The 112,518-nt window shown below is 72.7% G+C and carries 98 protein-coding genes and 8 tRNA genes (1 of these 106 running past the window's edge); 52 read left to right on the plus strand and 54 right to left on the minus strand.

Annotation, left to right across the window (positions count from 1 at the left end):
• Nucleotides 1-205 precede the first annotated feature (205 nt).
• The 5 genes from ACIBFB_RS16355 to deoC form a co-directional block, all read right to left on the minus strand.
• Nucleotides 206-1,003, minus strand: a complete 798-nt coding sequence (locus ACIBFB_RS16355; protein ID WP_397230825.1) for a purine-nucleoside phosphorylase — start codon at nt 1,001-1,003, stop codon at nt 206-208.
• Nucleotides 1,000-1,644, minus strand: coding sequence for a GNAT family N-acetyltransferase (locus tag ACIBFB_RS16360; RefSeq protein ID WP_397231123.1), 645 nt, complete (start codon nt 1,642-1,644; stop codon nt 1,000-1,002). The genes ACIBFB_RS16355 and ACIBFB_RS16360 overlap by 4 nt, the downstream gene beginning before the upstream one ends.
• A gap of 214 nt (nt 1,645-1,858) precedes the next feature.
• Nucleotides 1,859-2,758, minus strand: coding sequence for an aldehyde dehydrogenase family protein (locus ACIBFB_RS16365; protein ID WP_397231125.1), 900 nt, complete (start codon nt 2,756-2,758; stop codon nt 1,859-1,861).
• Nucleotides 2,759-2,900: 142 nt separating this feature from the next.
• Entirely contained in the window at nt 2,901-4,331 is a 1,431-nt protein-coding gene (locus tag ACIBFB_RS16370; protein WP_397230827.1) for an aldehyde dehydrogenase family protein, read from the minus strand.
• Between the two features lie 4 nt (nt 4,332-4,335).
• Nucleotides 4,336-5,355 (minus strand): deoxyribose-phosphate aldolase, encoded by a 1,020-nt coding sequence (deoC, locus tag ACIBFB_RS16375; RefSeq protein ID WP_397230829.1) that lies wholly within the window; start codon nt 5,353-5,355, stop codon nt 4,336-4,338.
• A 632-nt stretch (nt 5,356-5,987) separates the two neighbouring features.
• On the opposite strand from deoC, the gene ACIBFB_RS16380 reads away from it, so the two are divergent.
• Nucleotides 5,988-6,674 carry a hypothetical protein gene (locus ACIBFB_RS16380; protein WP_397230831.1) on the plus strand — a complete coding sequence of 229 codons (687 nt, stop codon included), beginning with the start codon at nt 5,988-5,990 and terminating at the stop codon, nt 6,672-6,674.
• Between the two features lie 754 nt (nt 6,675-7,428).
• On the opposite strand, the gene ACIBFB_RS16385 is transcribed toward ACIBFB_RS16380, so the two are convergent.
• The 5 genes from ACIBFB_RS16385 to ACIBFB_RS16405 form a co-directional block, all read right to left on the minus strand.
• Entirely contained in the window at nt 7,429-8,619 is a 1,191-nt protein-coding gene (locus ACIBFB_RS16385) for a heparan-alpha-glucosaminide N-acetyltransferase domain-containing protein (protein ID WP_397230833.1), read from the minus strand.
• Between the two features lie 59 nt (nt 8,620-8,678).
• A complete protein-coding gene (locus tag ACIBFB_RS16390) occupies nt 8,679-10,673 on the minus strand; it encodes an acetoacetate--CoA ligase (RefSeq protein ID WP_397230835.1) in 1,995 nt (664 codons plus the stop codon).
• Between the two features lie 254 nt (nt 10,674-10,927).
• Complete coding sequence (locus ACIBFB_RS16395; protein WP_397230837.1) at nt 10,928-11,602, minus strand: HAD family hydrolase; 675 nt, start codon at nt 11,600-11,602, stop codon at nt 10,928-10,930.
• Between the two features lie 73 nt (nt 11,603-11,675).
• Complete coding sequence (locus ACIBFB_RS16400; protein ID WP_397230839.1) at nt 11,676-12,308, minus strand: DUF4126 domain-containing protein; 633 nt, start codon at nt 12,306-12,308, stop codon at nt 11,676-11,678.
• 143 nt (nt 12,309-12,451) lie between these two features.
• A complete protein-coding gene (locus ACIBFB_RS16405; protein WP_397230841.1) occupies nt 12,452-13,717 on the minus strand; it encodes a hypothetical protein in 1,266 nt (421 codons plus the stop codon).
• A 258-nt stretch (nt 13,718-13,975) separates the two neighbouring features.
• Here ACIBFB_RS16405 and ACIBFB_RS16410 point away from each other — a divergent pair, with 258 nt between their 5' ends.
• Complete coding sequence (locus ACIBFB_RS16410; protein WP_358566941.1) at nt 13,976-14,266, plus strand: metal-sensitive transcriptional regulator; 291 nt, start codon at nt 13,976-13,978, stop codon at nt 14,264-14,266.
• Between the two features lie 4 nt (nt 14,267-14,270).
• On the opposite strand, the gene ACIBFB_RS16415 is transcribed toward ACIBFB_RS16410, so the two are convergent.
• On the minus strand, nt 14,271-15,647 hold the full coding sequence (locus ACIBFB_RS16415; protein ID WP_397230844.1) for an NAD(P)/FAD-dependent oxidoreductase: 1,377 nt from the start codon (nt 15,645-15,647) through the stop codon (nt 14,271-14,273).
• A 265-nt stretch (nt 15,648-15,912) separates the two neighbouring features.
• On the opposite strand from ACIBFB_RS16415, the gene ACIBFB_RS16420 reads away from it, so the two are divergent.
• Nucleotides 15,913-16,332 (plus strand): hypothetical protein, encoded by a 420-nt coding sequence (locus ACIBFB_RS16420; RefSeq protein ID WP_397230846.1) that lies wholly within the window; start codon nt 15,913-15,915, stop codon nt 16,330-16,332.
• Nucleotides 16,333-16,418: 86 nt separating this feature from the next.
• A complete protein-coding gene (locus tag ACIBFB_RS16425; RefSeq protein WP_397230848.1) occupies nt 16,419-17,456 on the plus strand; it encodes an alpha/beta hydrolase in 1,038 nt (345 codons plus the stop codon).
• A 60-nt stretch (nt 17,457-17,516) separates the two neighbouring features.
• Here ACIBFB_RS16425 and ACIBFB_RS16430 read toward each other — a convergent pair whose 3' ends face one another.
• The gene (locus ACIBFB_RS16430) at nt 17,517-18,989 is read right to left on the minus strand and encodes a catalase (protein ID WP_397230850.1); all 1,473 of its coding nucleotides are present in this window, start codon (nt 18,987-18,989) and stop codon (nt 17,517-17,519) included.
• 96 nt (nt 18,990-19,085) lie between these two features.
• Nucleotides 19,086-19,685, minus strand: a complete 600-nt coding sequence (locus ACIBFB_RS16435) for a TetR/AcrR family transcriptional regulator (RefSeq protein ID WP_397230852.1) — start codon at nt 19,683-19,685, stop codon at nt 19,086-19,088.
• Between the two features lie 134 nt (nt 19,686-19,819).
• Between ACIBFB_RS16435 and ACIBFB_RS16440 the strand changes: the two genes are divergently transcribed.
• The 5 genes from ACIBFB_RS16440 to ACIBFB_RS16460 all read left to right on the plus strand — a co-directional run bounded on the left by ACIBFB_RS16440 (nt 19,820) and on the right by ACIBFB_RS16460 (nt 26,090).
• Nucleotides 19,820-21,430, plus strand: coding sequence for a carboxyl transferase domain-containing protein (locus tag ACIBFB_RS16440; protein WP_397231127.1), 1,611 nt, complete (start codon nt 19,820-19,822; stop codon nt 21,428-21,430).
• Between the two features lie 88 nt (nt 21,431-21,518).
• Nucleotides 21,519-23,603 (plus strand): acetyl/propionyl/methylcrotonyl-CoA carboxylase subunit alpha, encoded by a 2,085-nt coding sequence (locus ACIBFB_RS16445; RefSeq protein WP_397231129.1) that lies wholly within the window; start codon nt 21,519-21,521, stop codon nt 23,601-23,603.
• Complete coding sequence (locus ACIBFB_RS16450; RefSeq protein WP_397230854.1) at nt 23,600-24,757, plus strand: acyl-CoA dehydrogenase family protein; 1,158 nt, start codon at nt 23,600-23,602, stop codon at nt 24,755-24,757. The genes ACIBFB_RS16445 and ACIBFB_RS16450 overlap by 4 nt, the downstream gene beginning before the upstream one ends.
• A gap of 381 nt (nt 24,758-25,138) precedes the next feature.
• Nucleotides 25,139-25,819: a hypothetical protein gene (locus tag ACIBFB_RS16455; protein ID WP_397230856.1), complete on the plus strand. Its 681-nt coding sequence runs from the start codon at nt 25,139-25,141 to the stop codon at nt 25,817-25,819.
• A 112-nt stretch (nt 25,820-25,931) separates the two neighbouring features.
• A complete protein-coding gene (locus tag ACIBFB_RS16460; protein ID WP_397230858.1) occupies nt 25,932-26,090 on the plus strand; it encodes a hypothetical protein in 159 nt (52 codons plus the stop codon).
• Between the two features lie 206 nt (nt 26,091-26,296).
• On the opposite strand, the gene thrS is transcribed toward ACIBFB_RS16460, so the two are convergent.
• Entirely contained in the window at nt 26,297-28,273 is a 1,977-nt protein-coding gene (thrS, locus tag ACIBFB_RS16465; protein ID WP_397230860.1) for a threonine--tRNA ligase, read from the minus strand.
• Nucleotides 28,274-28,888: 615 nt separating this feature from the next.
• Here thrS and ACIBFB_RS16470 point away from each other — a divergent pair.
• The gene (locus tag ACIBFB_RS16470) at nt 28,889-29,188 is read left to right on the plus strand and encodes a PGPGW domain-containing protein (RefSeq protein WP_397230862.1); all 300 of its coding nucleotides are present in this window, start codon (nt 28,889-28,891) and stop codon (nt 29,186-29,188) included.
• A gap of 139 nt (nt 29,189-29,327) precedes the next feature.
• On the opposite strand, the gene ACIBFB_RS16475 is transcribed toward ACIBFB_RS16470, so the two are convergent.
• Nucleotides 29,328-29,401: transfer RNA gene (locus ACIBFB_RS16475), tRNA-Val, on the minus strand.
• A 475-nt stretch (nt 29,402-29,876) separates the two neighbouring features.
• On the opposite strand from ACIBFB_RS16475, the gene ACIBFB_RS16480 reads away from it, so the two are divergent.
• The gene (locus ACIBFB_RS16480; RefSeq protein ID WP_397230864.1) at nt 29,877-30,299 is read left to right on the plus strand and encodes an SsgA family sporulation/cell division regulator; all 423 of its coding nucleotides are present in this window, start codon (nt 29,877-29,879) and stop codon (nt 30,297-30,299) included.
• Between the two features lie 66 nt (nt 30,300-30,365).
• Here the strand turns inward: ACIBFB_RS16480 and ACIBFB_RS16485 are convergent, their stop codons facing one another.
• On the minus strand, nt 30,366-31,208 hold the full coding sequence (locus tag ACIBFB_RS16485) for an aminotransferase class IV (RefSeq protein WP_397230866.1): 843 nt from the start codon (nt 31,206-31,208) through the stop codon (nt 30,366-30,368).
• 382 nt (nt 31,209-31,590) lie between these two features.
• Here ACIBFB_RS16485 and ACIBFB_RS16490 point away from each other — a divergent pair, with 382 nt between their 5' ends.
• From ACIBFB_RS16490 to ACIBFB_RS16510, 5 genes are all read left to right on the plus strand, one after another.
• Nucleotides 31,591-32,022, plus strand: a complete 432-nt coding sequence (locus ACIBFB_RS16490) for a roadblock/LC7 domain-containing protein (protein WP_357759277.1) — start codon at nt 31,591-31,593, stop codon at nt 32,020-32,022.
• A gap of 165 nt (nt 32,023-32,187) precedes the next feature.
• Nucleotides 32,188-32,260 (plus strand) — tRNA-Gly (locus ACIBFB_RS16495).
• Nucleotides 32,261-32,323: 63 nt separating this feature from the next.
• Nucleotides 32,324-32,396, plus strand: a tRNA-Gly gene (locus ACIBFB_RS16500).
• Nucleotides 32,397-32,442: 46 nt separating this feature from the next.
• Nucleotides 32,443-32,517 (plus strand) — tRNA-Cys (locus ACIBFB_RS16505).
• Nucleotides 32,518-32,538: 21 nt separating this feature from the next.
• Nucleotides 32,539-32,612, plus strand: a tRNA-Val gene (locus tag ACIBFB_RS16510).
• Nucleotides 32,613-32,807: 195 nt separating this feature from the next.
• On the opposite strand, the gene ACIBFB_RS16515 is transcribed toward ACIBFB_RS16510, so the two are convergent.
• Nucleotides 32,808-33,416, minus strand: coding sequence for a TetR/AcrR family transcriptional regulator (locus ACIBFB_RS16515; protein WP_397230869.1), 609 nt, complete (start codon nt 33,414-33,416; stop codon nt 32,808-32,810).
• Nucleotides 33,417-33,496: 80 nt separating this feature from the next.
• Between ACIBFB_RS16515 and ACIBFB_RS16520 the strand changes: the two genes are divergently transcribed.
• Nucleotides 33,497-34,252, plus strand: coding sequence for an SDR family oxidoreductase (locus ACIBFB_RS16520; RefSeq protein WP_397230871.1), 756 nt, complete (start codon nt 33,497-33,499; stop codon nt 34,250-34,252).
• Between the two features lie 416 nt (nt 34,253-34,668).
• Here the strand turns inward: ACIBFB_RS16520 and ACIBFB_RS16525 are convergent, their stop codons facing one another.
• A complete protein-coding gene (locus tag ACIBFB_RS16525) occupies nt 34,669-34,932 on the minus strand; it encodes a substrate-binding domain-containing protein (protein ID WP_397230873.1) in 264 nt (87 codons plus the stop codon).
• 14 nt (nt 34,933-34,946) lie between these two features.
• Between ACIBFB_RS16525 and ACIBFB_RS16530 the strand changes: the two genes are divergently transcribed.
• Nucleotides 34,947-35,237, plus strand: a complete 291-nt coding sequence (locus ACIBFB_RS16530) for a hypothetical protein (protein ID WP_397230875.1) — start codon at nt 34,947-34,949, stop codon at nt 35,235-35,237.
• Nucleotides 35,238-35,298: 61 nt separating this feature from the next.
• On the opposite strand, the gene ACIBFB_RS16535 is transcribed toward ACIBFB_RS16530, so the two are convergent.
• Nucleotides 35,299-37,062, minus strand: coding sequence for a Na+/H+ antiporter NhaC family protein (locus ACIBFB_RS16535; protein ID WP_397230876.1), 1,764 nt, complete (start codon nt 37,060-37,062; stop codon nt 35,299-35,301).
• A gap of 254 nt (nt 37,063-37,316) precedes the next feature.
• Here ACIBFB_RS16535 and sph point away from each other — a divergent pair, with 254 nt between their 5' ends.
• On the plus strand, nt 37,317-38,240 hold the full coding sequence (gene sph, locus ACIBFB_RS16540) for a sphingomyelin phosphodiesterase (protein ID WP_397230878.1): 924 nt from the start codon (nt 37,317-37,319) through the stop codon (nt 38,238-38,240).
• A 104-nt stretch (nt 38,241-38,344) separates the two neighbouring features.
• Here the strand turns inward: sph and ACIBFB_RS16545 are convergent, their stop codons facing one another.
• Both ACIBFB_RS16545 and ACIBFB_RS16550 read right to left on the minus strand, forming a co-directional pair.
• Nucleotides 38,345-39,235, minus strand: a complete 891-nt coding sequence (locus tag ACIBFB_RS16545; RefSeq protein WP_397230880.1) for a hypothetical protein — start codon at nt 39,233-39,235, stop codon at nt 38,345-38,347.
• A gap of 119 nt (nt 39,236-39,354) precedes the next feature.
• A complete protein-coding gene (locus ACIBFB_RS16550; RefSeq protein WP_397231131.1) occupies nt 39,355-40,698 on the minus strand; it encodes a TrkH family potassium uptake protein in 1,344 nt (447 codons plus the stop codon).
• Between the two features lie 224 nt (nt 40,699-40,922).
• On the opposite strand from ACIBFB_RS16550, the gene ACIBFB_RS16555 reads away from it, so the two are divergent.
• Nucleotides 40,923-41,879 (plus strand): SDR family NAD(P)-dependent oxidoreductase, encoded by a 957-nt coding sequence (locus ACIBFB_RS16555; protein WP_397230882.1) that lies wholly within the window; start codon nt 40,923-40,925, stop codon nt 41,877-41,879.
• A gap of 208 nt (nt 41,880-42,087) precedes the next feature.
• The gene (locus ACIBFB_RS16560) at nt 42,088-42,600 is read left to right on the plus strand and encodes a hypothetical protein (protein WP_397230884.1); all 513 of its coding nucleotides are present in this window, start codon (nt 42,088-42,090) and stop codon (nt 42,598-42,600) included.
• Between the two features lie 129 nt (nt 42,601-42,729).
• On the opposite strand, the gene ACIBFB_RS16565 is transcribed toward ACIBFB_RS16560, so the two are convergent.
• Both ACIBFB_RS16565 and ACIBFB_RS16570 read right to left on the minus strand, forming a co-directional pair.
• Nucleotides 42,730-43,176: a carboxymuconolactone decarboxylase family protein gene (locus tag ACIBFB_RS16565; RefSeq protein WP_397230886.1), complete on the minus strand. Its 447-nt coding sequence runs from the start codon at nt 43,174-43,176 to the stop codon at nt 42,730-42,732.
• A gap of 126 nt (nt 43,177-43,302) precedes the next feature.
• Complete coding sequence (locus ACIBFB_RS16570; RefSeq protein WP_397230888.1) at nt 43,303-44,787, minus strand: FAD-dependent oxidoreductase; 1,485 nt, start codon at nt 44,785-44,787, stop codon at nt 43,303-43,305.
• A 126-nt stretch (nt 44,788-44,913) separates the two neighbouring features.
• On the opposite strand from ACIBFB_RS16570, the gene ACIBFB_RS16575 reads away from it, so the two are divergent.
• Nucleotides 44,914-45,489 (plus strand): TetR/AcrR family transcriptional regulator, encoded by a 576-nt coding sequence (locus ACIBFB_RS16575; protein WP_397230890.1) that lies wholly within the window; start codon nt 44,914-44,916, stop codon nt 45,487-45,489.
• 42 nt (nt 45,490-45,531) lie between these two features.
• On the opposite strand, the gene ACIBFB_RS16580 is transcribed toward ACIBFB_RS16575, so the two are convergent.
• Nucleotides 45,532-46,167, minus strand: coding sequence for a TetR/AcrR family transcriptional regulator (locus ACIBFB_RS16580; RefSeq protein WP_397230892.1), 636 nt, complete (start codon nt 46,165-46,167; stop codon nt 45,532-45,534).
• A gap of 163 nt (nt 46,168-46,330) precedes the next feature.
• Between ACIBFB_RS16580 and ACIBFB_RS16585 the strand changes: the two genes are divergently transcribed.
• Entirely contained in the window at nt 46,331-47,506 is a 1,176-nt protein-coding gene (locus tag ACIBFB_RS16585; RefSeq protein WP_397230894.1) for an acyl-CoA dehydrogenase family protein, read from the plus strand.
• A gap of 103 nt (nt 47,507-47,609) precedes the next feature.
• On the opposite strand, the gene ACIBFB_RS16590 is transcribed toward ACIBFB_RS16585, so the two are convergent.
• From ACIBFB_RS16590 to ACIBFB_RS16600, 3 genes are all read right to left on the minus strand, one after another.
• Nucleotides 47,610-47,981, minus strand: coding sequence for an FKBP-type peptidyl-prolyl cis-trans isomerase (locus ACIBFB_RS16590; RefSeq protein ID WP_397230896.1), 372 nt, complete (start codon nt 47,979-47,981; stop codon nt 47,610-47,612).
• Between the two features lie 104 nt (nt 47,982-48,085).
• Nucleotides 48,086-49,276 carry a mannose-6-phosphate isomerase, class I gene (gene manA, locus ACIBFB_RS16595; RefSeq protein WP_397230898.1) on the minus strand — a complete coding sequence of 397 codons (1,191 nt, stop codon included), beginning with the start codon at nt 49,274-49,276 and terminating at the stop codon, nt 48,086-48,088.
• 341 nt (nt 49,277-49,617) lie between these two features.
• Complete coding sequence (locus ACIBFB_RS16600) at nt 49,618-50,169, minus strand: TetR/AcrR family transcriptional regulator (protein WP_397230900.1); 552 nt, start codon at nt 50,167-50,169, stop codon at nt 49,618-49,620.
• Nucleotides 50,170-50,343: 174 nt separating this feature from the next.
• Here ACIBFB_RS16600 and ACIBFB_RS16605 point away from each other — a divergent pair, with 174 nt between their 5' ends.
• Complete coding sequence (locus tag ACIBFB_RS16605) at nt 50,344-51,975, plus strand: MFS transporter (RefSeq protein WP_397230902.1); 1,632 nt, start codon at nt 50,344-50,346, stop codon at nt 51,973-51,975.
• A 55-nt stretch (nt 51,976-52,030) separates the two neighbouring features.
• On the opposite strand, the gene ACIBFB_RS16610 is transcribed toward ACIBFB_RS16605, so the two are convergent.
• Entirely contained in the window at nt 52,031-53,227 is a 1,197-nt protein-coding gene (locus tag ACIBFB_RS16610; protein ID WP_397230904.1) for a molybdopterin molybdotransferase MoeA, read from the minus strand.
• Nucleotides 53,228-53,440: 213 nt separating this feature from the next.
• On the opposite strand from ACIBFB_RS16610, the gene ACIBFB_RS16615 reads away from it, so the two are divergent.
• The 3 genes from ACIBFB_RS16615 (at nt 53,441) to ACIBFB_RS16625 (ending at nt 53,711) form a co-directional block, all read left to right on the plus strand.
• A tRNA-Gly gene (locus ACIBFB_RS16615) sits at nt 53,441-53,513 on the plus strand.
• A 39-nt stretch (nt 53,514-53,552) separates the two neighbouring features.
• Nucleotides 53,553-53,623, plus strand: a tRNA-Cys gene (locus tag ACIBFB_RS16620).
• Between the two features lie 14 nt (nt 53,624-53,637).
• Nucleotides 53,638-53,711 (plus strand) — tRNA-Val (locus tag ACIBFB_RS16625).
• Between the two features lie 103 nt (nt 53,712-53,814).
• Here ACIBFB_RS16625 and ACIBFB_RS16630 read toward each other — a convergent pair.
• Both ACIBFB_RS16630 and ACIBFB_RS16635 read right to left on the minus strand, forming a co-directional pair.
• The gene (locus tag ACIBFB_RS16630; RefSeq protein ID WP_397230906.1) at nt 53,815-54,348 is read right to left on the minus strand and encodes a hypothetical protein; all 534 of its coding nucleotides are present in this window, start codon (nt 54,346-54,348) and stop codon (nt 53,815-53,817) included.
• A 161-nt stretch (nt 54,349-54,509) separates the two neighbouring features.
• Nucleotides 54,510-55,475: a GlxA family transcriptional regulator gene (locus tag ACIBFB_RS16635; RefSeq protein ID WP_397230908.1), complete on the minus strand. Its 966-nt coding sequence runs from the start codon at nt 55,473-55,475 to the stop codon at nt 54,510-54,512.
• Nucleotides 55,476-55,545: 70 nt separating this feature from the next.
• Between ACIBFB_RS16635 and ACIBFB_RS16640 the strand changes: the two genes are divergently transcribed.
• A complete protein-coding gene (locus tag ACIBFB_RS16640) occupies nt 55,546-56,520 on the plus strand; it encodes an NADP-dependent oxidoreductase (protein WP_397230910.1) in 975 nt (324 codons plus the stop codon).
• Between the two features lie 63 nt (nt 56,521-56,583).
• Here ACIBFB_RS16640 and ACIBFB_RS16645 read toward each other — a convergent pair whose 3' ends face one another.
• The 8 genes from ACIBFB_RS16645 to ACIBFB_RS16680 all read right to left on the minus strand — a co-directional run bounded on the left by ACIBFB_RS16645 (nt 56,584) and on the right by ACIBFB_RS16680 (nt 65,527).
• Nucleotides 56,584-58,833: a xanthine dehydrogenase family protein molybdopterin-binding subunit gene (locus ACIBFB_RS16645; protein ID WP_397230912.1), complete on the minus strand. Its 2,250-nt coding sequence runs from the start codon at nt 58,831-58,833 to the stop codon at nt 56,584-56,586.
• Nucleotides 58,830-59,828 (minus strand): FAD binding domain-containing protein, encoded by a 999-nt coding sequence (locus ACIBFB_RS16650; protein ID WP_397230914.1) that lies wholly within the window; start codon nt 59,826-59,828, stop codon nt 58,830-58,832. Before ACIBFB_RS16650 ends, ACIBFB_RS16645 begins: the two co-directional genes overlap by 4 nt.
• Complete coding sequence (locus tag ACIBFB_RS16655; RefSeq protein ID WP_397230916.1) at nt 59,828-60,403, minus strand: (2Fe-2S)-binding protein; 576 nt, start codon at nt 60,401-60,403, stop codon at nt 59,828-59,830. The genes ACIBFB_RS16650 and ACIBFB_RS16655 overlap by 1 nt, the downstream gene beginning before the upstream one ends.
• Before the next feature lie 214 nt (nt 60,404-60,617).
• Nucleotides 60,618-61,613, minus strand: a complete 996-nt coding sequence (locus ACIBFB_RS16660) for an alcohol dehydrogenase catalytic domain-containing protein (RefSeq protein ID WP_397230918.1) — start codon at nt 61,611-61,613, stop codon at nt 60,618-60,620.
• Nucleotides 61,614-61,787: 174 nt separating this feature from the next.
• Nucleotides 61,788-62,576: an SAM-dependent methyltransferase gene (locus tag ACIBFB_RS16665; protein WP_397230920.1), complete on the minus strand. Its 789-nt coding sequence runs from the start codon at nt 62,574-62,576 to the stop codon at nt 61,788-61,790.
• Between the two features lie 158 nt (nt 62,577-62,734).
• Entirely contained in the window at nt 62,735-63,106 is a 372-nt protein-coding gene (locus tag ACIBFB_RS16670; protein WP_397230922.1) for a cyclophilin-like fold protein, read from the minus strand.
• Entirely contained in the window at nt 63,103-64,329 is a 1,227-nt protein-coding gene (locus ACIBFB_RS16675) for an MFS transporter (protein WP_397230923.1), read from the minus strand. The genes ACIBFB_RS16670 and ACIBFB_RS16675 overlap by 4 nt, the downstream gene beginning before the upstream one ends.
• A gap of 205 nt (nt 64,330-64,534) precedes the next feature.
• Nucleotides 64,535-65,527, minus strand: a complete 993-nt coding sequence (locus tag ACIBFB_RS16680) for a LacI family DNA-binding transcriptional regulator (RefSeq protein WP_397230925.1) — start codon at nt 65,525-65,527, stop codon at nt 64,535-64,537.
• A gap of 299 nt (nt 65,528-65,826) precedes the next feature.
• On the opposite strand from ACIBFB_RS16680, the gene ACIBFB_RS16685 reads away from it, so the two are divergent.
• The 5 genes from ACIBFB_RS16685 to rpsN all read left to right on the plus strand — a co-directional run bounded on the left by ACIBFB_RS16685 (nt 65,827) and on the right by rpsN (nt 68,429).
• Complete coding sequence (locus ACIBFB_RS16685; RefSeq protein ID WP_397230927.1) at nt 65,827-66,249, plus strand: CBS domain-containing protein; 423 nt, start codon at nt 65,827-65,829, stop codon at nt 66,247-66,249.
• Between the two features lie 245 nt (nt 66,250-66,494).
• Complete coding sequence (locus ACIBFB_RS16690; RefSeq protein ID WP_397231133.1) at nt 66,495-67,589, plus strand: GTP-binding protein; 1,095 nt, start codon at nt 66,495-66,497, stop codon at nt 67,587-67,589.
• Nucleotides 67,590-67,602: 13 nt separating this feature from the next.
• On the plus strand, nt 67,603-67,860 hold the full coding sequence (gene rpsR / locus ACIBFB_RS16695; RefSeq protein ID WP_397230929.1) for a 30S ribosomal protein S18: 258 nt from the start codon (nt 67,603-67,605) through the stop codon (nt 67,858-67,860).
• A gap of 25 nt (nt 67,861-67,885) precedes the next feature.
• Entirely contained in the window at nt 67,886-68,122 is a 237-nt protein-coding gene (gene rpmB, locus ACIBFB_RS16700; protein ID WP_358567062.1) for a 50S ribosomal protein L28, read from the plus strand.
• 1 nt (nt 68,123) lies between these two features.
• The gene (gene rpsN / locus ACIBFB_RS16705; RefSeq protein WP_397230932.1) at nt 68,124-68,429 is read left to right on the plus strand and encodes a 30S ribosomal protein S14; all 306 of its coding nucleotides are present in this window, start codon (nt 68,124-68,126) and stop codon (nt 68,427-68,429) included.
• A gap of 60 nt (nt 68,430-68,489) precedes the next feature.
• On the opposite strand, the gene ACIBFB_RS16710 is transcribed toward rpsN, so the two are convergent.
• Nucleotides 68,490-68,939, minus strand: a complete 450-nt coding sequence (locus tag ACIBFB_RS16710; RefSeq protein ID WP_397230934.1) for a hypothetical protein — start codon at nt 68,937-68,939, stop codon at nt 68,490-68,492.
• A gap of 112 nt (nt 68,940-69,051) precedes the next feature.
• Complete coding sequence (locus ACIBFB_RS16715; RefSeq protein ID WP_397230936.1) at nt 69,052-69,675, minus strand: LysE/ArgO family amino acid transporter; 624 nt, start codon at nt 69,673-69,675, stop codon at nt 69,052-69,054.
• Between the two features lie 72 nt (nt 69,676-69,747).
• Here ACIBFB_RS16715 and ACIBFB_RS16720 point away from each other — a divergent pair, with 72 nt between their 5' ends.
• On the plus strand, nt 69,748-70,644 hold the full coding sequence (locus ACIBFB_RS16720; protein ID WP_397230938.1) for a LysR family transcriptional regulator ArgP: 897 nt from the start codon (nt 69,748-69,750) through the stop codon (nt 70,642-70,644).
• Nucleotides 70,645-70,840: 196 nt separating this feature from the next.
• On the plus strand, nt 70,841-72,040 hold the full coding sequence (locus ACIBFB_RS16725; RefSeq protein WP_397230940.1) for a PucR family transcriptional regulator: 1,200 nt from the start codon (nt 70,841-70,843) through the stop codon (nt 72,038-72,040).
• Between the two features lie 24 nt (nt 72,041-72,064).
• Here the strand turns inward: ACIBFB_RS16725 and ACIBFB_RS16730 are convergent, their stop codons facing one another.
• Entirely contained in the window at nt 72,065-73,033 is a 969-nt protein-coding gene (locus tag ACIBFB_RS16730) for an LLM class F420-dependent oxidoreductase (protein WP_397230942.1), read from the minus strand.
• Nucleotides 73,034-73,292: 259 nt separating this feature from the next.
• Here ACIBFB_RS16730 and ACIBFB_RS16735 point away from each other — a divergent pair, with 259 nt between their 5' ends.
• The 4 genes from ACIBFB_RS16735 to ACIBFB_RS16750 all read left to right on the plus strand — a co-directional run bounded on the left by ACIBFB_RS16735 (nt 73,293) and on the right by ACIBFB_RS16750 (nt 76,436).
• A complete protein-coding gene (locus ACIBFB_RS16735) occupies nt 73,293-73,823 on the plus strand; it encodes a YbhB/YbcL family Raf kinase inhibitor-like protein (protein ID WP_397230944.1) in 531 nt (176 codons plus the stop codon).
• Between the two features lie 248 nt (nt 73,824-74,071).
• Entirely contained in the window at nt 74,072-75,058 is a 987-nt protein-coding gene (locus tag ACIBFB_RS16740) for an ATP-grasp domain-containing protein (RefSeq protein ID WP_397231135.1), read from the plus strand.
• 14 nt (nt 75,059-75,072) lie between these two features.
• Nucleotides 75,073-75,843 (plus strand): 3'(2'),5'-bisphosphate nucleotidase CysQ, encoded by a 771-nt coding sequence (locus ACIBFB_RS16745; RefSeq protein WP_397231137.1) that lies wholly within the window; start codon nt 75,073-75,075, stop codon nt 75,841-75,843.
• A 125-nt stretch (nt 75,844-75,968) separates the two neighbouring features.
• Nucleotides 75,969-76,436: a DUF1707 domain-containing protein gene (locus tag ACIBFB_RS16750; protein ID WP_397230946.1), complete on the plus strand. Its 468-nt coding sequence runs from the start codon at nt 75,969-75,971 to the stop codon at nt 76,434-76,436.
• A 164-nt stretch (nt 76,437-76,600) separates the two neighbouring features.
• Here the strand turns inward: ACIBFB_RS16750 and ACIBFB_RS16755 are convergent, their stop codons facing one another.
• Complete coding sequence (locus tag ACIBFB_RS16755) at nt 76,601-77,095, minus strand: DUF3145 domain-containing protein (RefSeq protein ID WP_397230948.1); 495 nt, start codon at nt 77,093-77,095, stop codon at nt 76,601-76,603.
• Between the two features lie 312 nt (nt 77,096-77,407).
• Between ACIBFB_RS16755 and ACIBFB_RS16760 the strand changes: the two genes are divergently transcribed.
• The 3 genes from ACIBFB_RS16760 (at nt 77,408) to ACIBFB_RS16770 (ending at nt 80,674) form a co-directional block, all read left to right on the plus strand.
• Complete coding sequence (locus ACIBFB_RS16760) at nt 77,408-77,980, plus strand: RNA polymerase sigma factor (RefSeq protein WP_397230950.1); 573 nt, start codon at nt 77,408-77,410, stop codon at nt 77,978-77,980.
• Nucleotides 77,977-78,399 carry a hypothetical protein gene (locus ACIBFB_RS16765; protein WP_397230952.1) on the plus strand — a complete coding sequence of 141 codons (423 nt, stop codon included), beginning with the start codon at nt 77,977-77,979 and terminating at the stop codon, nt 78,397-78,399. Before ACIBFB_RS16760 ends, ACIBFB_RS16765 begins: the two co-directional genes overlap by 4 nt.
• 196 nt (nt 78,400-78,595) lie before the next feature.
• Nucleotides 78,596-80,674, plus strand: a complete 2,079-nt coding sequence (locus ACIBFB_RS16770) for a CHAT domain-containing protein (RefSeq protein WP_397230954.1) — start codon at nt 78,596-78,598, stop codon at nt 80,672-80,674.
• A gap of 72 nt (nt 80,675-80,746) precedes the next feature.
• Here the strand turns inward: ACIBFB_RS16770 and ACIBFB_RS16775 are convergent, their stop codons facing one another.
• The 4 genes from ACIBFB_RS16775 to ACIBFB_RS16790 form a co-directional block, all read right to left on the minus strand.
• On the minus strand, nt 80,747-81,400 hold the full coding sequence (locus ACIBFB_RS16775) for an MBL fold metallo-hydrolase (RefSeq protein WP_397230956.1): 654 nt from the start codon (nt 81,398-81,400) through the stop codon (nt 80,747-80,749).
• A 135-nt stretch (nt 81,401-81,535) separates the two neighbouring features.
• Nucleotides 81,536-82,357, minus strand: a complete 822-nt coding sequence (locus ACIBFB_RS16780; RefSeq protein WP_397230958.1) for an enoyl-CoA hydratase-related protein — start codon at nt 82,355-82,357, stop codon at nt 81,536-81,538.
• Between the two features lie 232 nt (nt 82,358-82,589).
• Nucleotides 82,590-83,165, minus strand: a complete 576-nt coding sequence (locus ACIBFB_RS16785; RefSeq protein WP_397231139.1) for a DUF5998 family protein — start codon at nt 83,163-83,165, stop codon at nt 82,590-82,592.
• A gap of 86 nt (nt 83,166-83,251) precedes the next feature.
• A complete protein-coding gene (locus tag ACIBFB_RS16790; RefSeq protein WP_397230960.1) occupies nt 83,252-85,969 on the minus strand; it encodes a GNAT family N-acetyltransferase in 2,718 nt (905 codons plus the stop codon).
• A 694-nt stretch (nt 85,970-86,663) separates the two neighbouring features.
• On the opposite strand from ACIBFB_RS16790, the gene ACIBFB_RS16795 reads away from it, so the two are divergent.
• Entirely contained in the window at nt 86,664-87,599 is a 936-nt protein-coding gene (locus tag ACIBFB_RS16795) for a carbohydrate kinase family protein (protein WP_397230962.1), read from the plus strand.
• Between the two features lie 139 nt (nt 87,600-87,738).
• Here ACIBFB_RS16795 and ACIBFB_RS16800 read toward each other — a convergent pair whose 3' ends face one another.
• A complete protein-coding gene (locus tag ACIBFB_RS16800; RefSeq protein WP_397230964.1) occupies nt 87,739-89,976 on the minus strand; it encodes a RecQ family ATP-dependent DNA helicase in 2,238 nt (745 codons plus the stop codon).
• Between the two features lie 280 nt (nt 89,977-90,256).
• Between ACIBFB_RS16800 and ACIBFB_RS16805 the strand changes: the two genes are divergently transcribed.
• From ACIBFB_RS16805 to ACIBFB_RS16825, 5 genes are all read left to right on the plus strand, one after another.
• Entirely contained in the window at nt 90,257-93,082 is a 2,826-nt protein-coding gene (locus ACIBFB_RS16805) for a glycosyl hydrolase (RefSeq protein ID WP_397230966.1), read from the plus strand.
• 178 nt (nt 93,083-93,260) lie between these two features.
• Nucleotides 93,261-95,747: a DNA topoisomerase (ATP-hydrolyzing) subunit A gene (locus ACIBFB_RS16810; protein WP_397230968.1), complete on the plus strand. Its 2,487-nt coding sequence runs from the start codon at nt 93,261-93,263 to the stop codon at nt 95,745-95,747.
• Between the two features lie 79 nt (nt 95,748-95,826).
• Nucleotides 95,827-96,357, plus strand: coding sequence for a beta-class carbonic anhydrase (locus ACIBFB_RS16815; RefSeq protein ID WP_397230970.1), 531 nt, complete (start codon nt 95,827-95,829; stop codon nt 96,355-96,357).
• 213 nt (nt 96,358-96,570) lie between these two features.
• Nucleotides 96,571-96,897 carry a hypothetical protein gene (locus tag ACIBFB_RS16820; protein WP_358567118.1) on the plus strand — a complete coding sequence of 109 codons (327 nt, stop codon included), beginning with the start codon at nt 96,571-96,573 and terminating at the stop codon, nt 96,895-96,897.
• A gap of 123 nt (nt 96,898-97,020) precedes the next feature.
• Nucleotides 97,021-98,175 (plus strand): PLP-dependent cysteine synthase family protein, encoded by a 1,155-nt coding sequence (locus ACIBFB_RS16825; protein WP_397230972.1) that lies wholly within the window; start codon nt 97,021-97,023, stop codon nt 98,173-98,175.
• A 44-nt stretch (nt 98,176-98,219) separates the two neighbouring features.
• On the opposite strand, the gene ACIBFB_RS16830 is transcribed toward ACIBFB_RS16825, so the two are convergent.
• On the minus strand, nt 98,220-100,325 hold the full coding sequence (locus tag ACIBFB_RS16830) for a type IIA DNA topoisomerase subunit B (RefSeq protein WP_397230974.1): 2,106 nt from the start codon (nt 100,323-100,325) through the stop codon (nt 98,220-98,222).
• A gap of 459 nt (nt 100,326-100,784) precedes the next feature.
• Between ACIBFB_RS16830 and ACIBFB_RS16835 the strand changes: the two genes are divergently transcribed.
• The gene (locus ACIBFB_RS16835) at nt 100,785-101,009 is read left to right on the plus strand and encodes a hypothetical protein (RefSeq protein WP_397230976.1); all 225 of its coding nucleotides are present in this window, start codon (nt 100,785-100,787) and stop codon (nt 101,007-101,009) included.
• Nucleotides 101,010-101,139: 130 nt separating this feature from the next.
• On the opposite strand, the gene ACIBFB_RS16840 is transcribed toward ACIBFB_RS16835, so the two are convergent.
• Nucleotides 101,140-101,838: a GNAT family N-acetyltransferase gene (locus ACIBFB_RS16840; protein ID WP_397230978.1), complete on the minus strand. Its 699-nt coding sequence runs from the start codon at nt 101,836-101,838 to the stop codon at nt 101,140-101,142.
• A 117-nt stretch (nt 101,839-101,955) separates the two neighbouring features.
• On the opposite strand from ACIBFB_RS16840, the gene yaaA reads away from it, so the two are divergent.
• Nucleotides 101,956-102,753: a peroxide stress protein YaaA gene (yaaA, locus tag ACIBFB_RS16845; RefSeq protein ID WP_397230980.1), complete on the plus strand. Its 798-nt coding sequence runs from the start codon at nt 101,956-101,958 to the stop codon at nt 102,751-102,753.
• 283 nt (nt 102,754-103,036) lie between these two features.
• Here the strand turns inward: yaaA and ACIBFB_RS16850 are convergent, their stop codons facing one another.
• Entirely contained in the window at nt 103,037-104,746 is a 1,710-nt protein-coding gene (locus ACIBFB_RS16850) for an RNA polymerase sigma factor (protein ID WP_397230982.1), read from the minus strand.
• 237 nt (nt 104,747-104,983) lie between these two features.
• A complete protein-coding gene (locus ACIBFB_RS16855) occupies nt 104,984-107,041 on the minus strand; it encodes a SpoIIE family protein phosphatase (RefSeq protein WP_397230984.1) in 2,058 nt (685 codons plus the stop codon).
• 565 nt (nt 107,042-107,606) lie between these two features.
• Here ACIBFB_RS16855 and ACIBFB_RS16860 point away from each other — a divergent pair.
• Both ACIBFB_RS16860 and ACIBFB_RS16865 read left to right on the plus strand, forming a co-directional pair.
• Nucleotides 107,607-107,885 (plus strand): hypothetical protein, encoded by a 279-nt coding sequence (locus tag ACIBFB_RS16860; protein WP_397230986.1) that lies wholly within the window; start codon nt 107,607-107,609, stop codon nt 107,883-107,885.
• 139 nt (nt 107,886-108,024) lie between these two features.
• Nucleotides 108,025-109,674: a hypothetical protein gene (locus ACIBFB_RS16865; RefSeq protein ID WP_397231141.1), complete on the plus strand. Its 1,650-nt coding sequence runs from the start codon at nt 108,025-108,027 to the stop codon at nt 109,672-109,674.
• 72 nt (nt 109,675-109,746) lie between these two features.
• Here the strand turns inward: ACIBFB_RS16865 and ACIBFB_RS16870 are convergent, their stop codons facing one another.
• The 3 genes in view from ACIBFB_RS16870 to ACIBFB_RS16880 are tightly spaced (at most 50 nt apart) and all read right to left on the minus strand, a layout consistent with a single transcriptional unit that may run on beyond the window.
• Nucleotides 109,747-110,544 (minus strand): tyrosine-protein phosphatase, encoded by a 798-nt coding sequence (locus ACIBFB_RS16870; RefSeq protein ID WP_397231143.1) that lies wholly within the window; start codon nt 110,542-110,544, stop codon nt 109,747-109,749.
• A 50-nt stretch (nt 110,545-110,594) separates the two neighbouring features.
• Nucleotides 110,595-111,335, minus strand: coding sequence for an NDP-sugar synthase (locus ACIBFB_RS16875; protein ID WP_397230988.1), 741 nt, complete (start codon nt 111,333-111,335; stop codon nt 110,595-110,597).
• A gap of 47 nt (nt 111,336-111,382) precedes the next feature.
• Nucleotides 111,383-112,518, minus strand: partial view of an AAA family ATPase gene (locus ACIBFB_RS16880; protein ID WP_397230990.1) — the final stretch only. Its footprint extends 1,318 nt past the window's final position; 1,136 of the gene's 2,454 nt are visible here — the last part of the coding sequence; its start codon lies off the right edge, out of view — the gene reads right to left on this strand; it ends in the stop codon at nt 111,383-111,385.

A 112,518-nucleotide genomic window follows, 5' to 3' on the forward strand; every position in this document is an offset into this window, starting at 1 on the left:
CCTCGCCCATACGGCTCGGCGACGGTGTCGGCTGGTCATGCGGTGAGCCTCGCCCATACGGCTCGGCGACGGTGTCGGCTGGTCATGCGGTGAGCCTCGCCCATACGGCTCGGCGACGGTGTCGGCTGGTCATGCGGTGAGCCCGGCTCCGGCGGCTCGGCCGCGATCGCCGCGAGCGGGCGGCGGTCCTACGGCGATCCCGGCCCTAGAGCCCAGCGACGATGTCCGCGAGCAGGCGGCCGACCGTACCGGCGGCGTCGCGGCCGGTGGCCAGCACGTCCTCGTGGTCCAGGTTGGCGCCCTCCAGCCCGGCGGCGACATTGGTGACCAGGGACATCCCCAGGACCCGGGCACCGGCGGCGCGGGCGGCGATGGCCTCCATGACGGTGGACATCCCCACCAGGTCGGCGCCCATGGCGCGGAGCATGCGGATCTCGGCCGGGGTCTCGAAGTGCGGGCCGGGCATGGCCGCGTACACGCCCTCGGGCAGGTCGGGGGCGACCTCGCGCGCCGCGGCGCGCAGCTTGGGGTCGTAGGTCTCGCTGAGGTCGACGAAGTCGGCCCCGGTCAGCGGCGAGCGTGCCGTCAGGTTCAGGTGGTCGGCGATGAGCACCGGAGAGCCGACGGAGTAGTCGCTGTTGATCGCGCCGGCGGCGTTGGTGAGCACGATCGTCTTCGCCCCGGCCGCGATCGCGGTGCGCACGTTGTGCACGACGGCGTCGGTGCCGTGGCCCTCGTACAGGTGGGTCCGGCCCAGGAACGCGAGCAGGTTCCGGTCCCCGTCCCGGATCCCGCGCAGGGTACCGCTGTGGCCTTCGACGGCGGGCGGCAGGAACCCGGGCAGGTCGGCGGTGGCGATCTCGTGGGCGGCCTCACCGAGCAGGTCGGCGGCGGGCGCCCAGCCCGAGCCCATGACCAGGGCGATGTCGTAGCTGTCCACTCCGGTACGCGACCGCAGGTCGGTCGCGGCCTCTTCGGCGATGGCCTGGGGCGTGCGGGTCACTGGGATTTCTCCGTTCGTTCGGGCCGCGGGCGCGGCGGGACGGGCGTAACGGTGTGCGGTGGGACCCCGGCTTCCGAGCGCTCCGGGACGTGGGCTCCTGTGCGCACGGGCCGGGACATCACGAACTGCGGGCCGTTGGGGCCGTCGACGTAGCGGCGGCCCGTGGACGTGAACCCGGCCGACCGGTAGGTGCGCAGACCGACCTCGTTGCCCTCGTTGACGCACAGCACGATGTCGGTGGCGCGGGGGGCGACCCCGGCCACGAGCAGATCCAGCAAGGGCGCGGAGCAGGCGGTACGACCCACGCCGAGGCCCTGGTACTCGGGCGTGACGTAGAAGGCGCGGAGGAGCACGGCGCGCTCCGGAGCGTCGACGAGGTCGCTCAGGTGGCCGACGCGGTCGATGATCCCGAAACCGGCGCAGGCGTCGCGGGCCGTCTCGGGGTCGGTGAGGTCGACGCCGGTGCGGACGACGGCGAACGGAACGCGCGCGGGATCGACGTCGGCGCGCGGCAGGGTCTCCACCGGAAGTCCGGTGTACCGGGACTGACCGGGCGCCAGGCGGTGGCGGAGTACCACCTGTCTCAGGACGGAGACCTCCGCCGTGTACCGGTCGAGCCGGACCAGACGCAGGCCGACCACGCGTGCCGGGGCCGGGGCTCCCGGCGGCGCCGCATCCGGGGCCTGGAGACCTGAGGCCTGGAGATCGGCGGTCTGGAGATCGGCCGGAGCCGCGTCCGGAGCCGCGCCCCGGCCCGGAGTCCCAGCCGGTGTGTCAGTCACCACGATCGCTCCTCGTTCGCCGTGTCGGACCGGGACCCGGCCGGGTCCCGGTCCGTCAGTGTTTCATCCCGGGTCACACCCCGATCGGGTGCCAGACCGTCTTGGTCTCCAGGAACGGCGTCATGCGCGCGGTGCCGGGGTCGGGGTCGAGCCAGACGTCCTCTCCCCCGTCGGCGCCGGAGCCGGGACGCAGCACCCGGGTGAGGGTGGTGGCCGCGGCCTCTTCGAACTCCGCCGCCAGCGCTCCGGCTCCGGTGAGGTCGAGGGCGTTGACGTCGGCGTGCGAGGCGAGGTGCGGGCCGATCTCCGGCACCCGCCCGGTGAGCAGGTTGACCACACCGCCGGGCACGTCGGAGGTGGACAGCACCTCGGCCAGGTCGACTGCCGCCAAGGGCGCGCGCTCGGAGGCGACCACGACGGCGGTGTTGCCGGTCGCGATGACCGGGGCCAGCACGGAGGTCAGCCCGAGCAGAGGTGCGTCCTGCGGCGCGAACACCGCCACCACACCGGTCGGCTCGGGCGCGGAGTGGTTGTAGTAGGGGCCGGAGACCGGGTTGGCGCCGCCCAGGACCTGGGCGACCTTGTCGGTCCAGCCCGCGTAGTAGACCCACCGGTCGATCGCGGCCGAGACCACCACGTCGGCGGCGGCCCGGGACAGACCCTGGGCGCGCTCGGCGCCCGCGGCGAACTGGTCCCGGCGGCCCTCCAGGACCTCGGCGACGCGGTACAGGATCTGCCCGCGGTTGTAGGCCGTCCGCGACGACCAGCCGCCGAACGCCTTGCGCGCGGCCACGACCGCCTCACGGGCGTCCTTACGCGAGGCGAGGGAGGCGTTGGCGAGGTGGTCGCCGTCGGCGGAGGTCACGGGGTAGCACCTGCCCGATTCCGAACGCGGGAACGCCCCGCCCAGGTAAAGCTTGTACGTCTTGCGCACCGCCAGACGCGCGGGCTGTGCCGCGCCGGACCGGGCGATTCCGCTCTGGGGCTTTCCGCTCTCGGACTTTCCGCCCTGGGGCTTTCCGCCCTGGGGCTTTCCGCCCTGGAGCTTTCCGCCCTGGAGCTTTCCGCCCTTGGCCTGACCGCTCTGCTCGGCCTGCTGGGGCTGTTGAGCCTTCTTAGCCAAGGTAGGCCTCCAATCCGTGCCGCCCGCCCTCGCGGCCGTAGCCCGACTCCTTGTAGCCGCCGAAGGGGCTGGTCGGGTCGAACTTGTTGAACGTGTTGGACCAGATGACGCCCGCGCGCAGACGCTCGGCCGTCCACAGCATGCGCGAGCCCTTCTCGGTCCACACACCCGCCGACAGTCCGTAGGGGGTGTTGTTGGCCTTGGCCACCGCCTCCTCAGGCGTACGGAAGGTGAGCACGGACAGCACAGGGCCGAAGATCTCCTCGCGGGCGACCCGGTGGGCCTGGCTCACGCCGGTGAGGACGGTGGGGGCGAACCAGTAGCCGGACGACGGCAGGTCGCAGGACGGCGACCATCGTTCGACGCCCTCCTCCGTCCCCGAGTCGGTCAGCTCCCGGATCCGCCGCAGCTGGGCTGCGGAGTTGATCGCGCCGATGTCGGTGTTCTTGTCGAGCGGGTCGCCGAGGCGGAGCTTGGCGATCCGGTCCTTGAGCCGGGGCAGCAGCTCGTCGGCGATCGACTCCTGGACGAGGAGGCGCGAACCCGCGCAGCACACGTGGCCCTGGTTGAAGAAGATGCCGGAGACGATGCCCTCGACCGCCTGGTCGACGGCGGCGTCGTCGTAGACGATGTTGGCGCCCTTGCCGCCCAGTTCGAGGGTCAGGCGCTTGTCGCTGCCCGCGACCGAGCGCGCGATCTGGCGACCGACCTCGGTGGAGCCGGTGAAGGCGACCTTGTCGGTGCCGGGGTGCTCCACGAGTGCCCGGCCGGTCTCGCCCGCGCCGGTGACGATGTTGACCACGCCCGGCGGCAGGTCCGCCTCCTGGCAGATCTCCGCGAAGGCCAGCGCGGTCAGCGGCGTGGTCTCGGCGGGCTTGAGGACGACGGTGTTGCCGGTGGCCAGTGCCGGGGCGACCTTCCACGCGAGCATGAGCAGCGGGAAGTTCCACGGGATGACCTGGGCGGCCACACCGAGCGGGCGCGGGTCGGGGCCCAGTCCGGCGTGGGCGAGCTTGTCGGCCCAGCCGGCGTAGTAGAAGAAGTGCGCGGCGACGAGCGGCAGGTCGACGTCGCGGGTCTCCTTGATCGGCTTGCCGTTGTCCAGGGACTCCAGGACCGCCAGCTCACGGGAGCGCTCCTGGATCACCCGGGCGATCCGGAAGAGGTACTTGCCGCGTTCGGCACCGGACATCCGGCTCCACACGGTGTCGTACGCGCGACGGGCGGCGTCGACCGCGCGGTCGACGTCGGACACGCCCGCGACGGTGAAGCGGGCGAGTTCGGTCTCGTCGGCCGGGTTGACGGTGGACATCTGGTCCCCGTCCTTCCCGGGGGTGAACTCACCGTCGATGAACAGGTCGTAGTTCTCGCGCAGACGGACGACGGAGCGGGACTCCGGTGCGGGCGCGTAGTCGAAGATCACGGCTCTAGTCCAGCGTGTAGTAGTCGGGGCCCGGGTAGGTGCCGGTGCTGAGCCTGGTGCGCTGCATGAGCAGGTCGTTCAGCAGGCTGGAGGCACCGATGCGGAAGAGGTCCGGGGTCAGCCAGTCGGGACCGGCGACCTCGTTGACCATCACCAGTTGGCGGATGGCGTCCTTGGCGGTGCGGATGCCGCCCGCGGGCTTGACGCCGACGCGGGTGCCGGTGGCGGTGTGGTGGTCGCGCACGGCCTCCAGCATCACGAGGACCACGGGGGGCGTGGCCGCCGGGGACACCTTGCCGGTCGAGGTCTTGATGAAGTCGGCGCCGGCGCGGATCGCCAGATGGGAGGCCCGGCGCACGTTGTCGTAGGTGACCAGTTCGCCGGTCTCCAGGATGACCTTCAGGTGAGCGCTGCCGCAGGCCTCCTTGACCGCGACGATCTCGTCGTACACCTTCAGGTAGTCGCCGGAGAGGAAGGCGCCGCGGTCGATGACCATGTCGATCTCGGTGGCGCCGTCCTCGACGGCGCGGCGCGTGTCGGCGAGTTTGACCTCCAGGGGCGCGCGCCCGGCCGGGAAGGCGGTGGCGACGGAGGCGATGCCGATCCCGGTGCCGGTGCCGGATCCGGTGCCGGTGTCGGATCCGGTGCTGGACCCTCTTCCGGTGCTGGAGCCGGAGCCGATGCCGCGCAGGGCCTCGACGGCGGTGGCGACCCGGTCGGGGTAGACGCACACGGCGCCCACCTGGGGCACGGTACGGTCGGTGGGGTCGGGGAGGGCGGCCTTGGCGCACAGGGCGCGGACTTTGCCGGGCGTGTCGGCGCCCTCCAGTGTGGTCAGGTCGACCATCCGGATGGCCAGGTCGATGGCCTCCCGTTTGGCCGTGGTCTTGATGGACCGGGTGGACAGGTCCTGGGCACGGGAGCGCGCACCGACCTCGTCGACGCCCGGGAGTCCGTGCAGGAAGACCCGGAGCGCGCGGTTGGTCGTGGCCTCGGGCGCGAATGCGGTGTGGGGCACGGGCACCTACAGCTCGATCAGCGTGATGGAACGTGATGGGTTCTGAAGCGGCTTACTCCGCTGTGGCCAGCGGAAACAGCCACTTCGGCGCGGTACGGAGATGCCGTTCGAGGGCGCCGTCCGGGCCGTCAGGCAGTCACCCTAACCCTGGGGTGGACAGCCGTCAGTACCCCTGTCGACCGCGCCGCCGAAGGTTGGAGGAGCATCCAATCAGACAAGCGGGGAGCATTAGGATGTTCCTCCAACTTGGCCGCCAAAACCCCTATAAATCGCTCTCCGGCCTGGTGCGGGCCAGAGGAGTCGAGGAGGCCCGGTCTAGACCGGACTGTGCCCTCCTGGGGTAGCGGAGGGGTGGCTGGAGGGGTGGTTGGGGTTGGCGGGAGGGGTGGCTGGAGGGGTGTGGCCGAGGGGTGGCTGGAGGAGTGTTGAAGGGGTGGCCGAGGGGCGGTTGGAGGGGTGGCTGGAGGGGGTCGTGGCGGCCTCCAGCGGGCTCTGGTCGGCCATCGATGGGCCGTGGCGGGTTCCGCGCACGGATGCGGCGGCCTCAGCGGGCTCTGGAGAGCGGGGGGCGTCTGGGGGGGTGGCCGGGCCGGCGCAGACCGGGCTGTCTCCATCAGGAGGCTGGTTACCCTGTGGGCATGGCGGAGTTCCGGATCAGTAGTGACGATCAGATCGACCTGCGCAAGCTGGCGGCGGCCTTGGTGGACTCCCAGGGCTGGGCACGTGAGGAGGTCAGCATCTGGGACACGCGCCGGGGCGAGGTGATCGTGACCGTCGACGACGCGCTGCTGCGCGGTCCCCAGAAGGACCCGCTCAACCGCCCCCGGCACACACCGCACGATGTCCACGAGGCGTGCGAGTGGCTGCGGCTCGAGGACTCATCGCTGCGCCGGGTCGACTTCGCCGCGCTGCGGGAGGAGACCTCCCGGTACTTCTCAGCAGGATGGACGCTCGCCGACGTCCGGCACGCCCTGACCCACCGCCCCGACCACGTACCGTGGCAGAAGGGCCCGCAGGACACGGAGTGGTTGCGCACCCGTCTGAAGGCCTGGCGCACCCCGAACGGCGACATCCGGCCCTCGAAGTCCCAGGAGTCGGCGCAGCTGCGGGTGATCAGCCGCGCCGGGCTCCCGATGGACATCGGCCTGCCCGAGGACGCCGAGGTCGCCCGCCCGGTCGCGCGCCCCGAGGTCGCGCGGTCGGCGGCCGACGACGCGCGGCGGTTGATTCAGCAGAACACCCGCACCACGACGAACTCGCTCGCCCACCGGGACCGCACGGCGGAGCACATCACCCGCCCGGGCCGGGAGAGCGGCCCCAGGTAGCGGAGCGGAGGAGCGGAGCAGGGGAGAGCGGCCCCGGCCGGAGGACGGAACACCCGTCGGCCGGGTGTCCGTGGGAGTTCGGCCGGAGCGAGGCCTTCCCTGGCCCCCGCGGTGACCGGGGCGGGAAGGGTCCCGGTCGAGCCTCTGTGGTGCTGTACGGGGAGAATTATCGGCGGATCCCGTGGCTTGGCGGGGAGAGAGGGTTCCGGGCGGCCCCCTGGGGCTGGGCGGGCGGGAGTGGTTTCCCCAAACCCCCTGTGGCTGAGCGGGACAGGGATGTTTTGCCCCACCCCCCTGTGGTGCTGTACCGGTCGCGTCTCACCAACCCCCCTGTGGTTGGGCGGGGCGGGAGTGGTTTCCCCAACCCCCCTGTGGTTGGGCGGGCGGGGAGGGTGTAGACCCCCTTTCCGGTGACGGGTGTGCGGACCGGTGTGGGGCTTGGGGCGGGTGTTTGCTGGACCGTCCACCCCCCGCTCCTGGGGCCGGGGGTGTCATCACTTCGGAATCACGTTCCCACGTGGTGACCGCCGCCTGCATATCTGTGGACCGTCCGGGGTGACCCTAGGTGAGGGACCTCGCCCTCCGGAACGAATTCGCTCCGCGAACACGCCCTCCGGACGAGCCACACCCCCCGTGGTGACCAGGGAGCCAGACCACCACACCCAGCCCCCTGTGGACCCGAGAACCAGTCGACGCAACCCCCCTTCGGCGACCCGGAGCGGGCGCGCACTCCCCTGTGGTCGAGCGACCGGGGTCAGGAGTTTCGGGCGCGGGCCTCCTCCACGGACACGGTCGCCCCGTCGGCGATCGCCCCCAGGAGGGACTCCAGCGGACCGCGGCCCACCGCGACCCGCCACAGGACCGCGAACCCGATCGCCCCCAGGACGAACCCCTCCAACAGCCACGGGCTCCGCCACTCCTGAGTCGACAGGCCCATCACGACGGCGATCGCGAACAGGTGCCCTGAGTACACGGTCAGCGGCATCCGGCCGACGGAGGAGAGCGGGTACATCAGCCACCGGGCGCGCTCGGCCAACCACACGCACGCCACCAGGACGATCAGCGCCTGGCCCACCGCCTGCGCGATCTCGAAGGTCGTACCGGTGTGCGGCGTGCCCACGGCGAGCCACCACCAGTCGTCCGTGGGGACCTGCCCCGAGATGAAGTACATCTCCTCCTCGACCGCGGCCCGCGGGCCGGGGTCCGCGAGCCGGTCCAGGCCGCCGAGCGGGTACAGCAGGAGCCAGGAGCCCCCGTAGGCGAACACGCTGAGGCCCGCGCCCAGCGCGAGGAGGCGGAGGCGCACGGCGGTCGCCGTCAGATCCGTCCGCCCGACCGCCATGCCCGCGTACACGAAGGCCATGAACGTGATCGCCGGGTAGTAGCCGGTGAGGAGGAACTCCGTCACCGACCCGAGGGAGGACAGGCGCGGTTCGGGCACGCCCATGCCGGAGCGCAGAACGAAGGAGACCGCTGGACCCGCGACGGCGAGCACACCCGCCACGGCCCACAGCGCTCCGGCCCGCAGCCGCGCGAGGGGCAGCGCGAGGAGGAAGAAGCCCGCGTAGTAGGTGAGGATGATCGCGACGGGCACGGACATCAGGTCGAGGAGGATGCCCAGCAGGCCGATCACCACGGCGCGCGTGACGATGCGTACCGCCGCGACGCGCAGCGCGTCGCCGCTGGCCGGGCTGGTCCGGCCGGTCATGAACGCGAGGGAGAGACCGGCCAGGAGGGCGAAGAGCGCGGACGAGTTGCCGCGGACCAGGGTGTGCAGGGCGGTGGCGCCCTCCTCGGGCAACAGCCCGATGGAGGCCACGCCCAGGTGCACGGTGAACATGCCGAACACGGCGAGCGCGCGGGCGGCGTCGACGCCGTCGATCCGGGGGCGGGGGACCGTGGTCGCGGTGGCGATGGGGCTGTCGTCAGATCGGTTCTGTGCCACGTTCGTCAGGCTATGCCCCCGTTGGACCCCACGGGCGCGCGCCCGTGGGGTCGCGCGCGTCAGCCCTGGTCGGACAGTCGGGTGAAGTAGTCGAGCGCCTCTGGGTTGGCCAGGGAGTCCCGGCTCACCACCCGTTCGGGGCTCTCCCCCATCAGGATCCGCTTGACCGGAACCTCCAGGACCTTGCCTGACAGGGTACGGGGAACGGCGCTGATCGCGCGTACGCGGTCGGGCACGTGTCGGGGCGAGCAGTCGGTGCGCACCCGCCGCGCGATCTCCCTGGGCAGGTCGCCCTCGAGGTCGGCGCCGGGCCGCAGCACGGTGAACAGCTCGATCTTCGACGATCCGTCCTTCTGGGGCACATCCACGACGAGCGCGTCGACGACCTCGTCGAGGGCGAGGACGGCTCGGTAGATCTCACTGGTTCCCATGCGTACGCCGCCGCGGTTGATGGTCGAGTCCGAGCGGCCGTAGATGATCGCGGTCCCCCGGTCGGTGATCTCGATCCAGTCGCCGTGCCGCCAGATCCCCGGGTAGACGGAGAAGTAGCTGTCCCGCAGCCGTTCCCCGTCGGGGTCGCCCCAGAAGTACACCGGCATGGACGGGGCCGGCTGGGTGACCACCAGCTCACCCACCTCGCCGACGAGTTCCTTGCCGTCCGGGTCCCAGGAGGCCACGGCCATGCCCAGACCGCGGGACTGGATCTCGCCCTCGTAGACGGGCAGGGTGGGGGTTCCGCCCACCAGGCAGCTGCACACGTCCGTGCCGCCGCTGGTGGAGAACAGCCAGAGGCCGTCGCCGAACTCGTCGTACACCCACGTGAACGCCTCCGGACTGAGCGGAGAGCCGGTGGAGCCGATCGCGCGGAGGGCGGAGAGGTCGCGTTCCCGGCGGGGGTGCACGCCCTCCTTCATACAGGAGGCCAGGAAGCCCGCGCTGGTGCCGAAGATCGTGACGCCCGCCCGCTCGGCCAGGTCCCAGAGCGTGTCGAGGTCGGGCGCGGCGGGGCTGCCGTCGTACAGGACGATGGAGGCCTTCGTCAGCAGCACACTGGCCAGGAAGTTCCACATCATCCAGCCGGTGGTGGTGAACCAGAAGACCCGGTCGTCCTCACGGGCGTCGATGTGGAGGTGGAGGTTCTTGAGCTGTTCGAGGAGGATGCCCCCGTGGCCGTGGACGATGGCCTTGGGCAGCCCGGTGGTGCCGGAGGAGTAGAGGACCCAGAGCGGGTGGTCGAAGGGGACGGCGGTGAACTCCAGCTCGGACGCGTCCCCCTGTTCCAGGACGCTCCAGGGCTCGGTGCCCTCCAACTCGGCTCCGGGGGTGAGGTAGTCGAGCAGCACGGTGTGCTCGACGGTGGGCAGGGCCTCGCGCAGCTCCGCGACGACGGGCCGCCGGTCGAAGTCCCTGCCTCCGTAGCGGTAGCCGTCCACGGCCAGGAGCACCTTCGGTTCGATCTGCGCGAACCGGTCGATCACACTCCGCACGCCGAAGTCGGGCGAGCACGACGACCACACCGCGCCGAGCGAGGCAACGGCGTAGAAGGCCGCGACGGTCTCGGGCAGGTTGGGCAGGTAGGCGACCACCCGGTCTCCCGCTCCGACGCCGCGCGCCCGGAGTCCGGCGGCGATCGCCGCGGTGCGCCGGCGCAGTTCGCCCCACGTCCATGCGCCGAGGGGGCGGAGCTCGGTGGAGTGGCGGATCGCGATCGTGTCGTCGTCCCGGCCCTCGAAGATGTGCCGGGCGTAGTTGAGGGTGACGCCGGGGAACCAGCGCGCGCCCGGCATGGTCCGCTCGGGCAGGACGGTGTCGTAGGGGGTTTCGGACCGGACTCCGTAGAACTCCCAGATCGCCGCCCAGAAGTCCTCGACGTCGGTGACCGACCAGCGCCACAGTGCGTCGTAGTCGAACGCCTCGGGGGCGGGCGCGCCCTCTCCGAAGGCGCGCACCCCCTTGTGTTCCGCGGCCCAGCGGGCGAACGCGACGATGTTCGAGGAGCCGACCGTGGCCTCGTCCGGCTCCCAGAGCACACGGGGCACGCTGCTCTCCGTCATTGGCCAGCCTTCCCAGTCGCATGGCTGTGTGTGGATGTGAGACCCATATAACACCACCGGGTGGCGGCGGCCTCGCCCCGCCCTCGTCCTAACGGACGGCGGGGCGGGACTGCCGCATGCGACGGGAACGCAGGTCACGCCGGGCGTGTGCGCGGTGTGGAGGGTCCACCCCCGCGGGGCGGGCGAGGGGTGGGACCACCACGTTGACACAGACTGAGAGGCCGTTTGATGGGATGACCCGACGTAACAGTCGGTCAGGTTCCGCACAGGGCCGCGACGGCGGCGACCGGGGAGTCGACCACCGGGGCCCCGGTCGCCTCCAGGCGCTCGCGGGCCATGAGTCCGCTGGCGACGAGCAGCGCGTTGGCGCCGGCCTCCCGGGCGGCGCGCGCGTCGTCGTCGATGTCCCCGACGAGCACGACCTTGGCGGGGTCGATCCCCTGCTCGTCGAGGTGGTGGACGAGGTGCTCGGCCTTGGAGTCCTTCACGGTCGCGAACCGGCGTCCGTCGACCCGGGTGAAGTGCCCGTCGAGGCCGCGCTCGGCGATGAGCGGGACGAGGTGGTCGTGGGAGGCCATGGACAGCAGCGACTGGCTGCCGCCCGAGCCGGTCCAGTCGTGCAGCACGTCCGGCACGCCGTCGGCCAGCGCGCAGCCGGGCAGGTGTTCGAGGTAGCTGCGGTCGTAGAGCACCTCGGCCTCCTCCCACTCGCCGTCCTCGAAGGGACGTCCCAGGAGGTCCTCGTAGCAGGGGATGAGGGGTCGCCGGAACACGGAGCGCCAGTACTCCATCTCCACCGGCGCGCGGCCGAACCGGGCGCACACGGCGTTCACCGCGGCGAGGTTGGCGTGGTTGTCGTCCAGGAGGGTGCCGTTCCAGTCCCAGACGATGTGGGTGATGTCGCGTCGGTCAAAAGTCGTCTCAGCCATTGAGAGCACTTTATGGGCAGCCGCACCGAACCGAAATGCGTCGTTCACCACGCCGCTGGTCAGGCCGTATCCCTCAGACCGCGTCCGACGCGGCGTCACGCGCCTCGCGACGCCGGGCCCGGAGCCGACGCCTGCGCCGGACCGCCCAGACCCCGGTCAGGACGAGGAGGGGGAACACGACGAGGATCAGGATCGGGATGAGGACGGCCAGGATCGCGGTGACGACGCTGACGACGTCCTCGACCACGGACGCGACGGGACCGCCGACCCCGCCGGTCAGGGTGTTCACCACCGGGCGCGACACCGACTTGAGCACGTGGAGGACGAGGGCGACGGCCACGCCCGCCAGGACCGAACTCCAGTCGACGCCGTCTCCGGCGGCGGCCCCGGAGGCGGTGACGGACAGGTCGGACAGCTCGACGGAGGCGGCCCCCGCGCCGAACGTGATGCCCCCGGAGGAAGGGCGGATCACGGTCTGGACGACGTCGTTGAGGCTGTCGAGGGCGGGGACCTTGTCGGCGACCAACTCGACCACCAGGAGAACGGTGAGACAGATGAGGGTGACGGGGTGTTCCAGCCACGACCACGTGGAACCGAGCGGGACGAGGTCGGTGAAGCGCGCGAGGAGTCCGACCACGAGGAGGGGGATGTAGGCGTTCAGGCCGGCAGCCGAGGACAGCCCCAGGCCGGTGAGGGTGGCGATCATGCGTCTCCTTCGTGTCTCCATGACGGAGGGGACGTGCCGTGGCACGCCCCCTCGTGACGCCGGTGTACACGTGTTGACGCACGCGCGCGGCCCTGGGTTTCGCCCGGGGCTCGGACGAGGAGTCCGGCCCCGGGACGTCCCGGTCAGGCTCGGCGCTTGCGGGCCGCGAAGAGCGCCGTGACGCCGGTCGCGATGACGACCAGAGCGGCGATCACCATGGCCGCGATCCCGCTGCCGGTCAGCGCCAGGCGATCGGCGAAGCCACCGTCGGAGGGGTCGATCTTGCGCTTGCCGACACCGTTCTCCTCGGCGTCGGTGTCGCCGTCGGCGCCCATGTCTCCGCCGCTACCGGCGCCGCCGTTCAGCTCGGATCCGGACTCGATGTCGGGGTCGAACTCCGTCTGACCGTCCTCGTGCGAGAGCCGGTAGTAGTCGTAGGTGTAGTCCGGCTCGTCGGTCGGCGACGGCTCCGGGCTGGGAGACGGGCTCGGGCTCGGCTCAGGGCTGGGACTCGGCTCAGGGCTCGGGGACGGGCTGGGAGACGGGCTGGGGCTTGGCTCCGGGCTCGGGGACGGGCTGGGCTCCGGGCTGGGGCTGGGAGACGGGCTCGGGCTGGGGCTTGGCTCCGGGCTCGGGGACGGCTCCGGTGTCGGGTCGGACAGGGCGCAGTCCATGGCCACATCGCCCAAGACCAGGTCGAACAGGGTCACCGTCTGCCCGAAGGGTTCCCCGGACCCGTCGAGCAGCTGGGCGGTGGCCGACAGGTCGAGCTCGGCATGGCCGCGGCTGCCCATGGCCTCCTGGATCTGCTGGGTGGTGGCGATGACCCGGACGCCCGACGTGTTGGGGCCGTAGTCACCCTGGAAGTCGAGGGTGGTCGTCTGCAGCGTCCTGGACACCGGGACCGACTGCCCGAAGACCGTCGCCGACACCGCGCTCGTCAGGAAGACGGGGTCGTGCGGGAAGGTGCAGTTGACACTGTTCTGCCACGTGGCGACGTCCAGGACCTTGGTCAGACCGCCCGTGCCGGGGCTTCCCTCGTGCACGATGACCTGGACTGGGCCCCACGGCGCCACCGGGTCCGGGACCAACAGCTCGGTGAACGCCCCGTCCGCCCGCGCGCGGGCGGACGAGGGGTCGAGTGTGGTCTCGACCGCGGCCGTGCCCGTCGCGGAGGGGACGTTCGGCGAGATCGTCGAGGCCGGCGCCGTGGCGGTGTTCCAGTCCGCCGCGTCGTTGGCGCCGCTCACCTCGACCACGCCGCGGGCGCCCGCGACGGCCCCGGCTCCGTAGACCGCTGGATCCAACGTGAGCCGGGCCCACGTGCTCGACGCGTAGGGGGTCGCGGGCTGCGCCTCGGCGCCGACGACGATCATCCCGGATGCCGTCAGCAGGGATGCCGCGGCCACAGCGCCTGTCCGGGCCCTTCTCACCAGAGCAGCACGAATCGTATTCAAGTCATCACCCTATGTAGTTACACCTGGCCAGACCGTCCAACGGTAGCCATCAGGCGCACGAGGCCCCCGAGGGCGGGGAGGCGACACGCGCCAAGATCGTGCAAACTTCAAGGGTTCCACCCGGGGAATGCACCACCGAGCCCACGCCGTTGAATACCGCGTGGGGGTATGATGACCGCAGCTGAACAGGGACGACACGGAAACGGCGACATGGCGGCAACGCACGGCTACAGCAACGACAAGCAGAGTCACATCAACCGACTGCGCCGCATCGAGGGCCAGATCCGCGGCCTCCAGCGCATGGTCGAGGACGACCAGTACTGCATCGACATCCTGACCCAGACCTCGGCGGTCAACAAGGCGCTCCGTTCCTTCGCCCTGGCCATGCTCGACGAGCACCTCAAGCACTGTGTCGCCCACGCCGTCGCCAGCGGCGGTGACGAGGCCGACGAGAAGGTCCGCGAGGCCTCCGACGCGATCGCCCGCCTCGTCCGCTCCTGACCCCTCAGTCGTCGCCGTAGCGGGCGCGCAGGTTCTCCATCAGCCGGGCGCCCTCCCTGCGGGAGCCGTCCGCGTCCAGATAGTCCACCGCCTCCTTGTCCACGAACGACGACGGCCGGCCGTCGTCGGCGAAGCCCAGCCGTGAGACCTCGCCGCCGGTGAGCGCGCGGATCGCCCAGTTGGCCACGATCCGCGCCCGGGCCGGGGTGGACGGCACCGCGGCCAGGTGGTATCCGCGGGTGGCCGCCAGCGCGGGCGGACCGCTCAGGTCGAACCTGAACACCCGAGCGAGCGCCTCCCTGCCGCTCAGGTCCACGACCAGGCCCATGTCGCGGTGTCGGAACTCGTTCAGCGGGCGCCCCAGGATGGAGGCGACCACGTTCTCGGCGACGGTCGCCGCCTGGCGGCTCGCGTACTGGGCGGTCGGAGGGCAGTAGCGGCCCTCCCCCGCGGCCAGGTCGGGTGCGGCCGCCGCGTCGCCGAGCGCGAACACGTCGTCCAATCCCGGGACGCGCAGGTCGGCACCGACCTCCAGTCGTCCGCGCTGGGTCGGCCTGTCGAGAGTCTCCATGAGCGGGCTGGGCGCGACGCCCGCCGTCCAGATGAGCGTGCGGCAGGGCAGGACCCGCCCGTCGGTCAGGACCACCTTGTCGGGGCCGACCTCGCGGACGCTGACCTTGAGCTTGACCTCGATCCCCATGCCCCGCAGCATGTCGAGCGCCTTGCGGCCGAGCCGCTCGCCCAGTTCGGGCAGGACCGCGGGCGCGATGTCGACGAGGTGCCAGTGGATCGCGGACCGCAGTTCGGGGTTGCGACGGGCCGCCTCCTCGGTGAGCCGCAGCAGCGAGGCCGCGGTCTCCACGCCGGTGTAGCCTCCCCCGACCACGATGAACCGGCACCGCTCCTCGCGCTCGATCGGGTCGCGGCTGTCGTTGGCCAGTTCCAGCTGGGCGAGGACGTGGTCCCGCAGGAGCACGGCCTCGGCGAGGGTCTTGGCCCCGTAGGCGTGCTCGCTCAGTCCGGGGATGTCGAAGGAGCGGGTGAGCGCGCCCGGCGCGAGGACGAGGCGGTCGTAGGGGCAGGCCGTGAGCTCGCCGCTCGAACGGCGCACGACGACCGTCCTGTCCTGGGTGTCGACCCCCACCGCGTGGCCCGGGACGAGCCTGGTGTCGCGGGTGAGCCGGTGCACCGACATCGCGACCGACTGGGGCGTGAGCAGTCCGGACGCCACCTGGGGCAGCAGCGGGCTGTAGAGCATGTAGTCGTGCGGTGCGACGAGGGCGATGTCGGCCATCCCCCTCGGAATCCGACGTTCGAGGTGGCGCAGGGTGTGGATCCCACCGAAACCCGCTCCGACCACCACGATGCGAGGCCGAGACATCTGTTCACCGTTCCTTCTTCGCGTCCGGTCGCCAGCGACGCGGGCGTACCCGTCCGGGAGTGCCCGTACGGCACCACGACGACTTCCCACACGAGAGGTTTGCGTGGCTTTGGCTGCCGTTGTCCGCAGCCGCGAAAGACATACGGGCACTTCAGAGCCACGTAACCCACCCATGACCACCCAAGACGGACACTAGATGACTGTGTGTGGCAATACGACTACAGAATGTGTTGTCACGTGAAACCGAAAGGAGCAGGGAACGCGTATGCGTGCGTTCACGAAGATCGCCGCCGCCTCGGCGCTCGCCGGAGGACTGACCGTCATCGGGGTAGGAAGCGCCCTCGCGCAGCCTCCGGACGACCCGCTGGAGACCGTGGAGGAGACCACCGAGGGGGTGACCGAGACCGTGGAGGGAGCGACCGGGGACCTCCCCGAGCTGTCGCCCGAGGCCACGGCACTGCTCGAGGACCCTGCGGTCGTCGAGCTCCTGAGCAACCCCGACGTGGTCGAGCTGCTGGGCAACGCCGACGCGCTGGCGATCATCGAGCAGCTGCTCGCGACGGAGGACCCGCTCGGGGCCCTCCAGGCCGTCGACCTCGGTGCCGTCGAGGGTGCGACCGAGACGGTCGGGGGGGTCACCGACCCCGTCGGCGGCGTCACGGACCCGGTCGGCGGCCTGCTCTAGGCCTCCGCCACCGCGCACACCCCCCGGGGCGACCGCTCCGGGGGGTGTCGCACGACACCGACCACATCCCACGGGGGACAGCAGAGATGGCAGACAACAGAATCGTGCTCGAGAGCGCGGCACGCGAGTTCGCGGACGCCCACCACCGGGAACCGTACATCGAGGAGCTTCCGCTGAGCGAGGGCCGGGAGGTCCTGGAACGGGAGCAGAGCGGCTACGGGGTGATGAAACCCGACGTCGCCTCCGAGTGGGCCACGATCTCGGGCGGCCCGACCGGTCAGGTGTCGGTCCGCATCGTCCGGCCGGAGGGCGCCGGCGGCGTGCTCCCCGTGATCCTGTACCTCCACGGTTTCGGGTGGGCCTACGGCAGCTCCCGCACCCACGACCGTCTCGTCCGGGAGCTGGCCACCCGCACGGGGGCCGCCGTGGCCTTCCCGGAGTACGACCGTTCGCCCGAGGCGAAGTACCCGACCGCGATCGAGCAGATCTACACCGTCGCGCGGTGGGTGACGCGGCACGGCGCGGACAAGGGACTGGACGCGCAGCGGATCGCCGTCTGCGGCGACGGCGTGGGCGGCAACATGGCGACCGCGCTGACCCTCATGGCCAAGGAGCGCGGCGACGTGCGCCTGCGGGGGCAGGCGCTGTTCTACCCGGTGACCGACGCCGACTTCGACCGCGACTCCTACCGCGAGTTCGCCACCGGCTACCTCCTGACGCGCCACCAGATGATGTGGTACTGGGACCAGTACACCCAGGATCCGGGGCAGCGCGCCGAGATCACCGCGTCACCGCTGCGCGCGTCGGTCGACCAGCTGCGCGGCCTGCCGCCCGCGCTGGTCATCACCACCGACGCGAACGTGCTGCGGGACGAGGGCGAGGCCTACGCCGACAAGCTGCGTGAAGCGGGGGTCCCGGTGACGGCGGTGCGCTTCCAGGGCATGATCCAGGACTTCATGATGGTGGACGCCCTGCGCGACACCCAGGCCAACCGGGGCGCGCTCGTACTCGCCGCGCACTTCCTCGGCGAGGTGCTGGAGACCACGGCCGCCGTGCCGCGGCAGCGCGCCGAGGGCCGCCGGGAGGCGCCCTCGGCCGGGGCGGGACGACCCACGGGGACGTGACGCCGGCTGCGCGGGGCCGCGGGGAACGCGATCCCCGCGGCACCGTCCGTGTGTGCCGACTCAGCCGCCGTTGAGCTCGGCCGCGACCCGCTCGCCGATGTCGGAGTCGATGTCGCGCCAGTACTTCAGCGCCCGCGAGAGCACCCCCTGGTCGGTGACCGAGGACATGTGCCCGGCGATGTTGGACACCAGACGGTCGCGCGCCGCGCCGTCCATGACGCCGTTGATGAGCGTGCGGGGCTGGACGAAGTCGTCGTCCTCGCGGTGCCCGGTGTAGGCCTCGCGCACCAGCTCGCCCGCCTCGACCTGCCAACCCGTCGGGTCCGCTCCGGTCTGGTCCGCGCCCTCGGGGCCGCCGAAGGAGTTCGGGTGGTAGACCGCTCCGGTACCCGGCGGGTAGAAACGCATCTGGCCGTCCTTGGAGTAGGACCGCACCGGCACGCGCGGCCGGTTGGGCGGGAGTTCGCCGTAGTTGACGCCGATCCGGTAGCGGTGCGTGTCCGGGTAGGAGAACAAGCGCGCGAGCAGCATCTTGTCCGGTGACGGCCCGACGCCGGGCACCAGGTTGGACGGTTCGAAGGCGGCCTGCTCGACGTGGATGTGGTGGTTCTCCGGGTTCTCGTTCAGCGTCATCCGTCCGACCTCGACCAGCGGGTAATCGCAGTGCGGCCACACCTTGGTCAGGTCGAACGGGTTGAACCGGTAGTCCGCCGCGTCCTCCAGCGGCATGATCTGCACCTTCAGCGTCCAGGACGGGTGGTCGCCGCGCTCGATCGCGTGGTGGAGGTCGCGCCGGTAGAAGTCGGCGTCGGTCCCGGCGATCCGGTCGGCGTCGGCCTGAGTGAGGAAGTCGGCGCCCTGGTCGGTGACGAAGTGGTACTTGACCCACACCCGCCTGCCCGCAGCGTTGACCCACATGTAGGTGTGCGAGCTGTAGCCGTTCATGCGGCGGAAGTTCTTCGGGATGCCCCGGTCGCCCATGAGCCAGGTCACCTGGTGCGCGGACTCCGGGGACAGCGACCAGTAGTCCCACTGCATCGTGTTGTCGCGCAGGCCCGTGCGCGGGTCCCGCTTCTGGGAGCGGATGAAGTCCTGGAACTTCTGGGGGTCGCGCATGAAGAACACCGGAGTGTTGTTGCCGACCATGTCGTAGTTGCCCTCGCGGGTGTAGAACTTCAGCGCGAACCCGCGCGGATCCCGCCAGGTGTCGGGGCTGCCCAGCTCACCGGCCACGCTGGAGAAGCGGGCGAGCACCGGCGTCTCCGTGCCGGGCTGGAACACGTCCGCCCGGGTGTACTCACTGACGTCGGCCGTCACCCGGAAGAACCCGTAGGCCCCGCTGCCCTTGGCGTGCACCACCCGTTCCGGGACGCGCTCCCGGTTGAAGTGCGCCATCTTCTCGATCAGGTACGCGTCATGCAGGACCAACGGCCCGTCCCTGCCCACGCTCAGCGAGTGCTCGTCGCTGGCCACGGGCGTGCCCGCGTTCGTGGTGGTGACCGGATCACCGCTTCGTCCAGGCCCCTCGACCATGGATCTCTCCCCCTCGTCCACGCTCTCGCGCCCCCGGGGATCCCGACCCCGGGGGCGTCTCAGGCGCGGTCTACCCGGAGGCCGGTCAAGCTACGTTCAACCGGCGGACGCGGGGGTGGAAGCGGGCTCGGGCGCGGTGAGCGCGGCCGAGCCCATGGCCAGCAGCAGCTCCGCCATCCGGTCGCGCGGCAGGTCGCCCCGGCTGTGCGGGGTCGAGTTGAGCAGACCGAAGGCGGCGTGGACCGCGGCGCGCAGGGTGATCCGCGAGGCCGTGGGGCGCAGGGCGGCCAGGACGTCGACCCACGTCTCCACGTAGCCGCGCTGCAGTCGGCGCACCCGGCGGCGGTCCGCCTCGGTGAGGTTGCCCAGCTCCCGGTCGTGGACGGTGATGAGGGCGGGTTCGTCCAGGGCGAAGGCGATGTGGCCGCGCAGCAGCAGCTCCAGGGCCTCCTCGGGTCCCGCGGCGCGCGCCGCGACCTCCGCTCCCCGGCGGGCCAGCCGCTCGCTGATGTCGACGAGGACCTCGCCGAGCAGGGCCTCCTTGCCCGGGAAGTGCCGGTACAGCGCGGGTCCGCTGGTGCCCACGGCCCGGCCGAGTTCGTCGATGGTCACACCGCGGTAGCCGCGCGCGGCGAAGAGTTCGGCCGCCGCGCCCAGGATCGCGGTCCGGCGTTCGATCGTCGGCTTCGGCCCCATCCACCCCGCCTCTCGTCGGCTTCGGGGCGGCGCGCCGCCCCGGCTCTGGACACCCATGTTAGTAGTTATTAACATCTCAGGTGTTAGTGAGCATTAACATCCCTCCACGAGAGGACACCATGAGCAGGGCATCCGTGCTCGGTTCGGCGGTCGACACCGCCGGGCCCGCGTTCGCCGCCAACGACGCGGCGAACCGCGCCCTTGCCCAGGAACTGCGGGAGCGGATCGCCACCGCGGCCCTGGGCGGCCCCGAGAAGACCCGCGCCCGCCACGTCGAACGCGGCAAACTCCTGCCCCGCGACCGGGTCGACCTCCTCCTCGACCCCGGCTCCCCGTTCCTGGAGATCGCCCCCCTGGCGGCCTACGGACTCTACGGGAAGGACGGACAGGACGCCCCCGGAGCCGGAATGATCGCGGGCGTCGGGCGGGTGGCCGGACGCCCCGTGGTCGTGGTCGCCAACGACGCCACGGTCAAGGGCGGCAGCTACTACCCGATGACGGTCAAGAAGCACCTGCGCGCACAGGAGGTGGCGCTGCACAACCGGCTGCCGTGCGTCTACCTCGCCGACTCCGGCGGCGCGTTCCTGCCGATGCAGGACGAGGTGTTCCCCGACCGCGAGCACTTCGGGCGGATTTTCTACAACCAGGCCACCATGTCCAGGCTCGGCATCCCGCAGATCGCGGCCGTGCTCGGTTCGTGCACCGCCGGGGGCGCCTACGTCCCCGCGATGAGCGACGAGGCCGTCATCGTCCGCGAGCAGGGGACGATCTTCCTGGGCGGCCCTCCCCTGGTGAAGGCCGCCACCGGCGAGGTCGTCACGGCCGAGGAACTGGGCGGAGGCGACCTGCACTCGCGGGTCTCCGGCGTCACCGACCACCTCGCCGACGACGACGCGCACGCCCTCACCCTCGTACGGCGCGTCGCCGACACCCTCGGCCCGCCCGAACCCCCGGCGTGGCGGACGCGCGACCCGCGCCCGCCCGTGCTGGACCCGCAGGAGCTGTACGGGGTGGTCCCGTCCGACACCCGCACCCCGTACGACGTGCGCGAGGTCATCGGCCGGATCGTGGACGGCAGTGAGTTCACCGAGTTCAAGGCGGAGTACGGCACGACCCTGGTCACCGGGTTCGCGCACCTGCACGGACACCCGGTCGGCATCGTGGCCAACAACGGCATCCTGTTCGCCGAGTCGGCGCTCAAGGGCGCGCACTTCATCGAACTGTGCGACCGGCGCGGCATCCCCCTGGTCTTCCTCCAGAACATCTCCGGGTTCATGGTCGGCCGCGACTACGAGGCGGGCGGCATCGCCAAACACGGAGCGAAGATGGTCACCGCCGTGGCCTGCGCGCGCGTCCCGAAGTTCACCGTGGTCATCGGCGGCTCGTTCGGCGCGGGCAACTACAGCATGTGCGGCCGGGCCTACTCCCCCCGCTTCCTGTGGATGTGGCCGAACGCCCGGATCTCCGTGATGGGCGGCGAACAGGCCGCGTCCGTGCTCTCCACCGTCCGCCGCGACCAACTGACGGCGCGCGGCGAGGAGTGGTCCGCCGAGGACGAGGAGGCGTTCAAGGCGCCCGTCCGCGACCAGTACGAGGAGCAGGGCAGCCCCTACTACTCCACCGCGCGCCTGTGGGACGACGGCGTCATCGACCCCGTCGACACCCGTGAGGTGCTCGCCATGGCCCTGTCCGCCGCCCGCCACGCGCCCCTGGAGCCGGTGGGCTACGGCGTCTTCCGGATGTGAGGAACCCGTGACCACGACCTCTGTACCGACCGTTCTCGTCGCCAACCGGGGCGAGATCGCCCTGCGGATCCTGCGCACGCTGAGGCGGATGGGGATCGGGTCGGTGACGGTGTACACCGACGCCGACACCGACGCGCCGCACGCCCTGGCCGCCGACCAGGCCCTCCGGGTCGACGGCTACCTGGACGCACCCGCGATCGTCGCCGCCGCGCTGGAGTCCGGGGCGACGATGGTCCACCCCGGCTACGGGTTCCTGTCGGAGAACGCCGACTTCGCCCGGGCCTGTTCGGACGCGGGCCTGGTGTTCGTCGGACCGCCCGCCGCGGCGATCGAGGCCATGGGCGACAAGATCCGCGCCAAGGACACCGTGGCCGCGGCGGGGGTGCCCGTCCTGGGCGGGTTCACCGAGAAGCCCGGACGCCCGATGTCCGACGACGAACTGCTCGTGGCCGCCGAGTCCACCGGCTACCCGCTGCTCATCAAGCCCTCCGCCGGCGGGGGCGGCAAGGGGATGCGGGCTGTCCACTCCCCCGACACGCTGCTGGCCGACGCCGCGGCCGCGCGCCGGGAGGCGCTGGCGTCGTTCGGGGACGCGACGCTGCTCGTCGAACGCCTCGTCCGGCGCCCCCGGCACATCGAGGTCCAGGTCCTGGCCGACGGCCACGGCACCGTCGTCCACCTGGGTGAACGCGAGTGCAGTCTGCAGCGCCGCCACCAGAAGGTGGTGGAGGAGGCGCCCTCGCCGCTGCTGACCGACGCCCAGCGCGAGCGCATGGGTCGGGCCGCGGTCGCCGCCGCCCGGGCGTGCGGGTACGTGGGCGCGGGGACGGTCGAGTTCATCGCCGAGGTCGGCGACGACGGCGAGCTGTCCTTCTCGTTCCTGGAGATGAACACCCGCCTCCAGGTGGAGCACCCGGTCACCGAGGAGGTCGTGACGGTCCGCGGCGCGCGCGGCGTCGACCTCGTCGAACTCCAGGTGCGCGTGGCCCTGGGCGACCCGCTCCCGTTCGGCCAGGACGACGTGGGCTTCGAGGGGCACGCGGTGGAGGCGCGGATCTACGCCGAGGACGCCGACCGGGGCTTCCTCCCCAGCGGCGGGCCGGTCCTGGCTCTGTCCGAGCCCTCCGGCCGCGGGGTCCGGGTGGACTCGGGGATCGCCGAGGGCGGCTCGGTGACCTCAGCGTTCGACCCCATGCTCGCCAAGGTGATCACGTGGGGGCCCGACCGCGGCGAGGCGCTGCGCCGGATGGACGCGGCCCTGGCCGGGTACCTGCTGCTCGGCTGCGTCACCAACACCGCCTACCTGCGGCGCCTGCTGCGGCACCCGCGCGTGGCCGCCGGCGACCTGAGCACCGATCTGATCGAGTCCACCCCGCCCGAGCCCGCGCCGGACCGCGTGCCGGAGGAGGTGTACGCCGCCGCCGCCCTGGACCACCAGCTGGACCTGGAGCCCGGCGCGACGGCCGACCGGTTCGCCGTCCCCGACGGGTGGCGGATGGGCGGTCCCGCCTGGACGCGGTGGCGGCTGCGCGCGCCGCGGCACGACTCCGCGGTCGTGTACGTGCGCCGTGTGGCGCCGGGGTCGTACGAGGTTCGCGTGGACCAGGAGGGGGCCGCACCGGAGGCGCCCGCCGACGGGGGCGGCGCGTCCCGGCGCGGAGCGTCCCCCACGGGCGTCGGCGGACGGCGGGGCGGCCCCGTCGCCGCCCGCGCGCGCCGCTCGCCCGACGGACGGCGGCTGACCGTGACCCACGCGGGCCGGGTGCGCTCCTATGCACGCGCCCACGACCCGGCCACCGCCCACCGCTGGCTGGGCGCCGACGGCGTCGCGTGGACGCTGCACGAGGAGCCCGTGGCCGCCGCGCTGCGCGACGACGAGTCCGCCGCCGACGGCACCGTGCGCAGCCCGATGCCGGGGACGGTGCTCGCCGTGCCGGTCGAGGTCGGTCAGCGCGTCGTCGCGGGCACGCCGCTGGCCGTCGTCGAGGCCATGAAGATGGAGCACTCCGTGCCCTCCCCGATCGACGGGACCGTCACCGACGTGGCGGTCCGCCCGGGAGCGTCCGTACCGATGGACGCCCTCCTGGTCACCGTCGAACCCGACGGGGCGGGGGCCACCGCCGCCGACCCGTCCGATCCCACCCCCGCCACCAGCGAGGAGACCACACGATGAACCGCCATGAGCTGTCGACCGAGCACGCGGACCTGCGGGCCGCCGTCGAGGAGTTCGCCCGCAGCGAGGTCGCGCCCGTCATCGGCGACTTCTACGAGCGGGACGCCTTCCCGTACGAGATCGTCGCCAAGATGGGGCGGATGGGGCTGTTCGGGCTGCCGTTCCCCGAGGAGTACGGGGGCATGGGCGGGGACTACTTCGCCCTGTGCCTGGCCCTGGAGGAGCTGGCCCGCGTCGACTCGTCGGTGGCCATCACGCTGGAGGCGGGGGTGTCGCTGGGCGCGATGCCGATCTTCCGGTTCGGCACCGAGGAGCAGCGCAAGACCTATCTGCCGAGGCTGTGCTCGGGCGAGGCGCTGGGCGCGTTCGGGCTGACCGAGCCGGACGGAGGCTCGGACGCGGGCGCGACCAGGACCACGGCGCGGCTGGAGGACGGGGAGTGGGTGATCGACGGGACCAAGTCGTTCATCACCAACTCCGGGACCGACATCACGGCGCTCGTGACGGTGACGGCGGTGACGGGTCGGCGCGACGACGGCAAACCGGAGATCTCCACCATCCTGGTGCCCGCGGGGACACCGGGGTTCTCGGTGGGGCAGAAGTACTCGAAGGTGGGGTGGAACGCCTCAGACACCAACGAGCTGGTGTTCGAGGGGTGCCGGGTGCCCGAGGCCAACCTCGTGGGCGAGCGCGGGCGCGGGTACGCGCAGTTCCTGCGGATCCTCGACGAGGGCCGGATCGCGATCGCGGCCCTGTCGGTGGGGCTGGCGCAGGGGTGCGTCGACGAGAGCGTGCGCTACGCCCACGAGCGGAGCGCGTTCGGGCACCGCATCGGGGAGTACCAGGCGATCCAGTTCAAGATCGCGGAGATGGAGGCGCGGGCGCACACGGCGCGGCTGGCCTACTACGACGCCGCCTCGCGGATGCTGGCGGGCGAGCCGTTCAAGAAGGAGGCGGCGATCGCCAAGCTGGTGGCCTCCAACGCGGCGATGGACAACGCGCGCGACGCCACGCAGGTGTTCGGCGGGTACGGATTCATGAACGAGTTCCCGGTGGGCAGGTTCTACCGCGACGCCAAGATCCTGGAGATCGGCGAGGGCACCAGCGAGGTGCAGAAGATGCTCATCGCCCGTGAGCTGGGACTTCCCGCCTGACGCGGACGTGGGCCGACCCCCGGAAGCAGCGTTTCCGGGGGTCTGTTCCGTCTGTGTCCCGTTCGGCTGGTCCGAGGGCCGACGTGGTGTGCGGGCGGGCGGGCCGAGACCGCGTCGGACCGCTCGCCGCCGCGCACGTGGGCCGGCGTCGCCCGGGCGGGACGTGCCCGGGCCGGGCACGTCCCGTGGCCGGTTTCGGTCATGGGGAGGGCCCGGGGATGGCACGGGCGACCGGAAGGGGTGACAAGCCCCCGCAATCGGCACAGAATGGACTCGTACGGCCCGTGGGGACCCGACCGGTTCCCACGCCCGATCCGCGTCCAGCGGCCCCCGCCACGGGTACGAGGTCGTTCCACGTTCCCCAGCCGGAGGAGACACCGGATGGAAGGCGCTCTGTCGCTGGTCGCACTGGTGGCCGTCGTGGTGTCGGCCGGAGCGATCACGGTCGCCGCGCATTTCCGCAAGGACCGTGCGGCCGCGCTGCGGGCCTGGGCGCACGCGAACGGGTGGCACTACACCGACCACCATCCGCACCCGTTGGAGGACTCGGTGCTGCCCCGGACGGTCCACGGCCAGCACGCGCGGTCCCAGCACGTGCTCACCGGGCGGCGCGGGGCCCGCCTGGTGACCGCGTTCGAGTACACGCACACGGCGACGGCGGCCGATCGGCGGGGTACCGGCCGCTCCCGGCACACCTACCGGATCGTGGCCGTACGCACGCCGGGGCCCAACGCCGAACTGGAGATCCGTCGGCGCGTGGAGCCCCGATCCGCGACCGGGGACGGCCCCGACCCCGTCGACGCGGTGTTCGACACCGCCTTCCAGACCACGGGCAACGACTCGGCCTTCACCCGCGCGGTGCTCGACCGGGCCACCCGGATGTGGCTGCTGGCGGACTCCCGGTCCCGGTCCCTCCCCGTGCGCTTCTCCGGCGACCACGTCCTGACCTGGGCGCCCATGCGGCTGGACCCCGATCGGGCGCTCACCGCCGCCGACTACCTCATCGAACTGGTGGACCGCGTCCCGTCGACGGCGTGGAACGGACGCACGACCGGACGCTGACCCGTGCCCGGCCACGTCACGGGGGTGTGTACGTGTGCCGGACCATGCCGTACCGCGTGTGAAGGCGGGATAAAATCCGGCTTGCCCCAACGCACAAGGAGTACCTTCCCTCATGAGCGACCCCAACGCCACGCACCGCATCTCTCGGGCGGAGCTCTTCCGGGACGACGACGAGGAACAGACCGCGCCGGACCCCAACGCCACGCACCAGATCTCGCGTGAGGAGCTGTTCCGCGACGACGAGCCGCGGGCGCCGCGGAGCGATCGCTAGGACGACCGCCCGTCTCGGGTGAGGCAGGCGACGGCGTGCCGGAAACCTCGGGCGCGATTCCCTCGGGTACGCGCGCCCGTGCCCGGCGCGCGTCGCCGACCGGTGTCGCGGGGCGGGTCCGAGACAGGCGAACGCCCCTCCGGACCGGTCCGGAGGGGCGTTCGCCTGCGCGGTGGGCGGTCCACCCGCCTCCCGCGCCACCGTGCCTAGCGGCGCTCGCGCACGGCCGCCACGATCTCGGCGACCGCCTCGTCGACCGGCACGCCGTTGTTCTGCGACCCGTCCCGGTAGCGGAAGGACACCGCGTTCTTGCTGATGTCCTCGTCACCGGCCAACAGCATGAACGGCACCTTCTGCTTCTGGGCGTTGCGGATCTTCTTCTGCATCCGGTCGTCGCTGGCGTCCACCTCGACCCGGATGCCCTCCGCACGCAGCTTGGCCTCGACCTCGCGCAGGTACGGGACGTGCTCGTCGGCGATCGGGATGCCGACCGCCTGCACCGGCGCCAGCCAGGCCGGGAAGGCGCCCGCGTAGTGCTCCAGCAGCACGGCGAAGAACCGCTCGATGGAGCCGAACAGGGCGCGGTGGATCATCACCGGGCGCTGACGGGTGCCGTCCGCGGCGGTGTACTCCAGGTCGAAGCGCTCGGGCAGGTTGAAGTCCAGCTGGATGGTGGACATCTGCCAGGTCCGGCCGATGGCGTCCTTGGCCTGCACCGAGATCTTCGGGCCGTAGAACGCGGCGCCGCCCGGGTCCATGACCAGTTCCAGGCCCTGCTTCTCGGCGGCCTGGCGCAGGGTGTCGGTCGCCTCGGCCCAGACGTGGTCGTCGCCGATGTACTTCTCCGGGTCCTTGGTGGACAGCTCCAGGTAGAAGTCGTCGAGGCCGTAGTCGCGCAGCAGGTCCAGCACGAAGGTCAGCAGCGAGTCGAGCTCGTCCGCCATCTGCTCCTTGGTGCAGTAGATGTGCGCGTCGTCCTGGGTGAAGCCCCGGGCGCGGGTGAGGCCGTGCACCACGCCGGACTTCTCGTACCGGTAGACGGTCCCGAACTCGAACAGGCGCAGCGGCAGCTCACGGTAGGAGCGCCCCCGCGCGTCGAAGATCAGGTTGTGCATGGGGCAGTTCATCGGCTTCAGGTAGTAGTCCTGTCCGCCGTCGAGCTGCATGGGGGGGTACATGCCGTCCGCGTACCAGTCCAGGTGCCCCGACTTCTCGAACAGGGCGCTCTTGGTGGCGTGCGGCGAGTAGACGAACTCGTAGCCGCCCCGCTCGTGCCGCTGTCGCGAGTAGTCCTCCATCACCCGGCGGATGACCCCGCCCTTGGGGTGGAAGACCGCCAGGCCCGACCCGATCTCGTCGGGGATGGAGAACAGGTCCAGTTCGGCCCCGAGCTTGCGGTGGTCGCGCTTCTCCGCCTCCTCCAGGAAGGTCAGGTAGTCCTTGAGCGCGTCCCTGGACTCCCAGGCGGTGCCGTAGACCCGCTGGAGCTGGGGGTTGGTCTCCTTGCCGCGCCAGTAGGCCGCGGCGGTGCGCATGAGCTTGAACGCCGGGATGACCTTGGTGGTGGGCAGGTGCGGCCCACGGCACAGGTCCTTCCAGCACTGCTCCCCCGTGCGCGGGTGGATGTTGTCGTAGATGGTGAGCTCACCCGAGCCGACCTCGACGCCCGCGCCCTCGGCGGCCTGTGCCGCGTCGCTGCCCTTGATGTCGATCAGTTCGAGCTTGTACGGCTCGGTGGCCAGTTCCGCGCGGGCGTCCTCGTCGGAGACGACCCTGCGGTCGAAGCGCTGCCCCTGCTTGACGATCTGCTGCATCTTCTTCTCGATGCTCTTCAGGTCGGCCGGGGTGAAGGGCTCGGCGACGTCGAAGTCGTAGTAGAACCCGTTCTCCACGGGCGGGCCGATGCCCAGCTTGGCCTCGGGGAAGAGCTCCTGGACCGCCTGGGCGAGGACGTGCGCGGTGGAGTGGCGCAGGATCGCCCGCCCCTCCTCGGAGTCGATGGCGATCGGCTCGACCACGTCGCCGTCGGCCAACTCCCGGGCGAGGTCGCGCGGCTCGCCGTTGACCATGGCCGCGACGACGGTCCTGCCGTCGGCCTCCAGGGCCTCCCCCGCCGTGGTCGTGGCCGCCACCGCACGCGGGGTTCCGGCGAGGGTGATGTGCAGCTCAGGCGCGGCGGGCACGGTGACTCCTAGGGATACGTGGTCGTTGGTCTGCGCCGACGCCGCCTCCTGGGGGCGGCCAGGCGTTTCGCGTCCGATGGTATCGGCTCCGCGTGGGCGGCGGTTCGCGTTGTCCACAGGCGGACGGGGACCCCTGGCGACGCCCGGGACGCGGTGGCACGGTGGGTTTCGGGTCGTGGCGCGCCCCCGGCGGCGAGGCCGGGGAGCACCGACCTCACCCCCCGTCCGCTGGCCCGGCCGGGGGACCTGTCGGGGATTCGGACACGTGATTTCGGATACCCGCGACCACGCTCGGACGCACCCGCACGAAGGTGGAGGAAGGAGCCCAAAGTCCGATCCCCACCGAATCTGTCATAGATCGTCACGATATTCCCGGACCCCGTGACGACCCCCTTGTGGAGCATTGATCAAGGCCCCGAGATCGGTGACAATCAGCTGACACCCGATCGCCGCCCTCGCCCGACCCGAATCCGCCCACTCACTCCGACCGAATACTGTGAGCGCATGTCACCGAGCCCTTCCCAAGGTCCGCCGGCCCCGGAGACATCCCCCACCCCTGCTCGAGTTCGCCGATGGCGGCGGCTTCGGGCGCGGTTCCGACTCTTTCGGCGACACATGCACGCGCACCCGGCCCTCCACCTGACCTGGCGCGTCGTCGTCACCACGGTCGGAGTTCTGGTCATCGTCGCCGGTCTCGCCATGATGGTGGCCCCGGGACCGGGAGCCGCCTCGGTCATCCTCGGGCTGTTCATCCTCAGCACCGAGTTCCACTGGGCCCACCGTCTGCTGCGCCCGGCCCGCACGTGGTTCCGCCGCGCCGAGCGGTACGGCAACCGCGCCAGGGAGGAGCTCCTGCGCCGCCTGCGCGCCCGCCGCGCGGTCAGGAAGGGGCTCGCCGCCCCGGACCCCGACTAGCCGCCGGCACCCGCGCCGCGGCCCACGGGCCTGCGGGCCGGGAGAAGACCTCGGCGAAGGCAAAGGCGTGAGGTCAAGAGAGGGTCACACGGAAGAAGGGACCGGCCCCGTCTGACACGGAGCCGGTCCCTTCGGCGTGTGGGCGATACTGGACTCGAACCAGTGACCTCGTCGGTGTGAACGACGCGCTCTAGCCAACTGAGCTAATCGCCCTGAGCTGCTGCCCTGTCCGCCCTGTCGGCCGGACAAGAAAAACTCTAGCGCATCCGCGGGGGTGGTCGTCCCACACGCCCGCACGCCCACCGGACCACGATATGTGATGGAGGTCACATTCTTGTCCTCGTGTGTGCGCGACGCTGGTGCGACGCGACGCCGATCCCCGCCCCCGGAAGGAGATCCCGCCCCCGAGGAACCCACGAGGACCCCCTTCTCATTACCCTGACGTGACGTGGGCCACCCGACATTGGGAAATCTTTGGTTTCCCCTGGTCATTACAGTGACGAAGGATCGGGCAGCCGCCATGCGGCACGCTGGCCCCACAGAGCGGACAGCGCGGCCTCCGGTCCCACCCGACCAAGAAAGTCTCCGTACTCTCGTCATAGTCCGCGGACGGCCGCGTTGGAGCGAGTGAGACGGCAACCGACCCGCGCCGCAACAGCAGGGCCGGACGAGAAAAGGTTTGGCGAACATGAACAGTAGCGACACCACTGCCACCGCCGAGCTGGGCCTGCGGCTCGTGGTCCCCGAACGCACCTCGGTGCCCCTGGTCGCGCGACTCGACTACAGCGCGAACGACCCGTACGCGATCCGCGTCGCCTTCCACACCGGCGAGGACGACCCCGTCGAGTGGATCTTCGCGCGCGAGCTCCTCACCGTCGGCATCGTGCGCCCGGTGGGCGAGGGCGACGTGCGCGTGTGGCCCTCCAAGGACGACAACGGGGACCGGACCGTGAGCATCTCGCTGTCCTCCCCCTTCGGGCAGGCCGAGTTCGACACCCAGGTCTCGCCGCTGGCCGAGTTCCTCCACCGGACCTACGAGATCGTGCCCGCCGGCCAGGAGCCCACCTTCGTGGACCTGGACGAGGAGATCCAGCGGCACCTGGGCTCCTGACCCTCCGCCCCGAACGACTGGGGGGACGGCGCGGGTGCGCCGTCCCCCCAGTCGTGTCCGGGCCCCTCAGGGGTCGATGTCGGCCGAGGCTCGCTCCAGGAACACCGAGCGCGCCTTCGTGGTGACCGGACCGGGCCCGCTGGAGACCTCGCGGCCGTCGACGCGCAGGATCGCCTGGACGTCGCGCCCCGTGGACGTCAGGAAGGCCTCGGAGATCTCGGGGAGACGGTCCATGGGCACGTCCTCCTCCTCGCCGCCGAACCACTCCAGGACGAGTTCGCGCGTGATCCCCGCCAGGGGGCCGGCGGACAGCGGCGGGGTGATCAGCCTGCCGTCCAGGACCACGAAGACGTTGCTGCCGGTTCCCTCGCACAGGTTCCCGCTCACGTTGCGGAAGACGGCCTCGGAGGCGCCCCTCTCCTTCGCGTGCGCGAGCGCGCGCACGTTGCCCGCGTAGGAGGTGGTCTTCAGGCCCGCCAGGGCGCCGAACTCGTTCCGCGGCCAGGGCGCGAGCGCGACGTCGGCCGTGAGCGGGATCGCGGGGAACGGGCTGACGGCGACGACGGCCGTCTGCTCACCCGGGACGCGGTCCGAGCCCAGCGGCCCGGTCCCGTCGGTGACGGTGATCCGCACCCGGGCGTCGGTGACCTCGGGGTTGGCGGACAGCGCCCGGCCCACCCCGTCCGCGACCAGGTCCAGGTCCGGTTCGGCCAGTCCGAGGCCCACCGCCGAGCGGGCCAGCCTGCGCAGGTGCCGGGTGAGCGCGAACGGGCGCCCCTCCCGGGCCCGGACGGTCTCGAAGACACCGTCGCCGACCGTGATCCCGTGGTCGAACACGGGGATGAGCGCCTCGCGTTCGTCCACGACCGCACCGGGGCCGAACCCGGCACCCGCGATCCACACCTTCATCCCTACCCCCAAGTCCTCGTGCGCCCGAGCGGGCGGTGACACACCGTCGATCCTGCCACTCCCGCCCGGCCCGCGCCGCGGCCACCCGTACCCGCGCTGCACGCGCGTTGGCAAGCCCCGTGTCCGGCACCGGCCGCCGGTCCGCTTTCCAAACCGCCGCACACGCACCATCACCACTGGTCGCGGGTAGCGACTCACCTCTCTGGCCCACCCCGGTCACACACTTTGGTCCAGACAGATAAGTTACGAATGACTATCATCTGGGCAACGCTTATGCGGGACCGGCGCACGCTGTCGAACGCCACCCCCACCAGGCACGCCAGCCGCGCCCCGCGCGCGAGTCCCCGTCACGCCCGACCGACTGACAGAGCAAAAGAGAGCCATGACCCCTCCGAGCACTGCACGTGGAGAACTCAGCTGGCTGCTGGACGATCTCCTCACCCGCGCCTCCGGTACGCAGCACGCGATCGTCCTGTCCACCGACGGACTCCTCATGGCCACCTCCAGTGGGCTGGATCGCCCGGCGGCGGAACACCTGTCCGCGATCGCCTCGGGGCTGCACAGCCTCGCGGGCGGGGCGAGCAAGCAGTTCTCCGCCGGCGGCATCCGTCAGAGCATCATCGAGATGGACCGCGCCTTCCTCTTCGTGGCCGCCGCGGGCGAGGGAGCCTGCATGGCGTTGATGTCGGACGCCGACAGCGATGTCGGACTCATCGCCTACGAGATGAACAAGGTGATCGAGAGGGTCGGCCAGTACCTCTCGGCGCCGCCGCGTCCGGACATGCCGTCCACGCCCGCGCACGTGGAGAAGTAGGGGAGCGCCGCCGCACGGGCGGGACAGGGGTACGGGTCCTGCCGCGGCGGGGCGTGAGCACGCCTGGGAATACTCGATTTCGCGCTCGGCCGGGAATCCGCTAGAGTTCTTCTCGCAGCGAGCGGGGCGGCCGGCAGGACCGACCGGACCCGAAGGGCTCGCCGCGCGGACGTGGCTCAGTTGGTAGAGCATCACCTTGCCAAGGTGAGGGTCGCGGGTTCGAATCCCGTCGTCCGCTCGGAACGGGTGTGGTTCCCCTTCGGGGCGAACCGCACCGGTCCGGGGCCGACCCGGACCACACGCGGACGTGGCTCAGCTGGTAGAGCATCACCTTGCCAAGGTGAGGGTCGCGGGTTCGAATCCCGTCGTCCGCTCGAGGAGGCCCGCACGGGTCGGAGCAAGGCCCTCGTGCCCTTCCTTGCCGGAGTGTCCGAGTGGTTGAGGTAAGGGACTGCAAATCCCTGCACACGGGTTCGATTCCCGTCTCCGGCTCCATGGACCTCATCCCCCAGATGAGGGCGGTTAGCTCAGTTGGTTAGAGCGCTACCTTGACACGGTAGAGGTCACAGGTTCGAATCCTGTATCGCCCACTCGCCTCCGAGACGACCCTGCTCGCGCGTGACCGCGCTCGCCGGGTCGTCTCGTCGTTTCCGGGGATGCCCTTCGAGCTCCGGCGCCAGGGCGAGGAGCCCGTCCAGTGACGGTGAGCGTTGGATCCGCCGGGCACCTGGCCGTCTCCGGTTTCCCGTACGCCGACCGCGGCGGCCAGGAGGGCCCTTCCTCGGTCAGGCCCCGCCCGCGGGCCACACACGCATCGCGGCCTCGACCGCCGCCAGGAGGTCGTCGCGGGTCGCGCCGTCGCGGGCGAGCTGGGCCATCCCGTGCCAGACGGCGACGACGTGCGTGGCCAGCGCGTGGGGGTCGGCGGTGGGCGGGAGGACGCCGGCATCGCGATCGGCCCTGATTCTGGCCTCGATCAGGCGGCGCGCCTCGTTTCGCCTCCGCCTCAGCCCGGCCGCCACGTCTGCCGAGCGTGCGGTGTCGTGCGTCGCACCGTTGATCAGCAGACATCCCGCGGGCAGGCCCGGCTGCGTGTGGCGCTCCGCGGCGCTGCCCAGGATGCGGCCCACCGCCCCTCGGGCGGTCGGCTCCTGTTCGAGGGCTTCGGCTATGTAGGAACCGTGCTCGCGGGTGTAGGCCTCGACGGACTCCTCGAACAGCGAGCGCTTGTCCCCGAACGCCGCGTACAGGCTGGTCGCCGAGATTCCGAGGGTCTGCGTGAGCTCGCTGATCCCGATCCCGTCGTAGCCCCGCTCCCAGAACAGCAGCATCGCCTGGTGCAGCGCGGCGTCCCGGTCGAAGCCGCGCGGTCTGCCGCGGGTCCTGGTGGCCATGGCGACATTCTAGAGCGATCACTACGGAATCTGCTACGTTGCATTCTGCAATGACCACTACAGAATTTGTAGGAGCCCGTATGGGACGCCTCAGGGGCAGAACGGCGCTGGTGACCGGCGGAGGCCGCGGTATCGGGCGGGCGGTGTCCCGTCGGCTCGCCGCGGAGGGCGCCCGGGTGGTGGTGCATTACGGAGGCGCCCGGGCCGCGGCGGAGGAGACCGTCGCCGAGATCACCTCGGTCGGCGGCGACGCGGTCGCGATCGCCGCGCGCTTCGGCGACGACGCTCCCGAGGATGAGGCCGAGGCGCTGTGGACAGCGGTCGACAAGGCCGTCGACGGCGTGGACGTGCTCGTCAACAACGCCGGCGTCGCCGACGTGCGCGGCACGATCGAGGACACCACGCCGGACGGGTTGCGGCGGATGCTCGCGCTCAACACGGTCGCGCCGTTCTTCGTCACCCGGGCGGGCCTGTCGCGGCTGCGGGACGGTGGCCGGATCGTGAACGTCTCGACGCACCTGACGCGAGGAGCGGCGCAGCCCGACCTGATCGCCTACGCGATGAGCAAGGGCGCGGTCGACGTCTTCACCGCGACCCTGGCCAAACAGCTGGGCCCGCGAGGGATCACCGTGAACGCCGTCGCGCCCGGGGTCGTGGACACCGACATGAACGCCGCCTGGCTCGACGGCGCCCGTGCGACGGTGGCCGCGTTCTCCCCGCTGGGCCGGGTCGCCGAACCGGCCGATGTCAGCGACATCGTCGCCTTCCTCGCCTCCGATGACTCCCGCTGGGTCACCGGTCAGCGGATCGACGCCTCCGGCGGAGCGTTGCTGTGAACCACCGCCGGGAGCGAGCTTCATCCGACCGGCAGTTCCTCGCCCGCGCGATCGCCGACGGGAGTGGGCGGAATCCGGCCTCGACGTCCCTGTGCCCGCGCTCGGCAGCGCCACGCCGCCCTGGGCCCCGGTCTCTCGGAGAACGCGAGACCGCCCCACTGCGACGCGCCTTCCGTCGCCTCCCTCGGACACCTCAGGCGGCAGTCCGTCTTCGTCGGGTCGTCGGCTGACGACGTCCCCATCCGAGGGCAGGGAACCGCATCGGGCTCCCCGCGTCGAAGCAGCCGGCGGAGGGCGGGCCGAGGAGGTCCCCGGCACCGGAGGCGTCTGGAACGAACGTCCCGTGGACGCGTCCGGGGCCCTCGCCTGGGACGGTGGCACCCACCGACTCCCCTGCGCCCGCTGCCCGCCCGGGTTCAGTCCGCGCGGGGCGGCCCGGTCGTCCCGCGCACGACGAGCGCGGGTTCGAGGGCCACGGTGGCGGGCTCGTCCCGACCCGAGTCGAGCCGCTCCACCACCCGCGCGACCGCCTGCCGCGCCTGCTCCTCGGCGTTCTGGCTGACCGTCGTGAGGTTCACGTGGACCAGCCTCGACAGCGGACTGTCGTCGTAGCCCGCCACCGACACCTGACCGGGCACGTCCACGCCCTCCCTCGCCAGGGCGTCCGACCGGGGCCACACACGTGGGGGCCGAGATGGACCCGAGCCACCTGTTCTGGCAGGGCATCGACCCGGTGGCCGCCATCGAGCACCTCGGCGGCCGGTACACGCTCAACCGGTGGCCCGAGGACTCCTCGTGGGACTTCGTGGCGGTCGGCCGCGGGCACGACCAGGAGTTCTGGGCGCGCTTCCTGAGCGCTCTGCAGAAGGTCGACCCGGACATGGCGGTCAACATCGAGCACGAGGACCTGGAGTTCGGCCAGGAGGAGGGGCTGCGGCTGGCGGCCGGGAACCTCACGGCGGCGGCGCGGTCCGCGGGCGTCTGACCGGCCTGATCGGGTCGCCCCGTCGCGGGGGCGACCCGATCAGGCGCCGGGCGGGCGCCGGTCAGCCGCCGGTCGTCTCGACGCGCCGCCCGAGGAACCTCAGCCCCACCACGACCGCGACCCCGCACACGGCGAGCGCCGCCCACCAGGGCAGACCGAGTCCGACGGGCAGCAGCCCCAGGACGATCACCACGCCGGCCACGAAGAGCGCGTACGGCAGCTGCGTGCGCACGTGGTCGATGACGTCGCACTGGGAGGCGAGGGCCGAGATGACCGTGGTGTCGGAGATCGGCGAACAGTGGTCGCCCCACACCGCCCCGGCCAGGATCGTCGAGACCGAGGCGAACAGGACGGGGTGGCCGTCGGGCCCGGCCAGCCCCTGGGCCTCCAGGGCGGCCCAGGCCAGCGGGACCGCCAGCGGGGTCAGGATCCCCATGGTCCCCCAGCTCGTCCCGGTGGCGAAGGCGACCGCGGCGGCGATGACGAACAGCAGCGCCGGAAGGAGGAAGAGCGGGATCGCCTCGCCGAGTGTGCCCGCGATGAACTCGGCGGTGCCCAGCTGGGCGGTGAGGGCGGACAGCGCCCAGGCCAGCGTCAGGATGATGACCACGTACAGGATGGACTTGACGCCCGCGAACCAGGCGTCGACGACCTCGCCCATCGTGAGGATCCGCTGGCCCATGCTCATCGCCCCCGCGACGAGCAGGCCCAGCAGCGAGCCCCACAGCAGCGACGAGAACGGGTCCCCGTCGCCGACCACCTCGATGGCGGTCTCCCCCTCACCCGTCGCGAACAGGCCGACCACGGTGGTGACGACCAGGACCAGAATCGGGATCAGCGCGTTGACCAGCCTGCGCGGCGCGTCCTCGTCGGGGGTCAGCTCGTCGGTCTCGCCCGCCCCGGCTCCGAGGTGCGACCCCTCCCGCAGAACCTCGCCCGTGGCGCGCGCCCGGCGTTCGGCGGCCAGCATCGGTCCGAAGTCGCGGCCGGAGAGGGCGACCGCGAAGACGAGGACGATCGCCAGGATCGGGTACAGCGCGTACCGCAGGGACTCGACGAAGACCGCGAAGCCGTTCATGGTCAGCCCTGTCCCGGCGACGGCGTCGTCGATCAGCGCCACCTGGAATCCGATCCACGTGGACAGCAGCGCCAGCGTGGCCACCGGCGCGGCCGTGGAGTCGACGATGTACGCGAGCTTCTCCCGGGACACGTTCAACCGGTCCACGATCGGGCGCATCGTGTTGCCGACCACCAGCGTGTTGGCGTAGTCGTCGAAGAACACGGCCACGCCCAGTCCCGCGGTGACGGTCTGTCCTCCGCGCGGGGTGCTCGCCCAGCGGGTCACCACGCGCACGATGCCGTCGGTGCCGCCGTTCTTGCGGATCACCCCCACCAGACCGCCGATCATCAGGGTGAACACCACGATCATGACGTGTTCGGGGTCGGCGAGCGCCTCGACGGTGTACACACTGGCCGAGTCGAGCAGCGAGGTCAGGAGGCCGAACGGCGACAACCCCTCCAGGAGCCAGGCCCCCAGCCAGATGCCCGCGAACAGGGCGGGCAGGATCTGGCGGGTCGCGAGCGCCAGCCCGATCGCCAGCACCGGCGGCAGGACCGACCACCAGCGCCCCGTCTCCAGGCCGTCCGCCTCCCGCGCGGTGTCGGCGAGCCCGGGGGCGGCGCCCGCCGCGGAGGCGAGGACGCCCAGGACGACCACCGCGGCGGCCGCGACCGCGAGGGCGCCGCCCCGGCTCCGCCAGCGCCCGGGACGCGGCGCGCGGGCCCCCGGGTCGTCGTCCTCCGTGCTCGGTCTGATCCGCGTCATGGCCGTTCCTTCTGGTGGGCGACGTGGCCCGAGTGCTCTCAGGGACCTCTGAGAAGTCAGGGACTCCTGAGAAGAAGGTCGCCCACCGTGGTGCGAGGAGCACCGAACGACCGCCGGAGTTGTGCGGTTCGGGGCTGATCTTTACCTGACGCGCCCAACGTGCACGTGTTCGCTACCGACTAGTAACCCACTGGTGCCCGGATAGCGTCCTGGGCTGGTCAGGCTGTGCCCTCGTGTACAGACGCATCGCCCCCATGATTCTCGCCGCACTCATCCCCCTCCTCGTCACGGCCGCCCCCGCTTCGGCCGACGACGGACGGGCACCCCGTATCGCCACCTACAACGCGTACCTGCTGCCCACGGCGCTGTACCCGAACTGGGGCCAGTCGATCCGAGCCGACCTCATCGTGCGGGACGGCGTCGTGTCCGGCCAGGACGTGGTCGTCCTGCAGGAGCTCTTCGACAACTCCTCCGCCGCGGTCCTGCGCGGGGGGATCGCCCAGGAGTACCCGCACGGCACCCCCGTGGTCGGGCGCTCGCGCGACGGCTGGGACGCGACGACCGGATACCGGTCCCACACCACGACCAACGGCGGGGTGAGCATCCACAGCACCTGGCCGATCACCCGCCGGGAGCAGCACATCTTCACCCGCTCCTGCGGGGCCGACTGGTTCGCCAACAAGGGCTTCGCCTACGTGGAGCTCGACACCCCCGAGGGTCCCCTGCACGTCCTGGGCACCCACATGCAGTCCGAGGACGGCGCGTGCTCCGACGGTGAGGACGAGGAGATCCGCACCCATCAGCTGGGGCAGATCCGCGGCTTCATCGACGCCACCGTCCCCGACGACGAGCCCGTCTACCTCGCGGGCGACCTCAACATCGTCGGCGGCGGGCAGGAGTGGGACCGGGCGCTCAAACGGCTCGACGCGGTCGAGCCGACCCCCGCGGGCGCCCCGTTCTCCTGGGACACCGGGACCAACTCCATCGCCGGCTACAACTACCCGGACTGGTCGCCGGAGCACCTCGACCACGTCCTGCCGATCCGCAACGCCGCCGCTCCCGCGTCCTACGTCAACGAGACCCGCGACGCGCACAGCGAGCCGTGGACGGTCTGGTCGTGGGGCCGGTCCTACACCTACGAGGACTACTCCGACCACTACCCCGTGTTCGGCGGCTAGCCCGCACCGCCCTGGGGCCTCCGCTCCCGGGGGCGCGCACCGGAGGACTCCGCCGCGCGCCCCCGCCGTGTCCGACCGCCGCCGGTCGCCGTCTCCCGGCGCGGTCAGGACCGTCTCGGCGCCCTCCAGGGCATGAGCTCCTCGCTCAGCGTCCGGGACAGCGGCGCGGCGAGCCCGGCCAGCTCCGCGCAGCCGTCAGCGCCCAGGACCGCGTAGGGGGCGAGCGCGAGGCGGTCGGTGGTCTCCTCGATCTCGTCCCGGCGCCGCCGCCCCTCGGGGGTGAGCGCCGGATCGGACTCGTCGGTGAGCCAGCCCTTCTCCCGCAGCCGGTCCGTGGCCGCGTCCCACTCCTCGTCCGACCACGCCCGGGTGGTCTTCAGCAGCTTCGCCGGCGGAGCGGTCCCGGTCACCGAGTGCGTGACCAGCGCCTCCAACCCGCTCAGGCCCGCCAGGACGAGCGCGGCGATGTGGCCGTCGCCGCGGTACTCGCGCAAGCGCGTCTGCGCGTGCCACAGGACCATGTGGGCTTCCTCGGGCCAGGGCAGGGCGGCGTGGGCGGCGTAGAGCGGTCGGCCGCTGACGTCGTCCGCCACGGCCTCCGCGGCGCGGCGGGCGAGTTCGGCGGCGCGCGCCGTCTCGGGCGAGTCCACCGCCGCGTCGCCCAGGATGCGGCGCAGGGTCACGTCGACGGCCGTGTGGCGCGCGGCGAGCAGCCGCTCGGGCGGAGCGGAGTCCCAGAGCTGGGGGACGACCGCACGGACGGCCTCGGGGTTGAAGTTGTAGAAGGTGGCGGCCACGACCTCGGCCGACACCGGCCCCATCGCGGCGGCACGGGGGCCGAAGTAGGCCGCCCAGGCCTTCAGGCCCAGCTCCTCGTAGGCCGCCTTGGCCTCGGGTGAGAAGTAGATCATGGAGTGGTAGGGCTCCAGGGCCTGCCAGGCGCGACGGGCCTCGCCCGGGCCCACCGGTCCCCCGGCGGTGTCGTGGTGGTTCATGGAACGCGTGTCTCCTCTCGGCACGGGCTGGGACCGCACCGGAACGCAAAATACCGACCGGGAGGTATGGTGGTCAACGGGACGAAAGGCCCCTCTGCGGACACCCTGGGACGACCCGTCTAGCCGACGATCGGCCGCTCCTCGGGCAGGTCGTAGCGGCGCGGGTGGCGGCGCAGCGCCAGGGCCGACGCGAGCGTGATCGGACCGATGCGGCCCGCGAACATGAGCAGAACGAGGAGCACCTCCCCCGCTGGCGGCAGCTCCGGCGTGATGCCCGTGGACAGCCCGACCGTGCCGAACGCCGACGTCACCTCGAACAGGATCTGGTCCAGCGTGAACGGGGTGAGGATCATCAGCGCCAGGGTGGAGGTCATGACCAGCCCGAGGGAGAGCAGCACCACCGTGATGGCCTGCTCGGCGACCCCCGCGCTCAGTCGGCGCCCGGCCACGTGCACGTTCGGCTCCCCGCGCACGTTGGTGTAGACCACGAAGGCGAGCAGCGCGAAGGTGGTCACCTTGATGCCGCCCGCGGTTCCGGCGCTGCCGCCCCCGATGAACATCAGGACGTCGGTGACCAGGAGCGTCGAGGTGTTCATCTCGCCGAAGGAGAGGCTGTTGAACCCGGCCGTGCGGGGCATGACCGCCTGGAAGAACGCCGCGAGCAGCTTCCCCCGCAGGTTGAGCCCGCCCATGGTCGCCGGGTTGCGCCACTCCAGGGTGAGGAAGGAGACGAACCCGACCGCCAGGAGCACCGCGGTGGTGGTCAGCGTGATCCTGGTGTGCAGCGACCAGGCCCATCGCGCCCGCGACCCGGAGCGACGGGAGAAGCGCCACAGCTCCAGCCAGACGGGGAAGCCCAGGCCGCCCGCGACGACCGCGAGCGCCACGGGCACGCAGATCCACGGGTCGGCCGCGTACCGCTCCAGGCTGTCGGGGAACAGGGCGAACCCGGCGTTGTTGAAGGACGACACCGAGTGGAAGACCCCGAGGTAGGCGGCGCGGCCCAGGGACTCTCCGTAGCCGAGCCACCAGCGCACCGTCAGGACGGCGGCGAGCGCGGCCTCGGCCACGGCCGTCACGAGGAGGATGCCCGTGGTCAGCTGCCGCACATCGCCCAGCGTCAGGGCCTTGGCCTCCGACCGGGTGCGCACGGCCATGCGCAGCCCCAGCTTCCGGCCGACCACGAGCGTCAGCACCGTGGCCAGAGCCATGATGCCGAAACCGCCGACCTGGATCAGCGCGAGGATCACGACCTCGCCGAACGTGGACCAGTGTCCGGCGGTGTCGACGACCACCAGCCCTGTCACGCAGACCGCCGACGTCGCCGTGAACAGCGCCCTGACGAACGGGGTCGCCTCCCCCGTCTCCGTGGCGATCGGCAGGGACAGCAGTACCGTGCCGACCAGGATGGCCAGGGCGAACGCCCCGGCGGTCAACTGGGGCGGCTTCGCCCAGCCGGACAACCCCTGGAGGAGCCGGTTGACGCCGGTGACCAGTCCCCTGCCTGTGGGGGAGGGACGCGACCGTTCCCGTCCCTCCCACTCCTCCCTCACGCCCGACCTCCGATGTGACCTGGGGTGGCACCGACGCCACACACGCTCGGACGATGGTATGCCCAGCCGCGGCCAGTCCGGGTCGGTCGGCGCGCCTTGACCTGGAGCGCGCTCCAGCCTCTAGCGTTCTCGGCATGACGACACCGCAACAGACGATCGGATCCGGGTTCGGCGCGCGCAGCACGGCGGAGGAGGTCGTGGAGGGGCTCGGCCTCTCCGGACGGACGGCCGTGGTGACCGGCGGATACTCCGGCATCGGACTGGAGACCACCAGGGCGCTGGCCGGGGCCGGCGCACGGGTCGTGGTGCCCGCCCGCAGGCCGGAGTCGGCCGCGGCCGCGGTGGAGGGGATCGACGGGGTCGAGGTCGACGCCCTGGACCTGGCCGACCTGGACAGCGTGCGCGCGTTCTCCGACCGGTTCCTGGCCACCGGCCGCACCGTCGACCTCCTCATCGCCAACGCCGGGGTCATGGCCTGTCCCCAGTGGACGGCCGGACCGGGTTGGGAGTACCAGTTCGCCGTCAACCACCTCGGGCACTTCGCCCTCGCCAACCGCCTGTGGCCCGCCCTCGCCGACGGCGGCGCGCGGGTCGTGTCGGTCTCCTCGGCCGGCCACCACGCCTCGCCGATCCGCTGGGACGACCCCTGGTTCGCGGGGGGCTACGACCGGTGGAAGGCCTACGGCCAGGCCAAGACGGCCAACGTGCTCTTCGCCGTCGAACTCGACCGGCTGGGCGCGCGCTCCGGGGTCCGGGCCTTCTCCCTGCACCCCGGGGCGATCCTCACGCCGTTGCAGCGGCACATGAGCACGGAGGAGATGGTCGCGGCCGGGTGGATCGACGAGGAGGGGAACACGGTCGACCCCGTGTTCAAGACCCCCGAACAGGGCGCCGCCACCCAGGTGTGGGCGGCCACCTCGCCGCAGCTGGCCGGGATGGGAGGGGTGTACTGCGAGGACTGCGACGTCTCGGTGCCCGCCGGCACCGACGCCACCCGCCCCGGGGTGAAGGACCACGCTCTCGACCCCGGTCAGGCCGAGCGGCTCTGGGCCCTCTCCGCCGAACTGACGGGGGTCGACGCGTTCGCCTGAGCCGGTTCCGGCGGGAGCGTCCGCCTGCCGCGCCGCCGGGAGCCCGGCCGCGGCAACTTTGCCGGATCGGTGACGGACTCAGGAGTCCCCGTGACCGACCCTGTTCGATGATGATCGGGGGCACGCGTCGTGCGCGCCCGGCTGTGACACCCGTGGAGCCGTGCCCGGGGTCCGACATCCACCCGGAACGGCCGGTTAGGAGCACGCCATGCGGACGACATCCGCCAACGGCTGGCAGTTCTTCGTCGCGACACTCATGATCGTCATCGGCGCCGTCAACATCGTGCAGGGCGTGGTCGCGCTGCTTACCCCCGGTTTCTACGCGGTCACGGAAACCGGCATGCTCGTGTGGGAGTACGGTGGCTGGGGCCTGCTCCTCGCGCTGTGGGGCGCCGTCCTCGTCATCGCCGGCCTCGCCGTGCTGTCGGGCAGCACCTGGGCCCGGGTGTTCGGCGTCGTCCTCGCCTCGCTGAACATCCTCGCCCAGCTGGTCTTCCTCGTCGCCATGCCGATGTGGTCGATCGTCGCGATCGCCGTCAACGTCCTGGTGATCTACGGCATGACCGCCGGTTGGCCGTCCGAGCGGGAGATGATGGAGCACGAACGGCAGGAGGCCGCCTACCGCAGCGGTTACCAGGCCGCGCACGAGGCCCCGCGTGGCGCGAAGTCGGCACAGGGGTCGGCCGAGAAGGCCAGCGGCCGGGAGCAGACCACCGGCTGACCGAACACCCTCCGCCCGCCCGCGTACGAGCGCGGGCGGGCGGTCGCGCGTGCGGAGCGCGCCGCGGGGCGTGCGGGCGTCCGGCGAGGGCGGCGACGGAGACGGATGACCGGGCGGGCCGGATGCGGCTCAGCGTCTGCGCGGGTGCAGGCCGCTGGTGACCGCCAGACGGTTGTAGAGGTTGATCATCGCGATGGCCGTCATGAGCGCGGCGACCTGCTCCTCGGAGAAGTGCCCGGCCACGGCGTCGTAGGTGGCGTCGGATACGCCGCCCTCGCCCATGCGCGTCATCTCGTCGGTCAGGGCCAGGACCGCGCGCTCGGCGTCGGTGAAGACCGCTCCGGCCTCGTGCCAGGTGGACACCTGGAAGAGTCGCTGGTGGGTCTCCCCCGCGTCGAGCGCCCGGCGCGTGTGCAGGTCGACGCAGAACGCGCAGCCGTTGAGGATCGAGGAGCGCAGCTTCAGCAGCTCCAGCAGGGTGAGGTCGACGTGCTCGCCGACCATCGTGTCGACCTCGTCGAGCTTGCCGTACACCTCGGGCAGCTTCTTGGACCAGACGACACGCTTCCCTGCCATGGGACCTCCTCGGCGACGGTTCCCCACCCCTGGCGGCGGGGAGAGTCCGCGCCCACGCTACCAACGGGCGGGACACGCGCACCGGTCGCCCGGCGCCGTCGCGTGTCCGTGGCGGGGCGACGCCTCTCACCGGATCACGGGCGCCGTCCCGGCCCACTCGGTGAGCACCCGGGCGAGGTCGTCCGCACCGGGGGCGCGGCCGCTCCACGCGGTGTAGCCGTCGGGGCGGACCAGCAGGACGTCGGCCCGGTGCGGCAGCGCGCCCTCGGCACGGACGACGCGGATCCGTTCGCCCCAGGGCTCGGCGGCGGTGGCGGCGGCGCCGTCCGGCGAGGCGTCGAGCAGGGTGAAGCGCGCGGGGTCCATGAGGGGGTACAGCCGTGCGGGCGCTCCGTCGACCCGCAGTTCCAGGTCGGGCACGCGCTCCCCCGCGCCCGGCGAACCGAGGAGGGAGTCGGGCAGGGGGTAGGAGAACCCGGTCCCGGACAGCATGCCCAGCAGGGCGCGGGACACCCGCTCGTTGGCGACCAGGCGCGGCACGACGTAGGGGCGCAGCGCGCGGACCGGGCCGGAGGCGACGACCATCCGGGTGAGGGTGTCGGTCAGGCGCAGGGTCGCTCGGCCGACCGGGTGGCGCTCGGCCTCGTAGGAGTCGAGGAGCCAGGAGGGCGCCCAGCCCCGCTCGACCGCCGCGAGCTTCCATCCCAGGTTGGCGGCGTCCTGGAGTCCGGTGTTCATGCCCATGCCGCCGATCGGCGAGTGGACGTGCGCGGCGTCACCCGCCAGCAGGACGCGACCGACGCGGTAGTGCTCTGCCTGGCGGCGCTCACTGAGGAAGCGGGTGGACCAGCGCGTCTCGGCGATCCGGATCCGGCCCCGGGTGAGCCGGTCGAGGGAGGCGTTGAGCTCGGTCTGGGTGACGGGCTCGTCGAGGGGCGCCTCCTCGCGGGTACGGTCCCAGACCACGGCGCGGAACCATCCGTCCCCGTAGGGGGGCAGCAGGGCGAAGCCGTCGGCGCCGATGAACGGGTTGATCGCGTTGGGCAGGTCCTCCTCCAGACGGACGTCGGCGATCATGATGTGCGTCTGGTAGCTGCGGCCGGTGAACGGGACGCCGAGGAGGCCGCGGACGGCGCTGTGGGCCCCGTCGGCGCCCACGACGTGGTCGGCCCGCTCGGTGTGCTCGCCGTCGGCGGTGCGGACGGTGAGGGTGACACCGTCGTCGTCCCGGGCCAGGCCGGTGACCTCCGCTCCGCGGACGATGGGGACGCCCAGCCGCTCGACCCTGCGCTGCAACAGGATCTCGGTCCGCGCCTGCTGGACCATGAGGACGAAGGGGTAGCGGCTGTCGAGGCGGCCGAGGTCGACGGAGAAGCCGCGCGAGCCGAAGCTGGCGCGCAGTTCGGGAACGGCGAAGCCCTGCTCGACGAGCTCGTCGGCGATGCCGCGCACCTCCAGCAGCTCCAGAGTGCGGGCGTGGACGGCGAAGGCCCGGGTGAGGTTGGACTCCTCGGCCCGGCGCTCCAGGATCTTGACGTCCACCCCTGCCTCGGCCAGGTCTCCGGCGAGCATGAGTCCGGTGGGGCCGGATCCGACGACGATGACGCTCATGACGTGCTCCTTCGCGGGGGGTGTGCGGTACTGCGCGAACGAGTTCCGGTACTCTTGATTCCGGAATCTCTAGTACCGATACTACGAGTACCAGAACTGAAGTCAAGACCCCGGAGGCGGGAGACCATGAGCGGAAAGCGCGGCGGGCGGCGCCCCGACCCGGCCAAGGACGCGGCGATCCTCGACGCGGCGGTGGAACTGCTGGTCGAACACGGCTCCGACCTGACCTTCGACGACGTGGCCGCGCGCGCGGGAGTCGGCCGCACCAGCGTGTTCCGGCGCTACGCCACCAAGCGGGACCTCGTGGTCGCGGCGGCCGAGCGGATCACCATCGACCGCATCGAGGTCCCCGACACGGGATCGTTGGAGACGGACCTGGTCGAGGCGGCGACGACGGTGTACGGGGTGTTCTCCCAGCCCCGGACCGAGGCCCTGGCCCGGCACGCCCTCGCCGAGGCCTTCCAGAGCGGGGAGGGCGGCGTGATACTGCGAGCGGTCCTCGGCCGGCGCCTGGAGATGGTGACCGGCGTGCTCGACCGTGCCGTGGCGCGCGGCGAGCTCTCCGACGCCGGGAACGCGCGCCTGGTCGCGGACCTGCTGTCGGGGGTGATCATGGCGCGACTGGCCGTCGGCGAGCCCCTCCCCCGGGGCGAGGACGCCGAGCGCGTCGCCCGCGCCCTGGCCGTGGCGGCCCGCACCTGACCGGGGCGCGCGGCCTGCCCCGGGGACGGGCCGGGAGGCGCCTCAGGCCTCCGCGCGGACGCGCTCGAAGAGGGGGGCGAGGCCGTCGAGGAACGCGGACAGCGCCAGCTCGAAGCTCGCCTCGTCGATCTCGGCCGCGTGGTCCGGGAGGCGGTGCGCCTGGGACAGGTTCGGGTAGCGGTCGCGGTACACCCGCACGTCGGCGTCGAAGCCGCGCGCGAAGGACTGCGTGGCCGCGCCCACCACGAGGTACTTGGTCGAGGCGCCGATCATCGTGGCGTAGCGCGGCGGCCAGCCCGCGCGCACGAGACCTCCGTGGACCGTGTCCGCCCGGCGCAGCGCCTCCTCGCGGCGTCCCGGCCCGGCGGCGATCACCGGCACCAGGTTCGGGTGCGCGGCGAGGGCGACGCGGTAGGAACGGGCCCACGTGGTGATCCCCGCGCGCCAGTCCTCCTTCTCGAACCCGGAGACGTCGGTCTCGGAGACCACGTCGTCGGCCACCTCGCCGAGCAGCTCCTCCTTGGTCCGGTAGTGGCTGTACAGGGACGCGGCCCGCACGTCGAGCTCCTCGGCGAGCTTGCGCATGGACAGCCCCTCCAGCCCCTCCCGGTCGATGAGGACCAGAGCGGCGGCGCGGATGGCTCCCCTGCTCAGGATCGGCGTCTTGGGTCGGGCCACGGACGGCTCTCCTTCTCCACTCCCGCGACGGACGTTTCGCCCGCCGCTGCCCGATCATCCCACGGCGCCGTGCGAACCGTGGCGGTTCGACCCCTTGCGTACCGGGCGGGAATGGCCGTACGCTCCCCTTAACCGAACAGCGTTAGGTTTATGGGAGCAGGCCGTGATCGACTTCTCACTGAGCGACGAACAACGAGCCGTCCGCGACTGGGTCCGGACCTTCGTGGAGCGGGAACTCATGCCCCTGGAGAACGAGGTCCTGCGCCGTGAGCGCGAGGGGCACGTCCCCGGCCTCACCGCGGAGGAACGCGACGGCCTGCGCGCGCTGGCCCGCAAGTCCGACTTCTGGGGCGTGGAGACCCCCGTGGAGTACGGAGGGATGGGCCTGGACCCGGTCTCGGCCGCGATCATCGAGATCGAGCTCGGCCGCTCCTTCGTCTCGTTCCGCTTCGGCGGCGAGGCGGACAACATCCTGTACCACGCCAACGACGAGCAGAGACAGCGCTACCTGCTCCCCACGATCGAGGGCGAGCGCCGGTCCTGCTTCGCCATCACCGAGCCGGGTGCGGGGTCGGACGCCAAGGCCATCCGCGCCCGCGCGGTCCGCGACGGCGACACCTGGGTGATCAACGGCGAGAAGACCTTCATCACCGGCGGCAACGAGGCCGACTTCGCGATGGTCTTCGCCGTCACCGACCCCGGCAAGGGCGCGAACGGCGGGGTGACCTGCTTCCTCGTCGACCGCGACATGGGCTGGACCTCCGAGCCCATCGACACCATGGGCGAGCGCCGCCCCGCCGCCCTGGTCTTCCAGGACGTGCGCGTCCCGCACGCGAACATCCTCGGCGAGGAGGGGCACGGCTTCGCGTTGGCGATGCAGTGGATCGGCAAGGGCCGCTACCTGCTGCCCGCCCGCGCCCTGGGCGGCTGTGAGCGCCTTCTGACCATGGCCATCGACTACGCCAAGACCAGGGAGACCTTCGGCGCGCCGATCGCCGACCGGCAGGCGATCCAGTGGATGATCGCCGACTCCCAGACCGAGATCGAGGCCCTGCGGCTGCTCGTCCTGCACGCCGCCTGGCAGGTCTCCGTGGGTCGCGACTCCCGGCACGCGCAGTCCGTCGCCAAGCTCTTCGGCGGTGTGAAGGCCAACGAGATCGTCGACCGCGTCCTGCAGATCCACGGCGGCATGGGCTACACGCGCGAGCTGCCGATCGAACGCTGGTACCGCGACCTGCGGCTGCTGCGGATCTTCGAGGGCACCGACGAGATCCAGCGCCGCACGATCGCCCGCGACCTGCTCAAGGGCCACGTCACGGTGGGCGCAACCCTGGGCTAGGCGCGGGAACGGGACGGGGCCCGGGGCGCGCCCGCGCGCGCCGCCCGGGCCCCGTCGGCGTCTCCGGCCCGCCGCTCGAGCGCGGCGGGCCGGACCCGGCGTCCTACTTGACGGCCACCAGGTCGACGACGAAGATCAGCGTCTCGTTCGGCTTGATGGGGCCCACGCCGCTGGAGCCGTAGGCCAGGTGCGGCGGGATGACCAGCTTGCGGCGGCCGCCCTCGCGCATGCCGAGCACGCCCTGCTCCCAGCCGGGGATGACCCGACCGGCGCCGAGCTTGAAGCCCAGCGTCTGGCCGCGGTTCCAGCTCGCGTCGAACTCCTCGCCCGTGGAGTGGGCGACGCCGACGTAGTGGACGTCGACGGTGCTGCCGTGACCGGCCTGCGTCCCCTCGCCGACGGTGATGTCGGTGATCTCCAGCTCCGCGGGCGGCGGGCCGTCGGGCATGTCGACGTCCGGACGCTCAAGCGCCATGGTGGTCCCCCTCGTGTCGTCACAATGATCAGGAAGGGCCCAGGGTATCGGCGCTCGCGGGTCCTTCGCGGCGGGTGTCCCGACCCGTCGGGTCGAACGGGCCGTCAGCGCCCCTGACCACCGGTGGAGGCGGCGACGACGTGGCCGTGCCCCTCGACCTTGATCGGGCCGCTGCCGGCCCGGACGAACACCGACTCACCGCGCTGGAGCGTGACGCCCTGACCGACCTCGGCGACCAGCTCCACCTCGCCCCGCAGTGCGAGGACCACGGTCGGTCCCTCCCCCGGCAGGTGGGCGGCCACGCGCCCGGGACCGATCTCGTGCAGCGCGAACTCGGGGGCGGGCGGACGGAACTCGCGGCGCCCGTCCAGGAGGCGGGGCCGGGCGTAGGGGATCGGCAGGACCGAGAAGTCCACCACGTCGAGCAGCTCGGGGGCGTCGACGTGCTTGCAGGTGAGCCCGGCCCGCAGCACGTTGTCCGAGCTGGCCATGACCTCCACGGCCGTGCCCCGCAGGTAGGCGTGCATGTTCCCGGCGGGCAGGTAGAGCGCCTGACCGGGCCAGAGGGTGACCCGGTTGAGCAGCAGGGCCGCCACGGCGCCGGGGTCGCCCGGGTAGCGGTCGGCGAGCTCGGCGAGCACCCGGGCGTGGGCGCCGCGGCCACCGGAGGCGGCCCACTCGGCGACGAACTCGCCGATCAGCCGCTCGCGGTCCGCCTCGGGCAGGGTGAGCAGGCGGGTGAGTGCGGAGCGCAAGGCGTCGTGGGCGTCGGGGGCGGAGAGGTCGTCCCGGAGGAGGTGGGCGAGCGCGCAGTCCAGGCCCGCCAGGTCGGCGCGGGCGGCGGCGGGTTCGCGGAAGCCGCACAGGGCCTCGAAGGGCTCCAGGGCCAGGAGGAGTTCGGGTTTGTGGTGGGGGTCGCGGTAGTTGCGGTGCGGCGCGTCGACGGGGATGCCCGCGCGCTCCTCGGCGGCGAAGCCCGACCGCGCGCGCTCGGCGTCGGGATGCACCTGGAGCGACAGGGGCGCCTCGGCGGCGAGGAACTTGAGGAGGAAGGGCAGGCGGGGGCCGAAGCGTTCGGTGGTGTCGCGGCCCAGAACGCGGTGGGGGTCGTCGGCGATGAGGCGCGGCAGGGGTCTGGGGCCGTCGTCGCAGTGCGCGGTACTGGGCGCGCCGTGGTGGGCGCCCAACCACAGCTCCGCCTGGGGCGTGCCGTCGGGCTCGGTGCCCAGGAGCCGCGGGATCGCGGTTCGCGCACCCCAGGCGTACGGTCGTACCTGGTTGGTGAGCCTGTGCATCGGCTCCCCGCCTTCCCGTCTGCGTGTTCTCACCCCGTGGACGCTCCGGCGAGGCGGGACCAGTCTCGCGAAGCACGGCGCCCGGGTCGACCTGGCGCACCCCACTCACTGAGGTAGTGCACACTTCACCTCGCCAGGTAGGCGGGCACCCGACGACCGCGGGGCCCGACGGCGGCCACGAAGTTACTGGGAAGTAAACCACGATCGTGGCGCTGTGAACAGCACCACAGGGTCACTCCCCCGGCACGGGCCCGGGACGGTCGCGGCGCCCGGGCGACCGGCGGGCCCGTGTGGGTGGTCATTCCCGGCGAGGGGCGGCGAACACACCGGCCCGCCGCTGGTCAGCGCGGTCGGCGCACCTTGTCGGAGGCCTCGACCAGGCGGTCGAACATCCGTTGGCGGAGGTCGGGGTCGGGTTGGGGAAGACCGGCGATCGCCGCCATGTACAGGCCGTCGCCCGCGCGGAGGATGATCTCGGCCAGGACGGGGTCGGCGAGCTCCTCGTGCAGGAGCTCTCCCCACCGCGTGAAGAGGCGCTGGACGAGCCCCGCCGCCTCCTCGGACAGGTCCTCCTGGCCGCGCAGTGCGGCGATGACCGCCCAGTACAGCTCGCGCTCCTCCGGACTCTGCGGCAGCGAGGTGCGCAGGAAGACGCGGACCACGCCCTCGCCGCCTTCCCGGGCCTCGCGGAACTCCTCCTCGGCCAGCGCGCTCAGCCGGTCGATCAGGCCCGTGAGCAGCGCGGTCTTGGACGGGAAGTGGTAGAGGAGCCCTCCCTTGGAGACCGAGGCGGCACGGGCGACGGCCTCCAGGGTCACGGCGGAGTAGCCCTCGTTGATGAGGATGTCCTGGAGGGCGTCGAGGATGCGGTCGCGGGTGTTCGATGCGTTCACGATTGACACTGTACCGGCTGGACGGTACTGTACCGTCTGGACGGTTCAAGAGTCGCGGAGTATGCCCTCCGGTCGACCGCCCTCCCCCGTCGGCCCGGAACCCGCGTTCCCGCCCGGCGGCACCGCGCCCTCGCTTCCGTGCGGCGCGCCACCCGCGAGACGTAACGAGGAAAGATGAGTTCCGCCCGCCCCATCCCCACGCTCGGCCCCCGAGGGGCCGCCCCCGCGCTCGCGGGCCCGCGTGAGTGGGCCGCGCTCGCCGTTCTGGTCCTGCCCGTCATCCTGATCTCCGTCGACATGACCGTGCTCGGGTTCGCGGTTCCCCAGCTGAGCGAGGAACTGCGGCCGAGCGCCGGCCAGCTGCTGTGGATCATCGACATCTACGGCTTCATCCTGGCCGGACTGCTGATCACCATGGGGTCCCTCGGGGACCGCGTCGGCCGCCGCAGGCTGCTCCTGGTCGGCTCCGCCGCGTTCGGCGCCGCGTCCCTGGCGGCGGCGTTCGCACCCAACGCCGAGGTGCTCGTCGTGGCCCGCGCACTGCTGGGCGTGGCGGGCGCGTCGCTGATGCCCTCGACCCTGTCCCTGCTGCGCAACACCTTCCTCGACGCGCGCCAGCGGCTGCTGGCCATCGCCATCTGGGCGTCGGGCTTCTCGGCCGGCGCCGCGCTCGGTCCGATCCTGGGCGGGTGGCTGCTGGAGCACTTCTTCTGGGGCTCGGTCTTCCTCGTCAACCTGCCGGTGATGGCGCTGATCCTGGTGTTCGTGCCGATCCTGGTCCGCGAGTCGCGCGACCCGCGGCCGGGCCGGATGGACCTGCCCAGCGTCGTGCTGTCGATGGCCACGATGCTGCCCGCCGTGTACGGGGTCAAGAAGCTCGCCACGGAGGGGCTCGCGGTCGTTCCGGCCGTGTCCCTGCTGGTCGGCCTGGCCCTCGGCGCCGCGTTCGTCCGCAGACAGATGGTCCTGCAGGACCCGCTGATCGACGTGGAGCTGTTCCGGTCCCGCGTGTTCAGCGTGGCGGTCGTCACGAACCTGATGATCGTCTTCTCGCTGGTGGCGTCGCTGTTCTTCCTGACGCAGTACCTCCAGCTGGTGCTGGGGGTGTCGCCGATGCGCGCCGGGTACGTGCTGCTGCCGGGACTGGTGCTGTCGGTGCTGGCGAGCTTCGTCGCCGTGCGGGCCGCGCGTCGGCTGAGCCTGGCGGCGGTGATCGGTTCGGCCCTCGTCGTGACCGCGGCCGGTTTCGCGGTGCTGGTGTTCACCTCCGAGCACGACGCGGCGACCGGCGTGCTGGTCGTGGCCGTGGGCTTCGGACTGATCGCGACCGGCGCCGGGTTCGCCGAGACCCTCACCAACGGGGCCATCATGTCCGCCGCCCCGCCGCAGCGGGCCGGTGCGGCCTCGGCGATCTCCGAGACGGCCTACGAACTGGGCGGGGCGCTCGGCGTCGCGGTCCTGGGCAGCGTGCTGACCGGGTACTACCAGTCCGCGCTGACCGGCGTCGAGGGCGTTCCACCGCACGCCATGGAGCGGGCGTCCGAGACCCTGGGCGGGGCGGCCGACGCCGCGGCCGACCTGGGCGGCACGGCCGGCGCGGGCCTCATGGACGCGGCTCGGACCGCGTTCACCAGCGGCATGCACGTGACGAGCGCCGTCGCCGCGCTGATCGTCCTGGCCGCCGCCGTCCAGGCGTGGGTGCTCCTGCGCGGGGAGACCTCCCCGGCCATGGCGGCGCAGAACCCCGGGACCGCGGGGGCGGGCCCGGAGCCGCGTGAGCGCTCCGAGGGGCGGGCGCGCGCTTAGTCGACACGGCGCCCGGCCCCGGGGAACCCTCCCCGGGGCCGACGTGTGTCCGGGTTCAGGGCAGGCGGACGAGCTCCACGTCGGAGCCGTCCCAGCCCGGGGGCACCACGGCGTAGGCGTCGGCGAGCGCGGCTCCGCGCAGGCTGCCCGGCCGGTCGTGGCCCACCGGGCGGGCGTGCCCCTCCGCCACGCGCACGGGCACGAGGCGGGTGTCGCGGGGGTGCGGGCGAACGTCGCCCTCCAGCACCGCCCGGACCGCGACCCGGCCCGGGTCCGGACGATCGGCCATGGCGCTGACCAGCGGGACGAGAAGGGTGAGGGCGGCGACGAGGGCCGCTCCGGGGTTGCCCGGCAGCCCCACGAACGCGGTGCCGCCGACGCGCGCCAGCACCTGGGGATGGCCCGGACGGCAGGAGACCCCGTCCACCATCACCGTGGCGCCGACCTCGTCCAGGACCGCGCGGAAGTGGTCGGCGGGCCCCTTGGACGAGGAGCCGCAGACGGCGACCACGTCGGCGTCCTCCCCGGCCACGGCCGCGCGCAGGGCCCGCCGGTCGTCGCCGAGGCGGCGCGCCCGCGTGACCCGTGCGCCGGCCCACCGCGCGACCCCCGGCAGGACCGGCCCGATGGCGTCGCGCACGGTGCCCTCCCCGGGCAGCCCGGAGTCGGCGACCTCGTCGCCGGTGACGATGACGGCCACCCGGGGCCGGCGGACGGGCAGGGTCTCGTGGCCGAGGCTGGCGGCCAGGCCGAGCGCGGCCGGAGTGACCACGCTTCCCCGTGTGAGAACGGTCTCGCCCGGGGCGGTCTCCTCGCCCGACCAGCGCACGTGCCGCCCCGGTACGGCGTCGCCCTCGACCCGGCCCTTCGCGACCGTCGCCCGCTCGTAGGGCAGAACCGCCTCGGTGCCCTTGGGCACGTGGGCGCCGGTGGCGATCTCGACGGCCTCGCCGGGGCGCAGTCCCGCGTGCGCGGCGGGCGCGCCGGCCAACTGGGTGCCGATCAGCCGCCAGGGCCCCTCCCCCGCCACCGCGAACCCGTCCATGGCCGACGCGTCGTAGGCGGGCAGGCCGACCAGGGCGCGCACGTCGTCGCCGAGGACGGCGCCCAGGGCCTCGTCCAGGGGGACCTCGCGCGGCGGGACGGCGAGTGCGCGGCCGAGCCGACGCGCCGTCTCCCGGGCCTCCGGCCACGACCGCTGTGCGCCGTGTCCCGGATCTCCGACCATGGGGACGCCCCCGGTCCCGTCCATGCCGCCTCCCCGTCGTTCGCGCAGGTGCCTTCCATTGTTCACCCCTCGGGATGACGTGAGCGTTAACCGCCGCTCACACGGCGGTGCGGGCCCGGCCGGGGCGGGGCCCGCCTGCCACGCGCTGGGCCGATTTGCCGTCTGCGGACTTTCCGCTAGAGTTCTTACCAGCAGCACGGCGGAGGCCACCGGGAACGGGGTCGGGCCGAGCGGCAAGCGGACGTGGCTCAGCTGGTAGAGCATCACCTTGCCAAGGTGAGGGTCGCGGGTTCGAATCCCGTCGTCCGCTCGGAGGAGACGCGGGTCGTCACGGCGCCCCGCGTGTCTCGGTGGAGTGGCCGAGAGGCGAGGCAGCGGCCTGCAAAGCCGTCTACACGGGTTCAAATCCCGTCTCCACCTCCCATGCTTCACACGGGCGGTTAGCTCAGTTGGTTAGAGCGCTACCTTGACACGGTAGAGGTCACAGGTTCGAATCCTGTATCGCCCACTCGACTCCGGAACGCCCCTGTTCAGAGCCATCAGGCCTCTGAACAGGGGCGTTCCGTCGTTTTCCCGGGCGTCTCCGTGGCCTCCGGCTCGCGCGGTCGGTGTCAGGATCGGCCCCGACCGGCCTGGAGCGTCCTGCGGGGCTTGTACACGGACAGCGCGGTCGCGACGACCAGCAGGACGGCCTGGGTCGCGACGACGGCGGTCTGGACCCACTGCTCAGCGTCGGCGAGCGGACCCGCGGCGGCCTCGGCCGCCATCCGCTCCGGGGTGAACAGGAACATCCCGATCAGGACGACGGCGACGAGCAGGACGAGCTTGGCGAACACCCACGCGTGCCTGAGCAGGCCCCACGCGGTGCCGAAGGCGAGAATCAGCCCCGTGACCAGGGCGGTCGTGCTCAGGGGGATCCCGCCCGCGAAGACGAGCACGGACATCAGGCGGTACGCCGACAGCGCCAGCCCGGCGTCGTCGGTCGTGGCCGCGGCGGTGTTGAGGACGACGAGCACCCACACCTCGCCGAGCAGGGCCACCGACGCGATCACGTGGACGGACAGGACGGCCTTGCGGACGCCGGGCGGCAGGCGCCGCGGCCGGCGCTCCGGGCTTCGGGTGGGCGTGGTCGTTGGGGTAGCCATGGCACCCACTGTGCGCCGGTGGCGCCCCGAAGTCGTCACCCCGAGGACGTCATCGCGACTACGCACATGGACGTACACGGCCTGCGCGGACGGTGCGCCCTCCGATCGCCCGGCACGGGCGTCAGGGAGAACGCGGCGCGTGCCCTGACCGCGGCCCGCCGCTACGCCGACGCGGCCGCACCCGCCAGACCCCGGAACGTCCGCCGGTAGGCGAGCGGGGAGACGCCGATCGCGGCGCGCAGGTGCTGGCGGAGCGAGGTGCCCGTGGCGAACCCCACCAGCCCGGCGATCTCGTCCACCGGCAGGTCGGTGGACTCCAGCAGGTGACGGGCCCGTAGGACGCGCTGCTGGATCAGCCACCGCCCCGGGCTCAGGCCCACCTCCTCGTTGAAGCGGCGGGCGAACGTCCGCAGGCTCATGCGGGCGTGTCCGGCCAGTTCCGGGAGGGTGAGCGGCGTGTGGAGGCGCTCCAGCGCCCACTGCCGGGTGGCGGCCGTGCCGTGGCCAGGGTCCTCGGGCACCGGTCGTTCGATGTACTGGGCCTGACCGCCGTCCCGCCACGGCGGGACCACGCAGACCCGCGCGGCGCGGTTGGCGACCTCGCTGCCGTGGTCGCGGCGCACGAGGTGCAGGCACAGGTCGACCCCCGAGGCGGCGCCCGCCGAGGTCAGCACGTCGCCGTCGTCGACGAACAGAACGTCCGCGTCCAGGTCCACCGCCGGGTACCAGGCGCGGAACACGTCGGCGAGCCGCCAGTGGGTGGTGGCGGGTCGGCCGTCGAGCAGGCCCGCCCCCGCCAGGACGAACGCCCCGGTGCAGATCGACACGAGTCGCGTCCCCGGCGCCACGGTCGCCAGCGCCTCCGTGACGGCCGGGGAGGGTTCGCGGGTGAGGCGGGTCGCGTCGAACGACGGGATCACCACGGTGTCGGCCGCGGCCAGGATCTCCGGCCCGTGCTCGACGGCGATCGAGAAATCGGCGTTGCCGCGCACCGGCCGCCCGTCGACGGTGCAGGTCGCGAGCTCGTACCGGTCGGAGGCGGCGCCGAGGACACGGCTCGGGATCCCCAGTTCGAACGGGTAGACGCCCTCCAGTGCCAGGACGGCGACGCGATGGATACCGGTCATGGCAGGATCCTATCCAAAGATGGCAATCTTGCCATGGCGCCTCCGGGTCGGCGGCGGACAGGATGGGCGCATGACGACGAACGACGCCGCTGCCAGCGCCCCGACCATGCGGGCGATCAGCCAGGACGCCCACGGTTCCCCGGACGTCCTCACCGAGGTCCGGATTCCGCGGCCCTCGCCCGGCCCCAGCCAGATCCTGGTCTCGGTCCGCGCCGCCGGGCTCAATCCCACCGACTGGAAGCACCGCGCGAACCCCCTGTTCCTCGACCGGCTCCCGCTCGTCCTGGGGTGGGACGTCTCCGGGGTGGTCGAGGAGGTCGGTTTCGGCGTCACCCTCTTCGCACCGGGCGACGAGGTCTTCGGCATGCTGCCCTATCCGCACGGCGTCGGCTCCCACGCGGAGTACGCGGTCGGCCCCGCGCGCGCCTTCGCCCGCAAGCCCGCCGGGATCGACCACGTCCAGGCGGGCGCCCTCCCCCTCGCGGCCCTCACCGCCCACCAGGCGCTCGTCGACACAGCGGGCCTCGCCCCGGGGCAGCGGGTGCTCGTCCACGCCGCGGCCGGGGGCGTCGGCCACCTCGCGGTGCAGATCGCCAAGGCGCACGGCGCCTACGTCATCGGCACCGCGAGCGCGCCCAAGCACGACTTCCTGCGGGGGATCGGAGCCGACGAGGTGATCGACTACCGGTCCGTCGACTTCGCCGAGACGGTCGACGGCGTCGACGTGGTGCTGGACCCGCTGTCCGGCGACACCCGGGCCCGCTCCCTGGACGTGCTGCGGCCCGGCGGAGTCCTCGTGTCGATCCTGCCCGGCGGGTCGCCGGAGGAGGCGGAGAAGGCGGCGCGGCTGGGCGTCCGGGTGGAGACGATGCTCGTCGAGGCCGACCACGCCGGGATGGCGGCGATCGCGGACCTGGTGGAGAGGGGCGCCCTGCGCGCCCACGTGGAAGCCTCCTTCCCGCTCGCCGAGGCGGCCAGGGCGCACGGGATCGGCGAGACCGGGCACGTGACGGGCAAGCTCGTCCTCGTGGTCGGGGAGGGCTGACCCGCGCGCTCCGGGCGGCGGGCAGGGGGCCGGAGCGGCGCTTCGGCCCCCTGCCGTCTCCGGTCAGATCCTCGCCAGGACCGACTCGATGGTGATCGGCAGATCGTGGAACCTCCGGCCGGTCGCGTGGAACACCGCGTTGGCGATCGCCGCCGCGACCCCGACCTGGCCCACCTCACCGATGCCCTTGACCCCGAGCGGGTTGACGACCCGGTCCTCGACCTCGATCATCTCCACCTCGATGTCGGGCGCGTCGGCGTTCACCGGCACCAGGTACTCCGCCAGGCTCGCGTTGGCCCAGCGCCCCTGCCTCGGCTCCATGTGGGTGGCCTCCAGCAGCGCCTGGCCCACGCCCCAGAGCATGCCGCCCAACAGCTGGCTGCGCGCGGTCTTGCGGTTGAGCACCCGCCCGGGGGCGAACACGCCGGTCAGACGGCGCACCCGGACCAGCCCGAGGTCGGGGTCCACGCCCACCTCGGCGAACTGGGCGCCGAATGTGGCCATCCCGTACCCGGTGTCCTGTCCGGGCGGCTCCCACTCCCCCAGCGCCTCGGCGTCGAACATCATGTGCCGCCGCAGCAGGTCGGTGTAGGACTCGCCGTTGGCCGGCCTCTCGCTCAGGAACATGCGTCCCTCGGACACCTGGACGCGGCTCGGGTCCGCCCCGTGCAGAGGCGACTCCGGGTCCGCCACGGCCTGCGCGACCAGGTGCTCCCGCAGCGCCGTCGCCGCGGTGTGCACGGCGGCGCTCACCGCGCCGGAACCGGCCGAGCCGACCGCGGCCACGGTGTTGGGCAGGTCGGTGTCGCCGTAGCGGACGGAGATCGCCTCGGTCTCCATCCCCAGGGCGTCGGCCGCGACCTGCCCCATGATGGTGCCCACACCGGTACCGAAGTCGGACGCACCGGTCTCGATGACCGCCCGCCCGTCCGCGTACACGCGCGCTCGGGCGCGCTGCGGGCTCATCGGCGTGTAGACCGGGTAGAGCGCGCTCGCCATACCCGAGCCCACGAGCCAGTTCCCGTCCCTGCGCGACCGCGGGATCGGGTCGCGCAGGGCCCAGCCGAACAGCTCGGCACCGCGCTGGTAGCACTCCCGCAGGCCCTTGCTGGACCACGGCTGGCCGGTCTCCGGGTCGGTGTCGGCGTGGTTGCGCAGCCGGAGTTCGATCGGGTCGATGCCGAGCTCGTAGGCGAGCTCGTCCATCGCGGTCTCCACCACGAAGGCGCCCGAGGCCTCACCGGGCGCGCGCATGAAGGTGGGCGTCATGGTGTTGGCCCGGATCAGGTTGTACACCCCGTGGAAGTTCGGGCAGGTGTACAGCTGCGAGACGGGGCTGATCGACGGCTCGGCCCAGTCGTCGTAGGGCGAGGTCGGCGACAGCTTCCGGTGGCGGAGCGCGGTCAGCGTCCCGTCCTGGCGGGCGCCCAGGGTCAGGGTGTGCTCCTGCTCCTCGCGGTGCCCGGACCCGGTGAACATCTGCTCCCGGGACAGCGACAGCGTGACCGGCGCGCGCACGTACTGGGCCGCCATCGCGGCCAGGGTCGGGTGCGACCAGATCATCGCCTTGGAACCGAAGCTCCCGCCGACGAACTCGCTGACCACCCGGATGTCCGACGGCGGGATCCCCAGCAGTTCGGCGACGCTGAGCCGGGTCGCGGTGGGGCCCTGGGTGGTGTCGTACAGCGTGAGCTTGGCGTCCTCCCACACGGCGGTCGCCGCGGAGGTCTCGATCGGGTTGTGGTGGTTGGCCGCGAGGTGGAAGACGCGTTCGAGGACCACGTCCGCCTCGCGCATCCCCTGGTCCACGTCACCGCGCTCGGTGCGGCCCGGCACGATCCCGCCGAAGATCCGCTCCGGTTCGAAGGCGTCGTCGCGGCCCTGCTCGATCGTGGTGACCGAGGGTTCCTCGGCGTAGTCCACCTCGACCAGTTCGGCGGCGTGCTCGGCCCGTTCGAGCGTGTCGGCGACGACCATCGCCACGGGCTGTCCCGCGTAGTGCACGCGGTCGTCCTGCATCGGGAACAGGCTCTGTCCGTGCGCGCTGGTGCCCGCCAGCGACGGGATCACGACCGGTTTCGTGGCGATGCGCGGCAGTTCGCGGTGGGTGAGCACGGCCAGCACGCCGTCGACGGCCAGGGCCGCGGACGTGTCGATGCCGGTGACGCGTCCGCGCGCGATCCGCGCGCCGACCAGGACCGCGTACGCCGTGCCCGGCGGGTGCTGCTCGGCGGAGTAGCGGGCGCTGCCGGTGACCTTGGCGTGGGCGTCGATCCGGTCGACGTCCCGTCCGATCTGGGGTCCGGTGCTCATGCGTTCCCTCCCTGCCCGGCCGCCACCGTGCTCAGCGCCCGCACCATGGTCCGCTGGGCCAGGGTGATCTTGAAGGCGTTCATGCTCTGGGGCACGGCCTGCGCCATCTCCTCGGAGGCCGCGTCCTCGAAGGCCTCCTCGCGCGCCGGGGCGCCCGTGAGGTGGGCCTCGGCGCGGCGGGCGCGCCACGGTTTGGTCGCGACCCCGCCCAGCCCGATCCGGGCCTCGGTGACGATCCCGCCCTCCACGCGCAGGACCACCGCGGCGGCGGCGAGCGCGAACTCGTAGGACTCCCGGTCCCGCACCTTGAGGTAGTGCGAGGTGCGGGCCGCGGTGTCGGCGGGCACCTCGATGGCGGTGATGAGCTCCCCGTGCGCGATCGGGTGCTCGTGCTCGGGTGCGTCCCCCGGGAGCGGGAAGAAGTCGTCGAGGTCGACGGTGCGCGCGCCGTCGGGGCCCTGGATGTGGACGACGGCGTCCAACGCGGTCAGTGCGACGGCGACGTCGGACGGGTGCGTGGCGATGCAGTGCTCGCTGGCGCCCAGGACGGCGTGGGTGCGGTTGAACCCGTCGATCGCCGAACAGCCGGTGCCGGGGTCGCGCCTGTTGCACGCCTGGTGCACGTCGCGGAAGTAGGAGCAGCGCACCTTCTGCATGAGGTTGCCGCCCATGGTGGCCATGTTGCGAAGCTGCGCCGAGGCCCCCTTCTCCAGGGCCTGGGCGATGACGGGGAAGCGCTCGCGCACGGCGGGGTGCGCGGCCACCTCGCTCATCCTGGCCAGTCCGCCGATCCGCAGCCCGCCGTCGGCGAGCTCCTCGATCGCGGCGATGGGCAGGTCGTTGATGTCGACCACGCGGCGCGGCCGGGCGACCCGGATCCGGAGCATGTCGACCTCGGTGGTGCCGCCCGCGAGGAACTCGCTGCCGGGGTCGCCGCCGACCTCGGCGATGGCCGAGGCGATGTCGGACACGCGCTTGTACGCGAAGGAACGCATCACCGACCGCCTTCCCGGGTGCCGCCGTCGCGCACCTGCCGGATGGCGGACCGGATGTTGGCGTAGGCGCCGCAGCGGCAGATGTTGCCGCTCATCCACTCGGCGATCTCCGCGTCGTCGGAGGCGTGCCCCTCGTCCATGAGGGCGACCGCCGACATCAGCTGGCCGGGCGTGCAGTAGCCGCACTGGAAGGCGTCGTGGTCGGCGAAGGCCTGCTGCATCGGGTGGAGCCGGTCACCGTCGGCCAGTCCCTCGACGGTGGTGATCTCCCGCCCCTCGCACGCGACGGCGAGGGTCAGGCAGGACACCACGCGGCGGCCGTCGACGAGGACGGTACAGGCGCCGCAGGCGCCCTGGTTGCAGCCCTTCTTGGTGCCGGTGACGTCGAGGCGCTCGCGCAGCGCGTCGAGCAGGCTCACGCGGGGCTCGACGCGGAGCGGGCGCGGCGTCCCGTTGACGGTCAGGGTGATGTCGACCGGTTCCGGCCCGATCTCCGCCTCCCTCGGGCGGACCCCCCTGGCCTGTTCCGGGATGCTGGGTGCGACGGTTCCGGTCTGGTTGGTGCGCGGGTTCATCGGAGCCCCCTCGGGAGCGGTGTGTGGTGCGTGCTCATTGCGATCCCCCTGGTCACGCTGGTGCTGTGGCGCCACGGACGACTCCTGAGGATGCTCTCAACCCGATGTGTCCCGCGCGTGTGGACGACCCCCAGTGGATGGCAATATCCCGCAAAGATCCGCTGGGGTCCGCTCCCGGGCGGGAGCGGACCCCGTGTCGGTCGGGCGGTCGCGGTCAGAGCGTGAGGACGGAGCGGAACCGCGCCTTGCCCATGGACTGGTACACGGTCTCGGCCGCCTCCAGCGGGTAGGTCTGGACGATCGGGCGCACTCCGGTCAGCGCGGCGAAGTCCATCGCGTCCTCGCTGTCCTTGGCGTGGCCGCTGTACCAGCCGCCGACCGAGCGGCGGCCGAACACCAGCGGGTCCGGCCCGACCGGGATCGGCGTGTGCTCGGAGGCCACCACGACCAGACGGCCGTTCGGGGCCAGCCCCTGGACCAGGTCGCCCTGCGCCCGGCTGTCGCCCACCGTGGAGAGCACGAAGACCGCCCCGCCCAACCGCGCGAGCGCCTCGCCCACGCTGCCCCGGGTGCTGTCGACGTACTCGTGCGCGCCCAGCTCCCGGGCGATCCGCTCCTTGGCCGTGCCGCGGTTGACGGCCACGGTACGGAAGCCCATCCGGTGGGCGTACTGGATGCCCAGGTGGCCCAGGCCGCCGATGCCCTGGATCGCGACGGTGTCGCCGGGGCGGGCGCCGCCGTGGCGCAGCGCGTTGAACGTGGTGATCCCGGCGCACATCAGCGGCGCGGCCTGCTCCAGGGTGAGCGCGTCCGGCACACGGGCCAGCACGTGCTGGGGCACCACCGTGTACTCGGCGTACCCGCCGTCGGAGTGCACCCCGACGATGCGGCGGTCGACGCAGTTGACGAAGTCGCCCGCGCGGCAGGCGTCGCAGGTGAAGCAGTGCCCGCCGTGCCAGCCCACGCCGACCCGGTCGCCCGGGTTCCACGCGCTCACGCCGTCGCCGACGGCGTCGACGACACCGGCGATCTCGTGCCCGGGGATCCGGGGCAGCCGGACGCCGAGCAGCCCGGCGCGGGCGATGGTGTCCCCGCCGCAGACCCCGCAGGCGTGCACGCGCACGCGGACCTGGCCGGGCCCGGGCACGGGCGTGGGGACGTCGGTGACGGTGAACGCACCGTTGGGTGTGGTCGCCTGAACGGCTCTCATGTACTACTCCGTGGACTCGCTGGTGACCCGGGGTCCCGGGTCGGCGCACCACCCGCTCGATATCGGTGATACGCCACTGACTACACCAGTGATAACGAAGTAGCGATAACAATATTCCGTTAGCAATGAAATCCGCCGGGCGGCGGGGTCACGGCCGCCACCGGGCGCGCCGGGTCAGGGCTTGCGGCCCACACCGCCGAACTGGGCGATCTCGCGGCGCACACCCACCTCGGTCGGGTCCGGACGCCAGAACGGGATCGAGCACACGCCCTGCTCCAGAAGCTCCAAGCCGTCGAAGAAGGCCTCGATCTCCTTGACGCTGCGCAGGTGGTAGGGGACGGCCGCGCCCTCGTTCCAGGCCTCGGTGGCGTCGACGATCGCCTGTCCCGTGTTCGTGCTGTCGCACATGGCGAAGAAACTCCCCGAGGGGAGCGCGTCCTGGTAGGCGCGCACGATCTCGTAGGTACGCTCCTCGGTCGGCTGGTGGCCGAGGGTGCCCAGGATGGTCAGCGCGATCGGCTGCTCGAAGTCCAGGTGTTCGCGCACCTGGGCGAGAAGAGGCCCGGGCTCGCGCAGGTCGGCGTCGATGTAGTGGGTGCTCCCGGGGGCGACGCCGGTGAGCAGGGCTCGCGCGTGGGCGAGCACCATGGGGTCGTTGTCGACGTAGACCACCCGGGCGTCCGGGGCGACCGACTGGGCGACCTCGTGCGTGTTGTTCACCGTGGGCAGCCCGGTGCCGATGTCCAGGAACTGGCGGACCCCGTGCTCCCGCGCCAGATGGGTGACCACCCGGATGAGGAACTCCCGTTCGGCCCGGGCGATCTCGACGATCTCGGGGAACGCCTGTTCGATCTGCGCCCCCAGTTCACGGTCGACGGGGTAGTTGTCCTTTCCACCCAACCAGTAGTTCCAGACGCGCGCCGAGTGGGCCGCGCTCGTGTCGATGGGGGGAGTGTCCGTCATGGGCGCCCTTCGCGAGGATGGAGTGGTCCGGGCTGCATTCTCGTGCCCCCGGACCACGGCACGCAAGCCGGATCCCCCACCGCGCCGGGCTTTCCGGCACTGACGCGGGTCGGCCCGGGGGTGTGTGCGACGGCGCCCCCGAGCCGGCCCGCGGGCCCTCACCCGGCCCGGTCGACCCGCACCGTGTCGCCGTCACCGACCGCCGCGAGCGCGCGGTGGTCGCCGTCGATCCGGCCGAGCACGTTCGCCGCGCTGGCGAGCCTGCTCTCCGGCCCGACGGAGAGGGGCGTGCGGCCGAAGGGCAGGGCGAGCGCGGACCCCGCCAGCCAGTAGCAGACCGCGCCGGGGGCGACGGCGTCGGTGGCGCCGTCCTCGCGGTCGGCCTCGACGGGGACGCCGAAGTAGACCTCCTCGCCCCAGGTGCTGGCGGACGCCTCGATCGGCAGGGCGTCCCAGAGCGCCGTGGAGGTGGGGGTGTCGTCGAGTGTGGCGGTCACCGAACCGCCGGTCCAGGAGATGCTGATCCTCATGTGACCTGTGTATCGCGCGCCGATGTCGCGAACTCCACCGGGGTATCCGTAATGCAGATATTGGATTCCGCATCTCGGAATCTAGACAGCCTCGTGGCGGTCAGCGCGATCCCGAGCCCGACGAGGGCCAGGACCGAGCCGATCACGGCGGGCGACGTGTACCCCAGCCCCAGGCTGATCCCCAGTCCGCCCAGCCACGCGCCGCCCGCGTTGGCGAGGTTGAACGCCGAGTGGTTGGAGGCCGAGGCCAGCGAGGGCGCCGCCGAGGCCTCGTTCATCACCAGCACCTGGAGGGGCGTCACGACCGCGGAGCCGGCCGCGCCCAGCGCCACGACGGTGACCGCCGCGGTCCAGGGGTTGTGCACGGTGACGACGAACGCGGCGAGCACGACGGCGAGCACGACGAGCGACCAGTGGATCGTCGGCCGCAGCGCCCGGTCGGCCAGCGGACCGATGAACAGCGAGCCGAGCGTCATCCCGGTGCCGAAGAGCGCGAGGACGAACGGCACACCGCCCGGCGCCATTCCGGCGAGCTCGGTCATCATCGGCGTGATGTAGCTGTAGACGGCGAACACCCCGGCGAACCCGAAGACGGCCGTGGTGAGCCCGAGGACGACCTGCCGCCCGCCCAGGGCGGACAGTTCGCGGCGGAGCCCGCCCCCGCCGATCGCGGCCCGGGGCACGCGGGGGACGAAGGCGGCGATTCCGACGAGCGCCAGCGCGGCGATGGCCGCCACGGCGAGGAAGGCCGCCCGCCACCCCAGGAGCTGGCCCAGGAAGGTGCCCGCGGGAACGCCCACGATGTTGGCGACGGTCAGGCCGAGGAACATGCGCGCCACGGCGGTCGCCTTGCGGTCGGGACGGGCGGTGTACGCGGCGACCAGGGCGCCGACCCCGAAGAAGGCCCCGTGCGGCAGGCCCGCCAGGACCCGGGCGGCGAACACCGCGCCGTAGGAGGAGGCGAGGACGGTGGCGAGGTTGCCGACCAGGAAGAGCCCCATGAAGAGCAGGAGCACGGTCTTGCGCGGCACACGGGTGCTGAGCGCCGTGAGCAGCGGGGCGCCGACCACCACGCCCCCGGCGTACGCGGAGATCAGGTAGCCGGCGGTCGAGACCGGCACGTCCAGGTCCGCGGCCACCTCGGGGAGCAGTCCCATGATGACGAACTCGGTGGTCCCGATGGCGAACGCCCCGACGGCCAGGGCGAGCAGGGCCAGAGGCATGGGTGTGCCCCCTTTCACGACGGTGGAGCGGGGATGGAACCCGTTGACGGAGGGTGTGGAGGGTACGGCCGAACGCCGTGGCCAGACACGTTTAGCACGTGCTAATTCCAGGATCCCAGCTCCCCGGGGCCGACCCCAACCCGCACGGCGTGTGATCTCGCTCGCGGTGGGCCCGGAACGGCTCCGTCCGGGACGGTCGGGCCGGTCAGTCCGCGGCGGACCTCGGCGGACCGGTGCTCCCCCGGACCGCGAGCGTGGGCGCCAGGACGACGTGCCTGCTGGTGGTGCGCCCCTCGTCGAGCCGCTCGGCCGCGCACGCCACCGCGAGTCCGGCCATCCGCACCGCGTCCTGGCGGACGGAGGTCAGGTCGAGGAAGGACAGGCGGGCGGTCCGGCTGTCGTCGTAGCCGACCACCGACACGTCCTCGGGCACCCGCACGCCCGCCCGGACGAGCGTCTCCACCAGTCCGAGCGCGCAGCGGTCGTTGCTCGCGACCACGGCGGTGGGCGGGCGGTCCCTCGCCAGGAGTCCACGCGCCGCCCGCGCCCCGGCCTCCTCGGAGTAGTCGCCGCCGATGACCTCGACGTGCGCGCCGAGACCGTGCGCGCGCATCGCGTCCGTGTAGCCCTGCCTGCGTTCTGGGGCGCCCGGCAGGTCGCCCGCGTCGACGTGCACGATGGCGCGGTGTCCCTGCCCGACCAGGTGGTCCACCGCCTGGCGTGCCCCGTCGGCGTCGGCGGTCCGCACGCTGTCGGTGCCCTCCACCCCCGTGCGCTGGCCGATCTCCACCACGGGGACCTGTGCGGCGATCGTGGCCAGGTGGGCGGGGGCCGCCGCGGACAGTCCGATGAGGATGAGCGCCTCGCAGCGCAGGCCGAGCAGGTCGTCGATGGACTCGCGCTCTCCCCTGGTCGAGAGCAGCGCGCTGAGCACGACCCCGTAGTCCGACTCGGCGGCGGCGGAGTAGACGGCCTCGACCAGGTGGACGTCGAGCGGGTGCTCCATGGTGAAGAGCACCCCGACCTGGCGGCTGCGGGCGCGGCGCAGCAGCCGGGCCGTCCTGTCCGCGCAGTAGCCGATCTCGTCGGCGGCCCGCAGGACCCGCTGCCGGGTCTTCGCGCTCGGGCCGGGCCGGTCGCTCATCACCAGGGACACGAGTTGGCGCGACACCCCGACGCGGGCGGCGACGTCGGCCATCGTCGGCCGCCTGGGCGGAGCCCCGCCCGCCGGCCCGCCCGCGTTCCCGGATTCCGCCATCTCGTCCCCTCACCGCCCCGCGCCTCGGTGCTGCCGATGCTAGGACATGCGGGCCGGACACCCGCCCTGCCGCGCGTCGCCCTCCACCGCACACGCCCCGGTGGCGCTCGACCGGCCTGGCGACCGAGCACGGCCAACGGCGCCGACCAGCGCGAACATCCGCCCCTCGCACGTTTGACCCATCCGGGAACGGCTACGTGTCCAGTGCAGGGCACACACCGAACGGAGGGAGAAGGATCATGGCGAAGACCATCTCCGAGCTGATGAGCAGCCCCGCCCGCACGGTCGGGCCGGACGCCACCCTGCGCGCCGCGTCCCGGATCATGAGGGACAACAACGTGGGCGACGTGGTCGTGACCCGGGAGGACGGCTCGCTCATGGGCATCCTCACCGACCGCGACATCGTCGTGCGCTGTCTGGCCGCCGGGGGAGACCCCGACGCCATGACCGCGGGCGCGACGTGCAGCGAGCACGTGGCGACGGTGCCGCCGCAGTGCCGCGTCTCGGAGGCCGTGGACATGATGCGGTCCAAGGCGGTGCGCCGCCTGCCCGTCGTGGACAAGGACGACCTCGTGGGGATCATCTCGATCGGCGACCTGGCCCAGGCGGTCGACGAGCACTCCGCGCTGGCCGACATCAGCTCCGCCCAGGCGAACCGCTGAGCTCCCAGCGGGGGACCGCGGCCCGGGCCGGGCCGCGCCTCCTCCCGCGGTGAGACGGCCGCCACGTCCTCCGGGCCGCCCACGGGGGACGGCCCGTGGGCGTGGCGGTCCGCGCTCCGCTCCTCCCCCGGCTCCCTCCGCGCCCGTGCCCTCGTGCTCCCGGCGCCTCCGCGCGTAGGATACGATAATGATTATCGTTTCCATTCAAAGAACGGAGGTCGTCCCCGATGGAGCCGACAAGCCCCATGCGCGTGGTCGTGGTCGCCGGGCTGCACCGCGCGGCGCGCGGACGGACGGTGGACGCGCTGCTCGCCGCGGTGCCGAGGTCGGTGGCGGTCCACCACGACCTCGGGGAGATCAGCGAGGGGAACGTCCACCGCGTCACCCGCGACCGCTGGGGTCCCGTCGACCACGCCCCGGTCCGCCTCGACCACCTGTGCGCCTCGTGCACCCTGCGCGAGGACCTCGTGCCCGCCCTGCTGCGGATGGCCGCCGACGGCGAGTACGCCCTGTGCGTCGTGGAGGCCTGGGACGTGGTCGAACCCCGGCAGGTGGCCGAGATCATCGCCGCCCAGCGGGAGCTGGAGCTGGCCGCCGTCGTCGCCGCGGTGGACGCCGACCGCCTCCTGCCCGACCTGGCCACCCACGACGACCTGCGCGACCGCGCGCTGGACATCGCCGTGGAGGACGACCGCACGGTCGCCGAGGTCCTGTCGCACCAGATCGAGTACCCCACCGCGATCGCGCTGCACGGCACCCGTCACCGGGACGAGGCGCGGTCGCTGCTGGAGCAGTTCAACCCGGCCGCCGCCGTGGTGCCGCCGGGACCGACCCTGGCCGAGCTGACGCGCGGCCGGTTCGACCCCGAGGCCGCGGCCAACCGCACCAACCCGGCCTGGGCCCAGTACTGCCCGCGCACCGACGGCAGGGTGACCACCGTGACCTGGTCCCGGCGGCGTCCGCTGCACCCCGAGCGCACGCACGAGGCCCTGGAGCGGCTGGTCTCGTCCAGCCTGCGCAGCCGGGGCCGGATCTGGCTGGCCAGCCGCCCCGACACCCTCCTGGTCTGGGACGCCCACAGCGACGCTCTGGTCCTGGAGAGCGGCGGCCCGTGGCTGGACGCCCTGCCCGGGGCCGCCGTGGAGATGGTCTCCGAGGCGCGGCGGGCCTCCGCCCGCCTGGACTGGGATCCGGTCGTGGGCGACCGCGGCCAGCACCTCGCCTTCACCGGGATCGACATGGACGCCCAGGGGCTGGTCGCCCTCCTGGACTCCTGCCTGATCACCGAGGAGGAGTCCGGTCGGCCGCTGCGGACCGACCCCTTCGCCGACGCGCTGTGAGAGAGGAACGCCGATGAGCGCCAGCCCCCGACGGTCCGGCGGACGGAACCCGTCCCGCTTCGCCAACCCCCTCGGCGACGCCGACCACGTCGACTACAAGGACGTCGCCCTGCTGCGGAAGTTCATCTCCGAGAAGGGCAAGATCCGCAGCCGCCGGGTCACCCGGGTCACCTCCCGGCAGCAGCGGTTGGTCTCCGCCGCGATCAAGAACGCCCGCGAGACGGCCCTGCTGCCCTACCCGTCCAACACCCCCGCGTCCAGGAAACCCTGACCGGGCATCCAGAGGAGGAAACACCGTGTCACGTGTCTGCCAGGTGACGGGCCGGGCCCCGAGCTTCGGGAACGCCGTCTCGCACTCCCACCGGCGCACCCGCCGCCGGTTCGACCCCAACATCCAGACCAAGCGGTACTGGCTGCCCAGCGAGAACCGCTACGTCCGGCTGCGGGTCAGCGCCAAGGGCATGCGGGTCATCGACGCCCGGGGCATCGAACGGGTGGTCGCCCAGATCCGGGCGCGCGGGGAGAGGGTCTGAGATGGCCAAGAAGAGCAAGATCGCGCGGAACGACCACCGCAGGAACGTCGTGGCCCGCTACGCCGAGCGGCGGGCCGAGCTCAAGCGGATCATCGCCGCCCCGGGAACCGGTCGGGCCGAACGCGAGGCCGCCGTGCGCGAACTCCGGCGCCAGCCCCGCGACGCCAGCGCGACGCGGGTGCGCAACCGGGACTCCGTGGACGGCCGTCCGCGCGGCTACCTGCGCCGGTTCGGACTCTCCCGGATCCGGTTCCGCGAGGCCGCCCACCGGGGCGAACTGCCGGGCGTGACCAAGTCGAGCTGGTAGGACGCCCCCGCACCGGCTCCGGGGCCCGGGACGGACGGGCCCCGGAGCGGCGTCGGGCGGTCAGGTCCGCACGTGCAGGAGGCGCTGCGCCACGAGGGCGACCAGGCCCGACAGCGCGCCCACGATCGTCCCGGTCACCAGACTGCTGAGCACCGAGAACCCCCGGATGATGACGGCCTGGGCGCCGGGCGCCAGGTCGGAGAGGTTGCCGCCGAGGGTGGGCTGGTCGTCGCCGAACGACAGGCTCCAGAGCAGCTGGTGTCCGAGCGCCAGGAAGACTCCGTAGATGATCCCGACCACCAGCAGGGTCACGAACGGGTTGGGCACCCGCTGGACCAGGACCACGGCGATCCACACCAGCGGCGGCACGAAGACGAGCAGCCAGTTGACGAAGGTGCCCGGCGCGATGACGGACAGGTCGTGCAGGACCACCCGGGGTACCGCGAGCAGGGCCAGGAGAACGAGCACGGGGAGCGACAGGCCGAGGGCGGCCCTCTTCTGATCGGTCATGGCACCAACATAGGAACCGGACCCCCGGCCGCACATCGTTTCCCGAACGCGTTCCGCTACGTCGGAAAGCGGGACCCGCGTCGCCCCTCGACGTAGTCGGCGCGTGTGCGCGCTATCCGCCGACGGCGAGCCGGACGCCGAGCGTGAGCATGACGACGGCGATCATCCCGTCCAGCACGCGCCAGGCGCCCGGCCGGGCGAACACCGGGCGCAGGAGTCGCGCCCCGAAGCCCAGGGCGAAGAACCACAGGAAGCTCCCGGTCACCGCGCCGCGCACCCACCACCAGCGCGCCTCCCCGTCCTGCTGGTTGGCGATGGAACCGAGGAAGACGACCGTGTCCAGGTACACGTGCGGGTTCAGCCAGGTCAGGGCGAGGGCGGTGGCGACCGCGGGGCCGAGCCGGCGCGACCTCGGCGCCCCGTCGGCGGTGAGCGCTCCGGGGCGCACGACCCTGGCCGCGGCGAGGAGTCCGTACACCACCAGGAACCCGGCGCCGAGGAGTCGCACGGCGACCAGCGCGGAGGGCATCGCCTCGATGACGGCGCCGACGCCGAGGACTCCGGCGGTGATGAGGACGGCGTCCGACAGGGCGCAGACCAGGACCACGGCCAGGACCGTGCGGGGACGGCCGTCGATGCCGAGCCGGAGGACGTAGGCGTTCTGGGCGCCGATGGCCACGATGAGGGCGAGCCCGGTACCCAGACCGAGCACCGCCGCGAGCAGGGATGCGTTCACGTTCGGAACGTTAGGAGCACAGGCATCTACAGTAAAGCTAAACTTTCTTAGATCACCTAAGAAAGGCTTAGGATGCCCTTCCAGTTCGACCACCTGCGCACACTCACCGCTCTCGTGGACGAGGGCACCTTCGAGGCCGCCGCCCGGCGGCTGCACGTGACCGCGTCGGCGGTCTCCCAGCGGATCCGGACGATGGAGCAGACCGCGGGCAAGGTCCTCGTGCGGCGCACCAACCCGGTCACGCCCACACCCGCGGGCGACGTGGTCCTGCGCTACGCCCGCCAGGTGGTGCTGCTGGACGGGGACGTCCTCGCCGAGCTGCGGGAGGGCGAGGGCGAGGGCGGACGGGTGTCGGTGCCGCTCGCCGTCAACGCCGACAGCCTGTCCACGTGGTTCCTGGAGGCGCTCGCGGAGCTGCCCGAGGATCTGGGCGCGGTGTTCGACGTCCACCGCGAGGACCAGGAGCACACCACGTCCCTGCTGCGCTCGGGAACGGTGATGGCCGCGGTGACCTCCACCCCCGAGGCGGTCCAGGGCTGCACGGTCGAGGGGCTCGGGGTCATGCGCTACCTCGCGGTGTGCGGCCCGGCTTTCGCCGCGCGGCACCTCGGCGACCCCGTCGACCTGGACCGGCTCCCGACGGCTCCCGTGGTGAACTTCGACCGCAAGGACGACCTCCAGGACGAGTTCCTGCGGGGGCTGGCGGGACGCGCGCCCGAGGCCCCGCGCCACTTCATCCCGGCGTCGACCGACTTCGCCCAGAGCATCCTGCTCGGGCTCGGATGGGGCGTGGTGCCCGAGCGGCAGTGCCAGGAGGAGATCGCGCGGGGGCGGCTGGTCGCACTCGCCCCCGGCCGTCCCGTGGACGTACGGCTGTACTGGCAGCGCTGGAACCTGCGGTCGCCCCTGCTGGACCGGGTGTCGGAGGGGGTGCGCGCGGCGGCGGCCACCCGGTTGCACCCGTTGTAGCCGCCGTGGCCCGGACCCTCCGCGGCCGGCCGGCGCCCGGCCGGTCCGGGGTTGTCGGCGGGGCGGTGCTCTGGTGGGATGGGACGGCGGTCGCCCGGGTCCGGCGGGCCGCGTCCACGGCGGGGAGTCTCCGGCACACGGAGACCGCGCGGGCGTGCCGCGACCGGCGTCGCCGTGCGTCCGCACCGGAGGTGGCATGTCGTATCCGCTGTGGGGGGAGACTCCGACGGAGCCGTACTCCGGCTTTCCCCCGGACGTGGGCGCGCGGCTGCGCCCCCTGGTGCCGGGGCTCGCCCGGAGCGCGGTCGAGGCGGTCCGACGCCGCGCGGAGGCACACGGCCCGTCCCTGGAGCCCGGTGACGCCCAGGCGTGGCACGAGCTGATCGCGTCGGCGGCGTACGCGTTCGTCGACCGGGTGGAGGGCGACCTCCCCCTCGGCGGCCCGACCGGCGTCACCGAGGAGTTCCGCGCGTTCGGGGCCGACGAGGCCCGCGGCGGTCGGACGCTGGAGCTCCTGCACGCCGGGATGCGCACGGCGGTGGCGATCGCGTGGCGGCGGTTGGCGGTCACGGACACGTTCACCCGGCGGGACGTGGTGGTCCTGGGCGAGGCGCTGTTCGCCTTCCAGGAGGAGCTCACCACGGCCGCCGCCGAGGGGCACGCCGAGGTGCGGAGAACCGAGGGGGAACTGAGGGAACGCGCACGGTCGCTCCTGTTGGAGGCGCTGCTCGACGGCGCGGACGCCGCGTCGGTGCCGTCGCTGGCCCGGGCCGCTCGCTGGCGGGTCCCCGAGCGGGTGGCCGTCGCGATACTGCTGCCGGAGGGGAGGGCGTGGGCTCCGGCCCCGCCCTCCGACATCCTGGTCGACACGGAACGGGACGACCCCCACGCGGTGGTCCCCGATCCGGACGGGCCCGGGCGGACGCGCCTGCTGGGACGCGCGCTGCGCGGGTGCACGGCCGTCCTGGGTCCGAGCGTGGTCCCGGCGCGGACGCCCGTGTCGCTGGCACGGGCCCGGCAACTGGCGGACCTGGTGCGCGCGGGTGTGGTGCCGGGCGGGGGCGTCGTGCGGTGGGGCGACCACCTGTCGACGCTGCTGTTGGCACGCGACACGGACCTGGTGGCGGAGCTGGCGCGCGAGCGGTTGGCCCCGATGGCGGAGCTGCCGCCGCCCCAGCGCGACCGGATGGCGGACACGCTGCTGGCGTGGCTGGAGTCGGGCTTCAACGCCAACGAGGCGGCCGATCGCCTGCGCGTGCACCCGCAGACGGTCCGGTACCGGATCCGCCGGTTGGACGAGCTGTTCGGCCCGCGTATGCGTGAGCCCGGCGCCCGGTTCGAGCTGGAGCTGGTGCTGCGGGCCCGCCGCCTGCTGGGACCCCTGGAGTCCACCTGAGCGCGGACGACGGGACCGCGGGCGTCAGTCCGTCGGGGCGAGCGCGCGGACGGCGGCCACCGGGTCACCGGGGACGAGGGGGGCGATGACGGGGGTGGTCACCCCGGCGTCGACGTAGGCGCGGATCCGCTCGCGGCAGTACTCGGCCGGTCCGTGCACGATCAGCTCGTCCACCACCGAGTCGGGGATGGCCTCCAGCGCGCCCTTGCGGTCGCCCTCCTCCCACGCCTTCCACATGGGGGCGAGGTCCTCGCGGCCCAGCCACTCGTGGAAGGCCCGGTAGACGGGCACGTTGAGGTAGGCGGAGATGGCCCAGCGACCGATGCCCCGGGCGGTGTCCGGGTCCGTGTCGGGGATCGCGAAGATCCGGGCCACCACCTCGCGCTCCCGGCCGTCCTCAGCGGCGTCGCGCACGTGGGGGACGACCGTGCGCACGTCCTCGGCGGAGAGCCAGTTGACGATCGCGCCGTCGCCCTCGCGGCCCGCCAGCCGCAGCATGCCCGGGCGCAGCGCCGCGACGAGCAGCGGCGGGGTGTGTTCGGGAACCGTGGCGAGGGTGAACCCCTGGACGGAGAAGGTGTCGTACTCGGCCTTGACCTTCGCACCGGTCAGCGCGGTGCGAAGGAAGCGGAGGGTGTCGCGGATCCGCTTGTAGGGCTCCTCGAAGGGGATGGCGTTCCACCGCTCGACGATGACGTTCGAGGAGGTGCCGATGCCCAGGGCGAAGCGTCCGGGCGCGGCGGAGGCCAGCGCGGCCGCGCTCATCGCCAGTGTGGCCGGGCCGCGCGTGTACACGGGGACGATGGCCGTGCCCAGGCGCAGGCTCGGCGCCCACACGCTGGCCAGGGCGAGGGGGGTGAAGGCGTCGGCGCCGTTGGCCTCGGCCGACCAGACGTCGGTGTAGCCGAGGTCCGGCATCCTGGCGATGACGGACCGCTGCTCCGGGAGGGGGACCCCTTCCAGGGGGATGGTGATGCCCCAGCGACTGGTCATGGCGACTCCCTGTGGGTCGATCGGATACCGGATCCGGTGTGTGTCCACTGTCGCCCCGACCATACCGCGCGGTCGGTATGTCGTCTCCCCCGGGCGACCCGTGCGACAGGGGGCACCCGGAGGGAGACGCGGTATCCCCGTGGGGCGTATGTTCGTAGAGCCTGACGGAACACCGTTCCCGGTACGGACCGACGTACCGGGACGGCGTCGTGCCCGACGGGCACCGGACCCACTCCCGCGAACGAAGGAGGACCTGATCGTGGCCATGCCACCCTCCCCCTACGACTTCCTGCCCGAGCTGCCGGCGTTCACCGTGACCAGTGACGACGTGGCCGACGGGAAGACCCTGCCCAAGCCCCAGGTCAGCGGGATCATGGGTGCGGGCGGCGAGGACGTCTCGCCGCACCTGTCCTGGAGCGGCTTCCCCGAGGGGACGCGGAGCTTCGCCGTCACCTGCTTCGACCCCGACGCGCCGACCACCAGCGGGTTCTGGCACTGGGCGGTGTGCAACATCCCGGTCGAGGTGACCGAGTTGGCGACGGGCGCCGGGGACGGTTCCGGTCTGCCGGAATCGGCCGTCACCGTGCGCAACGACGCCGGGGGCCACCGCTACGTCGGCGCCGCGCCGCCCCCCGGCCACGGACCGCACCGCTACATCTTCGCGGTCCACGCCGTGGACGTGCCCCGCCTCGACGTGGACCCCTCGGCCAGCCCCGCCTTCGTCGGCTTCAACCTGTTCTCGCACGCCATCGCGCGCGCGGTCATCGCGCCCGTGTACGAGCGGAGCTGAGGACCGGCCGACGTGATCGGGGGCGGGTGCTCGGCGACGCCGGGGCACCCGCCCCCGCCCCTCTCCCTCCCGGGGGCGTGGGGTACACGCGCGAGCGGCCCGATCGGTTGACGCGGCAGCCGGATTCGGCCATTTCCGGGGCCCGGCCGCCCTCGGGCGTCTAAGCTCGGCGCACGGTCCCCCGACCGTCCCCACGCCCACGGGAGGTATGCGCGGTGCCCCAGCGAACAGCGACGCGACCGACGGTCGTGGTGACGACGGCGGGCTCGGCCCCGACCCCGGGAACCATCCTCCACCTGCGCGCCTCGGGTTTCCGGGTGATCGCCACCGACGTGGACCCCGAGGCGCCGGGACTGTACCTGGCCGACCGGGGGTACCTGGTCCCCGGCGGCGACAGCCCCGCGTTCCTGCCCCGGATGCGCGAGCTGTGCGCGCGGGAGGGCGCGGCGGCGGTGGTGCCCCTGGTGGACGAGGAGCTGGTGAGCGTCGCCGCGCTCGCCGACGACGGAGTGGCCGTGCTGCTGCCCCGCGCGGACTTCGTCACCGCATGCCTGGACAAGGCGGTGCTCATGCACCGGCTGGACCAGGCCGGGATCGGCGTGCCGCGCACCTGGCCGGCCGCGGACGGGCCGCCCGAGGACGCCGCCGCGCCGGACGGTTTCGTCGTCAAGCCCCGCAGCGGCCGGGGAAGCCGCGGCGTGGCGGTCGTCGGCTCCCGGGAGGGCCTGCCGCGCGCGGTGGCGGAGAGCGGGTACGCGCCCGGGGAACTGATCGTCCAGGAACGCGTCACCGGACCGGAGTTCACGGTGTCGGTGGTGGTGTGGCGGGACGGGGAGGTGCAGGCCGTCGTGCCCAAGGAGGTCGTCCTCAAGCGGGGGGTCACGCGGTTCGCGGTGACGAGGCGCGCGGCGGCGGTCGCGGAGGCCTGTCTGTCCGTGCAGAAGGCCCTGCGCGCCGACGGACCGTTCAACGTTCAGCTGCGGCTCGACGGGGAGGGGCGGCCCCGGATCTTCGAGATCAACCCGCGGTTCTCCTCCACGGCGGCCCTGACGGCGGCGGCCGGGGTCGACGAGATCGCCGGGCTCCTGCGCCAGGCGGTCGCGGACGGGCCGCGGCTGGCCGACACCTGGCGCGAGGGCGTGGCGATGGTGCGCCGGTGGACGGACGAGTTCCTCACCGAGGAGGAGTTCACCGCCCACGGGCTCTCCCCGGCGAGCGAGCTGGTGGCCCGGTGACCGGCGCCCAGGCGATGTCGGAGGCGGCGGCGAAGGCGGTGACCGAGGTCGGCGCGCTGCTCCGGGAGTGGCGCACCGATCCCTCCGTCATCGGCGGCGCCTGGGAGGGGAGCCAGTTCAAGGCGCGCGCGGACGCCCTGGCGCACCGGGCGCTGGCCGAACGGCTGGCCGCGGTCGACGGGTCGGTCCCGGTGGTCAGCGAGGAGGACCCCGCGTCACTGGTCAGCGAGCGGCCGCCGCGCTACTGGCTGATCGACCCCATCGACGGGACCGCCAGCTACGCCCACGGGTTCGCCGGCTACGTCACGCAGGCCGCGCTGGTGGTCGGCGGACGCCCGGAGGCGGCGGCGGTGTACGCCCCGGAGACCGCGACCCTGTTCACGGCGGTCCGCGGCCACGGGGCGAGGCGGGACGGGCTCCCTCTGGAGCGGTGCGCGGAGCCGCCGCCCGGGGCGGGCGTGCTCACGGACAACACCCCCGAGCCCGAGGGGATCGCCCGTCGGGTCCGCGACCGCTTCGGATACCGCGGGTACCTGGAGAGCGGGAGCATCTCGCTGAAGCTGTGCCGGATCGCCGAGGGTGCGGCGCACCTGTTCGTCAAGGACGTACCGGTGCGGGACTGGGACGTGGCGGCGCCCGCGCTCGTGCTGGAGGAGGTGGGCGGATCGGTGACGCGGTTGGACGGCGCCGCGTTCGGCTATCGGGGGAGCTACGAGCACACGGGGCTGGTGGGCGCCGCCGACCCCGCGACGGGCCGCGCCGTCAGCCGATGGCTGGCGCTCTGACCCGCGGCGGCCACGAGGGGCACCGGACCGCCGAAGGTGGTCGCGAACGGGTCCGCGCAGGCCCTTCCCCGGGCCCGGAGCGGCGCGTAGGGTGTGGTCACCGACCGCGCCTGTGGGGGTGGGATGTGGAAGGCCGACGTCTGCCGCCTTACCGGATGCGCGCCTCCGACACCGAACGCGACCGGACGGTCGACCACCTCACCGTCGCGTTCGTGGAGGGCCGCCTGGACCTCGACGAGTACGACCGCCGGGTGGGCCTGGCCCTGTCCTCGGTCCTGGTCGGTGAGCTGTGGTCGCTGACCGCGGACCTCCCGCGGACCGGGGACGGCGTCCCGGGCCCCCGTCCGGTCCCCGACCGGGAGCACCGTTCCGCCGGAGAGCTCTCCCTGCCCGCGTCCGCGCACGGGTGGGGGGACGAGTGGCGGTGGTGGACGGGGGTCGCGGTCATCCTCACCGGCGTGTGGGCGGTGGTGAGCCTGATGGCGGGCGAACCCGTGCCGTACTGGCCGCTGGTGCCGCTGGGCATCTGGGGCGCCGTGCTGCTGGCGGCCGCGATCTGGCCCAGCGGGGAGGGGCCGCGGGAGTCCCGCTGACGCGGCCGCGAGACCGCCCGGCCGTGGACACGACCGTGCGAGTGGTGCCTCGGCGAGACGGACCAGGGCCGATGGGCGGTCCACAGGCCGACGGGGGCGCCGTGCGGGTCCGCCCGTGAGCGGGGAGGCTGGAGAGCGGGGGACCCCCGGGCCCGGACGCGGTCTCAGCCCACCGCGTGCAGCCAGCGGACCGGCGCGCCGTCGCCCGCGTACCGGAACGGCTCCAACTCCTCGTCCCACGACCGCCCCATGAGGCGCTCGACCTCGGCGGCCAGGTCCGTGCCGCCCGCCGCCGCGCGCGCCATCGCGTCGCGCAGACGGCCCTCGGGGACGAGCACCTCCCCCGCCGCGCTGGTGATCGCGGTGAACATGCCCAGGGACGGCGTGTAGCTGTACCGCACGCCGTCGCACCCGGGCGATCCCTCCTCGGTCACCTCGAAGCGCAGGCGCTGCCACGCGTTCAGCGCCGAGGCCACCTCGCCCGCGGTCCCCGGCTTGCCCTGCCAGTTGAGCTCGGCACGGTGGTGGCCGGGAGCGGCGGGCTGGGCGACCCAGTCGAGCTTCACGGGCACGCCGACGACGCCCGCGACCGCCCACTCGACGTGTGGGCACAGCGCCGCGGGCGCTGAGTGGACGTACAAGACGCCACGTGCGGACACCGAACCTCCTGATACGAACGAGTGCGCTTCCCCGACGCCCTCGTATCCACGAGAAGGTTGCAGACCCGCCTGAACACCTTCGCCCCATTGTGCCCCAAGGGCACCCTGGGAACCAGCGGTAACACCAGCATTTGCCGTGTTCCCACCGCGCACGGGACACCCAGAGACTAGCGTGAGCCCCAGAAGCGGACAGGGAGTCTGATCATAGTGGGGGCGGGTGTGCCAGACCAGCCGTATGAGGGCGCGAGCAGGCCCTCTCCCTCCCGGGGAACCGTACTTCCGACCGATACCGGGTGTGAAACCTCTTCCGCGTTGCCGGTTCCGGCCACTTCGGGTCCGGGGTCCGCCCTTCCCGAACACCCCGACGCCGACCTCGTCCACCGCGCCCGCGACGGGGACACCCGGGCCTGGGAGGGCATCGTCGACCGCCACCTCCCGCTCGTCAACGCGATCGCCCGCTCCTACCGCCTGTCCGCTCCCGACCGCGAGGACGCGGTCCAGACCGTCTGGCTCACGCTCAACCAGCATCTGCCCCGGCTCCGCGCGCCCGAACGGCTCCGCGCCTGGTTGCGCCGGGTCACCAACGACGTCTGCGCGCGGCAGCGCCGTCACGCCGACCGTCAGAGCCCCGTCGACCCGGACTCCCTCACGCGGCTCCCGTTCCCCGACGCTCCCGATCTCGAGTCGCAGTACCTGGACCGGGAACGAATCGAGGGACTGTACCGCGCGATCCGCCACCTCGACCCCCAGGACCGCCTCGTGGCCCTGAGTCTGCTGGAGGACGCCCCGCACGACCCGAACGCCCCGACCGGCCCGCGCGTCGCCGCGAACCAGCGCCGCCGTGTCAAGCGCCGGCTCCGCCGCATCCTGGAGGACCAGCAGTGAGCGAACACGCCGATCCCCGCCCACCGTGGGCCATGGACGGGCGCGCCGCGGCCCTGGCCGCCTTCGACCGCCGCGACGACGGCGCGGCCCTGGCCGCCCTGACCGTCCAGACGCCGCCCGTCCCCGAGGACTCCCGCGCCGGCGGAGGCACCCTGCTGACCACCCTGCGGTTCGACCACGACGGCCTCGTCCTGGACCTGCGCGTCCGTGCCGACGGCCCCCGCAGGTCGCTGTCGGGCCTGGTCAGCGGAGACTTCGGGTTCGCGGCCGTCGACCTGCGCCGCCCGGCCGCGACCGTCCGACTGCGCGTCGGCGCGGACGGCGGCTTCCTCGCGCCCGACCTCGCGCGCGGCCCGGTCAGCCTGGCCCTCCGCCGCACCGGCCGACCACCCGTGGTCACTGACTGGTTCACCGTCTGAGCACCGCGCGCCACAGATCGGGACACTCCGAATACGGGTTCGGATCACTCACGAACCCGGCCCGACGCACCCGCCTTCACCCCCTTCGTCCGCGTTCGCACCCGCGCGACGACAGCGAATCGACGCCGGGGGCTGCCGCGCGCGCCCGGCCGCTGCTATCTGTGGACCGAGCGTTCACCTCGCGAAAGGCGGGCACGTGACCCCACCCGTCCCACCCTCCGGCCGTCTCCTCCTGGCCCGGGTCAGGCGCGGGGTGCGGTTGGCCCGCAGCGGTCTGTTCGAGACCACGGCCGACCTCCTCGACGACACCCACCGCCGCCTGCGCGGCCATCCCGTCGCCGAGGTCGCGCCCGTCCTGCCCGGTGTCCTGGTCAACCTGGGGCTGGCCCAGACCATGTGCGGCCGGTTCGGCCAGGCCGACGACCACCTCGCCGAGGCGCACGCGCTGGCCCGCGAGCACGGCCTCCCGCTCCTGGGCATGGTCGCCCGCCAGAACCAGGGGTGCCTCGCCCTCTACCGGGGCGACACGGCCGCCGCCATCGACACCTTCCTCTCCCTGCTGCCCGAACTGCCGCCCGAACGGAGCGAGGCCCTGCACGTGGACCTGGCCGAGGCGCTGCTGTCGGAGGGGCTGGTCGAGGAGGCGGCCGCCGCGCTGGACGAGGGCCCGTGCACCGAGGACGGCTCGACGACGGCCACCGCCCTGCTCGTGGAGGCCAAACTGCGCTTCCTGGAGGGCGACCGCCGACACGCGGCCGAACTCACCCGGCGGGTGCGCCGCACCTTCGGTCGGGGTTCGCTGTGGTTCCGGCTGGCCAGCCGCCTCGAACGCGTCGCCCTGGCCGCCAGCCCACCCGGGCGCACAGCCGCGGAACCGGAACCCGTCAGCCGGGCCAGGGACCGCCTGCGGATCCGGCTCCCCGGCGCCGCGACCCACACCGGGTACCCCGCCTCGCTTCGGGCGCTGGACGTCCTGGCGGGCGGCGCCGCGCACGCCGCCGTGCCCGTGCCCGGCCGGTGGCTGGGCGCCGCGGCCCACGACCCCCACGTCGTCCGCGCCGGCCTGGAGAGCGCCCTGCGCGCGGGGACGCCCGCGACCGCGCTGGAATGGGCGGAGCTGACCCGGACCTGGGCCGAGCCGCGTGTGCCGGGGCCGCACGAACCCGACACCCCGGCGCTGACCGCGCTCGCCGGACACTACCGCGCCGCCCTGGCGCTGGGCCGGGGACCGTCCACGGCGCACCACGCGCGGCTGTGGGAGGCGGCCCGGTGGCGTGCGTGCCGCGCCGCCTCGGTGACGGAACCCGCCGCGCCGTCCGGGCCGGTGACCGGGGAGCTGCTCGCCCGGCTCGGATCCGACCTGGCGTTCGTCCACCTCACCTGGGCCGGAGGTGACGCCGTCGCGCTCGTGGCGGTGGCCGGGCGGATCCACGCCCGACAGCTGGGGCCGGTCACCCGCGCCGTCCGGGCGCTGGCGCGCTTCACGCACTCGCTCCCCGAACCGGCGTGCCGCCCCCGTGCGGCGGAGGTGCGGACGGCCTCCGCCGAGGTCTCCCGGATCCTCCTGGCCCCGCTCCTACCCCTGGTCGGGGACCGGCCGCTCGTGCTGGCCGCCGACCCGTGCCTGGGCGACCCGCCGTGGGGGATGCTGCCCGCGCTGTGCGGCCGTCCGGTCAACCTCGTGCCCACCGCCCGGTTCTGGGTGGAGCGCTCCGACCGGTGGCGGCCGGGGCGCACCGGCACCCCGCACCCGCCGACCGGGCGCGTGCTGCTCGTGGCCGCCCCCGCCCCCGGGGGCGCCCGTCGGGAGGTGGCCTCGCTGTCGCGCGTGTACCCGCGGGCGCGGGTGCTGGACGGGGACCATGCCCGACGGGCGGAGGTGGTGGACGGGTTCGCCGACGCCGACGTCGTCCATCTCGCCGGTCACGGCCACGTGCCCGACCGCGTTCCGCTCCTCGCGTCGGTCGACCTCGTGGACGGCCCCCTGCTCGCCCGCGACCTGGGCGGCCTCACCGCCGCGCCCGGCCTGGTGGCGCTCTCCACCTGCTGGAACGGGCGCGGCTTCGGCGGTGTCACCGGGACCCCGTCGGGCTTCGTCGGCGCCCTGCACGCGCGCGGCGTGCGCACGGTGGTGGCCAGCCCGGTCCCCGTACGGGACGCCGAGGCGGAGGGGGCGATGGTGCGCTTCCACCGTGCCGTGGCGGAGGGGGTCCCGGTGTCCGAGGCGGTGGCGCTCCACCTCGGACGGGCCGGCTTCTGCTGCTTCGGCGCCTGAGGGGCTCGTCCGCGGCCGATCGTGTCCGGCCGGAGACGGACCGGCGCGGGACCGGGGACCGGACCCGGACGGCTACCAGCCGCGCTCGCGCCACTCCGGCAGCTTGGGGCGTTCCGCTCCCAGCGTCGTGTCGCGGCCGTGCCCCGGGTAGATCCAGGTGTCGTCGTCCAGCTCGGCGAACACGCGTTCCTCGACGTCGGCGAACAGCGAGCGGAAGTCCTGGTCGCTCCACGTGCGGCCGACCCCGCCGGGGAAGAGGCTGTCACCGGTGAACAGGTGCGTGTGCCCCTCGGGATCGTCGTAGCGCAGCGCGATCGACCCGGGTGTGTGCCCGCGCAGGTGGATCACGGTCAGGAAGCACTCTCCGACCGGCACGCGCGTCCCGTGCTCGACGGGTTCGTCCACGGACACGGGGAGCCGGTCCCCGTCGGCGGGGTGGGCGACCGTGCGGGCGCCCGTCTGGCCGACGACCTCGGCGAGGGCCTGCCAGTGGTCCTGGTGGCGGTGGGTCGTGACCACGCGGGCCAGTCCCCGCTCACCGATGAGGTCGAGGATGCGGTCGGCCTCGGCGGCGGCGTCGATGAGGAGTCCCTCGCCCGTGGCTGTGCAACGCAGCAGGTAGGCGTTGTTGTCCATGGGGCCGACGGCGAGTTTGGCGATCGTCAGATGCGGTAGCTGGCGCAGGTCGGCGGGGCCGCCGACCCTGGTATCTCCGGAGTAGCTCACCTCTCCATTGTGGCCTCTCCGTCGACGGCCGTGTACCCGGGCGACACGGGTCGGACACCCGGATCACGGGGGCGTCCGACGTCTGGTCGCGTGCGGGTACGGGGGCCGCGGGCGAGAGGGGTCCTCGGACTACGGCTACTGGGCCCAGCGGGGCGGGCGCTTGTCGAAGAAGGCGGCCCGGCCCTCGGCGGCGTCCTCACCGGCGAAGAACTCGGCGGACAGCTCACCCATCCTGGTGAAGGCCTCGGCACGGCGTTCGGACGCCGCCAGGGCGCCGGAGCCGAGCTCGTCGAGGAGCTGCTTGGTGCGCGAGAGGGCGCGTGGCGCCGAACCCCGGATGCCCTGGAGCACGGCGTCCACGGCGTGCGCCATCTCCCTGTCCGGGACGGCCTGCGTGATCAGGCCCGCCCTGGCCGCGGCGGAGGCGTCGAACAGCTCCCCGGTGAGGAAGTAGCGGCTGAGCTGGCGCGAGTGCATGCGTGCGGACACCGGGACGGAGATGATCGCGGGGACGACCCCGATCCGCACCTCGGTGAAGGCGAACGTCGCGCTCTTGGGCGCCAGGGCGATGTCGGCCGCGGCCACCAGCCCGATCCCTCCGGCGCGGGCGGCGCCGTTGAGCACCGCGACGACGGGCTTGGGGGCGCCCATGATCTGCTCGAAGACCGCGGGCAGCTCGGGCGCGGGTTCGACCGGCTCGCCCCGGAGCACGGCGCCGACCTCCTTCAGGTCCGCGCCCGCACAGAAGACCGGGCCGGTTCCGGTGAGCACGACGCCTCGCACGTCGTCGTCGGCCATCGCGTCGGACAGGGCCTTGGACAGCTCGGAGCGGAGCCGGGCGGACAGCGCGTTGCGGTTGCGGGGGGAGTCGAGGGTGACCGTGGCGATGGCGCGGTCGACGGTCAGGCGTACCAGGGGGGCGTCGTCCGGGGACGCCGGTGACGGGTGCTGCGTCATCGCAGGCTGACCTTTCTCCGTGAGATCGCGCGCTGGTCCTGACGACACGGCGCGCCCGCGCCGGGCTTGTGGCCTGGCACGTCTCGCTTGTGGCGGTATGCACGAATCCGGTTCAACCTTAGACGGCCGGATTGTTACGGCACCACGCCTCTCGACACCGTGTTCGTTAAGTCCCTGTCACGCCCGCGTTCCACGCCCGCACGGAGTCCGGCACGCAGCCCGCCCGCGCCGGCTACCGGACCGTCACCGCCGAGAGCGCGTCCGCGAACCGCATCATCGCCGCGACCGCCGCGGCGCCGTCCGCGGCCTCGCTCACGCGCAGGGTGAGGGGCTCCGCGGTGATCGCGCCGGTGTAGCCGTGGTCGAGCTCGCAGGTCTCGTCGGCGCACGCGGCGGGCTCGAGGTCGATGTGGGCGGCGGTGCCCCAGTTCACCGACAGGTTGACGCTCAGCACCAGCTCACTGGGCAGGCTGCCGGGCGTGTACTGCGCCGGGTTGGCGACCACCCGGGTGAGCGCGACCGACTGGATGTTGCCGATCTGGATGCTGTCGGTGGTGGTCGACGCGTGCGAGGCGCCGCCGGGCTCGGTGGGCGGGTGCTCGTCCGTGTGGCACACCACGAGCCGCGTGGCGGTCAGCAGCATCACGGTGATGTGCCGCCGCATCTCCATCGCCGGGTCGAACGTCGCCTCGTGGTGGACGATGAAGGCCTCGGCGTCCTCGTCCCCCAAGGCGGTGGCGACGGCGTCGATCACCAGCGCGGGGTAGTACCCGCTCCGCTCGATCTCCATCCGCCAGTCGGTGGACACGGCACGTGATTTCCTCATGCCCCTATCCTGCCCTCTCCGGGCGACACTTCGCGACCGGGACGGCCAACGCGCGGGCCAGCCCATGATCAGAAGGTCACCCCTCCCAGGCGGCGGGGCCCCGCGTCGGGCCGGACCTCGGGGGCCTCGCGCAACCACATGCGCGCTCCGAGCACGTGCGCTCCGGTGGCGTTCACCAGGACCGGGTCCAGATCCACGTAGCCGATCTCCGGGAACGCCTCCACCAGGCGCGAGACCCGGATCAGCAGTTCCTCCAGCGCCTCCACGTTGGGCTGCTCGGCCAGCGATGTGGCGCCGGCGGGCAGGCCGAACAGCAGGGGCGCCGCGCGCACGGCGTGGATGAGGTCGGCGGCGTCCATGTCCGTCAGCGGCGCGAGCCGGAACGCCCGGTCGTCGAGCAGTTCGGCGGTCACGTCGGCCAGGCCGAAGGAGACGACCGAGCCGAAGGACTTGTTGTCGCCCGCGCGGACCACCGTGGGAACTCCGGGCGCGGCCATGCGCTGGACGACGAGCCCCGCCTCCGCGCCGAACCGGTCGTGCAGGGACAGGAAGGCGCTGCGCACGTCGTCGGGGGTGCGCAGGTCGGCGCGGACGAACGTGCCGCCCGCGCGGACCCGCAGGTCGGGAGCGTCGGCCTTCACCACGACGGGGTAGCCGAGCTCGCCGGCGGCGACCACGGCCGCGTCGGCCGACGTGACCGGGATGTCGGGGTAGGCGGCGATGCCGTAGCAGGCCAGGAGTTCGCGCGCGTCGGCGCTGGAGATCGCCGTCTCCTCGTCGTAGCGGCGTTCGCCGCCGAACCACGCCACGGAGTTCTCCGCGGGCGCGCCCTTGAGCGCGCGGGTGATGGTGGCGCGGGCGCGGGCGCGGTCGATGTCGGGAAGTTCGGGGTGGCGGCCGGGCTTGCGGTTGCGCCACTGGGCGTACCGGGTGGCGTGGGCGAGCGCCCTGACCGCGTCCTCCGGCGACGGGTAGGAGGGCACCGATCCGCGCAGGGTCTCGCCCCGGTCGCCGACGTGGCGCAGCTCCTCGGGGATGCCCTGCCGGGCGAGGTAGGTGGTGACCACCGGCTTGTCCGACCCCAGGGAGCGGGCCCGCAGCACGCGGGCGACGTCGTCGCCGATGGGTTGCAGGGCGGGCACGAACACGACCACGACCGAGTGCACGTCCTCGGCCGCCAGCGCGGTCTCCAGGGCCAGGTCGAAGTCCTCCGCGGTGGCCTGGGGCCCCAGGTTGACGGGCTCGTGCGGCTTGAGCCCCTGGCGCACGGCGGCGTCCTTGACCAGGAGTTCCAGGGAGTCCGAGTTGCCGATGATGCCCACCCGGGGCCCGTCGGGCAGGGGCTGGTAGGCGAACACCTGGGCGGCGTCGAACATCTGGGTGATGTCGTCCACCCGCACCACGCCCGCCTGCTGGAACAGCGAGGTGACCGCGTAGTCGGGCAGGGCGAGCCCGCCCGCGGCGTGTCCGGTGGGGGTGGCCCGGGCCGAACCGCCGCTGCGCACGGCCACGACGGGCTTCTGCTTGGCCAGTCGGCGGGCCAGGCGGGTGAACTTGCGCGGGTTGCCGAGCGACTCCAGGTACTGGAGCACCACCTCGGTGGCGGGGTCCTCCTGCCAGTACTGGACCAGGTCGTTGCCGGACACGTCGGCGCGGTTGCCCGCCGAGACGAAGGTGGACAGACCCATGCCGCGCTCGGCGACGCGCTGGAGGATGGCGCGGCCGAGGGCGCCCGACTGGGAGAAGAAGCCGATGGGTCCACGCGGAGGCAGGTCCGGGGAGAGGGTGGCGTTGAGCGAGACCGCCGGATCGCTGTTGGCGATGCCGAGGCAGTTGGGGCCGACGACGCGCATCCCGGCGGCTCGGGCGGTGCGCACGAGTTCGTCCTGCCGGGCGCGCCCCTCGGGGCCGACCTCGCCGAATCCGGAGCTGACCACGACGAGCCCGTGCACGCCCTTCTCGGCGCACTGTTCGACGACCTCGGCGACGGCCTCGGCCCGCACCGCGACGACGGCGAGGTCGACCTGGTCGGGGATGTCGAGCACGGACGGGTAGGCGCGCACGCCCACGACCGCCTTGGCCTCGGGGTGGACCGGGTAGACCGGACCCTGGAACTCCCCGGTGAGGAGGTTGCGCAGCGCGGTCTGGCCGATGGTGTGCGCGGTCCGGCTGGCGCCGATGACCGCCACGGACTCGGGGAAGAGCAGACGGGCGATCGAACGCGACTCGGCGCGCTGCTCGCGGGCCTGCATGACCTCCCTGGCGTCGTCGGTGGGCTGCAGGTCCAGGGTGAGCCGGATGACCCCTTCGTCGAAGGTCTGCTGCGCGGTGTACCCGGCCTCGCGGAAGACGTTGATCATCCGCCGGTTCTCGGGGAGGACGTCGGCGATGAAGCGGCGCACCCCGCGTTCGCGCGCGGCGGCGCCGATGTGCTCCAGCAGGACCGAGGCGAGCCCGCGGCCCTGGTGGGCGTCCTCCACCACGAAGGCGACCTCGGCCTCCTCCGGGGCGACCTTGTCGTAGCGCACGACGGCCACGAGGGCGTCGGAGATGGTGGCCACCAGCGCGACGCGGTCCTCGTAGTCGACGGTGGTGAAGCGCCGCACGTCCCGGTCGGAGAGCCGGGGGTAGGGGGCGAAGAACCGGTAGTAGATCGTCTCCGGGGAGAGGCGGGAGTGGAACTCCCGGAGCAGGTCGGCGTCGTCGGGGGTGATGGGGCGCAGGTGCGCGGTGCCTCCGTCGGTGAGGACGACGTCGGCTTCCCAGTGGTTCGGGTAGGACTGCACGACAGCGAGACTAGACGACATTCGGTCGAATCTGGGGAAAGTCCGTGCGGGAGCCCCGAGATGCCGCCGCCGGTGTGAGCCGTCCCGCGGTCGGCGGCGGGAGGTTCCGACGGCGGAGCGGCACCTTCCGTACCCGGTCACGTACCCGTGGCGCCGTCACTTCGTTACACGCCGCTGATCGTTAACCTGTTAACGTCGTGCGAGCACGGATTCCCGCTGCCTCGGTGGTGGCTGGCGAGGTAACGGGATTCCGGTCCGGAAGGACCGGGCCCCCAACCTCCGTGGTTGGGGCACGCCATGACCAGCCCGAGCCGACGCGCAGTCAGGAGGTGACCGACGTTGGCTACGTTCCGCACAGGCGAGAAGACCTATCCTGGGATGCTTCCTCAGTCCCAGGCTCTGGAACCCGTGTCAGCAGACACGCCCGGGATCAGGCACGAAACGGGGCACGGGCGCTACGGCAACCGGTGCGGGACACGGGCGAGGGGAGACCGCCGGGGGTTCACCTGCCCCCTGTGGCGTCACCCCGGAGGCGGACACCGTCCGCCGAAGGGGGTTCGGGCCGTGCGGCCCACCGCCCGCGAGGGCACCGCTGGGGGTCGGCTTCATCCGCCGCCTCCCAGCCTTTCCCACAGACGCGCTTCCTCCCTCGCGTGAACGCGAGGGGTCCCACCCTAGGAACACGATGACACGAGTGGTCGTAATCGGTGACCTCATGACCGATGCCGTCGCGCAGGCGTTCCACCCCCTGGCCCGCGGCAGCGACACGCCTGCGTCCGTGGTCATGTACGGCGGCGGTTCCGGCGCGAACATCGCCTCGTGGCTGGCCGTGGAGGGCGTCGACACCACGTTCGTGGGACGTCGGGGCTCCGACATCACCGGCCGGACCCGTGAGATGGAGCTCATGGGCTACGGCCTCGACTCGCGCATGGTGATGGACCCGGAACGGCCCACCGGAACCTGCGTGGTCATGATCACGCACCGCGGCGACCGGACGATGCTGAGCGACCCGGGCGCCAACGCCCGGCTCCAGCCGGAGGACCTGCCGCGCGACGTGTTCGCGCCCGACTCCCACCTGCACGTGTCCGGGTACACCCTGATCAACCCCGACTCCCGGCGCGCCGCCCGGGTGGCGCTGCGCATGGCCCGCGAGAGCGGCATGTCCATCTCGGTGGACGGCGGTTCCCACGCGCCGCTGGAGCGCGCGGGCGCGGAGAACTTCCTGGAGTGGACGCAGGGCGCACGCCTGCTCTTCGCCAACCTCGACCAGGCCAAGGTGCTCTCCGGCAGGGACGAACCGGAGGCCGCCGCCAGGGTGCTGACCGCCCACTACCCGAACGTCGTGCTCAAGCTCGGCGGGGAGGGCGGCCTGTGGGCGTCCAAGACCCGCGAGGGCGTGGTGTCCGCGCCCGCCGAGCCGGTCGACCCGAAGCCGGGATCGGTCGGCGCCGGTGACGCGTTCATCGCCGGGTTCCTGCCCGAGTGGCTGGCGGGCCGCCACCCCAAGGAGGCCCTGGGCCGGGGACACCGGCTCGCGGCACGCGCCCTGCACCAGCCGGGCGCCCGCCCCGACCTGGGCGACGGACAGCCGGTCCGACGCGGCGCCCCGCGCGGACAGCGGCTGCGCTGACGCCCCGTGTCGGCCGACGCCCGGGGACGCGGGTGGTTCGGGTACGGCGTGCCCGGTCGGCCGCCCCGGCGTGCCCCGGACGGACCGCGGCCGTGCCCCGACGGATCCGTTCCCGCACTCAGCCCCCGTCCGGGGCGGTTCAACCGCCCATCGTGGCCAGGGTCAGCGGCAGTACCTCCGGGGCACCGGCCCGGCGCAGGAGCGCCGCGCCCACCGTCAGACTCCACCCTGTGTCGGTGTAGTCGTCCACCAGCAGCACCGGCCCCGGCGACCTCGCCTGGAGTTCCGCCAGTCGGACGGCCACGTCGTCGCCCAGGACCAACTCCGAGTACACCTGGTGCAGGCGCAGTGCGCTGTTGTGCCGACGCGGGCCCGGCCCGTCCTCCGAGCGATACCCCAGCGCGCCGACCGGGGCGAGACGGCCCAGGTCGCAGAGCCGCCGCGCCAGGTCGGTGACCATCGTGGGCCGGGTGCGCGAGGGCATCACGGCCACGCCGACCGGGCGGGTCTGCCACCCCCAGGCCGCGAGCACCCGCACGACCCCCTGGAGCACGCGATCGCTCACCGGCTCGTCGGAGGCGTCCTCGGCGAGGATCCGGCGCAGCTCGGTGCCCCAGCCGACGTCGGTGAACCGGGCCAGCGCCCGCCCTTCGCCCGCACGCGATCCCTCGGCGATGCGCCCGGACAGGTTCACCCCCAGGGCGTCCATGCCGGTGGGCCACTGGCGGCGGGGGGAGACCGGGGCGCCGGGCCGGTCGAGGTGGTCGGCGGCGGCCTCGCGCCGCGCGGGGTCGACCTCCGTGGGCCAGTGCTCGTCCGTGCACACGTCGCACCGGCCGCACGGTTCGGCCGCGGTGTCGTCGAGCTGGCGGCGCAGGAACTCCATCCGGCAGGTGTCGGCGGACAGGTAGTCGAGCATGGCGCGCTGCTCGCGCTCACGGGCCGCCGCGACGGCGGCGTACCGCTCGGCGTCGTACTCCCAGGGCCGCCCGGTGGCGATCCAGCCCCCGCGGACCCGCTGGACCGCGCCGTCCACGTCCAGGACCTTGAGCATCTGCTCCAGTCGGGTCCGCCGCAGGTCCACGCGGGTCTCCAACCGGGCCACGGACATCGGTCCCTCCTCGGCGGCCAGGACGCCGAGGGTCTCCCGGACGGTGTCCTCCGGAGGGAAGGACAGCCCGGCGAAGTACGCCCAGATCTGCCGGTCCTCGCGGCCGGGCAGCAGGACCGCCTCGGCCCGTTCCACGCCTCGCCCCGCCCGTCCGACCTGCTGGTAGTAGGAGATGGGCGACTGGGGCGCCCCCAGGTGGACGACGAACCCGAGGTCGGGCTTGTCGAACCCCATCCCGAGCGCGCTCGTGGCCACCAGGGCCTTGACCCGGTTGGCCAGCAGGTCGTCCTCGGCCCGACTGCGCTCGTCCGGATCGGTCTGACCGGTGTAGGCCCGCACGTCCAGCCCCTGCTCGGACAGGAACCGGGCGGTCTCCAGCGCGGCGCTGACGGTGAGCGTGTAGACGATGCCCGAACCCTGGATCCGGGGCAGGTGCTCGGCCAGCCAGCTGAGCCGGGCGGTGGGGTCGGGCAGGTCCACCACGGCCAGCCGCAGGCTCTCCCGTTCCAGGGAACCGCGCAGGACGAGGGTGTCCTGGCGGGTGTCCCCGGCCTGGAGCTGCTCGGCGACGTCGCGGGTGACGCGCTCGTTGGCCGTGGCGGTGGTGGCCAGGACGGGGATCCCGTCGGGCAGGTCGTGCAGCAGGGAGCGGATCCTGCGGTAGTCCGGCCGGAAGTCGTGCCCCCAGTCCGAGACGCAGTGCGCCTCGTCGATGACCACCAGCCCCGCCCCGGCGGCGAGTTCGGGCAGGACCCGGTCGCGGAACTCGGGGTTGTTGAGCCGCTCGGGGCTGACCAGGAGCACGTCCACCTCCCCGGCGGCCACGTCGGCGTAGACGGTCTCCCACGCGGTGGTGTTGGCGCTGTTGACGGTCCGCGCGCGGATCCCGGCGCGCTCGGCGGCGGCGATCTGGTTGCGCATCAACGCCAGCAGCGGGGAGACGATGACGGTGGGGCCCGCCCCCTCGGCCCGGCGCAGGGCCGTCGCCACGAAGTAGACCGCGGACTTGCCCCAGCCGGTGCGCTGGACGACCAGGGCCCGGCGGTGGTCGGCGACCAGGGCGTGGATGGCGGTCCACTGGTCCTCGCGCAGCCGTGCCGACTCCCCGGCGAGCGCGCGCAGGTGCCGTTCTGCCGCCTCGCGCAGGGCGCCGCCAGGCGCCGGCCCGTGGCCCCGGGAACGCGAGCGGTCGCGGGGGGCGTCGTGGGCCGTGGAGTCGTCCGGGTGGGTCGCGGTGGCGTGCGCGCCGCCAGCAGATGTCGCCATGCGTTCCTTGGTACCAGAGCGAAGGGGGGTCGGAGCGACTGTCCACAGGGCCGGTCTCCGCGGGGCCGCTCCCAAGCCGTTCCACGCCGGCCGCCGTCCCGTCCCCTCCGCCCCTCCGACGGCGATTCCTCTTCGCAACGAACACGTAACGTATTGGCGTCCCCGCATTGCACACCGGGCGTTCGCCGTCCCACACTCGACCCCGGAAGCCTGGGAGCGCTCCCACTCCCTCGCGCCCCGTCCTCACCTCAGCTCACCCGCTCACGAGGAGAGATCCCCGATGCCCACCCCACGCCCACCCACGCCGCCGACCGGGCGCGCGCTGCCCGCACGCGCGCGCCTCGGCACCCTCTTCGCCCTGGGCGCCCTGCTCTGCTCCGTCGGAGTCACCGTCTCCGCACCACCCGCCTCCGCCGCCGACGTCCCCGTCGGTTCGGGCGGCTACACCGAGGGCCTGCCCGCGGGCGCCCCGGGCCCCTCGGACCTCGACGGCACGCCGGTCGACCCCAAGGTCACCGACGACTTCGACGGCCCCGCCCCCACCAACGAGTGGTGGTCGTCGCTGATCTTCCAGCGCTACCCGGACAACCCGTACGGCGAGAACCTGTTCGCCCACCCCCTGAGCTTCCGGCCGCACTCCGAGGGGCTGGAGGTCGGCTACCCGGACCAGCACAGGATCGTCGCGGACGGGCTCAAGTACGAGTACCCGCACACCGCCGACCTCTCCCTGGGCGTCGAGGGGCTCGCCTCGCCCGACACCCGGGTCGCCGACCACGGCGACTGGACCGTCACCCCCCACTGGGAGGGAAACGGGCGGACCCTCCGCGTCACCATCGGCCAGGGCCTGCCCTTCGCCTACGCCGACACCGCGGGCGGCGACGCCCGCGTCGCCTTCACCGGCGCCCCCGAGGTCTGGCACCAGGACGGCCCGGTGGTCGGGGCCAGCGTGAACGGCCGGCACTACGCCCTGTTCGCCCCCTCCGGCACCGCCTGGTCCCGCTCCGGGAGCACCTTCACCGCCGCCACCGGCGCCAGCGGCCACTACTCCGTCGCCCTCCTGCCCTCGCCCGACGACCTGGGCACGTTCGCCCCCTACGCCCACTCCTTCGTCACCGGGTCCCGTGTCTCCTACGACCACGACCCGGCCTCGGCCACCCTGACCAGCACCTACCGACTGGAGACCGAACCGCGGGAGGGGGCCGGGCGGGGCACCCTGACCGCGCTCTACCCGCACCACTGGCAAGCGGCCACCACACCCGTCACCGACCTCTCCTACGTCTCCCCGCGCGGAGAGATGCGCGTCGTGGAGGGCACGGGCTTCACCACCGAGCTGACCACCCAGGGCATCCTTCCCAGCCTGCCGACCGTCGACGCGGCCGACCACGACCGCATGCGGCTCCTCCTGGACGAGGTCCTCGCCGAGCAGGAGCACTTCCCCACCCCCGGCGACACCTACTGGGACGGCAAGGCGCTGGGCAGGCTGGCCCAGCTGGTCCCGATCGCCGACTCCGTGGGCCACACCGAGGCGCGCGACGCACTCCTGTCCCTGGTCAGGTCCCGCCTGGAGGAGTGGCTGACCGCCGGGGGCGAGCGGCGGTTCCACTACGAGCCGGACTGGGGCACCCTGCTCGGCTACCCCGACAGCTTCGGTGCCGCCACCGAGGTCAACGACCACGACTTCCACTACGGCTACTTCGTCTCCGCCGCGGCCGTCGTCGCCCGCTACGACGCCGACTGGGCCGCCGAGGACGCCTGGGGCGGCATGGTGCGCCTGCTCGTCCGCGACGTCGCCGAGACCGATCCCGACAGCGACATGTTCCCCCGGCTGCGGTCGTTCTCCCCCTACGCCGGCCACGGCTGGGCGTCGGGACACGCGGGATTCGCCGCGGGCAACAACCAGGAGTCCTCCTCCGAGGGCATGCACTTCGCCGCCGCCACCGCCCTGTTCGGCTCCCTGACCGGCGACGACGAGCTGCGCGACCTGGGCGTGTACCTGCACACCACGCAGGCCTCCACCGTCGCCCGCTACTGGCAGGACCACGGCGGCCAGACCTTCCCCGACGACTACCCCAACGACATCGCCGCCATGGTCTGGGGCGACGGCGCCGACTACCGCATCTGGTGGAACGGAACCCCGGAGGAGCACTACGGCATCAACTACCTGCCGATCACCGCCGGCTCCCTCTACCTCGGGTACGACGCCGCGCACGCGGGACGGCTGGACCGGTCCCTGGAGGACCGCCTCGGCCGCCGCCCCGAGACCTGGCGGGACATCCACTGGGAGCACCTGGCCCTCTCGGACGGCCCGCTGGCGCTCCAGCGCTTCGAGGAGCAGTGGAGCTCCTACCAGCCCGAGGCAGGTGAGTCCAAGCCGCACACCTACCAGTGGGTGTCGACCCTCGCCGAGGTGGGGACCGTGGACACCTCCGTCACGGCCGACACCGCGCACTACGCGGTCTTCGACGACGGCGACGAGCGCACCCACGTCGCGTTCAACCCGTCCGACACCCCGCTGACCGTCACGTTCTCCGACGGTACGCGGCTCAGGGCGGACCCGCGCTCACTGGCCTCCACCACGGGTGAGGGGGGTGGCGGCGACCCCGGTGACGGGGACGGCAACGTGGGCGACGGAACCCTCCACCTGACCCCGGCCGGGCTCTCCGGCTCCCCGCAGGGCCCGGCCGGCGGGATCACCGTGCCCTCCGCCGGAGGCGCCAACCAGGACGGGCGGCCGCCCCAGGACCGGGTGGTCCTCGCCGCCGACGGCCTGACGGGCTCGTACACCGGCGGCTCGACGGCCTTCTCCCTGCCCGTGGACTCCGGTGCCGCGGTCGCCAACGCGGTCCAGGTCCGCGTGGTCTACGACCTGGACGGCGACGGCACGGACGACCGCGTGGAGACCTACCGCTACTTCGCCACCGACGACCTGGACGGCTGGGAGGACTACACCCACGGCCAGGGGCTGGCGGACTCCGGGGGGCCGCTGGGCGACCTGGACGGGGGATCCGTCCGCGTCGAGCTGTGGAGCGCTCTGGGCGACGCCGCCTCGACGGTCCTGACCGGGGCCGGGGAAGGCGCGACCGTCACGATCCCCTTCACCGACTGACGGCGGGCCGGTCCCGGCGGGCCCGGCCCCGGGACGGCAGGGGGTTTCCGCCCGCGCCGCGCGCACGGGCGGAAACCCCCGCACGCGTGCCCAAAACTCCCTCAGTCGCGCGGGTCACACCGCGCCAACCACCGGCCGGCGTACGTTTCAGTCTCTGGAACAGGCCAGAATTACGGTCATGGCCCGTACAACTTCCCGTCCCCCCGAGGATCTCGCCGAGAAGATCATCGACATCGACGTCTCCGAGGAGATGCGCGGCAGCTTCCTGGAGTACGCGTACTCGGTCATCTACCAGCGCGCGCTGCCCGACGCCCGCGACGGCATGAAGCCGGTGCAGCGGCGGATCCTCTACCAGATGAACGAGATGGGGCTCCGCCCCGACCGCGGTCACGTCAAGTGCGCCCGCGTCGTCGGCGAGGTCATGGGCCGGCTGCACCCCCACGGCGACAGCGCCATCTACGACGCCCTGGTCCGTCTCAGCCAGCCCTTCGCCATGCGCGTCCCGCTGGTCGACGGACACGGCAACTTCGGGTCGCTCGGCGGCGACGACGCCCCGGCGGCGATGCGCTACACCGAGGCGCGCCTGGAGCACAGCGCCGAACTCCTGGTCTCGTCCATCGACGAGGACGTCGTCGACTTCAAGCCGAACTACGACGGCCAGGAGACCGAGCCGGAGGTGCTCCCGGCGGCGTTCCCCAACCTCCTGGTCAACGGAGCCTCGGGCATCGCGGTCGGCATGGCCACCAACATGGCCCCGCACAACCTGGGCGAGGTCGTCGCCGCCGCACGCCACCTGATCGCCCACCCCGACGCCACCCTGGAGGAACTCACCGACTTCGTTCCCGGGCCCGACCTGCCCACCGGCGGCACCATCGTCGGGCTGGACGGCGTCCGCGACGCCTACCGCAAGGGCCGGGGCACGTTCAAGACGCGGGCCACCGTCTCCATCGAGAAGGTCTCCGCGCGCCGGACCGGCCTGGTCGTCACCGAGCTGCCCTACAACGTGGGCCCGGAGAAGGTCGTCAGCCGCATCAAGGAGCTGGTGCAGTCCAAGAAGCTCCAGGGCATCTCCGACCTCAAGGACCTCACCGACCGCAACCAGGGTCTGCGCCTGGTCATCGAGCTCAAGAACGGCTTCAACCCGGAGGCGGTCCTGGAGGAGCTCTACCGGCTCACGCCGATGGAGGAGTCCTTCGGCATCAACAACGTCGCCCTGGTCGACGGACAGCCGCAGACCCTCGGTCTGCGCGAGCTGCTCGAGGTCTACGTCAACCACCGCCTCGACGTGGTCCGCCGCCGCAGCGAGTTCCGCCGCCGCAAGCGCCAGGAGCGCCTGCACCTGGTCGACGGCCTGCTCGTCGCGCTGCTCGACATCGACCGCGTGATCGCCCTGATCCGCGCGGCCGACGACACCGCCGCGGCCCGCGAGTCGCTCATGGGCGCCTACGACCTGTCCGAGATCCAGGCGCGCTACATCCTCGACACCCCGCTGCGCCGCCTGACCCGCTTCGACCGCCTGGAGCTGGAGACCGAGCGGGACCGGCTCAACAAGGAGATCGACGAGCTCACCTCGATCCTGGAGTCGGACAAGAAGCTGCGCCGTGTGGTGTCCAAGGAACTCGCCGAGGTCTCCAAGAGGTTCGCCACGCCGCGCCGCACCCAGCTGCGCGAGAGCGACGGGGCCGCCCGGGGCGCGGTGATCCCCCTGGAGATGGCCGACCAGCCCTGCCACGTCCTGCTCGGCGTGGACGGCACCGTCGGCCGCAGCCGGGGCGCCGCCCCGCCGCCGATGTACGAGGGGCTGCGCACCAAGCACGACGCGATCGCCGCGTCGGTCCCCACGACCTCGCGGTCGGACGTCGGTCTGGTCACCGACCTGGGCCGGATGATCCGCGTCCCGGTGGTCGAGCTGCCCGAACTCCCCGACGAGGGCGAGGAGCGCCCACCCCTGGCCTCGGGGTTGGAGGTGTCCGAGTTCGTCCAGCTCGACGGAGACGAACGGGTGGTCTCGGTGGTCGCGATGGACGCCTCGGGCCCGGGCTTCGTCGTGGGCACCCAGGGCGGCGTGGTCAAGCGGATCGCCCCCGACTACCCGCCCAACAAGGACGACTTCGAGATCATCGCGCTCAAGGACGACGACCGGCTGGTCGGCGCCGCGCAGCTGTCCACCGGCGAGGAGGACCTCGCGTTCGTCACCTCCGAGGCCCAGCTGCTGCGGTTCTCGGCGGGCGCGGTGCGCCCGCAGGGCCGTCCGGCGGGCGGTGTGGCGGGCATCCGCCTGTCGGAGGAGGCGCGCGTCCTGTGGTTCGGCGCCGTCCCCTCCCCCGAGGACTCGGTCGTCGTGACCGTCTCGGGCTCCAGCAACGCCCTGGAGGGCACCCAGGCCGGATCGGCCAAGGTCACACCGTTCGAGGCCTACCCCTCGAAGGGGCGCGCGACCGGCGGGGTACGCTGCCATCGGTACCTCAAGGGGGAGGACACGCTGCTGTTCGGCTGGATCGGCCGGGCGCCCGCCCGCGCCGCCCGCGAGGACGGCAAGCCGGTGCGTCTGCCCGACACCACCGACCGCCGCGACGGTTCGGGAGAGACCCTGCCGCGCGCGATCACCACGGTGGGCACCGGTCGTACCGACGTGGGACTCACAGCACCCGGACAGAGCGTTTGAGCGTGTTGCAACGTGCCGTGTACACGGGCCTGGTTCCATGTACACGGCCCATGACCATGGAGACAGGGAGTGAACCCGCGTGAGTGAGTCCATCGACCCCAGCCGCGCGCCGGGCGCCTTCGACGACGTGTTCGCCGCCAACGACGCGTACGCGGCCCAGTTCGCACTCGAGGGCCTCAAGCCCCTGGCCGCCCGGGGACTGGCCCTGGTGACCTGCATGGACTCCAGGATCGAGCCCCTGGACATGCTGGGCCTCAAGCCCGGCGACGCCAAGATCCTGCGCAACGCGGGCGCCCGGGTGACCGACGACACCCTGCGTACGCTCGTCCTGGCCGTGTACCTGCTGGGCGTGGACCGGGTCCTGGTCCTGCCGCACACGCGCTGCAAGATGGCCTCGGTCGAGAACGACGACGTGGTGCACGACCTCATCCAGGAGGAGTACGGGGTGGACACCCGCAGCCTGGAGTTCCACACCAACAGCGACCAGCTCGGCGCGCTCAGGCACGATCTGGAACGGATCCGCCACCACCCCCTGCTGCCGGCGGGACTGCCCGTGGCGGGCGCGATCTACGACGTGGAGTCGGGCCGGGTCAACCCCGTCGACCTCTGACGCCACCGGGTGGGCCCGGTCGCCGGACGCCGGCGGCCGGGCCCACGTGTGTGCGCACCGCGCGGTCCGGGGATCCCTACCTATGGGGGCGGGTGCGGTGCGGCGTTCCACGAGTGCGCGCCGAGCACCTCCCGCGCCCGTGTCTCGCCTGGGAATGCGGTCACTCCGGTGGCCGTTGTGATCCGGGACGGCCGCGCCGTCGAGAGGAGCACCGTGGAAGAGAACACCTACGAGACCTTCAACCGAGCACGCATGTTCATGGAGCTGGGCGACCCGATCTACGCCGCCCGCACCCTGGAGCCCATCGTCGAACACGAGCCGAACAGCCGCTCCCTCCTGGAACTGCTCGGCCGCGCCTACTTCTTCTCCGCACAGCTCAACAAGGCCGAACGGACCTTCCGCAGGATCATCGAACTGGACCCGGTCGACAACTGGGCGCACATCGCGCTCGCCCGCACCCTGGAACGCCAGAGCCGCCACGAGGAGGCCGCGACCTACCGGCGCATGCACGCCGCGATGTCCGGCGGATCGCTCGACTGACCGGTCCGGCGCGGCCTTCGCCGCGCACCCCCGAGCGTCCGTCCGGCACGGACGCTCAGGGTGACGGCGTCCCGGTCCGCGGCCGGGTCACGGCGCTCACCGGCAGCGGCTACGCTGCTGCACATGCCACGTCCCTCAGCAGCCGACGGCCCCGACCCCTCAGACCGCTCCGCGTGCGTGGACCGCACCAGTGAGCGTGCCCGGGCCTGGGCCGACGAGGCGGTGCGCAAGGTGGTCGCCGACGCCAACCGCTCGGCCGACACCCACCTGCACGTGTTCCCGCTGCCGCCGGAGTGGGGCATCGACCTCTACCTCAAGGACGAGTCGGTGCACCCCACCGGCAGCCTGAAGCACCGTCTGGCGCGCTCGCTGTTCCTCTACGGTCTGGCCAACGGATGGATCACCGAGGACACCACGATCGTGGAGGCCAGCTCGGGCTCCACCGCCGTGTCCGAGGCCTACTTCGCGCGGCTGGTCGGACTGGACTTCGTCACGGTCCTCCCCCGCCGGACGAGCCCGGAGAAGATCGCCCTGATCGAGCGGTACGGGGGCCGTTGCCACTTCGTCGACTCCCCGCCGGACATGTACACCGAGGCCGAGCGGCTCGCCCGGGAGACCGGCGGCCACTACATGGACCAGTTCACGTACGCCGAGCGCGCGACCGACTGGCGGGGCAACAACAACATCGCCGAGTCGATCTTCGAGCAGCTCTCCATGGAGCGCTACCCGTGCCCGGAGTGGGTCGTGGTCGGCGCCGGCACCGGCGGCACCTCCGCCACCATCGGCCGCTACCTGCGCTACCGTCGCCTCGGCACCCGTCTGGCGGTCGTGGACCCGGAGAACTCGGCGTTCTTCCCGGGGTGGGTGACCGGAGCCGCCGACTACGCCACGGGGATGCCGTCCCGGATCGAGGGCATCGGCCGCCCCCGCATGGAGCCGAGTTTCGTCCCGTCGGTGATCGACCTGATGATGCCCGTGCCCGACGCCGCGAGCATCGCCGCGATGCGCCACCTGCACGACGTCACGGGGCTGTGCGCGGGCGGCTCCACGGGCACCAACCTGTGGGGGGTGTGGCACCTGGTGGCCAGGATGCTCCGTGAGGGGCGCAGGGGCAGCGTGGTCACCCTGATCTGCGACGGTGGCGAGCGCTACCAGCACAGCTACTACGACGACGCGTGGGTGGACGGGCGAGGGCTGGACCCCGCGCCGTACCGGGCGGCCGTCGACCGCCTGCTCGACACCGGGGACTGGGACCCGCCGAGCCCGCCCGGGAGCTAGGTTCCTGGGCGGGCCGAAGCGCGGCGGGGCCCCACGAGGCTCGGTCAGGCGTCGATCCGGGCGACGTCCAGCTCCTGGGCGCCCTCCTGGATGAACTTCCGGCGCGGCGCCACCTCGTTGCCCATGAGGAGGTTGAACACCGAGGCGGCCTCCTCGGCCTGCTCCACGCGGATCCGGCGCAGGGTCCGCCGACGCGGGTCCATGGTGGTCTCGGCCAGCTGGTCGGCGTCCATCTCGCCCAGACCCTTGTACCGCTGGACCGGCTCCTTCCAGGAGATCTTCCGCTTCTCCAGGTCGAGCAGGGTGCGCGCCAGTTCGGCGTCGGAGTAGGTGTAGACGTAGCGGTCCTCGGGGCGCGCTCCGCGCTTGCGCCGGGTGTTGGTCAGCTCGATCCGGTGCAGCGGCGGCACGGCGGCGTAGACCCGGCCCGCCTCCAGCATCGGCCGCATGTACCGGTAGATGAGCGTGAGCAGCAGGCACCGGATGTGCGCGCCGTCCACGTCGGCGTCGGCCATGAGGATGACCCGGCCGTACCGCGCGGCGTCGATGTCGAACGTCCGGCCCGACCCGGCGCCGACCACCTGGAGGATCGCGGCGCACTCGGCGTTCTTGAGCATGTCGGAGACCGACGACTTCTGCACGTTGAGGATCTTGCCGCGGATCGGCAGCAGCGCCTGGAACTCCGAGTCGCGGGCCAGCTTGGCGGTGCCCAGCGCGGAGTCGCCCTCGACGATGAACAGTTCGCTGCGGTCCAGGCCCTCGCTGCGGCAGTCCACGAGCTTGGCGGGCAGCGCCGAGTTCTCCAGCGCGTTCTTGCGGCGCTGCGTCTCGCGCTGCTGACGGGCCGCGAGCCGGGCCTTGGCCGCCCCGACCACCTTCTCCAGGACGGTGCGCGCCTTGGCCTTCTCCGTCTTCCTCGTGGAGGCGAGGAAGCCCCGCAGCTCCTTGCCCACCACCTGGGAGACGATCCGCGAGGCGGCCGAGGTACCGAGGATCTCCTTCGTCTGGCCCTCGAACTGCGGCTCGGGCAGGCGGACGGTGACGACCGCGGTCAGGCCCTCCTGCGTGTCGTCCTTGGTGACGGGGTCGTCGCTGTTCTTGAGCAGCTTGGTCGCGCGCAGCTGGTCGTTGATCACCCGGACCAGGGCGCGCTCGAAGCCGTTGAGGTGCGTGCCGCCCTTGGGCGTGGCGATGACGTTGACGAACGAGCGGACGGTGGTGTCGTAGCCGGTACCCCAGCGCAGCGCGACGTCCACGTCCAGGCGCCGCTCGACGTCGGCGGGGACCATGTGCCCGGCGTCGTCCAGGACGGGAACGGTCTCGGTGAACGTGCCCGAGCCCTGGATGCGCAGGACGTCGCTGACCGGCTCGTCGGGGGCGAGGAAGGTGCAGAACTCGCCGATGCCGCCGTCGAAGCGGAACTCCTCGGTGTAGGCGGGCTCGCCTTCGGCACGCTCGTCGCGCACGGCGATGGTCAGCCCGGGCACGAGGAACGCGGTCTGGCGGGCGCGGTCGAGGAGGGACTCGCGGGCGATCTCCGCGTCCTTGAGGAAGATCTGCATGTCCGGCCAGAACCGGATCCGGGTCCCGGTGATCGTGGCGGCGACCTTGCGGACCTGTTCCAGGCCGGAGACCGGCGTGAACTCGGCGTCCGGTCCGGCTCCGGCGAAGCGGCCGGCGATGCCCCTGCGGAAGCTGATCGCGTGGGTGCGGCCCTGGCGGTCGACCTCGACGTCCACCCGGGACGACAGGGCGTTGACGACCGAGGCGCCGACGCCGTGCAGGCCGCCCGAGGCGGTGTAGGAGCCCGAGCCGAACTTGCCGCCCGCGTGCAGTTTGGTCATGACCAGCTCGACGCCGGACAGGCCGGACTTGGGCTCGGCGTCGACGGGGATGCCGCGGCCGTCGTCGCTGACCGAGACCGACCCGTCGGTGTGGAGCGTGACGTCGATCCGGGTGCAGAAGCCGCCCAGCGCCTCGTCGACGGAGTTGTCGATGATCTCCCACATGCAGTGGGTGAGGCCGCGGCTGTCGGTGGACCCGATGTACATGCCCGGCCGTTTGCGTACCGCCTCCAGGCCCTCCAGGACCGACAGGTGCCGAGCGGAGTAATCCTCGGGGTCGTGGACGGCTGCGGTCAAGGCGGTCACTCGGACATCTCCTGCGTCTTGAGGGCCATCGGAGCTCTGATGCGGTGCGTGCCCTTTGTACCGCGCCGCACCGACGATAGGGGGCAGGCCACGGCGTGCCGGCCGGATTCCACGTCGTGGGGTAGCGGGGTCGCGCGCCGCCTGAGCGGCGGCCGGCGTCGTCGCCGGGGGTCGCCCGTGCGGGGCCGCGGGAGCGCGGCGACGGGTGCTGCCCCGCGCGAGACTACCACCTCCTGTGGATGCGACCTGGATACTCCCGCTTTCTGGGGATGCCGGAGGTCCGCACGGGGTATCAGGAAGGTAGGGAAGCGACAGCGGACCACAAAACCCCCACATCGTTCCCCCAAGGAACCAACCGGGCGGATTCCGCTGTCGGCGTACTCCCGAGCCGGTTGGGAACGTCCGCGGCCGGTTAGATGTTGTCAGAGGTGACTAACGCCGAGTATTGAGGATGGCGAAGTGACTGGAACCCTTGCCCCCACCCAGCAGCTGACGGCTGCCGACCGTTGCGACCGTTGTGGTGCACAGGCGTACGTCCGGGTGCTCCTGAACTCCGGCGGCGAGCTTCTCTTCTGCGCGCACCACATGCGCAAGCACGACGAGTCCCTCCGCAAGATCGCCTCGGACATCCACGACGAGACGGAGCGGCTCACCGCGAGCAAGGCCACCGCCGACGAGCGTTAGCCGCGGGACGACAACTTCACACGGAACACAGACGTACGGCGGCGGACCCGGAAGGGGCCGCCGCCCTTCGTCGTGCGCGCACCACCGGCCTCATCCGACGCCTCCGGCGCGGCGTCGCCCAGCCGCGCGGCTACGGCTCGCCCACCCGGAAGTGGTAGCGGTCCGCCCGGGTGAAGCCCGCTCTCCCGTAGGCGCGCAGCGCCGCCGTGTTCCCGTCCATCACGCACAGGTAGGCGCGCTCGGCGCCCCGGTCACGCCCCCAGGCGAGCAGCGCGTCGACGATCCCCGCGGCCAGCCCCCGGCCCCGCGCCTCCGGCGCCGTGAGCATCGCGTACAGACCCACCCAGCCGTCCGCGAGGGACGCGCAGCCCCGCGCAGCCCCGGCGGTCTCCACCGCGTACGCCATCTCGGGAACGCGGTCCATGATCCGGTGCTGGCCCTCCACGACCCGCGCGGCGGTCCCCTCGGCCGACCACAGCGCCCGCCAGCGCCCGTCCGGGCGCGGCAGGACCTCGAACCGGTCCCCCGGACCCTTGACGCCGTCCAGGTCGCGCACCATGACCAGGGCGGGGTGCACCGAACGGTAGCCCCGCGCGGACAGGTCCCGGTCGAGGTCGTCCATCCCGTCCCAGACCTGGACCGCCGGAGGAGCGCCCCGCTCCCGGTAGAAGTGTTCGACGGCCTCCGGGTCCGCGCGTTCCGGGTCCAGGAGCACCGCCGAGTTGGCTCGGAAGGTCACCCCTCCCGCGAAGCCCAGGTGCCATCCGCGGGTGACGCGCACCTCCTCCGGCGGCCAGTCCCTGGAGATCCTCCGTGCCCACGCGTGCATCCGGGTCCCTTCGACGACTCCGACGGTCCGATGGTGCCAGGGCACACCCCGCCACCACCCCGTACCATGGCAGGGCCGCATCCGGCTCTCCACCCGCAGTACCAGGAAAGTCCCACCATGCTCATCTTGCTGCCGCCCTCCGAGGGCAAGGCCACCTCCGGGGAGGGGCCGCGCCTGGACCCGTCCTCGCTGACGCTCCCCGAGCTGACCGGGGCCCGTGAGGAGGTCGCGGCGGCGCTGGCCGAGGTGTGCTCCGGCCCCGAGGACACGGCCCTGGAGGTGCTGGGGCTGTCCGCCGGGCAGGCCGACGCCCTCAAACGCAACCTGGACCTGGCCACCGCGCCCACGCTGCGCGCCGCCGACCTGTACACGGGCGTGCTCTACGACCGGTTGGGGCTGCCCTCGCTGCTCGACTCCCCCGCCGCCGGACGCGCACGGGAGCGGGTCCTGGTCTTCTCGGGCCTGTGGGGCGTGGTCGGCCCCGAGGACCGGCTGCCGCCCTACCGCCTGTCGATGGGGGTCGCACTGCCCCCGCTGGGCGGGCTGGGCCCGTACTGGCGGCGCGCCGTGAACGGCCCGATGGGCGAGCTGGCCGAGGAGCGGCTGATCGTCGACTGCCGTTCGGCCGCCTACGCCGCCGCGTTCCGGCCGAAGGGGTCGGCCGCGGAGCGCACCGTCGCGGTCCGGGTCCTGAGCGAGCGCGTGGTGGACGGTCAGACGCGCCGTTCCGTGGTCAGCCACATGGCCAAGGCCACGCGCGGCGACATCGCACGCGTGCTGCTGGCCGAGGGCGTGGACGCCGCCACCCCGGACGCGCTGACGGCCGCCCTGCGCGATCTCGGCCACACGGTGGAGCTCCAGCCCGCGGCCAGGCCGGGGACCGCCCGCACCATGGACGTCGTCGTCCGGGGCTGACCGGGCCCCGACGAGCACGGGAGAGGCCGACCGCGGCGGTCGGTCCTTTCCCCGGTGCACGAGGCTTTATCCCGCACCTACACCCGGGGTGACAGCATGGCTGCCGTCGGATGGACGTCGACACACCCTGGAACACAAGGGGGAACTCGCCCCACGCGCCCGAGGACACGCGGGGGTCGCCACACCCGCGGGCGGCGGGGCGTCAGCGGACCGGTGTGCCGTCCCGAGGGATCGGGACGGCACACCGGGAACAGCCGCTCAGTTCACCACTGCCCGGACCGGCCTAGTCCAGGTAGTCACGGAGCACCTGCGAACGCGACGGGTGACGGAGCTTCGACATCGTCTTGCTCTCGATCTGCCGGATGCGCTCACGGGTGACCCCGTAGACCTTGCCGATCTCGTCTAAAGTCTTCGGCTGGCCGTCGGTGAGACCGAAGCGCATGGAGACCACGCCCGCCTCGCGCTCGGACAGGGTGTCGAGCACCGAGTGCAGCTGCTCCTGGAGAAGCGTGAAGCTGACCGCCTCGCCCGGCTGGATCGCCTCGGAGTCCTCGATGAGGTCGCCGAACTCGCTGTCGCCGTCCTCGCCCAGCGGGGTGTGCAGGGAAATCGGCTCGCGGCCGTACTTTTGGACCTCGACCACCTTCTCCGGGGTCATGTCCAGCTCCTTGGCCAGCTCCTCCGGGGTGGGCTCGCGGCCCAGGTCCTGGAGCATCTGGCGCTGCACGCGGGCCAGCTTGTTGATGACCTCGACCATGTGCACCGGGATACGGATGGTGCGCGCCTGGTCCGCCATCGCGCGGGTGATCGCCTGACGGATCCACCAGGTGGCGTAGGTCGAGAACTTGAAGCCCTTGGTGTAGTCGAACTTCTCCACCGCGCGGATCAGACCGAGGTTGCCCTCCTGGATCAGGTCCAGGAACAGCATCCCGCGCCCGGTGTAGCGCTTGGCCAGCGACACCACGAGTCGGAGGTTCGCCTCCAGCAGGTGCTTCTTGGCGCGGCCGCCGTCCTCGGCGATCCACTCCAGTTCGTCGCGCAGCTCGAAGGTGAGGACCTCGCCCTCCTCGGCGAGCTTCTCCTCGGCGAACAGACCGGCCTCGATGCGCTTGGCGAGCTCGACCTCCTGCTCGGCGTTGAGCAGCGGCACCTTGCCGATCTGCTTCAGGTAGTCCTTGACCGGGTCCGCGGTGGCACCGGCCGCGACCACCTGGGCGGCGGGGGCGTCGTCGTCATCGTCGTACAGGACGAAGGACTCGTCCTCGGACCTGGGCGCGGTGGGCGCGCCGACCGCCTCGGGCTTGACGGGCTTGACGTCCTTCTCCGGCGTGTCCTCGACCAGCTCCAGCTCGGCGCCGGTGTGCTCGAGGTCGTCCAGACCCTCCTCGTCCTCGAACTCGGCGGCGGGCGCGAGCTCCAGGTCCTTCTTGGCCGTCTTCTTGGTGGCGGCGGCCTTCTTGGCGGAGGCCGGCGCCTTCTTCGGCGCGACCTTCTTCGGCGCGGCCTTCCTGGCGGCGGCCGGCTTCTTGGCCGCGGGCCTGCCGGCGGCGCTGTTCCCGCCGGAGGAGTCCTCGGGGTCGCCCGAGTCGACGACCGCGGTGACCGTCTCCGGCTGCTCCTGGGCCGCCGCGGCACGCGCGGGCTTGGCCGACCGCGTGGCCGCGGGCTTGGCCGACCGCGTGGCCGCGGGCTTGGCGGTGGCGGTGGTCTTGGCGGACCTGGTCGAGGTGGACCGCGTGGTCGCTGTCTTGCGCCTGGGAGCCTTGCGCCGCGAGGAGGCCGACTCGGGCACGAGCACGGTCACGCCCTCCTTGGCGAGGCTGCGAAGCACGGACTGCGCCTGCGACATCGGGATTTCGGCCTCTTCGAAGGCACGGCGCACGTCCTCGGGCTCAAGAAAGCCCTGGGACCGCCCACGCTCGATCAGCTGCTGAATGACGGGCTCTTGCAGTGACTCGGACTGCTTCGAGCGAGTCGAACTGGCAGATGACACAAACACCTCTCGAACGGACGTGTGGCGAGATTGTCGGACCCGGTGGTCCGCCTGGCCGGGACCGGGCGCGCGCCCTCTCCCACCTGCGGCCTGGGATCGTCCCCACTGGGGCGGGGAAGCCGTTTGTCTATCAAGCGTATGCGCTCCCGGAGGTCATCCCCCTGGAGGATCACCCCCGCGTCGCGGGCCGGGACGGCTTCTTCACTGTAGGCAAGGCAATGGACTTGTTCGTACGGTCTACCGCTCCGACGCGGAGTCGATCACCGGAAGCTGAACGGCGAGCAGAGTGACGTCGTCGTCCTGCTCGTACCCTTCGAGCATGCTCTCAACAAGGTACTCCAGCATCTGCTGTGGGTCGCCCACCGCCTCGGGTGGCGCCGAGGCGGCCACGTGGACCAACTCGTCGAGCCCGGAGGCGACGGACCGTTTGCGGTTCTCAACCAGTCCATCGGAGTAGAGGGCGACGGTGTTACCGGGTTGCACGAAGAATTTGTGGTGACCCCTGGGAGCGCTGACGCCCAGCGGCGTGTCGGGCTCGCCCTCCAGCAGGGAGGGACCGGCGCTTCCCGCGACCACGAGCGGCGGCAGGTGCCCCGCGTTGCTGAGGTCGAGCTGCCCGGTGACCGGGTCCAGCACGAAGTAGACCAGGGTGGTCACCTGGTCCAGCCCCTCGGTGGCGGCGAACATCCGGTCGAGCCCGGTGAGGACGTCGGCGGGTTCGGGCATGTTGAACGCCAGGGCCCGCAGCGCGTTGCGGATCCGGCTCATCCCGGCGGCGGCCGGGATCCCCTTGCCCATGACGTCGCCGAGCACCCCGGCCACGCGGCCGTCCGGCAGCGGGAAGGCGTCGTACCAGTCGCCGCCGACCTGGACGTGCTGGGAGCCCGAGCGGTAGTAGGCGGCCAGCCGGACGCCGGTCACCACCGGGAGCTCCTCGGGCAGGAGGCTGTGCTGGAGGGCCTGGGCGGTGTCGTGCTCGCGCTCGTAGAGCTGGGCGCGGCCGACGGCCAGGGCGCACTGTCCGGCGAGGGCCTCCAAGAACACGCGTTCCTCGTCGGTGACCTCGCGCGGAGCGGTGAAGGCCAGGCGCAGGGCGCCGATCGTGCGGCCCGCGATGCTCATCGGCAGGGCGACCCAGGAGCGTTCCGGCGTGGTCTCGACCAGCTCGTCGGCTTCGGGCGCGTCCTCGAACAGGGCGCGCAGCTCGGCCGGGTTCGCGGCCAGGCACGGGGCCTGGTCGGCCACGGCGCGGGCGGCGGGGTCGGGGTGTTCGAGCGGGAAGGAGGCCCTGGGCAGGGGGTGGGTGCGCTCGGCGGCCATGGTCCGCAGGCGCAGGCGGTCACGGTCGAACAGGACCACGTGGGCGTGGTCGGCGCCCACTCCGGAGCGACCGATCTCGGTCATGGCGTTGACGACGTCGTCGACGGTGAGCGCCTCGGCGAGGTCGGAGGTGGCCTTCTGGAGCCGGGCGGTGCGCATGGCCGCCTCGCTCAGTTGCTGGTTGAGCCGCTGGCGGAGTTCGTCGGCCTCGCGTTCGGTGGTGACGTCGACGAACGTGCCGATCCACTCGACGGTTTCGGTCCCGTCCTTGATGGGGTTCGCGCGCGCCCGGTAATGGTCGTAACCGCCCGAGCGGGTGCGCACGCGGAACATGGCGTCGAAGGGGGTCACGTCGAGCACCGCGTCGTTCCACGCGCGCTCGACGCGGGTGCGGTCGTCGGGATGGACGGCGCCGAGCCATCCCCGGCCGAGGTAGGCGTCGGGTTCCTGACCGGTGAGCGACCGCCACTGGGGGCAGTCCTCCTGCATGTCGCCGCCGGGCCCGGCCGCCCAGACGATCTGCTGGCCCGCCTGGAGCAGGGCACGCAGCCGCCGCTCGTCGCGCCGGGCGACGGAGGCCTCGTGCTCGGGCGCCGCGATGAGGCCGACCCGCTCCTCGTCGGTGTCGGGATCGGTCACCGGGAACCAGGTGAGGTCCCAGACCTGCCCCCTGGGCGCGCGGAACCGTTCCCGGACGGCGCCGCCCCCGGCCCGCACGGCGCGCAGCGCCGCCCGCTGGGCGGCGGCCCCGGCCGGGTCCCCGGCCTCCTCCAACAGGTCGGAGGGGGTCCGGCCGAGGCACTGGGCGGGCGCGGCGCCGAACAGCGCGGCGAGGCGCTGGTTGACGGTGGTCAGACGCTCGTCGGAATCGACCAGGGCGAATCCGATGGGGGCGTCGGTGAGGAGCGATCTGACCGCGTCCGGCAGTTCGGCCCCCTCGATCCGGGGTGGCGGAATGGACGTCTCGGCGCTCACCTGCTCGACACCTCCGGAACCGTCGGACTCCCCACCCGTGTTTCGCTGGGGACGCTGCCTGGACCGCATGACCCCCGTGAAGCACGCGAACCGGCCACGGCGCGTGCCCGGGGCCAGTCGCGAATGACGTACGGGGGCTCGCGGCCCTCGGGAGTCACACTCCAGGACTCCTCTCGGCCGCTGTCACCGCCCAAGCATAAGACACACCCGTCCTCACGCAACGGGCCCTGTGGACGGAGTACCACGGAGACCGAAGGTCATCAACGGGCCACCCGTCGGCCGCAGGACGGTCAACCGGCGGTTTTCCGTCCGTGTTTTGCCACCATTACCGATGACCGCCGCACCTGACCGGTTTCCGCCGCACATTCCGAAACCAGACTGTTATATGGCGGAAAAGTCCATTTTGTACCGTTGACCTGCGTTGATGGGGAGACCAGAGTAAACGCCGTCCCCTCGAGGTTTTGACAACAGCGCACCGGAACGGGGGTTGACAGTCCGTCCAGAACAAGTGGAATGGGTGGAGGTCACCGTCCAGGCCATCTTCCAGCAAGGGGTGTGAGCGAGAATGCTCCAGACCTTCCCGGTCCAGGATCTCAGGCGGATCTCGGCGAGGCTCCACGACGAGTTCAGCAACCTGTCCCATCGTTGTGTCGAGCGTTGTGTCAGTGACACGTGGAACTGCGTCGAGCACCTGGGGATCGCGGTCACCCCGCACCTGGTCGAGAGGGTCGCCCGGGAACACCTGGAGGCCATGGTCAACTCCGTCCCGCCGTCCGAGATCGGCGCGGTGCGCGGCCACCACGGCCCCGGGTACGGGCACGGGGCGGTCCCACGGCCGCGCTGACCGCACCGGCGGTCCGCCGCCGACCCCCGCGGGCCGTCGTCCGGGACCACGCCCGGCGGCGCTGGCATACCCTCAGGTGGTGTCCAACCCTACGCCTCCCCCCGGACCCGAGCCGGTGCCCGGCGCCGTCTTCGACGAGATGCTGCGCGCGGCCCGGGCCCTGCTGGCCATGCGCGAGCCCCTGGACGCCGAGCTGGCCTTCAGCGAACTGCTCGGAACGTGGTGGGGCGAGCGCGTCCCGGGCGTGGACGTCCAACGGCTGCTCGGCGAGGGCCTCATCGCGCACGCCACCGCCTCCGGCACCCCGGCCGGGCTGGGCGTGCTGGCGGCGGTCGCCGCGCTGGGGACCTCGCGCCCGCAACGGCACCTGGCCGAACAGGGGGTGATCGCGCTCAGGGAGCGCGGCCTCCAGGTGCCGGAGTGGGCCTCCAAGCTCGGCGCGGTCACCCCGTTGGCCGCCCACGTCCACGGCGACCGCTTCGGGGACACCGACGACGTCGTCTGCGTGTTCGGCCGGTCCGACGGCACCGGCGCCCCGCCGCCCGAGCACGCCGTGATCCTGGTGGTCGACCACAACGGCGGGGGGCTGCTGCGCGACGTGTGGGTCACCGCCAAGGTCGACCAACTGCTCGACCAGTGCCGGGAACGGGCGGAGAAGGATGACTTCATCCGGTTCGCACCGATCGGGCTCGGGGCCGCACGTGCCCTGCTCACCCGCGCCCTGGAGCGGACCGACCTGGTCGTGGGAGGCGCGTCCAGCGATCCCGGGGCGGGCCCCACCGTGCAGGCCGTCGGGTTGACCGCCGCGGACCTGACCGGCGGTTCCCTGGCCGCCCACTACGCCCTGGTCCGCTCACGGATCCGGACCCTGCCCGCGACGGGCGCGGACGCCGCCCCGGTCCCGGTGTGGCGGCGCGACGGCCGCGCCGTGCTCGCGGCCCGCTTCCTGGCCTCGGACGAGGCGGCGGGGCTCTCGGACTCCTACGCCGCCAGCCGGTGCGTCGACCACATCATCGCGCACGGCTGCGACGTGGACGCCGGCCGGCCGCTGCGCGTCAGCCCCCGCAAGGTGGAGTCGTTCCTGCTGCACTGGCTCCCGGGGCGGGTCGTGCTGCTGCCCGAGGAACAGGAGGCGATGCCGCACGTCCTGGCGGCGTGGGTGCGTTGGGCCGGCCGGGTCGCGCCGGAGGCGTCGGCCGTGGGCGCCGGGGGCCCGGGCGCGGCAGCGGTCTGCCGGCTGCCGGAGGTGGCCCTGGGCGCCACGCTCGACGCGGTGTGGGAGTGCACCAGCGCGTTCGTGCGCACCTACCGCGACCCCGCGCGCCCGCTGGGCCTGCGCCAGGAGGCGGTGCGCCGACTGCTGCCGGACGGTGACTTCGCCGCGCTCGCCCGCCGGATGTTCGCCTTCCCGCTGCTGGCCAGCGAGATCGTCGCGGGCGCACCGGACGAGTTCGACCCCGCCGCCCCGCGCGGTCGGCGGGCGCTGCTGCGGCTCGACCACTACGGCGAGTACGAGGCGGCCACGCCGCACAGCGGCCGACACTCCAGCGGGCAGGACCACTGGTACCGGCCGGTGACGCGCACGGACCCCGAACGCGAGCGGGAACTGGACCGGCACGAACGGCTCGCCGAGCGGTTGTGGCACGGACGGCCCGTCCACCTGTGGCGGGCCGCCAGACGCCTGCTGGACCGGGGCGTCGACCGGCCCTCCGTGCTGGCCGCGCTGAACGCCCAGCTGGAGGCGGCCTCCGACGAGACGGACCTGCGCCGCCGCCTCGACGCGCTCTGAGCACCGCCGGGACCCAGGGGAACGAGCGCGCGCCTCGCACCCCGAGCCGCGACGCGAGCCTGTGAGCGCGCGTCAGTACAGCATCCGCTCCCGCAGGCGCTCGACGGTGCCCTCGGACACCTTGATCCCCTCGGCGACGTAGCCGTCGAAGGACCCGTACACCTCGTCGATCCGGGACAGCGCGGTCGCGAGGTACTCCGGACGGACGCGCGTCATGGGCACCAGGTCCGCCCAGTCGAGCCCGCTGTTCGCCGACAGACGGCGCATCCACCGGTCGGTGCTCTCCTGGCGCCCGTTGCTCACCAGGTAGTCGGCGACGACCGTGTCGTGGTCCACCCCCAGCAGGCGCAGCAGCAACGCCGCGCCCCACCCCGTGCGGTCCTTGCCCGCGCTGCAGTGGAAGACCAGGGCCGTGGGGCCGGTGGCGGCGCGTTCGACCAGGTCGCGATAGCCGTCCAGGGCCGTGGCGTCGGTGACCAGCTCCCGGTAGACGGCGTGCATGAAGCGTTCGGCCGCGCCGTCGCCGAACATGGCGCGGGCGGACTCGGGGTCGGCGAGCACGTCGGCGAAGTTGGCCCCGGCCGCGTCCGCGTCCTGGACGGCCACGGCGGCGTACTCGGCCCCGTCGGGGGTGATGTCGGGCAGACGCTCGCGCTCGTGGGCCGTGCGCAGGTCGACCAGCTGGCGGATGCCCAGGCCGTGGTAGACGGGCAGGTCCTCGTCGGCCACCGAGTGCAGGGCGTCGGAACGGAAGAGGACCCCGGTGCGGACGGTGTGTCCCGAGGTGGTGCGGTGTCCGCCGAGGTCACGGAAGTTGGGGGCGCTGGGGAGGAGGAATCCGTCTCTTGTCACGCTCGTGACGATACCCATCCGCCCCAGCGCCGGATCGGCGGGCATCCGACGAACCGGGGAAGACCGATCTAACGTTCCCGGTCGGCCCCGCGCATGGCGGCGATCGCCTCGCCCGCCTCCTTGACGTCCTTGGCGGTGTCCACCCCGCGCCAGAACCCGTCGATGCGGTAGGCGGTCAGGCGGCCCTCCTTGGCCAGGTCGGGGAAGGTGGAGGACTCGTGGTCGCCCTTGGCGGGCAGCAGCGGGGTGATCCCCGGCTCGAACAGGTACACGCCCGCGTTGATCCACACCGGCAGCAGCGGGCTCTGGGTGAAGCCCTCGATCCGGTCCCGGTCGTCGACGTCGACGATGCCCCACGTGGTGCGGAACTGGGCCAGGGCCAACGTGGCCAGACCGCCGCGGTCGCGGTGGTGGGCGGTCATCTCGTCCAGCGGGAACCAGGTGAGCACGTCCCCGTTGAGCGCGAAGTAGGGGGCCTCCGGGTCGCGCAGGCCCGTGGCGGCGTAGCGCAGGGCACCGCCCCTGCCGAGCGGTTCGTCCTCCACCAGGAGGGAGATCTCCGGACCCCCGGCGCGGTCCGACAGATGGTCGCGCAGGACCTCGGCCTTGTAGCCGCAGGAGACGACGACCTGCTCGACGCCGTGCGAGGCGAGCCACTCCAGCTGGTAGTCGACGATCGGCCGTCCGGCCACCTCGACCATGGCCTTGGGGCGGGTGTCGGTGTAGGGCCGCAGCCGCGTGGCCTGGCCGCCGGCGAGGATGAGCGCCTGGGTGACGGGGGGCGCGGAAGGTGAGGGTGTCGCGGTCATGGGTCGGACCCTAGCAGTCGCGGGCACGGCCTCCGGGGCCGCGTCCCTCAGGCCTGCTGCGTCGCGTCCGCGTAGGCCAGCCGGACGTCCGCGCTGGTGACCACGGTGAGCTGGGCCGCGGTCGCCGCCTCGCCGACCTCCCGGGACACGCGCAGGTCGCGGTGGGAGCACGCCCTCTCGAACAGCGAGCGGGCGAAGCGCCCGTTGCCGAGCTCGTCGATCCAGCCCGTCGCGCACACGTGCGTGAAGATGCTGCGCAGGTCCTCGCGTGCCGTGCCGTCGAAGGCGTCGCCGGTGCGCGCCGCGACGGCCTCGGCGATCGCGGTCAGCTCGTCCGCGGTGTAGGAGGGGAAGCGCACGCGCACGTTGAACCGTGAGGAGAGCCCGGAGTTCGAGGCGAGGAAGCGCTCCATCTCGTCGGGGTACCCGGCCAGGACCACGACGAGCCGGTCGCGGTCGTCCTCGGCGCGCTTGAGCAGGGTCTGCACGGCCTCGGTCCCGAACGCGTCCCCGCCGCTGTACCCGGGGTTGACCAGCGAGTAGGCCTCGTCGACGAACAGCACCCCGCCCAGGGCGCGGTCGACCAGCCGGTTGGTCCGGATCGCGGTGGCGCCCAGGTGCTCGCCGACCAGGTCGGCGCGCTGGGCCTCGACCACCTCGGCGCGGCCGAGCAGTCCCAGCGCGGAGAAGACCCGGCCGAGCACGCGCGCGACCGTGGTCTTGCCGGTGCCGGGCGGCCCGGAGAAGACGAAGTGCCGCATCGGCGCCTGGTTGGGCAGCCCCTGTTCCTCGCGGAGCTTGGCGACGCGCAGCTGGGCGACGATCGAGCGGACCTGCTCCTTGACCGGCTCCAGTCCGATCATGGCGTCCAGTTCCGCCATCGCCTCCTCGATGCCGGGCGCCTCGCCGAAGCCGGGCAGGTGCGAGGTGAGCTCGGCGTAGGCGGTGTCCACGTCCGCCGCGCGGACCGTGATGAGGTCCTCGGCCTCCGGGCGCGGCGCCGGTTCCTCGCCCCGCACGCCCGAGGTCACCACGCGCACGTCGCGCGCCTGGGCCGCCTTCTCCACGACCGAGCGCGCGAAGCGGCCGTTGCCGAGTTCGTCCACCGCCTCGATCCGGACCGCCTGGTCGAACCCGCGCCGCAGCGCCGTGGCCGCTCCCGGGTCGAGGCTGTCGCCGCGCT

This window comes from Nocardiopsis sp. NPDC050513, from assembly GCF_044457925.1.
In the GTDB taxonomy this organism is placed as follows: domain Bacteria; phylum Actinomycetota; class Actinomycetes; order Streptosporangiales; family Streptosporangiaceae; genus Nocardiopsis.

What these genes read in the sequence shown, in the direction of transcription:
- ACIBFB_RS16380 (WP_397230831.1), top strand. Translation starts at nt 5,988, where the DNA reads ATGGCGGAGTTCCGGATCAGTAGTGACGATCAGATCGACCTGCGCAAG.
- ACIBFB_RS16390 (WP_397230835.1), bottom strand. Translation starts at nt 10,673, where the DNA reads ATGACGGAGAGCAGCGTGCCCCGTGTGCTCTGGGAGCCGGACGAGGCC.
- ACIBFB_RS16395 (WP_397230837.1), bottom strand. Translation starts at nt 11,602, where the DNA reads ATGGCTGAGACGACTTTTGACCGACGCGACATCACCCACATCGTCTGG.
- ACIBFB_RS16400 (WP_397230839.1), bottom strand. Translation starts at nt 12,308, where the DNA reads ATGATCGCCACCCTCACCGGCCTGGGGCTGTCCTCGGCTGCCGGCCTG.
- ACIBFB_RS16410 (WP_358566941.1), top strand. Translation starts at nt 13,976, where the DNA reads ATGGCGGCAACGCACGGCTACAGCAACGACAAGCAGAGTCACATCAAC.
- ACIBFB_RS16415 (WP_397230844.1), bottom strand. Translation starts at nt 15,647, where the DNA reads ATGTCTCGGCCTCGCATCGTGGTGGTCGGAGCGGGTTTCGGTGGGATC.
- ACIBFB_RS16420 (WP_397230846.1), top strand. Translation starts at nt 15,913, where the DNA reads ATGCGTGCGTTCACGAAGATCGCCGCCGCCTCGGCGCTCGCCGGAGGA.
- ACIBFB_RS16425 (WP_397230848.1), top strand. Translation starts at nt 16,419, where the DNA reads ATGGCAGACAACAGAATCGTGCTCGAGAGCGCGGCACGCGAGTTCGCG.
- ACIBFB_RS16430 (WP_397230850.1), bottom strand. Translation starts at nt 18,989, where the DNA reads ATGGTCGAGGGGCCTGGACGAAGCGGTGATCCGGTCACCACCACGAAC.
- ACIBFB_RS16435 (WP_397230852.1), bottom strand. Translation starts at nt 19,685, where the DNA reads ATGGGGCCGAAGCCGACGATCGAACGCCGGACCGCGATCCTGGGCGCG.
- ACIBFB_RS16445 (WP_397231129.1), top strand. Translation starts at nt 21,519, where the DNA reads ATGGGGATCGGGTCGGTGACGGTGTACACCGACGCCGACACCGACGCG.
- ACIBFB_RS16450 (WP_397230854.1), top strand. Translation starts at nt 23,600, where the DNA reads ATGAACCGCCATGAGCTGTCGACCGAGCACGCGGACCTGCGGGCCGCC.
- ACIBFB_RS16455 (WP_397230856.1), top strand. Translation starts at nt 25,139, where the DNA reads ATGGAAGGCGCTCTGTCGCTGGTCGCACTGGTGGCCGTCGTGGTGTCG.
- ACIBFB_RS16460 (WP_397230858.1), top strand. Translation starts at nt 25,932, where the DNA reads ATGAGCGACCCCAACGCCACGCACCGCATCTCTCGGGCGGAGCTCTTC.
- ACIBFB_RS16470 (WP_397230862.1), top strand. Translation starts at nt 28,889, where the DNA reads ATGCACGCGCACCCGGCCCTCCACCTGACCTGGCGCGTCGTCGTCACC.
- ACIBFB_RS16480 (WP_397230864.1), top strand. Translation starts at nt 29,877, where the DNA reads ATGAACAGTAGCGACACCACTGCCACCGCCGAGCTGGGCCTGCGGCTC.
- ACIBFB_RS16485 (WP_397230866.1), bottom strand. Translation starts at nt 31,208, where the DNA reads ATGAAGGTGTGGATCGCGGGTGCCGGGTTCGGCCCCGGTGCGGTCGTG.
- ACIBFB_RS16490 (WP_357759277.1), top strand. Translation starts at nt 31,591, where the DNA reads ATGACCCCTCCGAGCACTGCACGTGGAGAACTCAGCTGGCTGCTGGAC.
- ACIBFB_RS16515 (WP_397230869.1), bottom strand. Translation starts at nt 33,416, where the DNA reads ATGGCCACCAGGACCCGCGGCAGACCGCGCGGCTTCGACCGGGACGCC.
- ACIBFB_RS16520 (WP_397230871.1), top strand. Translation starts at nt 33,497, where the DNA reads ATGGGACGCCTCAGGGGCAGAACGGCGCTGGTGACCGGCGGAGGCCGC.
- ACIBFB_RS16530 (WP_397230875.1), top strand. Translation starts at nt 34,947, where the DNA reads ATGGACCCGAGCCACCTGTTCTGGCAGGGCATCGACCCGGTGGCCGCC.
- ACIBFB_RS16535 (WP_397230876.1), bottom strand. Translation starts at nt 37,062, where the DNA reads ATGACGCGGATCAGACCGAGCACGGAGGACGACGACCCGGGGGCCCGC.
- sph (WP_397230878.1), top strand. Translation starts at nt 37,317, where the DNA reads ATGATTCTCGCCGCACTCATCCCCCTCCTCGTCACGGCCGCCCCCGCT.
- ACIBFB_RS16545 (WP_397230880.1), bottom strand. Translation starts at nt 39,235, where the DNA reads ATGAACCACCACGACACCGCCGGGGGACCGGTGGGCCCGGGCGAGGCC.
- ACIBFB_RS16555 (WP_397230882.1), top strand. Translation starts at nt 40,923, where the DNA reads ATGACGACACCGCAACAGACGATCGGATCCGGGTTCGGCGCGCGCAGC.
- ACIBFB_RS16560 (WP_397230884.1), top strand. Translation starts at nt 42,088, where the DNA reads ATGCGGACGACATCCGCCAACGGCTGGCAGTTCTTCGTCGCGACACTC.
- ACIBFB_RS16565 (WP_397230886.1), bottom strand. Translation starts at nt 43,176, where the DNA reads ATGGCAGGGAAGCGTGTCGTCTGGTCCAAGAAGCTGCCCGAGGTGTAC.
- ACIBFB_RS16570 (WP_397230888.1), bottom strand. Translation starts at nt 44,787, where the DNA reads ATGAGCGTCATCGTCGTCGGATCCGGCCCCACCGGACTCATGCTCGCC.
- ACIBFB_RS16575 (WP_397230890.1), top strand. Translation starts at nt 44,914, where the DNA reads ATGAGCGGAAAGCGCGGCGGGCGGCGCCCCGACCCGGCCAAGGACGCG.
- ACIBFB_RS16590 (WP_397230896.1), bottom strand. Translation starts at nt 47,981, where the DNA reads ATGGCGCTTGAGCGTCCGGACGTCGACATGCCCGACGGCCCGCCGCCC.
- manA (WP_397230898.1), bottom strand. Translation starts at nt 49,276, where the DNA reads ATGCACAGGCTCACCAACCAGGTACGACCGTACGCCTGGGGTGCGCGA.
- ACIBFB_RS16605 (WP_397230902.1), top strand. Translation starts at nt 50,344, where the DNA reads ATGAGTTCCGCCCGCCCCATCCCCACGCTCGGCCCCCGAGGGGCCGCC.
- ACIBFB_RS16610 (WP_397230904.1), bottom strand. Translation starts at nt 53,227, where the DNA reads ATGGACGGGACCGGGGGCGTCCCCATGGTCGGAGATCCGGGACACGGC.
- ACIBFB_RS16630 (WP_397230906.1), bottom strand. Translation starts at nt 54,348, where the DNA reads ATGGCTACCCCAACGACCACGCCCACCCGAAGCCCGGAGCGCCGGCCG.
- ACIBFB_RS16635 (WP_397230908.1), bottom strand. Translation starts at nt 55,475, where the DNA reads ATGACCGGTATCCATCGCGTCGCCGTCCTGGCACTGGAGGGCGTCTAC.
- ACIBFB_RS16640 (WP_397230910.1), top strand. Translation starts at nt 55,546, where the DNA reads ATGACGACGAACGACGCCGCTGCCAGCGCCCCGACCATGCGGGCGATC.
- ACIBFB_RS16645 (WP_397230912.1), bottom strand. Translation starts at nt 58,833, where the DNA reads ATGAGCACCGGACCCCAGATCGGACGGGACGTCGACCGGATCGACGCC.
- ACIBFB_RS16650 (WP_397230914.1), bottom strand. Translation starts at nt 59,828, where the DNA reads ATGCGTTCCTTCGCGTACAAGCGCGTGTCCGACATCGCCTCGGCCATC.
- ACIBFB_RS16655 (WP_397230916.1), bottom strand. Translation starts at nt 60,403, where the DNA reads ATGAACCCGCGCACCAACCAGACCGGAACCGTCGCACCCAGCATCCCG.
- ACIBFB_RS16660 (WP_397230918.1), bottom strand. Translation starts at nt 61,613, where the DNA reads ATGAGAGCCGTTCAGGCGACCACACCCAACGGTGCGTTCACCGTCACC.
- ACIBFB_RS16665 (WP_397230920.1), bottom strand. Translation starts at nt 62,576, where the DNA reads ATGACGGACACTCCCCCCATCGACACGAGCGCGGCCCACTCGGCGCGC.
- ACIBFB_RS16670 (WP_397230922.1), bottom strand. Translation starts at nt 63,106, where the DNA reads ATGAGGATCAGCATCTCCTGGACCGGCGGTTCGGTGACCGCCACACTC.
- ACIBFB_RS16675 (WP_397230923.1), bottom strand. Translation starts at nt 64,329, where the DNA reads ATGCCTCTGGCCCTGCTCGCCCTGGCCGTCGGGGCGTTCGCCATCGGG.
- ACIBFB_RS16680 (WP_397230925.1), bottom strand. Translation starts at nt 65,527, where the DNA reads ATGGCCGACGTCGCCGCCCGCGTCGGGGTGTCGCGCCAACTCGTGTCC.
- ACIBFB_RS16685 (WP_397230927.1), top strand. Translation starts at nt 65,827, where the DNA reads ATGGCGAAGACCATCTCCGAGCTGATGAGCAGCCCCGCCCGCACGGTC.
- ACIBFB_RS16690 (WP_397231133.1), top strand. Translation starts at nt 66,495, where the DNA reads ATGCGCGTGGTCGTGGTCGCCGGGCTGCACCGCGCGGCGCGCGGACGG.
- rpsR (WP_397230929.1), top strand. Translation starts at nt 67,603, where the DNA reads ATGAGCGCCAGCCCCCGACGGTCCGGCGGACGGAACCCGTCCCGCTTC.
- rpsN (WP_397230932.1), top strand. Translation starts at nt 68,124, where the DNA reads ATGGCCAAGAAGAGCAAGATCGCGCGGAACGACCACCGCAGGAACGTC.
- ACIBFB_RS16710 (WP_397230934.1), bottom strand. Translation starts at nt 68,939, where the DNA reads ATGACCGATCAGAAGAGGGCCGCCCTCGGCCTGTCGCTCCCCGTGCTC.
- ACIBFB_RS16720 (WP_397230938.1), top strand. Translation starts at nt 69,748, where the DNA reads ATGCCCTTCCAGTTCGACCACCTGCGCACACTCACCGCTCTCGTGGAC.
- ACIBFB_RS16725 (WP_397230940.1), top strand. Translation starts at nt 70,841, where the DNA reads ATGTCGTATCCGCTGTGGGGGGAGACTCCGACGGAGCCGTACTCCGGC.
- ACIBFB_RS16730 (WP_397230942.1), bottom strand. Translation starts at nt 73,033, where the DNA reads ATGACCAGTCGCTGGGGCATCACCATCCCCCTGGAAGGGGTCCCCCTC.
- ACIBFB_RS16745 (WP_397231137.1), top strand. Translation starts at nt 75,073, where the DNA reads ATGTCGGAGGCGGCGGCGAAGGCGGTGACCGAGGTCGGCGCGCTGCTC.
- ACIBFB_RS16780 (WP_397230958.1), bottom strand. Translation starts at nt 82,357, where the DNA reads ATGACGCAGCACCCGTCACCGGCGTCCCCGGACGACGCCCCCCTGGTA.
- ACIBFB_RS16800 (WP_397230964.1), bottom strand. Translation starts at nt 89,976, where the DNA reads ATGGCGACATCTGCTGGCGGCGCGCACGCCACCGCGACCCACCCGGAC.
- ACIBFB_RS16805 (WP_397230966.1), top strand. Translation starts at nt 90,257, where the DNA reads ATGCCCACCCCACGCCCACCCACGCCGCCGACCGGGCGCGCGCTGCCC.
- ACIBFB_RS16810 (WP_397230968.1), top strand. Translation starts at nt 93,261, where the DNA reads ATGGCCCGTACAACTTCCCGTCCCCCCGAGGATCTCGCCGAGAAGATC.
- ACIBFB_RS16825 (WP_397230972.1), top strand. Translation starts at nt 97,021, where the DNA reads ATGCCACGTCCCTCAGCAGCCGACGGCCCCGACCCCTCAGACCGCTCC.
- ACIBFB_RS16840 (WP_397230978.1), bottom strand. Translation starts at nt 101,838, where the DNA reads ATGCACGCGTGGGCACGGAGGATCTCCAGGGACTGGCCGCCGGAGGAG.
- yaaA (WP_397230980.1), top strand. Translation starts at nt 101,956, where the DNA reads ATGCTCATCTTGCTGCCGCCCTCCGAGGGCAAGGCCACCTCCGGGGAG.
- ACIBFB_RS16860 (WP_397230986.1), top strand. Translation starts at nt 107,607, where the DNA reads ATGCTCCAGACCTTCCCGGTCCAGGATCTCAGGCGGATCTCGGCGAGG.
- ACIBFB_RS16865 (WP_397231141.1), top strand. Translation starts at nt 108,025, where the DNA reads ATGCTGCGCGCGGCCCGGGCCCTGCTGGCCATGCGCGAGCCCCTGGAC.
- ACIBFB_RS16870 (WP_397231143.1), bottom strand. Translation starts at nt 110,544, where the DNA reads ATGGGTATCGTCACGAGCGTGACAAGAGACGGATTCCTCCTCCCCAGC.
- ACIBFB_RS16875 (WP_397230988.1), bottom strand. Translation starts at nt 111,335, where the DNA reads ATGACCGCGACACCCTCACCTTCCGCGCCCCCCGTCACCCAGGCGCTC.